Annotated in this window: 96 protein-coding genes and 1 tRNA gene (2 of these 97 cut by a window edge); 36 read left to right on the top strand and 61 right to left on the bottom strand. The window is 58.0% G+C overall.

The genetic code is table 11. The features are described from left to right. The 4 genes from Q675_RS34620 to Q675_RS34605 all read right to left on the bottom strand — a co-directional run. Positions 1-206, bottom strand: the beginning of a protein-coding gene (locus Q675_RS34620; RefSeq protein WP_014420063.1) for a TRAP transporter substrate-binding protein. Its footprint begins 880 nt before the window's first position; the window shows 206 of its 1,086 coding nt (coding positions 1-206); it begins with the start codon at positions 204-206; its stop codon lies beyond the left edge, outside the window. A 322-nt stretch (positions 207-528) separates the two neighbouring features. Next, entirely contained in the window at positions 529-1,974 is a 1,446-nt protein-coding gene (locus tag Q675_RS34615; protein WP_413771520.1) for a sigma-54 interaction domain-containing protein, read from the bottom strand. 102 nt (positions 1,975-2,076) lie between these two features. Continuing rightward, positions 2,077-4,179, bottom strand: coding sequence for a 3-hydroxybutyrate oligomer hydrolase family protein (locus Q675_RS34610; RefSeq protein ID WP_023011955.1), 2,103 nt, complete (start codon positions 4,177-4,179; stop codon positions 2,077-2,079). Between the two features lie 253 nt (positions 4,180-4,432). Continuing rightward, positions 4,433-4,795, bottom strand: a complete 363-nt coding sequence (locus Q675_RS34605) for a DUF6164 family protein (RefSeq protein WP_023011954.1) — start codon at positions 4,793-4,795, stop codon at positions 4,433-4,435. A gap of 87 nt (positions 4,796-4,882) precedes the next feature. Between Q675_RS34605 and Q675_RS34600 the strand changes: the two genes are divergently transcribed. The 4 genes from Q675_RS34600 to Q675_RS34585 are packed head-to-tail and all read left to right on the top strand — an operon-like array spanning position 4,883 to position 9,382. Then, positions 4,883-6,295 (top strand): DUF2868 domain-containing protein, encoded by a 1,413-nt coding sequence (locus tag Q675_RS34600; protein WP_023011953.1) that lies wholly within the window; start codon positions 4,883-4,885, stop codon positions 6,293-6,295. After that, positions 6,292-7,722, top strand: coding sequence for a GTPase/DUF3482 domain-containing protein (locus tag Q675_RS34595; RefSeq protein WP_023011952.1), 1,431 nt, complete (start codon positions 6,292-6,294; stop codon positions 7,720-7,722). The genes Q675_RS34600 and Q675_RS34595 overlap by 4 nt, the downstream gene beginning before the upstream one ends. 50 nt (positions 7,723-7,772) lie before the next feature. Next, positions 7,773-8,168, top strand: a complete 396-nt coding sequence (locus tag Q675_RS34590) for an ectoine synthase (protein ID WP_022991806.1) — start codon at positions 7,773-7,775, stop codon at positions 8,166-8,168. Between the two features lie 11 nt (positions 8,169-8,179). After that, positions 8,180-9,382, top strand: a complete 1,203-nt coding sequence (locus Q675_RS34585; protein ID WP_023011951.1) for a CynX/NimT family MFS transporter — start codon at positions 8,180-8,182, stop codon at positions 9,380-9,382. A 30-nt stretch (positions 9,383-9,412) separates the two neighbouring features. Here the strand turns inward: Q675_RS34585 and Q675_RS34580 are convergent, their stop codons facing one another. Together Q675_RS34580 and Q675_RS34575 are read right to left on the bottom strand one after the other, a co-directional pair. After that, positions 9,413-10,588: a type III PLP-dependent enzyme gene (locus Q675_RS34580; RefSeq protein WP_023008100.1), complete on the bottom strand. Its 1,176-nt coding sequence runs from the start codon at positions 10,586-10,588 to the stop codon at positions 9,413-9,415. A gap of 169 nt (positions 10,589-10,757) precedes the next feature. Beyond that, complete coding sequence (locus tag Q675_RS34575; RefSeq protein WP_023011950.1) at positions 10,758-11,576, bottom strand: ATP-grasp domain-containing protein; 819 nt, start codon at positions 11,574-11,576, stop codon at positions 10,758-10,760. Positions 11,577-11,729: 153 nt separating this feature from the next. Here Q675_RS34575 and Q675_RS34570 point away from each other — a divergent pair, with 153 nt between their 5' ends. After that, the gene (locus tag Q675_RS34570; protein ID WP_022991803.1) at positions 11,730-12,095 is read left to right on the top strand and encodes a DUF6746 family protein; all 366 of its coding nucleotides are present in this window, start codon (positions 11,730-11,732) and stop codon (positions 12,093-12,095) included. A gap of 54 nt (positions 12,096-12,149) precedes the next feature. Continuing rightward, positions 12,150-13,028, top strand: a complete 879-nt coding sequence (locus tag Q675_RS34565) for a translation initiation factor eIF-2B (protein WP_023011949.1) — start codon at positions 12,150-12,152, stop codon at positions 13,026-13,028. Here the strand turns inward: Q675_RS34565 and hrpB are convergent. The 7 genes from hrpB to Q675_RS34530 all read right to left on the bottom strand — a co-directional run bounded on the left by hrpB (position 12,982) and on the right by Q675_RS34530 (position 20,884). Further along, entirely contained in the window at positions 12,982-15,456 is a 2,475-nt protein-coding gene (gene hrpB / locus Q675_RS34560) for an ATP-dependent helicase HrpB (protein ID WP_023011948.1), read from the bottom strand. The two genes, Q675_RS34565 and hrpB, sit on opposite strands and share 47 nt — an antisense overlap. A 43-nt stretch (positions 15,457-15,499) precedes the next feature. Continuing rightward, positions 15,500-16,702, bottom strand: a complete 1,203-nt coding sequence (locus tag Q675_RS34555) for a YbfB/YjiJ family MFS transporter (protein WP_023008105.1) — start codon at positions 16,700-16,702, stop codon at positions 15,500-15,502. An 82-nt stretch (positions 16,703-16,784) separates the two neighbouring features. Beyond that, positions 16,785-17,441 carry an SCO family protein gene (locus Q675_RS34550; protein ID WP_023011947.1) on the bottom strand — a complete coding sequence of 219 codons (657 nt, stop codon included), beginning with the start codon at positions 17,439-17,441 and terminating at the stop codon, positions 16,785-16,787. Positions 17,442-17,473: 32 nt separating this feature from the next. Continuing rightward, on the bottom strand, positions 17,474-18,394 hold the full coding sequence (gene cyoE, locus Q675_RS34545) for a heme o synthase (protein ID WP_023011946.1): 921 nt from the start codon (positions 18,392-18,394) through the stop codon (positions 17,474-17,476). Further along, a complete protein-coding gene (locus Q675_RS34540; protein ID WP_023011945.1) occupies positions 18,391-19,497 on the bottom strand; it encodes a COX15/CtaA family protein in 1,107 nt (368 codons plus the stop codon). Before Q675_RS34540 ends, cyoE begins: the two co-directional genes overlap by 4 nt. A gap of 15 nt (positions 19,498-19,512) precedes the next feature. Further along, the gene (locus tag Q675_RS34535; RefSeq protein WP_031211729.1) at positions 19,513-20,154 is read right to left on the bottom strand and encodes a hypothetical protein; all 642 of its coding nucleotides are present in this window, start codon (positions 20,152-20,154) and stop codon (positions 19,513-19,515) included. Beyond that, positions 20,135-20,884 carry an SURF1 family protein gene (locus Q675_RS34530; protein ID WP_023011943.1) on the bottom strand — a complete coding sequence of 250 codons (750 nt, stop codon included), beginning with the start codon at positions 20,882-20,884 and terminating at the stop codon, positions 20,135-20,137. The genes Q675_RS34535 and Q675_RS34530 overlap by 20 nt, the downstream gene beginning before the upstream one ends. Before the next feature lie 97 nt (positions 20,885-20,981). On the opposite strand from Q675_RS34530, the gene Q675_RS34525 reads away from it, so the two are divergent. Next, positions 20,982-21,185, top strand: a complete 204-nt coding sequence (locus Q675_RS34525) for a twin transmembrane helix small protein (protein ID WP_011783646.1) — start codon at positions 20,982-20,984, stop codon at positions 21,183-21,185. Positions 21,186-21,196: 11 nt separating this feature from the next. Here Q675_RS34525 and Q675_RS34520 read toward each other — a convergent pair whose 3' ends face one another. The 4 genes from Q675_RS34520 to coxB are packed head-to-tail and all read right to left on the bottom strand — an operon-like array spanning position 21,197 to position 25,470. After that, the gene (locus tag Q675_RS34520) at positions 21,197-22,084 is read right to left on the bottom strand and encodes a cytochrome c oxidase subunit 3 (protein WP_023011942.1); all 888 of its coding nucleotides are present in this window, start codon (positions 22,082-22,084) and stop codon (positions 21,197-21,199) included. A gap of 16 nt (positions 22,085-22,100) precedes the next feature. After that, on the bottom strand, positions 22,101-22,691 hold the full coding sequence (locus Q675_RS34515) for a cytochrome c oxidase assembly protein (RefSeq protein WP_022992666.1): 591 nt from the start codon (positions 22,689-22,691) through the stop codon (positions 22,101-22,103). 13 nt (positions 22,692-22,704) lie between these two features. After that, on the bottom strand, positions 22,705-24,288 hold the full coding sequence (gene ctaD / locus Q675_RS34510; RefSeq protein ID WP_011783643.1) for a cytochrome c oxidase subunit I: 1,584 nt from the start codon (positions 24,286-24,288) through the stop codon (positions 22,705-22,707). Between the two features lie 57 nt (positions 24,289-24,345). Continuing rightward, complete coding sequence (gene coxB / locus Q675_RS34505; RefSeq protein WP_011783642.1) at positions 24,346-25,470, bottom strand: cytochrome c oxidase subunit II; 1,125 nt, start codon at positions 25,468-25,470, stop codon at positions 24,346-24,348. A 188-nt stretch (positions 25,471-25,658) separates the two neighbouring features. Here coxB and Q675_RS34500 point away from each other — a divergent pair, with 188 nt between their 5' ends. The 3 genes from Q675_RS34500 to Q675_RS34490 all read left to right on the top strand — a co-directional run bounded on the left by Q675_RS34500 (position 25,659) and on the right by Q675_RS34490 (position 28,311). Then, positions 25,659-27,005 carry an MATE family efflux transporter gene (locus Q675_RS34500; protein WP_023011941.1) on the top strand — a complete coding sequence of 449 codons (1,347 nt, stop codon included), beginning with the start codon at positions 25,659-25,661 and terminating at the stop codon, positions 27,003-27,005. 191 nt (positions 27,006-27,196) lie between these two features. Further along, positions 27,197-27,844 carry a hypothetical protein gene (locus tag Q675_RS34495; protein WP_031211724.1) on the top strand — a complete coding sequence of 216 codons (648 nt, stop codon included), beginning with the start codon at positions 27,197-27,199 and terminating at the stop codon, positions 27,842-27,844. A gap of 80 nt (positions 27,845-27,924) precedes the next feature. Next, on the top strand, positions 27,925-28,311 hold the full coding sequence (locus Q675_RS34490; protein WP_022992663.1) for a DoxX family protein: 387 nt from the start codon (positions 27,925-27,927) through the stop codon (positions 28,309-28,311). 2 nt (positions 28,312-28,313) lie between these two features. Here Q675_RS34490 and Q675_RS34485 read toward each other — a convergent pair whose 3' ends face one another. Then, positions 28,314-30,110: a diguanylate cyclase gene (locus Q675_RS34485; RefSeq protein ID WP_022992662.1), complete on the bottom strand. Its 1,797-nt coding sequence runs from the start codon at positions 30,108-30,110 to the stop codon at positions 28,314-28,316. A 160-nt stretch (positions 30,111-30,270) separates the two neighbouring features. On the opposite strand from Q675_RS34485, the gene Q675_RS34480 reads away from it, so the two are divergent. Both Q675_RS34480 and Q675_RS34475 read left to right on the top strand, forming a co-directional pair. After that, positions 30,271-30,501, top strand: a complete 231-nt coding sequence (locus Q675_RS34480; RefSeq protein WP_011783637.1) for a DUF1653 domain-containing protein — start codon at positions 30,271-30,273, stop codon at positions 30,499-30,501. A gap of 114 nt (positions 30,502-30,615) precedes the next feature. Further along, positions 30,616-31,938, top strand: a complete 1,323-nt coding sequence (locus Q675_RS34475; RefSeq protein WP_022992661.1) for a Na+/H+ antiporter family protein — start codon at positions 30,616-30,618, stop codon at positions 31,936-31,938. Between the two features lie 58 nt (positions 31,939-31,996). Here the strand turns inward: Q675_RS34475 and Q675_RS34470 are convergent, their stop codons facing one another. Beyond that, the gene (locus tag Q675_RS34470) at positions 31,997-32,248 is read right to left on the bottom strand and encodes a YheV family putative zinc ribbon protein (protein ID WP_011783635.1); all 252 of its coding nucleotides are present in this window, start codon (positions 32,246-32,248) and stop codon (positions 31,997-31,999) included. A gap of 56 nt (positions 32,249-32,304) precedes the next feature. Next, the gene (gene prlC / locus Q675_RS34465; protein WP_022992660.1) at positions 32,305-34,350 is read right to left on the bottom strand and encodes an oligopeptidase A; all 2,046 of its coding nucleotides are present in this window, start codon (positions 34,348-34,350) and stop codon (positions 32,305-32,307) included. Between the two features lie 282 nt (positions 34,351-34,632). Between prlC and Q675_RS34460 the strand changes: the two genes are divergently transcribed. Together Q675_RS34460 and Q675_RS34455 are read left to right on the top strand one after the other, a co-directional pair. Beyond that, positions 34,633-35,172: a gamma carbonic anhydrase family protein gene (locus tag Q675_RS34460; protein ID WP_011783633.1), complete on the top strand. Its 540-nt coding sequence runs from the start codon at positions 34,633-34,635 to the stop codon at positions 35,170-35,172. Positions 35,173-35,362: 190 nt separating this feature from the next. Further along, a complete protein-coding gene (locus Q675_RS34455; RefSeq protein WP_022992658.1) occupies positions 35,363-35,818 on the top strand; it encodes an Hsp20/alpha crystallin family protein in 456 nt (151 codons plus the stop codon). Positions 35,819-35,857: 39 nt separating this feature from the next. Here the strand turns inward: Q675_RS34455 and Q675_RS34450 are convergent, their stop codons facing one another. The 8 genes from Q675_RS34450 to Q675_RS34415 form a co-directional block, all read right to left on the bottom strand. Next, positions 35,858-36,175: a PA4642 family protein gene (locus tag Q675_RS34450; RefSeq protein ID WP_022992657.1), complete on the bottom strand. Its 318-nt coding sequence runs from the start codon at positions 36,173-36,175 to the stop codon at positions 35,858-35,860. Positions 36,176-36,300: 125 nt separating this feature from the next. Then, positions 36,301-37,134 carry a flagellar motor protein MotB gene (locus Q675_RS34445; protein ID WP_023011940.1) on the bottom strand — a complete coding sequence of 278 codons (834 nt, stop codon included), beginning with the start codon at positions 37,132-37,134 and terminating at the stop codon, positions 36,301-36,303. Between the two features lie 3 nt (positions 37,135-37,137). Next, positions 37,138-37,911, bottom strand: a complete 774-nt coding sequence (locus tag Q675_RS34440; RefSeq protein WP_023011939.1) for a motility protein A — start codon at positions 37,909-37,911, stop codon at positions 37,138-37,140. 38 nt (positions 37,912-37,949) lie between these two features. Continuing rightward, positions 37,950-38,777, bottom strand: coding sequence for a shikimate dehydrogenase (gene aroE / locus Q675_RS34435; RefSeq protein WP_023011938.1), 828 nt, complete (start codon positions 38,775-38,777; stop codon positions 37,950-37,952). After that, positions 38,770-39,696: an oxygen-dependent coproporphyrinogen oxidase gene (gene hemF / locus Q675_RS34430; protein ID WP_023011937.1), complete on the bottom strand. Its 927-nt coding sequence runs from the start codon at positions 39,694-39,696 to the stop codon at positions 38,770-38,772. The genes aroE and hemF overlap by 8 nt, the downstream gene beginning before the upstream one ends. 8 nt (positions 39,697-39,704) lie before the next feature. After that, positions 39,705-40,277 (bottom strand): L-threonylcarbamoyladenylate synthase, encoded by a 573-nt coding sequence (locus Q675_RS34425; protein ID WP_023011936.1) that lies wholly within the window; start codon positions 40,275-40,277, stop codon positions 39,705-39,707. Between the two features lie 15 nt (positions 40,278-40,292). Then, on the bottom strand, positions 40,293-41,510 hold the full coding sequence (gene dprA / locus Q675_RS34420; RefSeq protein ID WP_023011935.1) for a DNA-processing protein DprA: 1,218 nt from the start codon (positions 41,508-41,510) through the stop codon (positions 40,293-40,295). A 33-nt stretch (positions 41,511-41,543) separates the two neighbouring features. Beyond that, complete coding sequence (locus Q675_RS34415; protein ID WP_011783624.1) at positions 41,544-42,560, bottom strand: LysM peptidoglycan-binding domain-containing protein; 1,017 nt, start codon at positions 42,558-42,560, stop codon at positions 41,544-41,546. Between the two features lie 464 nt (positions 42,561-43,024). Between Q675_RS34415 and def the strand changes: the two genes are divergently transcribed. The 6 genes from def to glyS all read left to right on the top strand — a co-directional run bounded on the left by def (position 43,025) and on the right by glyS (position 50,492). Further along, positions 43,025-43,531 carry a peptide deformylase gene (gene def, locus Q675_RS34410; protein ID WP_200861850.1) on the top strand — a complete coding sequence of 169 codons (507 nt, stop codon included), beginning with the start codon at positions 43,025-43,027 and terminating at the stop codon, positions 43,529-43,531. An 80-nt stretch (positions 43,532-43,611) separates the two neighbouring features. Beyond that, a complete protein-coding gene (gene fmt / locus Q675_RS34405; RefSeq protein ID WP_023011932.1) occupies positions 43,612-44,547 on the top strand; it encodes a methionyl-tRNA formyltransferase in 936 nt (311 codons plus the stop codon). Between the two features lie 2 nt (positions 44,548-44,549). Next, positions 44,550-45,851: a 16S rRNA (cytosine(967)-C(5))-methyltransferase RsmB gene (gene rsmB, locus Q675_RS34400; protein WP_023011931.1), complete on the top strand. Its 1,302-nt coding sequence runs from the start codon at positions 44,550-44,552 to the stop codon at positions 45,849-45,851. After that, complete coding sequence (gene trkA / locus Q675_RS34395) at positions 45,848-47,251, top strand: Trk system potassium transporter TrkA (RefSeq protein ID WP_022992650.1); 1,404 nt, start codon at positions 45,848-45,850, stop codon at positions 47,249-47,251. Before rsmB ends, trkA begins: the two co-directional genes overlap by 4 nt. Before the next feature lie 134 nt (positions 47,252-47,385). Beyond that, complete coding sequence (gene glyQ / locus Q675_RS34390) at positions 47,386-48,408, top strand: glycine--tRNA ligase subunit alpha (RefSeq protein ID WP_036149746.1); 1,023 nt, start codon at positions 47,386-47,388, stop codon at positions 48,406-48,408. 2 nt (positions 48,409-48,410) lie between these two features. Next, complete coding sequence (gene glyS, locus Q675_RS34385; RefSeq protein WP_023011930.1) at positions 48,411-50,492, top strand: glycine--tRNA ligase subunit beta; 2,082 nt, start codon at positions 48,411-48,413, stop codon at positions 50,490-50,492. A 57-nt stretch (positions 50,493-50,549) separates the two neighbouring features. Here the strand turns inward: glyS and Q675_RS34380 are convergent, their stop codons facing one another. Then, positions 50,550-51,995, bottom strand: coding sequence for a TrkH family potassium uptake protein (locus Q675_RS34380; RefSeq protein WP_011783617.1), 1,446 nt, complete (start codon positions 51,993-51,995; stop codon positions 50,550-50,552). A 223-nt stretch (positions 51,996-52,218) separates the two neighbouring features. On the opposite strand from Q675_RS34380, the gene Q675_RS34375 reads away from it, so the two are divergent. Continuing rightward, positions 52,219-52,295: transfer RNA gene (locus Q675_RS34375), tRNA-Pro, on the top strand. Positions 52,296-52,310: 15 nt separating this feature from the next. Here Q675_RS34375 and Q675_RS34370 read toward each other — a convergent pair. After that, the gene (locus tag Q675_RS34370) at positions 52,311-52,832 is read right to left on the bottom strand and encodes a lipocalin family protein (RefSeq protein WP_031211716.1); all 522 of its coding nucleotides are present in this window, start codon (positions 52,830-52,832) and stop codon (positions 52,311-52,313) included. A gap of 129 nt (positions 52,833-52,961) precedes the next feature. Here Q675_RS34370 and Q675_RS34365 point away from each other — a divergent pair, with 129 nt between their 5' ends. Continuing rightward, positions 52,962-53,333 (top strand): VOC family protein, encoded by a 372-nt coding sequence (locus Q675_RS34365; RefSeq protein ID WP_022992639.1) that lies wholly within the window; start codon positions 52,962-52,964, stop codon positions 53,331-53,333. A gap of 43 nt (positions 53,334-53,376) precedes the next feature. Here Q675_RS34365 and Q675_RS34360 read toward each other — a convergent pair whose 3' ends face one another. The 6 genes from Q675_RS34360 to Q675_RS34335 all read right to left on the bottom strand — a co-directional run bounded on the left by Q675_RS34360 (position 53,377) and on the right by Q675_RS34335 (position 62,813). After that, on the bottom strand, positions 53,377-54,498 hold the full coding sequence (locus tag Q675_RS34360; protein WP_022992638.1) for an ABC transporter permease: 1,122 nt from the start codon (positions 54,496-54,498) through the stop codon (positions 53,377-53,379). 1 nt (position 54,499) lies between these two features. Beyond that, positions 54,500-57,229 (bottom strand): ribosome-associated ATPase/putative transporter RbbA, encoded by a 2,730-nt coding sequence (rbbA, locus tag Q675_RS34355; RefSeq protein ID WP_023011928.1) that lies wholly within the window; start codon positions 57,227-57,229, stop codon positions 54,500-54,502. Further along, positions 57,222-58,220: an HlyD family secretion protein gene (locus Q675_RS34350; protein WP_023011927.1), complete on the bottom strand. Its 999-nt coding sequence runs from the start codon at positions 58,218-58,220 to the stop codon at positions 57,222-57,224. Before Q675_RS34350 ends, rbbA begins: the two co-directional genes overlap by 8 nt. Positions 58,221-58,341: 121 nt before the next feature. Continuing rightward, on the bottom strand, positions 58,342-58,734 hold the full coding sequence (locus Q675_RS34345) for a globin domain-containing protein (protein ID WP_011783597.1): 393 nt from the start codon (positions 58,732-58,734) through the stop codon (positions 58,342-58,344). 129 nt (positions 58,735-58,863) lie between these two features. Further along, positions 58,864-61,116 carry an ATP-dependent DNA helicase gene (locus Q675_RS34340; RefSeq protein ID WP_023011926.1) on the bottom strand — a complete coding sequence of 751 codons (2,253 nt, stop codon included), beginning with the start codon at positions 61,114-61,116 and terminating at the stop codon, positions 58,864-58,866. Continuing rightward, positions 61,113-62,813: a VRR-NUC domain-containing protein gene (locus tag Q675_RS34335; protein ID WP_023011925.1), complete on the bottom strand. Its 1,701-nt coding sequence runs from the start codon at positions 62,811-62,813 to the stop codon at positions 61,113-61,115. Before Q675_RS34335 ends, Q675_RS34340 begins: the two co-directional genes overlap by 4 nt. A gap of 156 nt (positions 62,814-62,969) precedes the next feature. Between Q675_RS34335 and Q675_RS34330 the strand changes: the two genes are divergently transcribed. The 5 genes from Q675_RS34330 (at position 62,970) to recD (ending at position 73,410) form a co-directional block, all read left to right on the top strand. Then, positions 62,970-63,437, top strand: a complete 468-nt coding sequence (locus Q675_RS34330) for a hypothetical protein (RefSeq protein ID WP_023011924.1) — start codon at positions 62,970-62,972, stop codon at positions 63,435-63,437. A gap of 24 nt (positions 63,438-63,461) precedes the next feature. After that, positions 63,462-63,683 carry a hypothetical protein gene (locus Q675_RS34325; protein ID WP_152525378.1) on the top strand — a complete coding sequence of 74 codons (222 nt, stop codon included), beginning with the start codon at positions 63,462-63,464 and terminating at the stop codon, positions 63,681-63,683. A 162-nt stretch (positions 63,684-63,845) separates the two neighbouring features. Beyond that, the gene (gene recC, locus Q675_RS34320) at positions 63,846-67,439 is read left to right on the top strand and encodes an exodeoxyribonuclease V subunit gamma (RefSeq protein ID WP_023011922.1); all 3,594 of its coding nucleotides are present in this window, start codon (positions 63,846-63,848) and stop codon (positions 67,437-67,439) included. After that, on the top strand, positions 67,436-71,161 hold the full coding sequence (gene recB, locus Q675_RS34315; protein WP_023011921.1) for an exodeoxyribonuclease V subunit beta: 3,726 nt from the start codon (positions 67,436-67,438) through the stop codon (positions 71,159-71,161). The genes recC and recB overlap by 4 nt, the downstream gene beginning before the upstream one ends. Then, entirely contained in the window at positions 71,158-73,410 is a 2,253-nt protein-coding gene (gene recD / locus Q675_RS34310; protein WP_023011920.1) for an exodeoxyribonuclease V subunit alpha, read from the top strand. Before recB ends, recD begins: the two co-directional genes overlap by 4 nt. A 12-nt stretch (positions 73,411-73,422) precedes the next feature. Here recD and Q675_RS34305 read toward each other — a convergent pair whose 3' ends face one another. Continuing rightward, positions 73,423-75,216 (bottom strand): ABCB family ABC transporter ATP-binding protein/permease, encoded by a 1,794-nt coding sequence (locus Q675_RS34305; RefSeq protein ID WP_023011919.1) that lies wholly within the window; start codon positions 75,214-75,216, stop codon positions 73,423-73,425. A 226-nt stretch (positions 75,217-75,442) separates the two neighbouring features. Between Q675_RS34305 and Q675_RS34300 the strand changes: the two genes are divergently transcribed. The 3 genes from Q675_RS34300 to Q675_RS34290 all read left to right on the top strand — a co-directional run bounded on the left by Q675_RS34300 (position 75,443) and on the right by Q675_RS34290 (position 79,456). After that, positions 75,443-77,215 carry an ABC transporter transmembrane domain-containing protein gene (locus tag Q675_RS34300; protein WP_023011918.1) on the top strand — a complete coding sequence of 591 codons (1,773 nt, stop codon included), beginning with the start codon at positions 75,443-75,445 and terminating at the stop codon, positions 77,213-77,215. Between the two features lie 88 nt (positions 77,216-77,303). Next, positions 77,304-78,581: an aspartate aminotransferase family protein gene (locus tag Q675_RS34295; protein ID WP_023011917.1), complete on the top strand. Its 1,278-nt coding sequence runs from the start codon at positions 77,304-77,306 to the stop codon at positions 78,579-78,581. 107 nt (positions 78,582-78,688) lie between these two features. Then, a complete protein-coding gene (locus Q675_RS34290; protein WP_011783587.1) occupies positions 78,689-79,456 on the top strand; it encodes a VC0807 family protein in 768 nt (255 codons plus the stop codon). Positions 79,457-79,555: 99 nt separating this feature from the next. On the opposite strand, the gene gyrB is transcribed toward Q675_RS34290, so the two are convergent. The 5 genes from gyrB to dnaA form a co-directional block, all read right to left on the bottom strand. Next, a complete protein-coding gene (gyrB, locus tag Q675_RS34285; protein WP_023011916.1) occupies positions 79,556-81,970 on the bottom strand; it encodes a DNA topoisomerase (ATP-hydrolyzing) subunit B in 2,415 nt (804 codons plus the stop codon). A gap of 71 nt (positions 81,971-82,041) precedes the next feature. Continuing rightward, positions 82,042-83,163 (bottom strand): DNA replication/repair protein RecF, encoded by a 1,122-nt coding sequence (gene recF / locus Q675_RS34280; RefSeq protein WP_014419999.1) that lies wholly within the window; start codon positions 83,161-83,163, stop codon positions 82,042-82,044. Positions 83,164-83,266: 103 nt separating this feature from the next. Further along, complete coding sequence (locus Q675_RS34275) at positions 83,267-84,538, bottom strand: ABC1 kinase family protein (protein WP_023011915.1); 1,272 nt, start codon at positions 84,536-84,538, stop codon at positions 83,267-83,269. 18 nt (positions 84,539-84,556) lie between these two features. Further along, on the bottom strand, positions 84,557-85,660 hold the full coding sequence (gene dnaN / locus Q675_RS34270; protein WP_023011914.1) for a DNA polymerase III subunit beta: 1,104 nt from the start codon (positions 85,658-85,660) through the stop codon (positions 84,557-84,559). Positions 85,661-85,720: 60 nt separating this feature from the next. Further along, positions 85,721-87,184 carry a chromosomal replication initiator protein DnaA gene (dnaA, locus tag Q675_RS34265; protein WP_031211714.1) on the bottom strand — a complete coding sequence of 488 codons (1,464 nt, stop codon included), beginning with the start codon at positions 87,182-87,184 and terminating at the stop codon, positions 85,721-85,723. 642 nt (positions 87,185-87,826) lie between these two features. Between dnaA and rpmH the strand changes: the two genes are divergently transcribed. From rpmH to Q675_RS34245, 6 genes are all read left to right on the top strand, one after another. Then, on the top strand, positions 87,827-87,961 hold the full coding sequence (gene rpmH, locus Q675_RS38005) for a 50S ribosomal protein L34 (RefSeq protein WP_008940054.1): 135 nt from the start codon (positions 87,827-87,829) through the stop codon (positions 87,959-87,961). Positions 87,962-87,976: 15 nt separating this feature from the next. After that, entirely contained in the window at positions 87,977-88,375 is a 399-nt protein-coding gene (rnpA, locus tag Q675_RS34260) for a ribonuclease P protein component (RefSeq protein ID WP_023011912.1), read from the top strand. Further along, the gene (yidD, locus tag Q675_RS38000) at positions 88,375-88,668 is read left to right on the top strand and encodes a membrane protein insertion efficiency factor YidD (RefSeq protein ID WP_011787297.1); all 294 of its coding nucleotides are present in this window, start codon (positions 88,375-88,377) and stop codon (positions 88,666-88,668) included. Before rnpA ends, yidD begins: the two co-directional genes overlap by 1 nt. 4 nt (positions 88,669-88,672) lie before the next feature. Continuing rightward, a complete protein-coding gene (gene yidC / locus Q675_RS34255) occupies positions 88,673-90,376 on the top strand; it encodes a membrane protein insertase YidC (protein WP_023011911.1) in 1,704 nt (567 codons plus the stop codon). A gap of 72 nt (positions 90,377-90,448) precedes the next feature. Then, entirely contained in the window at positions 90,449-91,819 is a 1,371-nt protein-coding gene (gene mnmE / locus Q675_RS34250; protein ID WP_023011910.1) for a tRNA uridine-5-carboxymethylaminomethyl(34) synthesis GTPase MnmE, read from the top strand. Positions 91,820-91,989: 170 nt separating this feature from the next. Beyond that, positions 91,990-93,180, top strand: coding sequence for a site-specific integrase (locus Q675_RS34245; protein ID WP_023011909.1), 1,191 nt, complete (start codon positions 91,990-91,992; stop codon positions 93,178-93,180). Between the two features lie 45 nt (positions 93,181-93,225). Here Q675_RS34245 and Q675_RS34240 read toward each other — a convergent pair whose 3' ends face one another. The 19 genes from Q675_RS34240 to Q675_RS34155 all read right to left on the bottom strand — a co-directional run. After that, a complete protein-coding gene (locus Q675_RS34240) occupies positions 93,226-93,570 on the bottom strand; it encodes a helix-turn-helix transcriptional regulator (protein ID WP_031211711.1) in 345 nt (114 codons plus the stop codon). A 60-nt stretch (positions 93,571-93,630) separates the two neighbouring features. After that, entirely contained in the window at positions 93,631-95,307 is a 1,677-nt protein-coding gene (locus Q675_RS34235) for a DUF927 domain-containing protein (RefSeq protein ID WP_023011907.1), read from the bottom strand. A gap of 13 nt (positions 95,308-95,320) precedes the next feature. Beyond that, positions 95,321-95,518, bottom strand: a complete 198-nt coding sequence (locus Q675_RS34230; protein WP_023011906.1) for a helix-turn-helix transcriptional regulator — start codon at positions 95,516-95,518, stop codon at positions 95,321-95,323. A gap of 804 nt (positions 95,519-96,322) precedes the next feature. Beyond that, positions 96,323-98,422: a DUF262 domain-containing protein gene (locus Q675_RS34225; protein WP_023011905.1), complete on the bottom strand. Its 2,100-nt coding sequence runs from the start codon at positions 98,420-98,422 to the stop codon at positions 96,323-96,325. 57 nt (positions 98,423-98,479) lie between these two features. After that, positions 98,480-98,815 carry a hypothetical protein gene (locus tag Q675_RS34220; protein ID WP_023011904.1) on the bottom strand — a complete coding sequence of 112 codons (336 nt, stop codon included), beginning with the start codon at positions 98,813-98,815 and terminating at the stop codon, positions 98,480-98,482. Beyond that, a complete protein-coding gene (locus Q675_RS34215; protein WP_023011903.1) occupies positions 98,812-100,158 on the bottom strand; it encodes a PD-(D/E)XK nuclease family protein in 1,347 nt (448 codons plus the stop codon). The genes Q675_RS34220 and Q675_RS34215 overlap by 4 nt, the downstream gene beginning before the upstream one ends. A 10-nt stretch (positions 100,159-100,168) precedes the next feature. Further along, on the bottom strand, positions 100,169-103,207 hold the full coding sequence (locus Q675_RS34210; RefSeq protein WP_023011902.1) for a type I restriction endonuclease subunit R: 3,039 nt from the start codon (positions 103,205-103,207) through the stop codon (positions 100,169-100,171). 75 nt (positions 103,208-103,282) lie between these two features. Continuing rightward, positions 103,283-104,158, bottom strand: a complete 876-nt coding sequence (dinD, locus tag Q675_RS34205) for a DNA damage-inducible protein D (RefSeq protein WP_023011901.1) — start codon at positions 104,156-104,158, stop codon at positions 103,283-103,285. Further along, complete coding sequence (locus Q675_RS34200; protein WP_023011900.1) at positions 104,151-105,515, bottom strand: restriction endonuclease subunit S; 1,365 nt, start codon at positions 105,513-105,515, stop codon at positions 104,151-104,153. Before Q675_RS34200 ends, dinD begins: the two co-directional genes overlap by 8 nt. Further along, positions 105,515-107,788 (bottom strand): type I restriction-modification system subunit M, encoded by a 2,274-nt coding sequence (locus Q675_RS34195; protein WP_031211709.1) that lies wholly within the window; start codon positions 107,786-107,788, stop codon positions 105,515-105,517. The genes Q675_RS34200 and Q675_RS34195 overlap by 1 nt, the downstream gene beginning before the upstream one ends. Positions 107,789-107,815: 27 nt before the next feature. After that, complete coding sequence (locus Q675_RS34190) at positions 107,816-108,757, bottom strand: helix-turn-helix transcriptional regulator (protein WP_023011898.1); 942 nt, start codon at positions 108,755-108,757, stop codon at positions 107,816-107,818. Between the two features lie 176 nt (positions 108,758-108,933). Continuing rightward, positions 108,934-109,506 carry a conjugative transfer protein MobI(A/C) gene (gene mobI / locus Q675_RS34185; RefSeq protein ID WP_023011897.1) on the bottom strand — a complete coding sequence of 191 codons (573 nt, stop codon included), beginning with the start codon at positions 109,504-109,506 and terminating at the stop codon, positions 108,934-108,936. A 109-nt stretch (positions 109,507-109,615) separates the two neighbouring features. Then, positions 109,616-109,771, bottom strand: a complete 156-nt coding sequence (locus Q675_RS38345) for a hypothetical protein (protein WP_023011896.1) — start codon at positions 109,769-109,771, stop codon at positions 109,616-109,618. Positions 109,772-109,812: 41 nt separating this feature from the next. Next, positions 109,813-110,442 carry a recombinase family protein gene (locus tag Q675_RS34180; RefSeq protein WP_023011895.1) on the bottom strand — a complete coding sequence of 210 codons (630 nt, stop codon included), beginning with the start codon at positions 110,440-110,442 and terminating at the stop codon, positions 109,813-109,815. Positions 110,443-110,562: 120 nt separating this feature from the next. Next, the gene (locus Q675_RS34175; RefSeq protein ID WP_023011894.1) at positions 110,563-110,952 is read right to left on the bottom strand and encodes a hypothetical protein; all 390 of its coding nucleotides are present in this window, start codon (positions 110,950-110,952) and stop codon (positions 110,563-110,565) included. Positions 110,953-111,026: 74 nt separating this feature from the next. Continuing rightward, on the bottom strand, positions 111,027-111,440 hold the full coding sequence (locus tag Q675_RS34170; protein WP_023011893.1) for a hypothetical protein: 414 nt from the start codon (positions 111,438-111,440) through the stop codon (positions 111,027-111,029). Further along, positions 111,433-112,281: a hypothetical protein gene (locus Q675_RS34165; RefSeq protein WP_023011892.1), complete on the bottom strand. Its 849-nt coding sequence runs from the start codon at positions 112,279-112,281 to the stop codon at positions 111,433-111,435. The genes Q675_RS34170 and Q675_RS34165 overlap by 8 nt, the downstream gene beginning before the upstream one ends. A gap of 131 nt (positions 112,282-112,412) precedes the next feature. After that, positions 112,413-114,770, bottom strand: coding sequence for an AAA family ATPase (locus Q675_RS34160; protein ID WP_023011891.1), 2,358 nt, complete (start codon positions 114,768-114,770; stop codon positions 112,413-112,415). Further along, a protein-coding gene (locus Q675_RS34155; RefSeq protein ID WP_023011890.1) for an ABC-three component system middle component 1 crosses the window boundary here: on the bottom strand, positions 114,754-115,343 show its 3' portion. The gene runs 118 nt beyond the window's last position; 590 of the gene's 708 nt are visible here — the last part of the coding sequence; the start codon falls outside the window, past its right edge; the stop codon is at positions 114,754-114,756. The genes Q675_RS34160 and Q675_RS34155 overlap by 17 nt, the downstream gene beginning before the upstream one ends.

The following is a 115,343-nucleotide window of genomic DNA, read 5'->3' as shown; positions in this document are numbered from 1 at the left end:
ATATCGCCACCGGAGATATTCTTGAGATTCTCGGTAAGGTGCTTGACCGGTGTGGTCAGACCCACCAGATGGGATGGAAACGCCAGAGGAACCTGCCAGCGAACCTTCTCTGCGGCCACGGCGTCCGCACTGGCCAGACCACCGGTGATAACCGCGGCGGCGGTAATGCCATAGGTCAGTTTTGAAAGCTTATGCTTGATCGACATGAAATGGATCCTTTTTGTTGTTGTCGTACAGCCACCGGTTCTTGCCGGCGGGCTACGTCTGAAATTGATCAGACAACGCAGGAAACCATAGCTGACTTTGGGTCGGGTCCAACGAGTTTGCGCCAGCTTTGTTTTCTTACGTTGTTCTGACGTCCTGCAAACAGGCTATAGCAGACACCGTGCCACAGCCGATAATGCCTTTTATTTCATGCGGATAGATATTTTCGACAGTTCTGGAGCCAAGGCAGCTGTCCGGCAATCCGGACACTCATCGACAATGGTCGTAGGTGATTGTACGGATAACGGGACAGCCGTCCGGAAATCAGGACAATCTGGCCAACTTCTCGTAGAGCACGGAACGGGAAATCCCCAGCAGCCGGGCAGCCTTGGTCCGGTTGCCACGGCAGGTCACCAGGGCCTCTTCAATGGCCTGGGCTTCAGCCTCAGCCACAATGCGGGCCAGCGGGCGCACAGAGCGAGCGGGCACCGGCGAGACCAGACGCTGGCCAGCACGGGGCAGCACTTTAAAGATGGCGTCCGCATCCAGTAAATCGCCATCCTCACTCATGGTCAGGGCCCGCTCCAGCACGTTGCGCAATTCCCGGATGTTGCCCGGCCAGTCGTAACTGCCCAGCGCCGCGACGCCGGCATCGGTAATCTCGCCACGCATGTCCTGGCCCTCGCAGATTTCACCCAGCAGGGCTTCGCACAGCACACCCAGATCGGCCAATCGGTCCCGCAGGGGTGGGATATTGATCTCCAGCACATTCAGCCGGTAATAGAGATCTGAACGAAAGCTGCCTTCGGCAATCATGGACTCCAGGTTGCGACTGGTGGCCGCGATCACCCGCACATCCACCGTCGTCACCTTGTTCGAACCCAGGGCCTCGATCTCGCCCTCCTGCAATGCCCGCAACAGCTTGGCCTGCAGGGGCAGCGGCATATCCCCCACCTCATCCAGAAACAGCGTGCCGCCGTTGGCAAGCTGGAACTTGCCCTCCCGGGTACGCCGGTCGGCACCGGTGTAGGCACCCGGGGCGACACCGAAGAACTCCGCCTCCAGCAGGTTTTCCGGCACCGCCGCCACGTTCACACCAACAAACGGCTTGTCCGCCCTGGGAGACACCGCATGGATAGCCTGGGCCAGCACCTCTTTGCCGGTGCCGGTTTCCCCCAGCAGCAGTACCGGCATGTCCCGGCCTGCCGCCAGTCGCGCCCGGCGCTTCACCTCAAGGGCCGCCGGACTGCCACCGACAAAATCGCCCAGACTGTAGCGGGTGCCCCGACTTTTCTTCGCCAGTGCCTTGCGGGCCGCCGCCAGATCCCGGTGCAGGCGCCGGTATTTGGACACCAGCGGCGTCAGCGGTTGCAGATCGTCGTAAAGCACGAAAGCCACGGCACCGACAATGCCGCCCTGGTCGTCGTAATACGGCAGCCGCGTGACCACCAGTTGCTGCTTGTTGTGTTCCATGATGTCCAGCAGCAGGGGCTTCCCGGTTTCCACCACCTCGGGCATGCGGGTCTGCGGAATCACCTTTCGTACCGGTTTGCCAATGGCGTGGGAGGGGTCCACCAGACCCAGCAGCTGAGAATAGCTGCTGTTGATCCAGGTGATATTGGCATCCCGGTCAACCGCAATGGCACCGGCGCTGGCTTCCTCAAACATCGGGAACAGGGCTTCGATCAGGTCACGGGTCAGGCCGCTCTTGTTCTTGTTGGTAAACAACTCGCTCATAGTCCGCGTGCTCACGGGTGGGGATGGTTTCATGGGCAATCCTTGGGCGTCCGGATTTCCGGACGCCGTCACGGGAGTATAGGAAGCCCCCGGTGCGGGGGCAAACCTCCAAAGGTGGCATTCAACCGTCGGTAATCAGTCCGGGATCTGCAACTGGTTACCGGTGAAGACAATCCGGTCCGCTTCCGCCGGTTCGGATTGAATGGGCGGCAGGTTCGCCAGGGTCAGGGGGGTGGTCAGGCTGCCCCGGGGCACCGTGCGCACCACTTGACTGGGCGGCAGCGGCTGCTTGTCGGTGAGATGGGCCCACACCAGATCCAGCGCCTGGAAGTAGTAGTGATGCAACGGCACATAGCGGTCACCGATGCCCGGAAAGCCGTTGAGCACGTCCAAGTGATGGGCGTTGAGAATTTCGTAATAGCGCAGGTTGCTGTGGCGGCCTTCCACTGCCTGGTTCAGGCCGACATAGGGTCGGGAGGTGTGGTTGATGGGCAGGATGGCATCGGCCCGTCCGGTGACAAACACCGTCGGCTTGCGCTGCAGGTCTCCGCTGGCCCGCACCGCTGAAATGCCACGGCTAATGGCTTCGTGCAGCTCAGCCTGAACGCCCTCGAGGGGCTCGCCGGTCACCACATCCCTGCCTTCGGCAAGACTTCTGAGGCACAACAGGGCGTCCAGACCGTAATCCACCTGGCTGGAACTGGGCGAGGCGCTAACGGCGAGGTTCGTGGGCTGGCCCTCGGCGTTGTCGTAGACCAGATTGACACCGGCGGAGGGCGGAATGCCGTTACTCGCCGCAAACAGCGACGCCTCGGCAGCAGGCGCCAGTGGCACCACCGCGCCGGCACTGCCGGTCGCCGCCAGGCTCAGGCCACACACCCGGTCTTCAACACCCGCGCGGCCATAGGCATTGGCGTAGGTCATGGCAATGCTCTGGGCGACCGCCAGGCCAAAATGCACCGGCGCCAGCAGGTTCTGCTCCGGCTGCACCCCGAAGTCCTCGTTCAGGATCCGTTGCGCATCGAGGGCCCAGTCATCCTGAGTAGCGCCCGACACCAGCCCCTTATTGAACAGGGAGTGGCAGATGTTCTGGCCAGTCACCGGCAGATTGAACACGCCGTTCAGGGGGGCGAGATCGCGGATGCCGGGGGCCTGGTTGGCACAACCCTGGTACACCGCCAGCGCGGTGGTGTAATCCAGCAGGCTGCGGCTGTGTTCCGTCAGTGCAGGGCCATTGCCCTGACGAATGCTGAAACTCCGGTCCACAGCCGGATTCACATTGGGCTCAGACACCGCCACACCATCAATCAGACCTTTCTCATCCTGTTCCGCCGCCCGCACCGAGGCTCCGCCGCCGTTGGAAACACTGGAGGCAATCACCAGCGTGTTCCTCGGGTTGATAGTTCGGAGAGTTTCACCATTACCCAGTTCCCGGCCATGGAGTGTGTTCAGCACATAGAAGCCGAACTCAATGGATTGCAACACATGCCGGCCCCAGTCTGCCTCCGGGTTCTGTTTGGAATGGGCGTGTTTCCAGGCGAAGCGATCCGGCCACTGGCTATTGAAATCATCCCGGCTCTGAGCGTCCAGATCCGCCCGGAACAAGGCTTCTTCAGGTTCCGTGGTAAGTGTTCCGTTCACGGACTGGGCGGTGTTTGTGGCGAGGTTATGGGCACCGGTACCGGTGCCTTTATCGGTATAAACCACTGCGCAGCCCTTTTTCAGGCCCCACTCCCCTGCGGTGCCAATGGCGCCGTAGATCCCGCGGGAACCGGAGGAGGGCGCGGTTACCATGCACGGAAAATCCGGATCAAAGCTGTCGGGCACCTGGGCCATTACCGTCACCGGCACAGTGGCGCCCGGCACCTGCATCAGCGCGATGAATTCCTGGCCTGGAATCCGGCCACTGGCATTACCTACGGCCGGGCCAAACAGGCTGCCATAGCCTCCGCCGGGTGCAGTATCCACCAGTGCCCGGTAATTGTTGTAGATGGCCAGCCGGCGCAACTCCGCCGGTGTCGGATTCAGGGCATCGACAAACGCCGGTGGTGTGGCACTGGCCAGACCCTCCGGCCCCAGGCCAGCGGTAAGAAGATCATCGGTATTGCCATCGTAAGCAAACTGCTGGACATCGCTCACCAGGAAATCAGGCAAGGAGTTGAACACCTCGTCCTTCTTGCAGGCAGTGAGCGTTACCGTGGCAGCACCTATCAGGGTGCAGAGCATCATTCGTTTCATGGTCGGTCCTTGTTTGTTGTTGTTGAATCGGCCCCATGGGCGCCACGGCCCATGCGGATCCTGTGCCAACCGGACAAGACCATGAATATATTTAGAAAAATCAAAAATTACTGGCACTTGAGAGGGGGCTATTCCGGAATTCCGGACAGCGGTTGCGCGTGCAATGGCATGGCACGCGTGCAGGACCGCCGCTGGCCGCAGACTGTCCGGCAGACCGAACACTGTCTGAAAAACCAGACAACGGGCAGTGAAACTAGCCTATTCGAACAAAGGGCAGCAAGCTGATTGCCGCAATTGCAGCGATGGCCAGGCAGGCCGCCAGAGTCCGCAGCGGATAGCGTCGAAACATGGAGCCGATACCACCGATTTCGCCGCGGGCCAGGCCTTGCTCATAGGCCTGGCGCTGCCTCTCGAAACGCTGACGCTGATACTCATCCAGCAACGCCTTGGCTCGCTCCGCTTCGTCCGCATCGTGAACCCAGAAGCCGCCCATGCTGATGCCCCAGCGGCTGGGCGGGGTCTCGTAGTAGCGCACCTCATGCTCCTCGAACAGAGCCCGGATCTCGTCGGCCTCGTCGTCGGGTACATGGCGCAGATTCATCAGGTGATGGGGCATGGCGCGTCCATTGGCTGGTATCAGGATCGTAATTGCCTATATGCTAACAGCAAAGCACCCACGACCGAACTTGTATCAGGACACTGCATGAGCCCGAACCCCCTTCGTCTGCTGCTGGATTTTGACGACCGCGTCCAGCGGGACAGGGATCAGCCCCCCGCCTTTCTCCACCGCCGGGACCGGCGCTTTGCTCTGGACTGCGAGCAGCAGGGAATAAAGCCCAGCCCTTCGCGCTGGCTGGCACACATGGATCGACTGTCCGGCCCCGGCGGCACCGTGACGGCTGGCCGTCGGGAACTGAAACTCTGGCGCCGGGCAACCAGCGGCTTCACAGGTGCCGGTTGCCTGATGGGCATCGTGACCATGCTGGGCCTGCTGTTCTATGACGGCGGCCAGCGCATCAACATCACCGTGATTCTGACCTTTGTGCTGTTCCAGTTGCTGCTGGCACTGGCCACCACGGTACAGGCCATAGTCGGCTGGCAACCCTGGCGCTGGTTGCTGAAACGTCTGCACCTGGACCACGCCAGCCCGACCCGGGCCCGGCTCCAGCCACTACTGATGGCGCGAGCGGCCCACGCCGGCGGCGTTGCTTTTGGTCTTGCCGGCCTGGCCACGCTGCTGATCATGGTGGTGGTCCAGGACCTGGCCTTTGGCTGGAGCACCACTCTGGATACCGCCGCTTCCGGCTACCACCATTTGGTCAGCGCCCTGGCGGCGCCCTGGTCCTGGTTGTGGCCTTCCGCCGTGCCATCCCTGGAGCTGGTGGAAGTAACCCGGTTCTTTCGCGCCGCTCCTGTCACAATCGGAGTCGAGCCTTCACGCTGGGGCCAGTGGTGGCCCTTCGTGGTTATGTTATGGCTGACCTGGACGGTGATACCGCGTGTGCTGCTGCTGGTTCTCAGCCAAAGCCTGCTACGCCGTCGTGCCACTCGGCTGCTGGCTGGCCATCCCGGCATGAAGGCTCTGTTATACCGGATGGAAACCGCCACCCTGGATACCGGTAGCAGCCACAACGATGCCGCCGACCTGCCAGACACCCGCACCCGGGCCCAGCCAGACCAACTGCCGGACACCCCGCTGATGATCTGCTGGGCCGGTGCCGGCGAACCGGAGTTGCCCCAACGCCTGCAGGCACCGGATTGCCGAATTTTCCGGGCCGGAGGCCGGGCCAGTCTGGCCCAGGATGAAGACGTACTGGCACAAGTAGGCATCCACCTGGCCGGCCAGGAACATCCGGCAGTCATTGTCGTCACCCGCAGTTGGGAGCCGCCCACCGGCGAGCTGCACGATTTTCTGGAGACCGCCCGGGAGCGCTGGCCCTCGAATAGCCGGGTAACCCTGCTTCCGCTGGCAAGCGATCCGAACCAGCCACCGCAGGCCCACCTGGTTCAGCCCTGGCTTCGGTTTACAGAACGCCTGGCTCCGGGCTTTGCCTCGGTGGCCTTGCCACCTGTCGACGAGCCCAACCCCTATCTGGCCGGGAGCGCGCAGCCATGACCAATGCTCCGGTATTCGCCGTGGTCGGCCACCCGAACAAGGGCAAATCCAGTGTCGTCGCCACCCTTTCCCAGAACGACGCTATCGCCATTGCCCTGGAACCCGGTACCACCCGGGCCAGGCAGGACTATCCACTGACCGTTGACGGCCAGAAACTCTACACCCTGGTGGACACCCCGGGTTTCCAGCGCCCACGGCGGGTGTTGCAGTGGCTGGAAGCCCACAGCATTTCCGCCTCGGATCACCCGGAAACCGTGCGGGCTTTTGTGCTCCAGCACCGGGGCGACGACCGGTTTGTCGATGAATGTGAATTGCTGGCACCGATCGTGGAAGGCGCCGGGATCATCTACGTAGTGGACGGCTCGGTGCCCTACAGTGCCGAGCACGAGGCTGAAATGACCATCCTGCGCTGGACAGGGCGTCCGAACCTGGCGCTGATCAACAGTATCGGTGAGGATGATTACAGCGACACTTGGCAGGCCGCACTGGGCCAGTTCTTTCAGGTTGTCCGCAAGTTCGATGCTGTTCGCGCCCCTTTTGAGCAACATCTTAGCCTGTTACGGGCTTTCGGCCAGCTGGAACCGGACTGGGAGGCGCCGCTGGAACGGGCCACCCGGTTCCTGTCCGAACAGCGCCGCCAGCGCCGACGCCAGGCGGCGGGCCTGGTTGCCCGAGCCTTGGAAGACCTGATGTCCTATCAGGAACGGCGCACACTGACGCTCAACCAGATCGCCGAAACCAGCGATGCCAGCCTCGCCGAGACCCTACGGGATCGCTGGTACCGGCACCAACGCCAGCGGGAACAGGCCCTCAGGATCGACATCGAGCACCTGTACCAGCATCAGCGCATCCGCCGCCAGGAAGCCGAACTCCAATGGCACAGCCAGCACGATCTGTTTTCCGAGGACACCCGCAAGCACTGGGCGGTAAGCAAGCGCTACCTGGCCACCGCGGGCTTTGGCGCCGGAGCGGTGAGCGGTGCCGGCATTGATGCCGTGACGTTTGGCTCGTCGCTGGGCACCGGTGCCCTGCTCGGAGGGTTGATTGGCGCTGCCGGCAGTTACTTCTACGGGGATCGCCTGGTTTTGCCGGCACTGAGCATCGGGCCCATGAAGGACGGCCTGAAAACCGCCAGCTTCGGGCCTGTACAGGACAGCCAGTTTGGCTATGTTGTGTTAGGGCGGGCGGTGGATCACTGGTGGCATATCAGCCAGCGAAACCACGCCGGGCGGGATTTGCTGGAACTGGAACCGGCCGACCATCACTGGCTGGAACAGCTCGACAAAGCCAGCCGGCGGGAAATCCAGAAAGCCTTCGAACGGTGCCGGAAACAGCGAGCTCTGGCCCATCAGCAGAGGGAACAATTTGCCGCCGCCATCGAGCACGCCTTGGCGGCATACGACGACTGGCGGTTGAATCGAGCCTGAGCCGCATGTTTATACTGTATGGCTATTCCATCACAAAATGAGGAATGCGAATGAAAATCGTACGAGTGCAAGACATTATCGGTACCGAGCGTGAAGTCAGCGACAAGCAGTGGACCAGCCGCCGCCTGTTGCTGAAGAAGGATGGCATGGGCTTCTCCTTCCACGAAACCATTATCAAGGCCGGCTCCGAGCACACCTTCTGGTACAAGCACCACCTGGAAGCGGTTTACTGCGTGGCGGGTAACGGCCGCATCAAGGATCTCGCCACCGGCGAAGTGCACGAAATCACCGATGGCACTCTGTACGCCCTCGACAAGCACGACCGTCACACCCTGTACGGCGGCACTGAAGACATGCGCCTGATCTGCGCCTTCAACCCGCCAGTGACCGGTCGGGAAGTGCACGACGAAGACGGTGCTTACCTGCCGGATACCAGCGAAGACTGATTCGCTCCGCCGTGGCATTTCAAACCGCCGCGACCACACCGCCACCGCCAGCCCGATTGCTGCCGGTGGCGGTGTTGCTTTGGCTCGCCGGTGTTTACCTGCGCATACCCGTGCTGGTGGCGCCGCCGCTGGCGCCCTTCATTGGCGATGAGCTGGCCCTGACCCAGGCACTGACCGGCGCCCTGACCACACTGCCCATCCTGATGCTGGCCATTGGCGCCATGCCCGGTTCGCTGGCCATCTCCCGCATCGGCCCGCGAAACACCCTGGCACTGGCCATGGTGATCATGGTCATCGGCTCCGCCGGCCGTGGCCTGGTGCCCGATACCTTCACCCTGATGATAGCCAGCACCGTCATGGGCCTGGGTGTGGCGATGATGCAGCCAGCGCTGCCAGCCCTGCTGCCGCGTTGGCTCGAACCCCATCACATTGCTCTGGGCTCGGCCATCTACATGAACGGCATGCTCATGGGTGAGTTCATCGGTGCCGGTATTACCCTGCCGGTTCTTATGCCGTTGCTGGACAACAGCTGGCGCGCCACCATGCTGGCCTGGTCGCTGCCGGCCCTGCTGGTAGTCGCCGCCCTGTTTCTGCCCAAACGGGACCTGGCCCGGCCCGCACGCAAAGCCGCCTGGCTGCCCGACTGGAAAAACCCGCTCACCTTGCGCCTGGGCCTGCTGCTGGGGCTTTCCGGCTCCATGTTCTTCGGCCTCAACGCCTACATGGGTAACCTCCTGGAACAACAGGGGCGTATCGGCATGCTGTCCGAGGCCCTGTTCTGGTACAACATCGCCCAGGTCTTTGCCTCCCTGGTGATGCTGAAAATGGCACGGGCCTGGGTCGGCCGCCGTACCTTCATTGTGGTGATGGCTGTTCTCAGCATTACCGGCACCGCCGGCACTCTGGTGCTGGAAGGCTGGTGGTTCATCGCCAGTGCCACGCTGATGAGCTTCGTGGCCGGCATTCTGCTGATCCTGCTGGTGGCACTACCGCCATTGCTGGTGAACTCCGCCGAAACCGGACGGCTGTCTGCCGGCACCTTCCTGGTGGGCTATACCATGGCCTTCACGGTACCCATGCTCGGCGGCCTGATCGCCGACTGGACCGGCGACACCCGTCATGCCGTGATGACCATGGTGGCCTACAGCCTGCTGGTGTTACCTCTGGCGTTTACCCTGGACCTGAAACGAAAAAAGGATCAGCCCGAAAGCTGATCCTTCCTGAAATACTGCACTAACCCACGGTCAGATGTAATAGTCCTTCAACGGAGGAAACCCGTTGAACTCAATGGCACTGTAGGTGGTGGTATAGGCCCCGGTCGACAGCCAGTACATCCGGTCTCCGATCGCCAGATTCAGCGGCAGCGGGTACTTGTGATGCTCGTACATGATATCGGCACTGTCACAGGTCGGCCCGGCGATCACACAATCCTCACCTTCACCGCTCTTCTCGGTCCAGATCGGAAACTTGATGGACTCGTCCAGGGTCTCGATCAGCCCGGAAAACTTGCCGACATCGGTAAACACCCAGCGGTGCAGGGCGGTACGGGATTTTCGTGAAATCAGCACGACCTCGCTGACCAACACACCGGCATTGGAAATCAGCGATCGCCCCGGCTCGATGATGATCTCGGGCAGGTCGTCACCAAAGTCCTCGTGCAGGAAACGGGCAATCTCCTCCGCATACACCCCCAGTTCATTGGTCCGTGTAATGTAGTTGGCCGGGAAACCACCGCCCATGTTGATCATCTTCAGCTCAATGCCGTCTTCTTCCTTAAGGCGCTCGAAAATCACCTTTACCTTGTTCAGGGCGGCGTCCCAGGCACCGATTTCGCGCTGCTGGGAACCGACGTGGAACGACACACCATAGGGCACCAGGCCCAGATCACGAGCCAGGATCAGCAGATCCATGGCCATATCGGTCTGGCAGCCAAACTTGCGGGACAAAGGCCAGTCGGCGGTCAGGGTGCCTTCAGTCAGAATACGCACATACACTTTTGAGCCCGGGGCAGCCTTGGCAATGTTGCGCAGGTCTGCCTCGGAATCCGTGGCATACAGGCGCACACCCTTTTCGTAAAAGGTGCGAATGTCTTTCGCCTTCTTGATGGTGTTGCCGTAACTGATGCGGTCGCCGGTCACACCGAGGGCCATCACCTTGTCCAGTTCATACACCGAAGCGATATCAAAATTCGCACCTTTGTCCCGCAGCATGGTCAGAATCTGCGGGGCCGGGTTGGCTTTCACCGCATAATAGACCTTGGCGTAAGGAAACCCTTCCACCAGCTCTTCGTACTGACGGTCAATGGTCTGGGTGTCGATCACCACAAACGGGGTTTCCTTGCCGTCGGCAAAGTCCTTGATCCGCTTGAAAGTCTCGGCACTGTAGTAGTCGGCGATATCGGCGTTAGGCGTCTGGATCATGGGTGGTGTGTCCCTCCACAGGGTAAACGGGCATAAAAAAGGGTAGCACAGACTGGCTGTGTTACCCGTGAATGGCGCGATCATCGGGCCTTTTTCCGATCACCGCAAATGCGCAGTTATACCCATAAATCCGGCGACCGAAACCGGACCTATGGCACAGCATTTTGTGTCACACCGCTACTGGCCACAACGGCGTTGGCTCAGTGGGGCCATCCGGGTCCTGGGGCCGGCTCTGGCGCTGCAGATAATCCAGTATGGCGTCTTTCAGGTCACTGCCCTGACCCAGGCCCTGATTGCCGAACAGACGGTTGAATTCCAGCACATAGGGATAGCCTTCCACCAGGGCGATATCAAAACCGGCATGGTCTACTTCCAGTTCCCGGGCCAGACGCAGGGCCAGATCGGTAGCGGCCGCCGGCACATCACCAGCCACAATCTGGCCACCCTTGGCCACGTTGTTGTAGAACCCCTGCTCCGACTGGGTACGCCAGTAGGCGGTCACCACTTGATCACCCACCACGACTACCCGCACATCCCGATCGATCGGCAGGTACTCCTGCACGTAGAGAACGTCTGTGCGATCACAGTACTTCAGCCAGTCGGCCCGGGACTCGATCAACCACACACCTTCGCCCATGCTGGCCTTGGGTAGTTTGGCCACGAAAGGCAGGGCCATGGTGTCCCACAGCATGTCACGTTCCTGTGGACCATTGGCTTCAATCAAGGTCCAGGGTGTGTGTTCCGGCGCCACGGTCTGAAAGGCGCGGGTCATTTCCACCTTGTCGTGACCAATGCGATAACTGGCGATACTGGGGAACACCCGGCACTTCAAGCCATGCACCAGGGCGTTGATCTGCCAGTATTCCGGGAACAGCACCCAGTCCGCCTCCTGCAGCAGCGGCTTGTGGCGAAGGAAATGCTCGGGCTTCAGTACAGTGGTGTCGGGAAAGCCAAGGGTACGGAACACGTTGAATGAGACAAGGTGCATGGTGACAGCCGCACAGAGTGAAAATTGGCTGCATTTTATCCAGCTTTGGAACCCTGGCAAGGGTTATTTTATGCGTAAATTGACCGATCTCATGGTCACAGTTAATGATACTGACAATAATTCGCATTAGTTATCACTAATGAGGAACTGACCATGACAAAACACCTGATGCTGGCCGCTGCCAGCCTGCTGTTCACCCTTCCGGCCTTCGCCGATGATGAGTACGATCACTACAAAGGCGAACCCTCGAAAACCCTGGAACAGGCGGTGGCCAATTTCTCCGAGTACAACAACCGGCTTGAGCAGGTGTTGGCCGGTGATCTGACACCAGAGGCGATGAACGAAGTCCATCAGCTCACCTACACTCTGGAAAATGCCCTGGGCAAACTGGACCATGAGCTGGAAGACATTGCCGAGCGGCTGGAGAAAGTACACAAGGCTTCCGAGCACGCAGCCCCGGATACCGTGAAAGAGCAAGGCGCGGTGTATCTGGAAAAGAGCCGGTCCATCATCCGGTAACGGCCACGGGCTGCTAAGCTCCGGTAATCACTCGCTGACTTACCGGAGCCTGCCATGGGCACCCCTGAACCCGATTCCCGGGCCTGCAATATTATCGAAACCGTACGCGCTGACACCCAATCCGGTGCCGCCCAGCTGGCAACCAGAGCGCTGACGCTGGTGCGCCAATGGCTGGCCGCGGGTGGAGTATCCCCGGATACTCTCAAAAAACTGCTTAACGATCTTGCCGGAGCCCGTCCCAGCATGGTGCCGCTGGCCAATGCCATTGAACGGGTGCGTCAGAGCCTAATAGGCAGCCAGGACGGTGCTTCTGCGGCTGAACAGGCGCTGCCAGTGGTGGACTCGGTTCTCGAGCAGATTGCCTCCGCCAACCAACGTGTGGCGGAAATCGCCACGACACGGATTCCGGAGCGGGCCAGAATTTTCACTCACAGCCGTAGCTCCCAGGTACTGGCAGTGTTCCGTTTACTGGTACAGCAGGGCCGCAACTTCTCGGTAATCTGTACCCAGGGTAGTCCCGGTAACGAGGGCTTTACCCTGGCCCGTGAACTGGATGAACTGGGCGTGCCGGTGACGGTGATCACCGATGCCCAGATGGGGCTGTTCGTTCCGAAGGCGGACTTAGTGCTGTGCGGCTGTGACACCTGGCTGGCCGATGGCCACTTTCTCAACAAGGCGGGCAGTTATCCGCTGGCCTTGCTGGCCAGGGCCGAGGCAAAACCGCTCTGGGTGCTGGCAGACAGCTTCAAGGACAGCACGGCGCCACACGATGAAGTCACACTGGAAGAAATGGCGGCGAACCAACTCGGTGCACCGGCCGGCCAGCACATTACCGTTCGCAACCTCTATTTTGAGCCTGTTCCGGTGCAGCTGATCAGTGGACGAATCAGCGAGCAGGGCGTTTTTTCGTTCCCTGCTGAGCCTGGGCCGTAAGCGGATCTTCCGGCCAGGGGTGTTTCGGGTAGCGGCCCCGGAGTTCTTTTCGTACCTGTGGATAGGCGTTCTGCCAGAAGCTGGCGAGATCTGCCGTGACGGCCAGCGGGCGCTGGGCCGGGGACAGGAGGTGGGTTACCACGGGCACCCGGCCGCCCGCCACCGTCGGTGTTTCAGTCCAGCCAAACAGGGCCTGCAGCTTGGCAGCTAGCACCGGGCCGTTGTCGGCCGTGTAATCCAGCGTCACCTTCTGGCCGGTGGGGATGGCCAGAGCTTTCGGAGCCAGTTCATCCAGTTCTTGTTGCTGTGGATAATCGAGCAGGCTGTTCAGGGCGGATGTCAGATCAAGCCGGGCCAGATCCGACCACCGCTGCATGCCGGCCATAAACGGCGCCAACCAGCTTTCCACACCGGCCAGCAGGGCAGAATCCGTCACATCCGGCCAGTGACCGGGGAACTGTGTGGCCAGTAACTGCACCCGGGCCTGCCACTGGCGGGCGGCCTCGTTCCAGGGCAGCCGATCCAGTCCTTTGCGACGGACGGCATCCAGCAAACCCTGCTGGATCAGTTCGGGGGCCACCTGTTGCAACGGCTTTTCCGCCAGTATCAGGGCGCCAAGCTTGCGTACGTGACGCGCCACCACTGTGCCCCGCTTGTCGTCCCAGAGGGCTTCTTCCCGTTCTTGTATGTGCGCAGCCAGGTCCTGCTCCAGATCCCCCAGATCCACTGGCGCCGCCAGATAAATCGTCGCCTCCCGGGCCTTACCGTCCAGGTCCGCGGCCACCAGCCAATTCTCCCGGGCCAGCGGATCATGTTCCCGCAGGCTCGCCCCCTTGCCATTGCTGAGCTGGTAGCGCGGTGCCTCGCCCGAACGGCGACGGGCAATGCGGTCCGGATAGGCCTGGGCTAAAACCCGGCCCACCTCGGTAGCAACGGGTTCGCTCCGTGACCCCGGCTCCCGGCACAACCGTTTCGCCGCCTGCCGTACCGCCTGTAACCGGGCCGTATCCAGACCACGGGGTGGCCGTTGTCCCCGTACCACCCGGATCCGTTCGTGCAAATCCGCACCGGAGCCTGGCCCCAGCAAATCACGCTCTTCCAGCAATGCCGCCAGTTCCGCCGCCAGCTGGCCAAATCCCAGGGCCCTGCCCCGGAGAACCATATGGGCCAGGCGGGGATGCATCCCCAGATCCCGGGCGGCCTTGCCGTGATCGGTAATAGCACCGTCAGCATCCAGCAAATCCAGCCACTGCAATAAATCCACCGCCTGCTGCCAGTGGGCTTGTGGCGGCGCATCAATCCAGGCCACCTGATCCGGTGAACGAGCCCCCCACTGGGCCAGCTCCAGTACCAGCGGCGCCAGGTCCGCCTCCTGAATCTCCGCTGGCGTGAACTCAGCCAGCCCAAACTGCTCCGACTCGCTCCATAACCGGTAGCACACCCCCGGTTCGACCCGTCCTGCCCGGCCTTTACGCTGCTCGGCAGAGGCTTTGGACACCCGGCCGGTGATCAGGCGGGTCATGCCACTGTTGGGATCAAACACGGCCCGACGCTGCTGGCCGGCATCAACCACTACCCGCACGCCTTCAATGGTCAGGCTGGTCTCGGCAATGGCAGTGGCCAGGACCACCTTGCGAGCACCGTCCGGGGCCGGTGCGATGGCCCGGTCCTGTTCTTCAGCCTTGAGGTTGCCGTACAAGGTTGCCAGCACCACGTTTGCCGGCAGTTGTCCGGCCAGCTGTTGCGCCACCCGGCGAATTTCACCGGCCCCGGGCAGGAACACCAGCACCGAGCCAGCCTGGTCTCCCAGGACCTCCAGCACCACCGCCGTTACGTGATCCACCATCCGGGCATTGCGGGACAAGGGCCGATAAAGGACATCCACCGGAAACGCCCGGCCTTCACTGGAAATCACCGGCACGTCCCCCAGCACCTTGGCAATGGGCGCGGTATCCAGTGTCGCGGACATCACCAGAAGGCGCAGGTCTTCTCGCAGGGCCTGCTGACTCTCTCGCACCAGTGCCAGCCCCAGATCGGCCTGCAGGGAACGCTCATGGAATTCGTCAAACAGAACAGCGGCATAGTCTTCCAGCATGGGGTCGGTCTGGATCAGGCGGGTGAGTATACCCTCGGTCACTACTTCGATCCGGGTGGTGCCTGAGACCCTGGTATCCAGTCGGGTGCGATAGCCCACCGTCTGCCCGGGCGCCTCTCCCAGTTGCCGGGCCATATACCGCGCTGCCGACCGGGCCGCCAGTCGGCGGGGTTCGAGCATCAGGATTTTGCGGCCATCGCGCCAGGGCGCATCCAGCAGGGCCAACGGTACCCGGGTGGTTTTACCCGCGCCGGGCGGCGCCTGGAGCAAAGCGGTGGTGGTCTTTGCCAGTGTGCGGGTCAGTTCTGGGAGGATGCCATCAATCGGGAGCATGGTACGGGGTGCTTGCCGGAATGTGGCCGCAGTTTACCATGCCTCAGGAGCGGGCATGCCAGGCTTCAGGCCGGGGCACGAAGAACGCGAATACCAGGCCAAACGCCAACGCTGCCACCCCGATGCCGAAAGCCGACACCAGGGTGCCTCCCGCATCCAGCCACTGTTTGGTCAGCCAGGGGCCGACCATCTGGGTAAAGCCATACAGTGCCACCATCGCTGCCGACAGGCGCGGGCCCTGATGCGGATGCAGCGCGCGCCCGATGCGCTGGGTCAGCAATACCGTGCCCAGAAAGGTGCTGCCGACCAGGGCGGCACACAACACCAAGCCCAAGGCGCCAGGCCAGACCACGGTGGCCAGTACACCGGCCAGCTGAATCAGAAAATTCAGGCGAAGGGCGGGCAAGTCTCCCATCAGGGCCCCCAGTTTGTTCCACAGCCAGGGCGCCGGGATGGTGAACAGAGCGACGATCACCCAGGTCCCGTCCAGCAAGGCGTGGCCCTCAGGCAGTTCCAGTTTTGCCAACAGGGGCAGGAAGGTCATGGGCAGGATGTAGCCCAGGCCCGCCCCGGCATAGGACAGAAACAGCGGGATGCTGGCGCGATCCAGCAACGGGGTATTGACCACTGCCTTACCGGCGTCATCATGCTGGCGCACCGGCACCTCCAGTTGCCGTAACTGCATGGCACCCCACCAGGCCAGGGGAATCGACAACAGGGCAGCCGGCCACCAGCGCTCCGCGCCCTCCAGCAGGCCGGCGGTTCCGGTAACCAGGCCGCTGGACACCAGCAGCCCTACACCAACACCGATATAGACCAGACCGCTGAGAGAGGCCCGGTTGCGCATTACCAGCCACTCCAGAATCAGAGCTGGCGCCTGGACGAATACCACGCCGTTCGCCACACCGTTCAGCCAGCGGGTGACAGAAATCACCGTCAACTGGTCGGTCTGGGTCACGATCAGCGTGGTGACCACATGAACCGCCAGGAAAAGAGGCAACATCAGCCGGATCTGGTCGATTCTGTGCCAACGGATGGCCAGCATTGCCCCCATCAGATAGCCGAGGTAGTTCCAGGTGGCCACCGCAGCTCCATCCGGCGCGTTGAACTGGTTATCGGCCACCAGGTAGGGCAACAACGGGGTGTAGATGAATCGGCCAAGGCCGTGGACAACCAGCAACACCAGGCTACCGGCGAGCAGAACCGTAAACAGTTGCCTGGGGGTGGGGGTATTTGCAGAAGTCATGGCATAGGCCCGGTCGTCAGGTTATCAACGGAAACCGGGTAGTGTAGGTGACTAACCAATGCTTGTCAGTGAGACCTTCGCCTCAGCCTGGCTGGCGATTGGCGTTGGCCCACTGGTAGATACGCTCAAAGGCTTCGGCCAGCTGTTCCGGCTTGTGGGGTGGCTGGATCAGCGCCTGAACGTCGCCGTCCGGATTGAGCAAGGCAAAATGCCCGCTGTGGTCCACCAGCAACTCGCCATTCACCTGCCGGTGCACAAACACCGCGCTCACGCTCTTGGCGACCTGGCGCAGGGTGTCCAGATCGCCGGTCAGGCCGTGGAAATGCTCACCAAAGAAATCGGTATAGGCCTTCAGCTTCGCCGGGGTATCGTGCTCCGGGTCTGCCGAGACCAGCAGATAGTCCGGTTGGGGTAATTCCGGGGACAGCAACTGGTCGGTACGGCGCAGATTGGCCATGGCAGCGGGGCAGATGTCCGGGCAATTGGTATAGCCCACAAACACGAAGGTCCACCGGCCCCGGAGATCTTCCCGGGTGACCGTCTCTCCTTCCTCGTTGGTCAGAGAGAACTCCACCAGGGGCCTTGGCTGGTCGTAGACATAGGCGTTGTACTGGCTGAGATCCGGCGCCGGTACCGGTTCGCCCCCCACCAGAAAGACCTGCCGACCCACTGTCAGGCCGAACACCAGCACCACCAGCAACAACAGAGCAAACAACGTGATCCGAATCGACCGCCCCATAGGGTCTCCCAACCAGGCTTGACCCCGGCCAGTCAGGCCGGGACAAAGACAAAATGATCTACCAGCAACACCACAAACAACGCCATCAGATAGGTGATGGAATATTTGAAGGTGTTCAGCGCTACCCGCCGGTCGTCGCCGCGCAGCAGGCGAACAGCATATTGCAGGAACCTCAAGCCTAGCGCCAGGGCGCCCACCAGGTAAATACCGCCGGACATGCCTGTGACAAACGGTAGCAGGCTGACGGCCAGCAGCATCAGGGTATAGAGCAGAATATGCAGTTCGGTGTAACGATTGCCGTGGGTCACCGGCAGCATGGGAATACCAGCCTTGGCGTATTCCTCCTTGCGGTGGATGGCCAGAGCCCAGAAATGCGGTGGCGTCCAGGCGAAGATGATCAGAACCAGCAACAGCGCGTGGCCTTCCACCTGGCCAGTGACCGCGGTCCAGCCCAGCAGTGGCGGCATGGCACCGGCCAGCCCACCGATGACAATGTTCTGTGGCGTCGCCCGTTTCAGGAACAGGGTGTAAACACCGGCGTAACCCACCAGGGAGGCCAGCGTCAGCCAGGCGGTTAGCTCGTTCACCTGCCACACCAGCACGACCATACCCAGAGCCGCCAGCACGGTAGCAAACAGCAGGGCGTCCAGCGGCGCAATCCGGCCAGTCGCCACCGGCCGTTTGCGAGTGCGGGCCATCACGGTATCAATCTTCTGATCCACCACGTGGTTCACCACCGCAGCCGCACCGGCCAGCAGGGCGATTCCCAGGTTGCCGAATAGCAGCACGCTCCATCCGGGAATGCCTGGTGCTGCCAGCAGCATGCCGATCACCGAGGTAAGAATCATCAATGCCACTACCCGGGGCTTGGTCAGTTCCAGGTAATCGCGCCAGGAAATAGTGCTCGCATGCGTTGGATTCTGGATCGGCAGCGCCTTCACTTGTTCGCTCATGCCGTAACCTCCCGGTTTATGGTTGTTGTATGAGGTGCGGGGGATAGTGCTGGCAGGGCCAGCTGATGATGCCGCCAGATCAGGTGCACCATCGACAGTAACAGGCCAGCGCCCATGGCGTTATGGGCAACGGCAACGATCAGGGGAATGTGCAGCCAGACGTTGGTCAGCCCCAGACAGAACTGGAGCACCAGGGCACCGCCCACCAGAGCGATGGCCCTGTCGAGACCGCTCTGGGCTCGCTGGCGCCACAGCAGCCCCAGCAATATGGCCAGATAACCCAACACAAGGACCGCGCCCAGGCGATGGCTGACGTGAATAGCAACCCGGCCATCGCTGGTCAGCTGGCCGCCCAGATAGTTGGGACCAACATGTTGGGTGATATCAAATCCATGCTGAAAATCCATGCCCTCGGGCCACCACTGACCCTGACAGGTAGGCAGATCGGTACAGGCAACGGCAGCGTAGTTGGCTGCCGTCCAGGCCCCCAGGGCAATCTGGGTAATGACCAGCAGCAAACCGCCATACAGCCAGGGTCGGAGTCTTGCCAGGGATGCCGCCATCGCCGGCCGCGGCGCCTCACTTTCCCGCGCCCGCCGCCGGAGCCGCAGGGTCAGCAACAACAACAGGCTCAGGGTGGTAAATCCGCCCAGCAGATGCAGGGCTACCACCTGAGGCCAGAGCTTGAGGGTAACCGTCCACATGCCGAACGCGGCCTGCAACACGATAAAGCCGGCAATGAACAGCGGCAGTTTGACCGGAAGCCCCGCTCTGCGATTGCGCACCGAGGCAATGGCCAGCCCGAATACCAGTAGTCCCAGGGTACCGGCGGCGTAGCGATGGATCATTTCCGGCCAGCCCTTGGAGACATCCACCGGGGTCTCCGGGAAACGGGCATTGGCGATGGCGATGCGGGTTTCATCCTGGGGTACGGTCAGAAAGCCATAACAGCCAGGCCAGTCCGGGCATCCCAGGCCGGCGTGAACCAGCCGTGTCCAGGCACCGAGCATGATCACCACCACCGCCAGCAAACAGGCCAGGGTGGCCCAGAACGCCAGTTTCTTTGCTATTGCCCGGGATTGCTCCGGAGACATCGCCGTCATACCGCAGGCCTCCCGTTAGCCAATCTGTGACAGTTTCAGCAGGTGCTTCAGATCTTTCAGCAGCTGTTTGCCGGTATGTTCGCTGCCATAGTGCATCATCACATTGCCAAACGGGTCGATCAGCAGGATTCTCGGTTGCTGCTCCGGGTTGATCCCGGCGGGCCATGCCGGTGTCTTGCCAGCGGCCGGTTGCAGGCGCTCCATCAACTGGTACTCCTCAGACCAGCGCCGCTCCAGATCCGCCGGTACCGTGCCCAGATAGGCGGCACGGCCAACACGCGGCGCGTTCTTGCCAAGCGCAACGTTAACCTGGCGAGCCAGATACAGCAGCTGCTCGCAATCTTCCGCACAACGCTCCGAGGCCACCAGCATCAGCCATTTCGGGTCGGCGACATCAACACCAAAACGCGCCTGCAGGGGATCCCCCGCAGCGGTTTGCAGATTCAGCTCTGCCACCGGCACCGGCGGTTGCACCAACTGCCCCTGATTGCTCTGGCCGGCCGGGTTAAGCCAACCGGTGTAAAACATGACCGTCGCCACCAGCATGGGGCCGAACCCCACCGCAAAGAGCAGCATGGCGGTGCGCCGGCCCCGCCTGACCTGAGCCGGGCTCGGGCCATCAGAATGAGAGAGAGAGTCAGCCGTTGTCGTTGTCATTGTCGGCTCCTGCCTTGGGTCTTTCGCTGTCTTTTTTATAACTCGCCACCAGAGTCAATATAGTCAGTGCTACCGCCAGTGCAAACCACTGGGCGGCGTATCCATAATGCGTCTGCGGGCCCATCACATCCGGCGCCCGGTCCGCCCGATATGCACCCGGTTGCTGGCTGTCGGCAAGGTGAACAATCATCGGGGCCGGCGTGTTGCCCAACGCCCGAACCCGGCTCTCCGGCAACGCCTGGACCCGTCTCGGCCAGCCAGGTGTATCGGGTTCCTGCGCCCCCAGCACCGGCGGTTCCGGATAGGCCGCCAGCCGGCCCTGAAGGGTGAACAGAGGCTCAGGCGTCAGCACTTCCGGTAGTTGCTCACGACTGGCCGGTGCCGGCACCCAGCCCCGGTTGACCACCACCAAAGGGCCTGAGAGCGGCTCAAAAAGCGTCAGGACTTCGTAACCGGCGCGGCCGTCCCGGGTCCGATTGTCCAGCAACCAGGTCTGCTCCCGGTACCAACCGGTCAGGGTGACCGGTTGGCCCTCCTGCCATCCATCTGCAGCCGCCACATCCTGCCAGTCCCACCCGGCGCTTTCTGAATTCCAGGTCCGCAGCAGACTGGTTTTTTCCGCGGCGCGGTTCAGCTGCCAGACTCCCAGACTGATCAGCAGAGGCAGAAAGACACCGCTGAAGACCAGCAGGCGCCAGTCGAACTGCCAGCGGCGGGAGCTGGAACCCACTTAGCGCCGCTCTGCTATAGTGAGGTAACGAACCGGGGCGTTGTTCCCGGCACCAGAATGCTCAACAGGCTGCGGACCTGATACAACCGGATTCCTCATGTTAAAACTTGCCATTGTCGTACTGCTGTTCGCCGTCATTATCAGCCTGTTCAGCGGGCTGTTTTTCCTGATTCGGGACGGCGGTAAAACCAACCGTGTGGTGAACTCACTGGCGGTGCGGGTCTCGCTCAGCGTGCTATTACTGGCCGTGGTGCTGATCGCGCTCTGGACCGGCGATCTCACCCTGAACCCGACGCCCTGACTTCACCTGCCTCAGAGCACATACACGAACACAAACAGACCCAGCCAGACCACGTCCACAAAATGCCAGTACCAGGCTGCCGCTTCAAAGCCGAAATGATTGTCGGCGGTGAAATGGCCTTTGATGATCCGGACCAGCATGATGGCGAGCATCAACGTACCCAGCATCACGTGGGCCCCGTGGAAACCCGTTAACATAAAGAACGTACTGCCATAGATGCCGGACTGCAGGGTCAGGTCCAGGTCCTGATAGGCGTGCATGTACTCGTACCCCTGTACGAACATGAACACCACCGCCAGCGCAATGGTGGCTCCCAGCCACAGCTTCACCTTGGCCCGGTGACCCGCTTTCAGGGCATGGTGGGCAATGGTCACGGTGAACGACGAGGTTACCAGCAGGATGGTGTTGATCAGCGGCAGGCCCCAGGGCCCGATCACTTCCTTCGGGCCCGGGTAGGCCTCCGGGTTAGGGTTGCTGACCAGAGGCCAACTGGCCTGAAAGCCTTCCCACAGCATGTTGCTACTGCCTTTATCACCCTCGCCCCCCAGCCAGGGCACTACGAACATCCGAACGTAGAAGAGCGCACCGAAGAACGCCGCAAAAAACATGACTTCCGAGAAAATGAACCAGCTCATCCCCCAGCGGAAAGAGCGGTCCATCTGGTCGCTGTAAAGTCCGGCCCGGCTCTCGCGGATGACGCTGCCGAACCAGCCGAACAGCATGTACGCCATGATCAGCGCGCCAATCCAGAACATGATCCAGGAACCGGTGGTGCTTTCACCCTGGTTGCCGTTCACCATGATGGCTGCCGCGCCATACAGGGTGACCCCCAGGCCAACGGTGGCGACAATGGGCCACTTGCTCTGTTCGGGAACGTAGTAGGTCTGGTGATCCGCCATAGCTGTCTCCGATGGCTTAGCCGTTATTGTTGGTTGTTTTTGCTGCCCCGGCGGCACCCGATACCTCGGCCTTCTGGCTCTGGTCGTAAAGGGTGTAGGACAGTGTCAGCTTGGTGATGTGTTCCGGCAGTTCCGGATCCACGATAAACACCAGAGGCATTTCTGTGCTTTCGCCGGCTTCCAGGGGCTGCTGGTTGAAACAGAAACACTCGGTCTTGTGGAAGTACAGGGTGCCCTCAGCCGGGGACAGGCTGGGAACTGCCTGTCCCACCATGGCCTGGTCGCTGCCATTTTCGGCGTAGAAATTGACGGTCACCGGCTCACCGGGATGCACCTTGATGCTGCGGGTCACCGGCCGGAATTCCCAGGACATGCCCGGGCCATTACTGGCCAGGAACTGGACCGTCACGGTGCGGTTGGCATCCACCTGGTTGGTGACCTGCGCTTCGTACCGGCCGCCGGTCTTGCCATTGATACCGGTGATTTCGCAGAACACGTCGTACAGGGGCACCAGGGCGAAGCCGAAGGCGAACATACCGACCACGCCGGCCATGCACCAGGCAATCACCCGACCGTTGCTGCGTTTGCCGTGTTGTGGCTCTGCCATGGCGACCTCCCGGTTATTTCACTTCCGGCGGTGTCGAGAAAGTGTGATAGGGCGCCGGTGAGGGCACCGTCCATTCCAGCCCTTCCGCACCATCCCAGGGTTTGGCGGCGGCCTTCTCGCCCCCTCGCACACACTTCACCACGATGAACAGGAACAGCAACTGACTGACGCCGAACATAAAAGCCCCGATGCTCGATACCATGTTGAAGTCAGCAAACTGCAGCGCGTAATCCGGAATCCGTCGGGGCATGCCCGCCAGCCCCAGGAAATGCATGGGGAAGAAAGCCAGGTTCATGCCGATGAACGACAGCCAGAAGTGGGTCTTGGCCAGGGTTTCGTCGTACATGTGGCCGGTCCACTTGGGCAGCCAGAAGTAGGCGGAAGCGAAGATGCCGAAGATGGCACCGGGCACCAGCACATAATGGAAATGCGCGACCACAAAGTAGGTATCGTGGTATTGGAAGTCCGCAGGCGCGATGGCCAGCATCAGCCCGGAGAAACCACCGATAGTGAACAGAATGATAAAGGCCACGGCAAACAGCATGGGCGCCTCGAAACTCAGGGAGCCCCGGAACATGGTGGTGACCCAGTTGAACACCTTCACCCCGGTGGGCACGGCAATCAGCATGGTGGCGTACATGAAGAACAACTGCCCGGCCAGTGGAATACCCACGGTAAACATATGGTGCGCCCAGACCACGAACGACAACAGGGCAATGGCACCCACCGCATACACCATGGAGGCATAGCCAAACAGCGGCTTGCGGGAGAAGGCCGCAACAATGTGGGAGATGGCCCCGAACGCCGGCAGGATCATGATGTACACCTCCGGATGCCCAAAGAACCAGAACACATGCTGGAACAGCACCGGATCGCCACCACCGGAGGCATCAAAGAAGCTGGTACCGAAGTTGATGTCCATCAGCATCATGGTCACCACACCGGCCAGTACCGGCATGACCGCAATCAGCAGGAACGCGGTGATCAGCCAGGTCCAGACGAACAGGGGCATTTTCATCAGGGTCATGCCCGGTGCCCGCATGTTCAGAATGGTGGCAATGACGTTGATGGCGCCCATGATCGAGGACACCCCCATGATATGCACCGCAAAGATAAAGAACGTGGTACTGGGCGGCCCGTAGGTGGTGGACAGCGGCGCATAGAAGGTCCAGCCGAAGTTGGGGGCGCCGCCCTGCATGAACAGGGTGGAGACCAGAATCAGGAAGGCGCAGGGTAGCAGCCAGAAACTCCAGTTATTCATGCGCGGCAGTGCCATGTCCGGCGCGCCGATCATCAAGGGCAGCATCCAGTTGGCTAACCCGACAAAAGCCGGCATGACCGCCCCGAACACCATGATCAGACCGTGCATGGTGGTCATCTGGTTAAAGAACTCCGGCTGCACAATCTGCAGGCCGGGCTGGAACAGTTCGGCCCGGATGACCATGGCCATGCTGCCGCCGAGCAGGAACATGGCAAAACTGAACATCAGGTACATGGACCCGATGTCTTTATGGTTTGTGGTCAGCAGCCAGCGGCTGATGCCTTTGGCCGGGCCGTGGTGATGTTCCTGGCTGTGGGTATCTGCAACCGCACTCATGAAAACCCCCGTTACCGCCTTCTGATGTGGCTGGTGATTGTTGTTATCTGGCGTTGATTACTGCTGGTTCTTGTAATCAAAAATTTCCTTGGGCGTGACCATATCGCCGGTGTTGTTACCCCAGGCATTACGCTCATAGGTAATCACCGCGGCCAGGTCCACTTCGCTCAGCTGGTTGCCGAACGCCTGCATCGCCGTCCCGGACTTGCCGTTCACCACAATGTCGATGTGAGCCGTCATATCTCCGGTCGCAATCGGGCTACCCTTGAGCGCGGGGAACGCCGGGGGGGCCCCGCTGCCATCCGCCTGGTGGCAGGCCGCACAGGCTGTGGCATAAGCCTTCTCACCACGCGCCATCAATTCTTCCAGAGTCCAGTCTTTCTGGGTCAGCTGGCGTTCTTTCTCGGCTGCCTCGCGCTGCTCCGCCACCCAGGCGTTGTATTCCTCTTCCGGCACCGCCTCGACCACCACCGGCATGAAGCCGTGGTCCTTGCCACACAGCTCGGTGCACTGGCCACGGTAAATGCCCGGCTCATCCACCCGGGTCCAGGTTTCATTGATAAAACCGGGGATGGCATCTTTCTTCACGCCAAACTCCGGCACCCACCAGGAGTGGATTACGTCATTGGCGGTCAACAGAAAACGCACTTTCTTGCCGACTGGAATCACCAGCGGGTTGTCCACTTCCAGGAGGTAGTTTTCACCCTTGGCCTGGCGGTTCTCGATCTGGTCCCGGGGTGTGGACAGGCTGGAGAAGTAACCAAAATCTTCATTGATATACTCATACTGCCAGCGCCACTGATAGCCGGTGACCTTGATATCCACTTCGGATTCGGTGGTGTCGTACATCTCCACCAGCGTTGCCGTGGCGGGAATGGCCATGGCCACGAGAATGGCGAACGGAATGATGGTCCAGAGAATTTCGACCACCGTGTTCTCGTGGAAATTGGCCGGTTTCGCGCCCTGGGATTTGCGATGTGCGAAAATGGACCAGAACATGACCCCGAACACCACCACACCGATGGCGACGCAGATCCAGAGAATGGTCATGTGAAGGCTGAAAATCTGATTACTGGTGCCGGTTACACCGGGCGTCATGTTCATGGTCCAGTCGGCCACGACCACAGCCGGTGACAACAGACCAGCGGCTAGGGCTACTGCCCGCTTGGCATGCACGCGCATACTGTGTCTCCACAGAGTGTTATTCTTGTCGGATTTTGCGTCATCCCTCCGAAATTTACCGATGGCACTCGCAACCGTCGGAAATCCCCGAGTGAAAGCCTGCTTATGGATACATCAAAATTGAGTATAGACACAGATCAAAAAAAGACTAAAAAATCCTTAAATCCAAATAAGATAAGTGCAGAGTTTTGAGAAGCATAAAGAATAAGCAGCGTGCGCCCGGCATCATTGACCGACGCCTGTGGGCACTGGCCTGGCCACTGATGCTGACCAATCTCACCGTGCCCCTGCTGGGCCTGGTGGACACCGCCGTGCTCGGCCATCTGCACAGTCCGGAATACCTGGGCGCGGTCGCCGTGGGCGCCAACCTGTTCAGCATTCTGTACTGGACCTTCGGCTTCATGCGCATGGGCACCACCGGTCTGGCGGCGCAGGCCTGGGGCAAACGGGATGCCTTTGCTCAGGTCGCGCTGCTATTACGCTCAATCCTGCTGGCCATCGGCATCGGGCTGTTATTGGTTCTGTTCCACCAACCGCTGATCCGGATCGGTCTGGAGCTGATGAATCCCAGCCCCGAGGTGGCCGCTCTGGCGGCAGAATACGCGGCCATCCGTATCTGGAGTGCGCCCGCGGTGCTGTGCCAGTACACCCTGGTGGGCTGGCTGATCGGCACCCAGTTCCCCCGCGGCCCCATGGTGATGCTGATCATCGCCAACGGCATCAACATTGTGCTGGACGTGTTCTTCGTTACGGTACTGGGCTGGAACAGCCGGGGCGTGGCCATGGCCACCGTGATGGCGGAATACGGTGCTGCCCTGATCGGGTTTGCCATCGTGCTTCGGAGGATGCCCGAAGGCCAGCGATTGACCCGCGCGCTGTTCGGACAGTTGGCAGACTACCTGACCATTCTGCAGGTGAACCGTTACATCATGGTTCGCACCATTGCCCTGCTGCTGGTACTGGCGTTTTTCACCGCTCAGGGTGCCCGGCAGGGCGATGTCATCCTGGCCGCCAACGCCGTGCTGATCACCTTTTTGCTGGTGATTTCCAATGCCCTGGACGGTTTCGCCAATGCTGCCGAAGCTTTGGTGGGTGAGGCCATTGGCCAGAACAGCAGGCGCCGGTTCCGCATGGTCTTCCTGAGCGCCCTGCGCTGGTCGATCTGGGGCGCGTTGCTACTGACCGTTGCGTTCGTGCTCGGCGGCCGCTGGCTGATCAGCCTGCTGACCGGTCTGGAGGAGGTGCGAACTACCGCCTGGCAATACCTGCCCTGGCTCTGGCTGCTGCCATTTGCCTCGGTCTGGGGTTTTCTGCTTGATGGTGTGTTCATCGGCGCCACCCGCACCCGGGAAATGCAGAACACCATGCTGTTTTCAGCGCTGGCTGTGTTTCTGCCGGTCTGGTGGCTGACCACCGGGTGGGGCAACCACGGACTCTGGTTTTCGCTCATTACGCTGATGCTGGCGCGAGCCGGAAGCATGGGCTGGTTGTGCCGGCGCTATACCCGCGAGGGCCGGTGGTTTGATGCACGCTGACGCCAGCTATACACACCGTAACCGTTAAATTTGCCAGTACAGGCAGCAAGGCAACAAATCTTGGCTACACTAGTCAGAAACGGCAGGCATGTTGCGGTAGCCAGCCCCTGCTTTCCTGCCTCCGGTTACTCCTTGATAGAACGGGAGGCGCCTTGCGACCTCACATTGTTCAGACTTCGGCATCTCCTGAAATGACACCACAGGCCGTCCTTGAAATCATCGATCAGGCAAGGCGCCAGGAAGCACGATCCGGCGCCTTCTTACGCCAGATGAAAGAGAAAGCCGCCCGGCTGCCGGGTTCGGTGGTGGTGGATGGCTATCAACCGGCAACGTCCCTGTTCCAGTTCGCGGTGGAATACATCGAGATGGCGCCCAGGCTGGTGGAATGTGTTGACGCCTGTGCCCGGGAAGCCGGCATAACCGAACTGTTCCAACCCTTCATTGATGCCGCTACCCGCTACTTCACCCAGCCCTCAGTACTGCTGGTCCGCTACGATGGCCTGGACGGGCTGCTCATACGCGCTTACCTGTGCCACCGGTTGATGGAAGAAATGCACGATAACAACCGCTCTACCCGCGCCAGCGAACTGATTGACCTGGAAGCCACCCGGGCCAACCTGTTGGTGCACGAGCTCATTGGTGAACCCTTCGCCAATGAGCTGGACGATGCCATTACCGTTACCGTACTCCAGATTGCCGGCACCCCGGATTACTACGACCTGGACCTGGAACCCTTCATCGACCAGGTCAATAACCAGGCCTGGGACTGGATGCGACAGTACTGGGAAAACCTGCTGGAGCGGAACCACATCCGCTTCGCCCTCGGGCCGTCGTGCTGAGTTTAATAACAACACGTCACTGAATTGCCTCCGGAAAACCAGTATTCTTGCCCTCCCGAACAACACTGAGGAGGCCAAACGTGCTGGATAATGCCGATCTTGGAAAACTGATTGTACGGCTGACACTGGGCGGGTTACTGCTGTTCCACGGCATCGCCAAACTGCTCAATGGCATTGGCTTTATCGAAGGCCACCTGGCCAGCCATGGCCTGCCCACGATCCTGGCCTACGGCGTCTATATCGGGGAAGTCATTGCACCGCTGATGGTGATTCTCGGATACCAGACCCGGATTGGCGCCCTGATCATTGTCTTCAACATGATCGTTGCCATCGCCCTGGTGCATGGCCATCAGCTGTTGACCCTGAGCAGCAATGGCGGCTGGGCGCTGGAACTTCAGGGCTTCTTCCTGTTCACCGCACTGGCGCTGATTTTCCTGGGGCCGGGCCGGTACAAGCTCAAGAACTGAGGTCAGCCGGTGGTGGGCGCAACCGCTTTCGGGTGCCAGACCACCACCCGGTTGCGCCCATCAGACTTGGCGGCGTAGAGCGCCTCATCGGCGCGGCGAATCAGTTCCTGACAATCGGATTGCCGGTTGGGGGTCAGTGTCGCCACACCCAAACTGATGGTCAGGCTGACCGGCGACATATGCTCGCCGCTGTTGACCGGCGTTCGGGCGACCGACAGCCGCATCCGTTCCGCCACTTGCTGCGCGCCGGCCACATCCGTGGTGGGCAGCAGAATGGCGAACTCCTCACCGCCGTAACGAGCCACCAGGTCCCCAGAGCGCTGGACTTCATCGGACAGAATCGAGGCCAGCGCCACCAGGCAATCGTCCCCCACCAGATGACCGAAGCGGTCGTTCACCTGCTTGAAGTGGTCAATATCCAGCAGAATCAGGCTCAGTTCATGCTCGTGACGCAACGCCCGGTTCCACTCGGTTTCCAGTTTCTCATCAAACCGGCGCCGGTTGGCGACGTGAGTCAGGCCATCGGTCAGACTGATGGCCCGCAACTGCTCGTTTGCCTGCTCCAGCTCCTCGGTGCGTTCCCGAACCCGGGATTCCAGGGTCAGGTTGGCCTGGCGCTGTATGTCCAGGGCATGCTCCTGGGCTTGTTGCCGGCGCCGGCGTTCCATGTTGATCCGGTAGGCCAGGGCAAACGACAGCAAGATCACCTCAACCGCCACCCCGGCCTGGGGCGCCAGTTCGGTAAACGGGCTGCGCGGAATCCAGCCCAGCTTGCTGACTGCCAGCACCAGGTGCCCCAATAGCAAGGGCGTCCAGGCAAGTACATAAAAGCCGCCCAGGATCTGGCCCCTGCGCCAGACATTGATACCAATCAGCCAGGCCACCGGGGTCGCGAACGCAGCCAGACTGCTTATCCAGATAATGCCCACCTGGTAAGAACCGAGGAAACCATAGATCAGACCCAACAGGTTGACCGCCAGCAGTGCCTGAAGAATCCGATAACCCCAGCGCGAGTAACTCTTGACCAACAGGAATTTCATGGTGAAAACAATGGCCGCAATCAGCGCGGCACTGACCACCGGCACAGTGAAGTAACGGTTGATCCACGGCACGTCAGGCCAGAACCACTGGAACAGCAGGCCATTGAAGTTGAGCTGCACGGCACCGGAACAGACAACTGTCAGCACATACCAGAGATAGGTCTGGTGGCGGACAATCAGGAACAGAAACAGGTTATACAGGGCCAGGGCGACCACGATTCCCAGGAACATGGTCTGCCAGCCATAGGAAATCTGCTCGTTGGCAAGAAATTCGGCGGACGGGGTTACCGCGACGGGAACCTGAACCGAGCCCTGGGTCTGCACACGAATCCAGGCGGTGACCGGCTCGGTATTGGACGGCACCAGAAAGACGAAATTGCGGTGCACAATTGGCCGGCTGTCGAACGGCCGGGTATCCCCGGTGTGATGGGATTCGATAATCCGGCCATCCAGTTCCCAATACACCGACACTTCATCGAGCAGGGGATAACCCACTTCCAGAACCCGGTTGGCGGGTTGCGCCGGTACCCGTACCTGCAACCAGAATTCGTCGTCACTGAATCCCCGGTTCAGGGTCTGGCCTGCGGGAACCGTCTGCCACTGGTCAGGGCCGAAGGCGCGGACCGCCTCGACATCCCTGGCCCCCTGAGGTACCGACAACCATTGGAAGGCTACCGGCTCGGCATGGGCAGCATTGACGGCCAAGCACAGCAGCAAGGTAAGGAATATGCCTGTTCTGCGGGAAATGCGCCCGTTCATTCTTGTCTGTAATTTCCGGCCCGAAGTGCTTGAACTACACTGTTGTGTTCTGATGGGAAATACCATAACCAACCGTGCTTCACAAACAGTGTAGACGGATATCCGGCTCAAGTCCGACGAAATTAAGGGGTAAAGCCCCGCTACCACCAGAGAGGAAGACATGCCCGAACGCAGACACACGGTTCAGCCCGGCCGCTACCGGCACTACAAAGGCAAGGACTACGACGTGATCGGCGTGGCCCGCCACAGCGAAACCGAAGAGCCGCTGGTGGTCTATCGCTGCCTGTACGGCGACCATAGTCTATGGGTTCGCCCGCTCCCCATGTTTCTGGAAACCGTCGATGTGGCCGGCGAACAGGTTCCCCGTTTCATGCGGGTTGAGGACGAGTAACGGTTACACAACCGTTTTGACTGCGGCGGCCATTTCCTGCACATTAGCGCACTTTTCGTGCTGCCGGCGCCCAAAAGGTGCCGGTATACCCTCGATTCCTATCCGGAGTTTGCCATGAATGCCGTAGTTGCCGCGGTACTGATCATGCTCGTACTGAGCCTGTGCCGCATTCACGTTGTTGTTGCCCTGATCATCGGCGCCATATCCGGTGGCCTGGTGGCGGGTATGTCCCTTGAAGATACCATCAATGCCTTCAATACCGGCCTGGGCGGTGGTGCCACCGTGGCCTTGTCCTATGCCACCCTGGGTGCATTTGCCGTCGCCATCGGAAAATCGGGGCTGGCCCACGCCCTGGCCGACAAGGCCCTGGCCATGGTGGGCCGGCAGGATGAAGGGGGCGCTGCCACCGGCATCCGGTTCATGATCATCGGCCTGCTGCTGGCCATTGCCGTGTCGTCCCAGAATATCCTGCCGATTCACATCGCCTTCATTCCGCTGGTGGTGCCGCCACTGCTGTACGTGATGGCGAAACTGAACATGGATCGCCGGCTGGTGGCCTGCGTGCTGACCTTCGGGCTGATCACGCCTTATATGTTCCTGCCGGTAGGCTTTGGCGGTATCTATCTGAACGAAATCCTGCTGGCCAACGTGGCCGACAACGGCGTTGATGCCAGCAACCTGAACGTCATGTCTGCCATGGCGCTGCCGGCCCTGGGCATGCTCCTTGGCCTGCTGGTTGCGGTCTTCTTCAGCTACCGGGGCGGTCGAGGCTATGACCTCAAGCGTATCGAACAGACCGAGCGTGTGGATGTGAAATACAGCCCCAGAACGCTGGTGATGGCGCTGGTCGCCATTGCCGTAGCGTTCGTGGTGCAACTCTGGCTGGGCTCCATGATCCTGGGCGCCCTGGCCGGCTTCGTGCTTTTCAATGTCTCTGGCGTGGTGAAGTGGAAAGAAGCCGACGACCTGTTCACAGAAGGCATGAAAATGCTGGCCATGATCGGCTTCATCATGATCGCCGCCAACGGCTTTGCGGAAGTCATGCGGGAAACCGGCGAAATCGCCACTCTGGTGGAAGGTTCGGTCGCCGCCATAGGCGAGAACAAGGCGCTGGCAGCATTGCTGATGCTGGTGGTGGGCCTGTTGATTACCATGGGCATCGGGTCATCATTCTCCACCATCCCCATTATCGCCGCCCTGTATGTGCCACTGGCCCTGCAACTGGGCTTCAGCCCCTTGGCCATCGTAGCCCTGGTGGGCACGGCGGGTGCTCTGGGCGATGCCGGCTCTCCGGCATCAGACTCCACCCTTGGCCCCACCGCCGGCCTGAATGTGGATGGCCAGCACAACCACATCTGGGACACCGTGGTGCCCACGTTCCTGCACTACAACCTGCCACTGCTGGCCTTCGGCTGGCTGGCCGCCATGGTGCTCTGAGGCACCGGCGACGCCCTCGGTTTGCCGCCGGCCGAAGACGGCCAGGCAAGCCGGGGGATCAGTCTTCTGAACCGGACTTGAAGAACACCACCTGTTTTACCGTGTGATCGTCCTTGTTGTCGCGCTTGTTCACCCGGGTCTCGATCTCCGGTGCCGCCGGCTGCTCCTGATCGGACATGGCATCGGTAAACCCGCATGCCACGCATTCGCGCACCTGCTCACCGTGGTCATCGGTAAACATCATGATCTTGTCCATCTCCGCACAACGGGGACAGACAGCGCCGGCGATAAAGCGTTTCGGACTCGCCATAATTCAACTCCAGATAAGTCACCCGATGGCCAGTACGACCACCGGGCGTGTTTGTATCAGGCCGCTTCGTCCGTAATGCCGGTCTGCTTCAGCAAGGCATCCACCTCGGGCTCCCTGCCCCGGAACGCCTTGAACAGCTCCATGGGCTCCTGCGAGCCGCCTTTCTCCAGAATGTTGTGCAGGAAGGCCTTGCCGGTTTCCGGATCAAAAATACCATTCTCCTCAAACAGCGAGAACGCATCGGCCGCCAGCACTTCCGCCCACTTGTAGCTGTAATAGCCCGCCGCGTAGCCCCCGGCGAAAATGTGGGAGAAAGCATTCGGAAAACGATTGAACTCCGGCGCCTGAACCACGGCAATCTCTTCCCGCACTGTCCGGTGCATGTCGAGCGGATTGGTCGGCGCCTGCTCGCTGAATTCCGCGTGCAACCGGAAATCGAACAGCGAGAACTCCAGCTGCCGCACCATGGCCATCCCGGACTGGAAGTTCTTGGCCGCCAACAGTTTCTGCAGCAGATCTTCCGGCAGCGGTTCTCCGGTTTCATGGTGACTGGCAATCAGCGCCAGCGACTCCGGATTCCAGCACCAGTTCTCCAGGAACTGGCTGGGCAACTCCACCGCATCCCAGGCCACACCGTTAATACCCGACACATCCATCACCTCGACCTGGGTCAGCATGTGATGCAGACCATGACCGAATTCGTGGAACAGGGTGGTGACTTCGTCGTGAGTCAGCAATGCCGGCTTGCCGTCCACCGGTGGCGTGAAGTTGCAGGTCAGGAACGCCACTGGCAACTGCAACCGGCCGCGCAAATCGCGCCAGCGCACCCGGCAGTCCGCCATCCAGGCACCACCGCGTTTGCCTTGGCGGGCATAGAGATCCAGGTAGAACCAGGCAATCGGCTCGCCGTGGCGACTGATGCAGTAAGCCTGGGCATCTGCGTGCCAGATTTCCACCTCCGGATGGGCTTCGATCTGAACATCAAACAGCTTCTCTGCCACCCGGAACAGGCCCGGCACTACCTTGTCCACCGGGAACCAGGGGCGCAGGGTTTCCGGAGAAATGTCATAACGCTTCTGGCGCAGCTTCTCGCTGTAATAACCCACATCCCAGGCCTGAAGATCCTCGACGCCGTATTCGTCTTTCACAAAAGCCTTCAGCTCGGCGAACTCCTTCTCCGCCTGGGGCTTGGATTTCGCCGCCAACTGATTCAGGAACTCCATCACCTCATCGACACTGCGGGCCATCTTGGTGGCCAACGAACGCTCGGCGTAGTTGTCGAATCCGAGCAACTGGGCGAGGGCATGGCGACGCTTGAGAATCTCAGCCATCACCGGGGTATTATCCCACTTCGCGGCATCCGGGCCCTGATCTGACGCCCGGGTCACAAACGCCTCGTACACTTCCCGGCGCAGGCTGCGGTTGTCACCGTAGGTCATCACCGGATAGAAACTGGGGAAATCCAGGGTAATCACATAACCGTCCAGCTCCTTCTGCCGGGCCGCCTGCCTGGCGCCTTCAATGGCCGTTTCGGGCAGACCGGACAGCTCGTCCACATCGGTGATGTGTTTGTACCAGTGCTGGGTGGCGTCCAGCACGTTATCGCTGAACTTGTTGGACAGTTCCGCCAGCTCCCGGGACAGTTCCGCGTAACGCTTTTTCTTGTCCTCGGGCAGATCCACACCACCGAGCCGGAAATCCCGCAGGATGTTGTCGATGGACTTGCGCTGGGATTCGCTCAGATTGTGGAAATCATCGCGGGCGGCCAGTTTTTTATAGGCCTCACACAAGACACTGTTCTGGCTGACTTCGGTACTGTATTCAGTCAGTTTTTCCAGGCAGTTCTTGTACACTTTGCGCAGGTCATCGTTGTTCATGACACCGTTCAGGTGGGAGATCACCGACCAGGCATTGCTTAGCTTGTTTTCCAGCTCCTGCATGGGCTGAGCCAGAGTTTCCCAACTGGGATCCTCCTGCTGGGCCAGCGTCTGGATCTTCATCCGGTTCTCGCTGAGAATCTGGTCTATGGCTGTTTCCATGTGCTCGGTACGGATATGGCCGAACTTCGGCAACAGATCGTCTGTCAGTAGCGGGTTATTCATAGGTCCCCTTCTCAGCCGTTCGTTAATGAGATAGCTTGCACCAACTTACGGGGTGCCGGTGGGGGATGGCTTTCAGAAACTGTGTGGAGCCAGGGATGGCGGAACTCAAGCGTCACAGGGGCTCCGCCGAGCGTTTATGAAGCGAAGCTTCATGCGACCGCTGAGCGACCGCAATCTGTGATTGCGGGCCGGACTCCGCAGGAGTGCCGAAGGAGCGTGTTTCTGAAAGCCATCCCCCACCGGCACCTTGCACCGCACTTGGACAGCATTGAGGTATATGTAATGGCGAATGTACGAACTCACAAGGGTATCACACCACAATTTGGCGAACGCACCTGGGTAGACGACAGCGCCGTGGTCATCGGAGATGTACAAATGGGGGAGGATTGCTCGGTCTGGCCCATGACCGTAATCCGAGGCGACATGCACAAGATCCGCATCGGCGACCGTTGCAGCATCCAGGACGGCTCGGTGCTGCACATCACCCACGCCAGCGACTACAACCCCGGCGGCTGGCCGCTGATCCTGGGCGACGACGTGACCGTTGGCCACAAAGCCCTGCTGCATGGCTGCACCATTGGCAGCCGGGTTCTGGTCGGCATGGGCTGTACCGTGATGGACGGCGCCGTGGTGGAAGATGAAGTCATTATCGGCGCCGGCACCCTGGTACCGCCAGGCAAACGCCTGGAATCCGGTTACCTGTATGTGGGCTCCCCGTGCAAGCAGGCCCGGGCCCTGAGCGATAAGGAAAAAACGTTCTTCAAATACACCGCCGCCAACTACGTCAAACTGAAAGACGAATACCTGAATCCTGCCGAATAAGCCCTGACCAACCGCCCCTGATTCAGATCAAATTCTGATCAGGGGCACCTTGAAAATTTCCCGCCTGCACCTACTTTCGAGAATAGCAGAAGTTCACGGAGTCCATCCGGGGGCGCCACCGGGTTGGAGCTGTTCCGCGAGCGAAGCTGATGACCATCTCAGATTCGACATCGTTAAAGGAGGAGTTCCCATGAGCAACATTACACGCTGGAATCCGATCAGTGAGTTCGAAGACATGATGAACCGCTACAACCGGATGTTCGGCCTGGCCCGCACCAACGGTGAACAGGAAGGCAAGGATCTGTTCAGCCGCAGTGACTGGGCACCTGCAGTGGATATCAAGGAGACCCCGGAGGCCTTCATGGTGGAAGCCGAGCTGCCGGGTATGAGCAAAGACGATGTGAAGGTGACCGTACACGACGGCGTGCTCACCATTCAGGGTGAACGCAAGAGCGAAGAGGAAACCAAGGACAAGAAGCTGCACCGCATTGAACGATTCTACGGCAGCTTTATGCGCCGGTTCACCTTGCCGGACAACGTGGATGAGAACAGTGTGAAGGCCAACTTCAAGGACGGCCTGCTGACACTGAGCATCCAGAAGGCCGAGCCCAAAGAACCGAAGGCGATCGAAGTCGAGGTAAAGTAAGCCCTCGCCTTCGAGCCTGCAAGGCAGCCTTGCCGGGAATCAGTTCCCGGCCGCTGCCTTTTTTTGTGCGCCGGCGTTTTCCAGGGCACGGGCATAATCCGCACTACGCCGGTGACGAGCAACCCGATCCAGAATGGTTGCCCCGTGCTCGTCTTCAGCATTCAGGTCACGACGGGCTTCAACAAAGAAGCTGATAAAGCGTTCGAAATCCTCGGCCCGCATAGATTCATAAGCCCGACTCAGCACAAAATAGTCGGCATTGATGCTTCGGTCCCAGGGTGTCAGATCGAGATAGCTCTTTACCCGATCGTCGCTCCATTCCTCGCCAATGACTTTGGGTTTGTCCGGTCCGCTCATGCTGGCATCTCCTGCTGTCTGCAATTCAGGGCGCACAGTATAAGGCTTTGAATGGGCAGAGGTTATATGAATCCACTATGAGTATCTTCGCTGCGAGCATAAGGCGGGCAGGGCATAGCGGCGGCTCAGGGCAGGATTTCCACCGGCAGGTCTGCGGTGGGCACTTCATCACTGCATTCGGGGTTACGGATGGCGATTTCCACCCGGCGATTGATAGCGCGGTTTTCCGGGCTGGTGTTGGGGGCCAGTGGCCGGGTCTCGGCACGGCCCGCGGCAACGACCCGCTCGGCGGGGATATCCCGGTTGAGTACCAGTTCATGCACCACCGAGACCGCCCGGGCAGCGGACAGGTCCCAGTTTGAGCGGTACTGGCTGCTGGAAATCGGGCGATCGTCGGAATGCCCGGAAACCACTACATCCCCTGTGCAGGCAGACAGTACACTCACCACGCGTTCGATGATCGGGATCATTTCCGGCTTGATGGTGGCGTCACCCGAGCGGAAGGTCGCTTCCTCCGAGAACCGGATAACCACCTGATCCTCATCGTAGTTCACATGCAGGGTTTCGGACGCCACTTCCGCTTCCAGCTCCCGAACCAGGCGCCCGGCCAGGTCCAGCACACCGCCGGGTATCTGCCGGGTTTCCGAGCGCTCGGTACGCTCATCAATAAACTCCGGTTGTTGTTGCAGCGATTCCGACGGCTCCGGCAGCGACACGGTATCCGATTCCACCAGGGTAATGGGAGAACCACCCACGTCCTCCGCCACCACGTTGCTGGAACCAAAGGCCAGCGCCATGGAGTTGGCCATGGCTCGGTACTTTTCCACATCCATTTCGGCGAAGGACAGCAGCAGAATGAAAAACGTCAGCAGCAGGGTGGCCAGATCGGCAAACGTCACGATCCAGTCCGGCGTGCCTTTCTTGCGCCGGTTCTTTTTCAGTGGCCGTGCCGGTTGCAAACCTCAGGCCTCCCGCTCGGGTTCGAGGTTGGTGCGATGTTCCGGAGACACATAGGAAGACAGCAGTTCGGTCATTACCCTGGGGTTTTCGCCGCGCATGATGCTCTTGATGGAGGTAATGATCAGCATCTGGTTGCGGGCATCATCTTCGGCCTTGAGCTGCAGCTTATCGGCCAGAGGCAAGGCCATCAGCTGGGCAATGAACGCGCCGTACAGGGTGGTCAGCAGAGCGATGGCCATGGCCGGACCAATGGAGGAGGGGTCATCAAGGGTATTGAGCATCTGCACCAGCCCCACCAGGGTACCGAGCATGCCGATGGCCGGTGCCGATTCGCCAATGCCTCGAAACACCCTTTCCGCCACTTCGTAGCGTTCTGCGGTCTGCTGGCTGTCCTGCAACAAGGCCTCTTCCACCAGTTCCGGCGGGTGGCCGTCGACACAGAGATTGATGGCTTTCTGCAGGAATTCGTCCTGGGTGTCGTGGTTCTCCAGGCCCAGAATACCCTCCTTGCGAACCACCCGGGCCAATACGCCCACTTCCCGAATCAGTTCCGCCGGGCGGGCCAGCCGGTCCGTAAAGGCCGCGCGGAACGCCAGCCGGAAAGCGCTCACTACCGAGGGCATGCGGAATTTAATCAGGGTAACCGCAAAGGTGCCGCCCAGCACAATGGCCAGGCCTGGCAGGTTCAGAAAGGTAAGCACCGTCGCATTCGCCAACATGGCGAGCAACACAATCAGGGTTCCGGCTAGCAACCCGACAAGCGTAAGAATATCCATAACTGACCCTTATCGACGGCTCGGCTGCATCGCCTGCCTCAGTCTGTTCTCAGTTCCTCGATGACGGCCGAGGTTTCCGGGCGAACGCCCCGCCATACGTAGAAGGATTCGGCGGCCTGTTCCACCAGCATGCCCAGACCGTCGAATACGCGCACGGCACCGTGATCCAGGGCCCACCGGTTGAACGTGGTGGTCTGCAGAGAATACATCATGTCGTAGACCACAGTGTCTGCGCCGATCACATCTGCCGTAATGGCTGGCAGGTCGCCCTTCAGGCTGGCGCTGGTGCCGTTGATCACCAGATCAAACTGTCCTGCGACCTGCTCAAAACCGCAGGCCGAGAGTTCTATGCCACTGTGTTCCCGGCCGAACAGCCGGGCCAGCGCTTCGGCCCTGGCGACAGTGCGATTGGCCACAACCACACTGGCGGGCTGCTCGTCCAGCAGAGGCCCGAGCACACCTCGTACCGCACCACCAGCGCCCAGCACCAGCACACGCGCGCCCTTCAGAGGCACGCCATGGTTGTCCCGGAGGTCGCGAACAATACCCACACCATCTGTGTTATCGGCCACCAGCTGGTCTTCTTGATCCAGATAGAGAGTATTGGCGGCACCTGCCAGCTCGGCCCGGTGAGTCCGGTGCTCGGCCAGGGTCCAGGCCTGTTCCTTGAACGGCACCGTAATGTTCAGACCCTTGCCGCCGTGGTCAAAGAAGTGATGAACGGTGCCGGCGAAATCCTCCAGCGGCGCCTGAATCGCGGTGTATTCCACGGCCTCACCGGTCTGTTGGGCAAACAGGCTGTGGATACGGGGTGATTTGCTGTGGCTGATGGGGTTGCCCACCACGGCATACAGATCGTTAGTCATTACATTCCTCCAACCAGTCACGGCCGGTCAGAAAATACTCGGTCAGCCGCGCTTCCTCACTGCCCGGTTCCGGCCGGCGGTCGTAATCCCAGCGCACCAACGGGGGCAGGGACATCAGGATAGACTCGGTCCGGCCGCCCGACTGCAGTCCAAACAGCGTGCCCCGGTCGTACACCAAGTTAAACTCGACATAGCGGCCCCGGCGGTAGAGCTGGAATTCCCGCTCCCGTTCCCCCCAAGGCTGATCCATACGCCGGCGCACAATCGGCTCGTAGGCCTCAATGTAACTGTCGCCCACGGCCTGCATAAAGGCAAAGTCACGGTCGAAATCGCCAGTGTTGTAGTCATCAAAGAACAGCCCGCCAACGCCCCGTGGCTCCTGCCGGTGTTTGAGGTAGAAATAGTCGTCGCACCAGCGCTTGTAGTCCGCGTAGACGGAGTCACCGAATGGCTGGCAGGCTGCCTTTGCGGTGCGGTGCCAGTGCACGCAGTCTTCCTCAAATCCGTAATAGGGCGTGAGGTCATAGCCACCACCGAACCAGTACACCGGAGCGCTGTCCTCCGGCGTAGCGATGAAAAAGCGCACGTTGGCATGAGACGTGGGCACGTATGGATTGTTCGGATGAATCACCAGCGATACCCCCATGGCCTGCCAGGGTGCGCCCGCCAGGTGAGGGCGGTGAGCCGTGGCAGACGCTGGCATGGTCTCGCCCATCACGTGGGAAAAGTTAACGCCGCCCTTCTCGATAACACCACCGTCGGCCAGTACGCGGCTGATACCGCCACCGCCTTCCGGCCGCTGCCAACTGTCACGGATAAACGATGCCTGGCCATCGACCGCTTCCAGCCGCTGACAAATGCGCTCCTGAAGACCGATGAGGTAGTCCTTGACGGCCTGGATATCCGGCTGCTGTGACATGAATTCTCCTAGCGAAACTGTTGACCGGTAACAATATCAATAATGCGACTGGGCTTGCGATTGCCGCCCAGCGCACCGGGGACAATACGATCTATGCGGTCGCCGAAATAGCGCCGCACCTGCCAGATGGCACGGGCCGGCTGACGCCCCGCCGGATTGCATGAGGTACTGACCAGCGGCATACCCGTCGCCTCACACAAGGCCCGCACCACCGGATGATCACTGACCCGAACGGCGATGGAACTGTGTTTGCCGCGGACCCACTCCGGCACCTGCTGGTTTACGTCCGGCAACAGACAGGTGACCGGCCCTGGCCAGTGACGCAGAGCCTCGCTCTGAACGGCGTCGGGCAACGGATCCAGCAGGAAACGCACCTGTTCAACCGAGGCTGCCACCAGTATCACGCCCTTCTCCATGGGTCGCCGCTTGAGCTCAAGGATGTATTCGACCGCCTCCCGGTTCCAGGGATCGCACCCCAGTCCCCACACCGCTTCCGTGGGATAGGCGATTACCCCGCCTGCCAGTACCGTCTGGCGGGCAAGAGCCAGTTGAAGAAAACTCGGAGAAGATGTATCCGCCATCAGATATCGGCGCCCTCATGCAGAACAATGAACAAGGTCCCGACCGGTGCGCTGATAACCACCCGGGCAGGCATGGGCGAGGCCCTCAAGCTCCAGGATCAGTAGTGACTGCAGCAACTGATCCGCGGGCAAACCCGTGGCAAGGCCCAGTGCATCGGTAGACTGCGGATCATACCCCAAAGCCTCGAATACCGCGATTTCCCGGCTGTCCAGAAACGACAGGTCTGACGAATTCTCCGTTGCTTCCGGTTCTGCGGGCTGCGCCTGCATGGACCACCAGGTACCCAGTTCTTCCATCACGTCGTCGGCGGTCTCCACCAGCCGGGCGCCCTGGCGAATCAGTTGGTGACAGCCCCGGGCCACCGGGCTGTGCACCGAACCGGGAATGGCAAACACCTCCCGCCCCTGCTCGAGGGCGGTTCGAGCCGTAATCAGTGAACCGCTCCGGAGGCTGGCCTCCACCACCAGAACACCCCGGGCGAGGCCACTGATAATGCGGTTACGCTGGGGGAAATAGGCGGCTCTGGCCTGGGTGCCCGGCGGGTACTCAGAAACAATCAAGCCGTTCTCAATGATGCGGTGGGCCAGGTTACGATGTTGGGCCGGATACAACCGGTCGAGACCACAACCCACCACCGCCAGTGTCGGATAGCCAGCATCCAGGGCACCGGCGTGGGCGGCGCCATCTATTCCGAGGGCCAGACCACTGGTGATCAGAAGCCCCCGCCGGCTGAGTTCGGCAGAAAACTGGCGGGCATGGTCCAGCCCCGCCCGGGTGGCGTTGCGACTGCCGACCACGCCCAGTTGGTCCCGTTGCAATAACTCAACGTTACCCAGGGTATAGAGCACCAGAGGGGCATTGTGGATATGGCGCAGGCATTCCGGGTAGGGCGACTGGCCCTGTCCGAGCACGCCAATACCCCTTTCCCGACATTGGCGATAGATATCCAGTGCCCGGGCAATGACGCCCTGGCTGAGATCCCCCGCCTGCCAGGCGACAATGGCCTCCACGGCATCGCCGCCAAGCCCCATGGCGCGAAGCGTGGCAGCATTCAGGGGCAGGATGTCGGTGAGCGTATCAACAGAACCCAGAATCCGCTCCCTGAGGGGGATTCCGAACCGGGGCAGCAGTGACAGCAGCAGCCACTGGCCTGCCGGTGTTTGCAGAAATTCCTGATCTGACATTTTCTCTTCCTTGAAAACAACAATGGCCGGGCATTCCGGCCCGGCCATGTCTTATTCCATCAACTCATCAAACGCGCGGCCTCAGGGATTGGTGACCTTGTCACCTACCGAGAGGGGCCGCGTTGCCTGCAGCACCAGACCGTAGCTCATTTTCTCATAGGCCTGGAACACCATCAGCAGGCCAGCCCGCTCAGACGGCAATTCAATGGTTTCGCCGGTGACCGGATCACGAACCATGTTGCCCGCCTTCAGCACCGCCAGCACATTACCGGGCGCCAGGCCTTCGCGCTCACCACGGTTAATGGCGACCACATCGTACTGACCGATCTGGCTGACACCGCCATCGACAGAAATCATCTTGCCTTCGATCTCACTATCCGGCGAGCTGGGCACGAAGCTGGTGGTCAGCCGGCGATCTTCATTCACCAGCAACCGGTCGCCAATACGCACTTCTTCACTGGACTTGGTAATGCCTACGGTCAGCACATCACCGTTTTCGGCATTAACGTTGCCGCGGGCAATGCTCCGGGCTTCCAGGCCAAGGAACTCGCCGGTGTCCGGATCCACAAATTCCTTACTGCGACGGAAAATACCCACGCGATCGGCCGGCTTCTCGCCGCGAGCGTAAATACGGTCACCGGCACCGGTGATGATGCGTCCGTCCTCACCTTCAAGCACATAGGGCGCACCGTTGATTTCTTCCGGGCTGACAATACGGGTTTCGGTCAGGAAACTGGCGATGGCATCCAGGGGGATGGCCGGTATTGGTGTGTCGATGGCCTCGGAACGAACCTGGGGCGAGAGCTTCACCACATCGCTGGTCGCGACCTTGGTAATCCGGGGTTTGCCATCGATGTACACCAGTGCCAGGCGGTCACCGGGATAGATCAGGTGTGGGTTGGCAACCTGCGGGTTCACGTGCCAGATTTCCGGCCAGTACCACGGGTTGTTCAGGAATCGCGCTGAAATGTCCCAGAGGGTGTCCCCTTTGACGACAGTGTAACGCTCAGGATGATCAGACCTCAGCTCCGGCTGTGCCTGGGCCCAGGAGGTAAACAGCAGCGCAGAGGCTGCCAGAGCGTACAACAGTTTCCTCATTGTTTATGTCCTTGATCGCGTGCCTTGAATCTTTGCGTTCGGTAATGTCGCCGCAGAATCCCCGCAGCATATTACGTTGTTATTCCCGATACTATAGAAGAAGTCCCGGAATTTGTGATGTTATCTTTTGTTCTTCGAGTGATTTCTGCAGCCATCGGAGCGCATTCGTGAAAGATTTTAACTATTAACTGATCAGTTTGTACTCAATCGGCGAATTATTGGATAATAGGCACCATCAGGCGGAAGTTACTACCTTGAACCCGGGAACTCTGCCAGCATTACAGGTTCAAACTGTCGGAATCCCTGGATTCATCATAGGCAGACCAAGAAAATTTGCGCAGTACGCTGTCGCATTTCGGCAATCGGTTTCACAGCGTTACAAATGGTAAAATTCTGCGCTGGGCAGCCCGTCATACAGGCTGATATTGAAGATTGCCCGATACACACAGGCCAGAAGCAAGAGCATTATGATTCGAGAAATTCTTGAGTATCCGGACCCACGACTTCGCACCATCGCCAAGCCGGTGGAGGAAGTGACCGATGACATCCGTACGTTGATCGACGACATGTTCGAGACCATGTACGATGCCCGCGGCATTGGCCTGGCCGCGACCCAGGTGGATGTGCACAAGCAGATCATCGTGATGGATCTGTCCGAGGACAAAACTGAGCCGCGGGTGTTCATCAACCCGAAAGTGGAAGTGCTGGATGGCGAGCTCGAAGCCATGCAGGAAGGCTGCCTGTCGGTGCCGGGCTTCTATGAAGATGTGAAGCGCATTGAGCACTGCCGGATTACTGCCAAAGATCGCAACGGCGAAGAATTTGTCCTGGAGGCTGAAGGCCTCCTGGCGGTATGCATTCAGCATGAGATGGATCACCTGAATGGCAAGCTGTTTGTCGATTACCTGAGCCAGCTCAAACGTAATCGCATTCGCAAGAAGCTGGAAAAGCTGCATAAGCAGAGCGCCTGAGGCGCTGCCAGCCTAGACCGAATTCAGGACCGGGTTACGACCCGGTTTTTTCGTATCAACGACACAGAGAAGCAACCAACGTGCGCATTGTGTTTGCCGGCACGCCGGATTTCGCCGCCACCGCCCTGAAAACCCTGCTGAATGCCGGTTACGACATCGTCGGCGTTTACACCCAGCCTGATCGCCCCGCCGGCCGCGGCCGAAAACTGATGCCCAGCCCGGTCAAACAGGTGGCACTGGATACTGGTATTCCCGTGTATCAACCGGTCAGTCTGAAGCCAGAAGAGGCCCAACAGGAACTGGCGTCGCTGCAACCGGATGTGATGATCGTGGCTGCCTATGGCCTGATTCTGCCCAAGGCAGTGCTGAACATACCAACCCATGGCTGCCTGAACATTCACGCCTCCCTGCTGCCGCGATGGCGTGGCGCCGCCCCTATCCAGCGGGCGATTGCCGCCGGCGATGCCGAAACCGGAATCACCATCATGCAGATGGACGAGGGCCTGGATACCGGCGACATGTTGCTGAAACTGGGCACCCCCATCAATGCTGACGATACCGGCGGCAGCCTGCATGACCGGCTGGCCGAGATGGGCGGCAAGGCTATTGTGGAAGCCCTGGTGCAACTGGCAAACGGCGAACTGACCCCTGAGCCACAGAACGACGCCGAGGCCAACTACGCCCATAAGTTGTCGAAGGAAGAAGGCCACATCGACTGGAGCCGAAGCGCGCAGGAGATCGAACGACGGATTCGCGCGTTCAACCCCTGGCCCGGTACCTTTACCGATCTCGGCGAGCAACGTATCCGTATTCATCAGGCCAGCGCCCTGAAGCAGGGCAGCGACAAGGGTCCCGGCACCGTGATTGCCCGGGGGCGGGACGGTGTAGACGTTGCCTGCGGCACCGGCACCCTCAGAATCACTTCCGTGCAGTTACCAGGCAGCAAGGCCCAGAGCATCAATGACCTGATCAATGGTGGCAAGCAGGTGCTGCTGCCCGGCCAGGAGCTGAACTGACCATGGCTTACCAGCCCCTGCCATTCCGCGCCATTGCCGCCAACGTATTGCTGGCGGTGGAACAGGGCCAGTCGTTATCCCAATGCCTGCCACCCGCCCTGAACCAGTTACCCCCGGAACAACGGCCACAACTGCAAGCTATCTGTTACGGTACCTGCCGCTGGTTTCACCGGCTTGAGAGCGAGCTGAACCAACGCCTGAAAAAGCCCCTGCGCAAGCCGGACCGGATCATTCACCATCTGATGCTGGTGGCCCTGTTCCAGTTACGTTACAGCGAACAGGCCACCTACGCGGTACTGAACGAAACCGTGGAGGCTTGCCGGGCACTGGACAAGCCCCACCTGACCGGTCTGGTCAACGGAGTACTGCGGGCCGCCGAACGGGAAGGGGCGCCAGCGCCGAAAGACGATAGTGGCCGCTTCAGTCATCCGGTGTGGATGGTGGAGAAGCTTCGCCACAACTGGCCGGACGATTGGCAGGCCATCCTTGAAGCCAACAACCAGCAGGCGCCCATGACCCTGCGGGTCAATGCCCTGCGCTTCAAACGCGACGAGTACCTGAACCTGCTGTCGGAAGCCGGCATCGAGGCCCACGCCACGCGCTTTGCCCCCAGCGGCATCCAGCTCCAACGGCCGGTGCCGGTGGACCGACTGCCCTGGTTCGAGGACGGCGCGGTCAGTGTTCAGGATGAAGCCGCCCAATTGTGTACGACTCTAATGGATCTGCAGCCCGGCCAGCGGGTACTGGATGCCTGCGCCGCGCCCGGAGGCAAGACCTGCGCCATTCTCGAAGCCTGTGGCGCACTGGACGAAGTGGTGGCCATCGACGAATCCGCCGAGCGCCTGCCCCGGGTTCAGGAAAACCTGGACCGGCTCGACCTGCACGCCACCCTGACCCAGGCCGATGCCGCCGATATCGACAGCTGGTGGGACGGCACGCCCTTCGACCGCATCCTGCTGGACGTGCCCTGCAGTGCTACCGGCGTGATTCGCCGGCACCCGGACATCAAACTGCTGCGCCGGGAATCCGATATTGTGCCACTGGCCAGTATTCAGCTTGGCCTGCTGGAGGCCATGTGGTCTATCCTGAAGCCCGGTGGGCGACTGGTGTATGCCACCTGTTCGGTGTTTCCACAGGAGAACCACCGTATAATCCAGCGGTTCCTGAAGCAGCAGAATCAGGCAACGCTGAAATGTATCGAATCAGACTGGGGCCGAGACATGAACACCGGGCGTCAGCTGTTCCCAGAACCGGACAGCCATGACGGCTTTTTCTACGCCGTGCTGGAGAAACCTGAACCATGAAAATCCTGATTCTCGGCGCCGGCCAGGTCGGCGGCACCCTGGCGGAAAACCTGGCAAACGAAGCCAACGACATCACCGTGGTGGACAACGACAGTGTTCGACTCCGGGAACTGCAGGACCGACTGGACATCCGCACCATGCATGGCCGGGCCTCCTACCCTACGGTACTGAGGCAGGCCGGGGCCGAAGATGCCGACATGATCATCGCGGTAACCAACAGCGATGAAACCAACATGGTGGCGTGCCAGGTCTCCAAGCTGCTGTACAAGACCCCCACTACCATCTGCCGGGTGCGTGCCGGCGCCTATCTGGCCAAGCCAGAACTGTTCTACAACCGGGATACGGTCAAGGACCTGGACAGCCTGAGGGGCTTCCCCCTGGACGTTCTGATCAGTCCGGAACATCTGGTGACCCAGCACATTACCCGGCTGATTGAATACCCCGGTGCCCTGCAGGTACTGGAGTTCTCCAAGGGCCTGACCCGACTGGTCGCCATTCGCGCCACCGAGGGCGGCCCGCTGGTGGGGCACGAACTGTCCTACCTGCGCACCCACATGCCCAAGATTGATACCCGGGTGGCGGCGATTTTCCGCAAGGACCGGGCCATCATGCCCCAGGGCGATACCGTGATCGAAGACGGCGACGAGGTGTTCTTTATCGCCGCCGCCGACCATATCCGCTCGGTGATGAGCGAACTGCAGCCGCTGGAAAAACCCTACAAACGCATCTTCATTTGCGGCGGTGGCAACATCGGCTATCGGCTGGCCAACACCCTGGAAGACCGCTACCAGGTGAAACTGCTGGAACGGGACCATGAACGCTGCGTGATGCTGTCCGAGCGCCTGCGCAAGACCGTGGTACTGGAAGGTAACGCAGCCAACAAGGACATCCTGCTGGAAGAGAACATCGAGAATACCGATGTGTTCTGCGCCGTCACCAACGACGACGAAGCCAACATCATGGCCTCGTTGCTGGCCAAGCGACTGGGTGCCCGCAAGGTCCTGACCCTGATCAACAACCCCGATTACGTGGACCTGATCCAGGGCGGCGATATCGACGTGGCCATCTCACCCCAGCAGACCACCATCGGCAGCCTGCTTACCCACGTGCGCCGGGGTGATGTGGTGAACGTGCACGCCCTGCGCCGGGGCGCGGCCGAAGCCATTGAGGCCATCGCCCACGGCGACCACCGTTCCTCCAAGGTGGTTGGCAAACGCCTGGACGAAATCAATCTGCCAAGCGGCACCACCATCGGTGCCATTGTCCGGCACAACGAAGTGCTCATCGCCCACGACCACCTTCGGGTGCAACCAGACGACCACGTGATCCTGTTCCTGGTGGACAAGTCGCGCATACGGGACGTCGAGAAACTGTTCCAGGTGGGCCTCACGTTCTTCTGATTGATCTCAGGCAAAACAACACCCTGGCTGGCACTTAGAAATGCAGCGCCGGCCAGCGTATAATGCGCGTTTTCAAATTTTCGGAGTGCCCCGGAACCGGGGCCCACACACAGACTGACCAGCAGGCAAACGTCGTGACAGACAAGGCAACCAACAACTCCGCGCCGGATATCAAGACCTTCCAGGGTCTGATCCTGGCATTGCAGAATTTCTGGGCGCAGCACGGCTGCGTGGTTCTCCAGCCCCTGGACATGGAAGTGGGCGCCGGTACTTTCCACCCGGCCACGTTCCTGCGATCCATCGGCCCGGAAACCTGGAACTCCGCCTACGTTCAGCCCAGCCGCCGCCCCACCGACGGCCGCTACGGCGAAAACCCCAACCGCCTGCAGCATTACTACCAGTTCCAGGTAGTGCTTAAACCGTCACCGGACAACATCCAGGAGCTGTACCTGGATTCCCTGCGTGCCCTGGGCCTGGACCCGTTGGTGCACGACATCCGCTTTGTCGAAGACAACTGGGAATCGCCGACCCTGGGCGCCTGGGGCCTGGGCTGGGAAATCTGGCTGAACGGTATGGAAGTGACCCAGTTCACTTACTTCCAGCAGGTAGGCGGCCTGGAATGCTATCCGGTCACCGGCGAGCTGACCTACGGCCTTGAGCGTATCGCCATGTACCTGCAGGGTGTGGACAGCGTGTATGACCTGGTCTGGACCAATGGCCCGGATGGCGTGGTTACCTACGGCGACGTGTTCCATCAGCAAGAGGTGGAAATGTCCACCTACAACTTCGAACATGCTGACACCGAGTTCCTGTTCCACAGCTTCGATGTCTATGAGCGGGAAAGCGCCCGCCTGATCGACGCCGGTCTGCCACTGCCGGCCTATGAGCAGGTGCTCAAGGCCTCCCACACATTCAACCTGCTGGACGCCCGTCACGCCATCTCCGTGACCGAGCGCCAGCGTTTCATCCTGCGTGTACGTACCCTGGCTCGCTCCGTGGCCCAGGCCTACTTCGAGAGCCGTCGCAAGCTGGGCTTCCCGCTGGCCCCGGAACACCTCCGCAAGGAAGTGCTGGCCGCCGCTGAAGCCGCCGACGCCAAGGCCAGTAAAAAGGGCAAGAAAGCCAACAAGGCACCGCAGGAACAGGGGAACGCATAATCATGGCAACTCAGGATTTTCTGGTCGAACTGGGCACCGAGGAGCTGCCTCCGAAAGCTCTCAAGCCACTGTCTGACGCCTTCACCCAGGGCATTGTCAAAGGCCTGGAAGAAGCCGGCGTGGCCTTTGGCGCGGTGGAAAGCTTCGCAGCACCCCGCCGTCTGGCGGTACGGATCCGGGACCTGGCCGATGCCCAGCCGGACAAATCGGTCGAAAAGCGCGGCCCGGCCGTGAAAGCAGCGTTTGATGATTCCGGTAACCCCACCCGGGCGTTGACCGGCTTCGCCACCTCCCTCGGGATTACCCCGGATCAGCTCGACACCATGGAGACCGACAAGGGTGCCTGGCTGGTGTACCGTACCGTTGAGAAGGGCAAGCCCACCGTAGAACTGATGCCGGATCTGGTGGACAAATCCCTGGCCGCCCTGCCCATTCCCAAACGCATGCGCTGGGGTGCCTGGAAGACCGAATTCGTGCGCCCGGTACACTGGCTGATTCTGTTGTACGGCAACAAGGTGATTGAAGCACCGGTGATGAACCTCAAGCCCGGCAACAAGACCCGTGGCCACCGGTTCCACTGCCCGAAAGAGCTGATTGTGCCCACCCCGGCCGACTACGAAGTGGTGCTCAAGCAGGAAGGCTACGTACTGGCAGACTTCGCCGAGCGTCGTGAGCAGATCCGCGCCGGCGTGGCCGCGCTGGCGGAGAAAGAAGCCGGCGGCAAGGCCGTAATCGACGAAGACCTGCTGGACGAAGTGACTGCCCTGAACGAATGGCCGGTACCCTTGATGGGGCGCTTCGAGGAGCGCTTCCTGGATGTACCCGCCGAAGCCCTGATCTCCTCCATGAAGGAACATCAGAAGTACTTCCACGTAGTGGATGCCGGTGGGAAGATGCTGCCGCTGTTTATCACCGTGGCCAACCTGGAGAGTAAAGACCCGGCCCAGGTGATTTCCGGTAACGAGAAAGTGATTCGCCCGCGCCTGTCCGATGCCGCCTTCTTCTACGACACCGACCGCAAGACCAGGCTGGAAGACCGCATCGAGGCACTCAAGCCCATCGTGTTCCAGGACAAGCTGGGCAGCATCTACGACAAATCTGTACGGGTAGCAGCCCTGGCCAACAAGATTGCCGAAGCCATCAACAGCGACCCGGCCCTGGCCGAGCGTACTGCCATGCTGGCCAAGACCGATCTGGTCACCGAAATGGTGCTGGAGTTCACCGACCTGCAGGGCATTATGGGTCAGTACTACGCCGCCAACGACGGCGAACATGCCGATGTCGCCAAGGCCCTGAACGAGCAGTACATGCCGCGCTTTGCCGGCGACGAACTGCCCGCCACCCTGACCGGTTGTGCGGTGGCCATTGCTGACCGCATCGATTCCCTGGTCGGCCTGTTCGGCATCAACCAGCCGCCGTCCGGTACCCGGGATCCGTTCGCCCTGCGCCGTGCTTCTCTCGGTGTGCTGCGCATCATCATCGAACGTGAACTGCCGCTGGACCTGCAGACGGTCTGCGAGTGGGCGGAAGAAAACTTCTCCGTGCTGACCGAGAAGAACACCGCCAGCACCGTGGTGGACTACATGCTGGAGCGTTTCCGTGCCCACTATGATGAGCAGGGCATCGGCGCCGAAGTGTACCTTGCGGTGCACGCCCGCCGCCCAACCCGCCCGCTGGACTTCGACCGCCGGGTAAAAGCCGTGGAAGCCTTCCGCCAGCTACCAGAGGCCCAGGCCCTGGCCGGCGCCAACAAGCGGGTATCCAACATCCTCACCAAACAGGGTGGTGACAGCATCGGCGAGACTGTAGACACCGCGCTGTTGCAGGATGCTGCCGAGAAAACCCTGGCGGCGAAGGTGGAAGAGCAGGCACAGCAAGTTCTGCCGATGTTCGAGCAGGGTGACTACGCCAGTGCGCTGACATCGCTGGCCAGCCTGCGTGAGCCGGTAGACACCTTCTTTGACGAAGTGATGGTGATGGCCGACGACGACGCCGTGCGCAACAATCGTCTGGCACTGTTGAACCGCCTGCGCAACCTGTTCCTGCGGGTTGCCGACATCTCCCTGCTGCCCACAGCAGGCTGAGGCACACAGGCCGCTGGTTCACGATAAACCAGCGGCCTGGCTGTCCTGCTTTGCCACTCAGCTGCGCCAGAAGTCCGGCGACAGCATCACAAACACACTCAACAGCTCCAACCGGCCCAGAATCATGGCGCCCATCAGGACCCATTTGGCCGCATCCGGCAACGTCTGGAAATTGCCTGCCGGGCCGATGGTATCGCCCAGTCCTGGCCCGACATTCGTCAAAGCCGTAGCGGCTCCGGAAAGACTGGTCACCAGATCCAGCCCCAACGCCCCCAGAATCGCCGTCACCAGCGCCAGCGTCGCCAGAAAGATGAAAGAGAAGGCGACACTGGAGGCCACGATATCGTCACCAATCACCCGCCCGTTGTAGTTGCGGGCAAACACCGCGCGAGGGTGCAGCAAACGGCGCACCTGCTCCCTGAGCAACAGCATGGACAGCTGGAACCGAAAGATTTTCATGCCACCCGACGTAGACCCGGAACATCCGCCGACAAAGGTGATGAACAGAAACACCACCACCGCAAACGGGCCCCACAAGGAATAGTCGGTAGAAGCATAGCCCGTGGTGGTCACCACCGACGTAACATTGAACAGCGCTGAAACAAAGGTCTCAAACGGATCTACCGGTTCCCTCAGAACCCGGTAAATGGTCAGCAACGCAGCGACAATCACCAGGAACCGGAGGAAGAAACGCACCTGCTGATCCCGAATCAGGGGCTGGCGCTGCCCGTGAATAAACCGGACAAACAGAAAGAACGGCATGGCGCCCATCGCCATAAATACCGTCGACGCCAGGAGAATGGACGGCGAATCAAACTGCCCCATGGAGCTGTCTGAAGTGGAATAGCCGCCGGTCGATACTGTAGTCAACGCGTGATTCAGCGCCTGAAAGAAACTCATCCCCAGCAGCCAGTAGGTGAGCACGCAACCGAGCGTCAAGCCCAGATAGATCAGTACCAGGCTGCGGGCCAGGTGGCTGGTGCGGGGCACCGCTTTCTCGTTCCATTCGGACGATTCGGTGGCAAATAGCCGCATACCGCCAATCCGGAGAAACGGCAGGATGGCAACGGCCATACCGATGATCCCGATACCGCCCATCCATTGCATAATCGAACGCCAGAGCAAAATGTCGTCCGGCAGATGATCCAGGCCGGTAAGAACGGTGGAACCCGTAGTGGTCACGCCGGAAATGCTTTCAAAGAAGGCATCGGTCATGCTCAGCTTCATGTCACTCAGCAACAGCGGCAAACTGGAGAACAGAGGAATCACAACCCACGCCGACACGGTCAACATGAACATCTGCTGCTGGCGTAGCGCGTGTTTCTGCCGCCCCGCCAAAGCCAGAGCCGCGGCACCAATGCTGAAACAGACCACCGAGGATTTCACGAACGCCAGCCAATCCGGCGTATCACCGAATACCAGCAGGTTAACCGGAAGGGTCATTAGGAAACTGAGCAGGATGAGCAGAAAACCGAGGATCTGAACAATGGGGATAATGTTCACAGGGCAGGGGGCTCCGATGTCCGGACACAGGCCAGTCACAACGCCTTACAAGGCAAGGCGACATCCACGCCGCTGTTATACGCCCATTCAACCGGGTTTACCACTGCCAGGGCGAGGCTTCTGCTAGCCACCGATCCGGACAATCCACAACAGAATTTTTGAATTCCAGCCCAGGGAAGGGGTAGCAAAACCGCCGCCAATGCGTATAATACCGGCCGTTGATCGGCGTGTGGCGCAGCTTGGTAGCGCACTTCGTTCGGGACGAAGGGGTCGCAGGTTCGAATCCTGCCACGCCGACCACTTTCCCGCTTTTGTCTAGTCTTCCCCGTGTTCGACAAGTATTAATTCTTCCAGCTCAAAACCCTTAGCTTCAGCCCGTGCTCTGAACGCCTCCAGCACCTCATCGCTCACCTCCGGCGTGCGCGACATCAGCCACAGGTAATCCCGGTCATACCCGGTGATATACGCGGTGGTGTATTGGTCATCCAGCTCGAACACCACGTAGGACGCATAGAAAGGTCCAAAGAAAGATACTTTCAGGTGGCCGACATTACTGTCGCCCACAAACACCGCGCGGCCTTCGGCTTCTTTCCATTCACCGGCTTCGGCGTTGTAGCCCCGGTTGACCACTTTGATACTGCCGTCATTGTTTAGACTGTATTCGGCGGTAACCTGGCTCAGGCCCTCTTCGAACGAGTGATCCAACCGGGCGATCTCGTACCAGGTGCCCAGGTAGCGCTGCTGGTCAAAACCGGTCACTGGTTCAATGCCCTTGGGCACACCGGTGCAGCCCGTCATCAGAAACAGTAACGCGATTACAGCCAATCCAGTCTTCATGACAAACCCCCAAAGAACCGTCGGGAACCCACCATAGCAAAGCCACAGGCAAAGATGGTCAAACAGGTGTTAAGCTCTAAAACACCCTGGCGCTCGTATACCCAGCGCTAACCAACCAAGGAGTCGAATATGATCGGATATGTCACACTCGGAGTCAGCGATATGGGCCGGGCCAAGCAGTTCTACACGGATCTGCTGGCAGATCTGGGCGCCAAGGTGCTGATGGACATGGAGCGAATTGCGTTTATTGGCAAAAGCATGGGAGCCCCCATGCTGGCCGTCTGCACCCCGTTCAACGGTGAACCCAACCATCCCGGCAACGGCAACATGGTGGCCATTCCGGCGGGCTCCAAAGAAGCCGTGGATAAGTTTTACCACAAGGCCATTGAACTGGGCGCCACCTGCGATGGCGAACCGGGGCAGCGCATTCCGGACATGTTCTACGGCGCCTATGTGCGCGATCCGGACGGTAACAAGCTGGCGTTCTTCGAATTCGGCTAAGCGTCAACCGCCACCACCCCGGTCGGGTGGTGGCCTTACTGACTTACACCGAGAGATGGCGACGGAAGAGCAACAACGCCGCCGTGAAGAACACCCCGCCAATGGCCATCAGAGCCAGCATCTGTGGCCACACCACCTCCAGCCCCGCACCCCGGTACAGAATCGCCTGGGCCATGCTGACAAAGTGGGTGGTGGGCGCCGCCAGCATCAGATCCTGCACCAGCTGGGGCATGCTTTCCCGGGGCGTGATACCGCCCGACAGCAGCTGCAAAGGCAGGATGGTGAGAATCAGCAGCAGGCCAAACTGGGGCATGGTTCGGGCCACGGTGCCGATCAGAATACCGATCGCGGTGGTGGAAAACAGGTGAATCAGGGCGCCGAGCAGAAACAGCAACACCGACCCTGCCACCGGCACCTGTAGCCAGCCCTGGATCACCAGCGTTACCGACAGCGCCGCGGCCAGTAACACCACCAGACCATTGGCCCACACCTTGGACGCCATGATTTCGAAAGGCCGCAACGGCATCACCATCAGATGCTCCACGGTGCCGTGCTCCCGCTCCCGGATCAGTGCTGCCCCGGTAAGAATGATGCTGATCAGGGTCACCTGGGTAATCAGCTCCATGACACCGCCAAACCAGGTTCCGTCCAGGTTGGGGTTGTAACTCACCCGGGTGACCAGCTCGATCGGTAGCCCGGTGCTGGCAGAGCTACCCGGCTGCAGAAACTCCGCCACTTCCGCCATCGCAAAGCGCTGAATGTAGTTGGTGCCAATAAAGGCCTGGCTCATGCGGGTAGCGTCGATGTTCAGCTGCAACGCCACCGGGTTGCCCTGCCGGACATCCCGCTCAAAGCCTTCGGGGATCACCAGGGCAAAGGTATGACTGCCCTTGTCCAGCAGGTCGTCGATGGCACTGTAAGCCACCAGATCGGGTTTCAGGAACCACGGCTGCTGGAGCGAATTGATGATGCGGCCAGACAACACTGTCTGGTCTTCGTCCACCACGGCGATCGGTGCGTTGTGAAGCTCCATGGAGCCGGCGGAACCTGCGGTATAGATCATCACCGTAAACGCCACCAGCACAAACACCATCAATGCCTTGTCCTGCCACAGACTGCGCAGTTCCTTGATGCCGAGGTGCCAGATGTTGCGTAAGGAATTCATGTCAGCGCCCCTGTTTTCTGAGCAACGCCACCGCCATTACGGTCAGCACCGGAACGAACGCCGCCAGGGCCAGGAACGCGCCCTGCATATCCGCCAGCGACAGGCCTTTGGTAAACACGCCACGGCTGATCTGCAGGAACCAGGTCGCCGGCCAGAGCGGACCGATCAACGCGCCGGCGCCGCTCAGGGAGGACACCGGTTCGGTCAGGCCGGAAAACTGTACGGTCGGCAGTATGGTGAGAATCGCAGTGGCCGCCAGGGCGGCAATCTGGGTCGAGGCAAAGGTCGACATCACCTGACCCAGGGCCGTGGTGGCCGTCACAAAGAGCAGGGCACCGAAGGTGAGCGTCAGCAGGCTGCCTTTGATCTCGACATCAAACACGTACACCGCCAGCAAGACCAGGCTCACGTAGCTGATCATGCTGAACGCGATGTAGGGCAGCTGTTTGCCCAGCAAGAACTCCACACGGGTAACCGGAGTGACGTACAGGTTGGTGATGGAGCCCAGTTCCTTTTCCCGAACGATGCCCAGGGCCATCAGAATGGCCGGAATAAAGATCAGCAGAATGGGGATAACCGCTGGCACCATCGCATCCAGGCTCCGGAAGTCCTGGTTGTAGCGATACCGGTCCTCCAGTGTGACCAGTGTCAGCGTGGGTACCACGCCCAGAGTGCGCTGGGCCAGCTCCGTCAGGTAGCTGACGTGCATGCCTTCAACGTAACCCAGGATGGTCTCGCCCCGGAAAGGCATGGCACCATCCACCCAAACCGCCATTTCGGTCGGTCGCCCTCGTTTCAGGTCTTTGCCGAAGCCCGGCGGAATCTCAATAGCCAGACTCAGCTCGCCGGAGCGCATGCGTTGTTCCAGCTCCTGGATATTCTGCAACTCCGGTTGTTGCAGGAAATACCGGGAGCCGGACACCGCCGCAATGTAATCCCGGCTCTGGGGTGTCTGGTCCCGATCCAGCACGGCGAACGACAGGTCTTCGACATCCAGGGTAATGCCGTAACCCAGGATCAGCATCAACAACGCAGAACCGATAAAGGCGAAGGCCATTCGAATGGGGTCCCGCAACAGTTCCCTCGCTTCCCGGGTGGCGTACGCCAGCAAGCGCCGGGGACTGAACACGGTCGGCCGGTCACCATGACTGGCGGGCTCCAGAGCCAGTTGGTCGGCGCCGGTCTCCGGCTCTTTATCCACCGCTTCCAGCGTTTTCATGAACGCGCCTTCCAGGCTGTCGGTGCCGGAGGCTTCAACCAGTCGATCGGGCGTATCGCAAGCCAATACTTCGCCCGCGTGCATGAGCGAAATCCGGTCGCAGCGCTCACCCTCGTTCATGAAATGGGTGGAGATAAAAATGGTCACGCCATCTTCCCGCGACAGGCGCATCAACAATTGCCAGAACCGGTTGCGGGCCCCCGGGTCGACGCCTGAGGTAGGTTCATCCAGGATCAGCAATTCGGGCTCGTGCACCACGGCCACGGCCAGGGACAGCCGCTGGCGAACCCCAAGTGGCAGCGCGCCTGCTCGCTGGTCCAGTACATCTTCAAGACCGAACTCCCGAACCAGAACCGAAATACGCTCCGGGATTCTGGTGTCCGGCAGGTGAAACAGCCGGGCATGCAGATCCAGATTCTGGCGCACGGTGAGTTCGCCATAGAGCGAAAAGGCCTGGGACATGTAGCCCACCTTCTGCCGGGTAGCCAGGTCTTTGGCATCCAGTGGTTCACCGAACAGCCGGACTTCGCCTTCCGTTGGGGTCAGCAATCCGGTGAGCATTTTCATGGTGGTGGTCTTGCCACAACCGTTGGATCCCAGAAAACCGAAGATCTCGCCTTTCGGGATGGAAAAGCTGACGTTACGAACCGCCGTAAAGCTGCCAAACCGCAGGGTCAGATGCTCAGCCTCAATGGCCGGCGTTTGATTTTCCCCGGTTGGCCCTCGCTGCGCAGCATTAGCCGTATCGCCGCTTTCCTGCACCTGCCGGTTTTCGGGTAACAGCGCGATGAAGGCATCGTCCAGCGTCTCGGTATTGGTCTGCTCACGGAGTTCTGCCGGTGAGCCTGTGGCCAGTACCTTGCCCTCGTCCATGGCCACCAGCCAGTCGTAACGTTCGGCTTCTTCCATGTAGGCCGTGGCCACCAACACGCTCATACCGCTGCGTTGCCGGCGAATGGTATCGATCAGATCCCAGAAACGCTTGCGGGAGAGGGGGTCCACGCCGGTGGTGGGTTCATCCAGAATCAGAAGATCGGGGCTGTGGATAAGGGCACAGCACAGCCCCAGCTTCTGTTTCATACCGCCGGACAGCTTGCCGGCGGGACGGTCCCGGAAAGACAACAACCCAGTAGCTTCAAGCAACCGGTCAATCTGATCCTTCCTGGAGGGGCCTCGCAAACCAAACAGATCGGCGAAGAAGGCGATGTTCTCGTCCACCGTCAGCGTATGGTAGAGATTACCGCCCAGTCCCTGGGGCATATAGGCAATGCGGGGGGCGACCCGGTTACGAAACCTCTGGCTGCGCATATCGCCGCCAAGCACCTGCAACTCGCCGGTCTGCAACTCACGGGCACCGGCAAGCAGGCCCAACAGTGTGGATTTGCCCACCCCGTCCGGGCCGATCAGCCCAACCATGCAGCCAGACGGAAACGTCAGGGATAGTTCAGACAGCGCATCGGTTTCCCCGTAGCGATGGCTGACTCCTTCCAGCCGGGCCACGGTCTCAGTCATTGGGCAAAGCCACTTTCAGGCTCTCGGGCCAGGGCTGGCCCTCATCCAGTCTTACGTAGGCTTCGCCCGGTACGCCGGTTTTCACCCGGTCCCGATAGGCTTTGAGCAACTCCGGATCAATCCGGATACGAACCCGGAACATCAGCTTCTCCCGCTCGCTGCGGGTTTCCACAGACTTCGGCGTGAACTGGGCTTCGGCGGCGACGAAGCTGACTTCCGCTGGCACCACATAGTCCGGCAGGGCATCAAGAACGATCCGGGCTTCAGAGCCAACCCGGACTTTGCCCGCCTGGGCTGTGGGCAGGAAGATGGTCATGTACACATCGGTGACATCCAGTACCGTGGCTACTTTGCCACCGGCGGCCAGCACCTCGCCCGGCTCCGCCAGCCGATACAGAACCCGGCCACCCACCGGCGTGGTCAACTGACTGTCATCAATATTGGTCTGGATACGGCGGGCACTGGCTTTGGCAGCTTCGATACTGGCATCGGCAGACGCCACTTGTACTCTGGCGGCCTGCAATGCCGCCTCGGCGGTTTCCGCCGCGGTACGGGCGCGGTCCAACTGCTCCTGAGAGGCATGGCCCCGATCGGCCAGCGATTCAATACGGGCCAGTTCGGCTTGGGCATACCGACGCTCGCTTTCCCGTTGGGCCACCACGGCCTCGGCCAGTCGCCGGCTCTGCTCGGCCTGGTGCAAACTGGCTTGCGCCGCTGCCAGGCTGGCCTCAAGTTCGTCGGTATCCATCACAGCCAGCAACATGCCGGCTTCAACCATGTCGCCCTCGCGGACTTCGAAAGATTCCAGGCGTCCGGATATTCGGGTGGCAATATCGACTTCGGTGGCTTCAATACGACCGTTACCAGAGCCAATATGCTCCGGCACCTGATCGCCTTTCGGCATCAGGTACCAGGCTGCAACGGCAATCAGGGCCACGATCAGCACAACGAGAAAAAGTTTGGGAGCGGTGTTGGTGCTTTTCTGGGCCATGTGTCGTCCTTGAGGGGAAGAATAGGTATGACAGGGTAAGTATAGAGCAGAAGTGTGACGTTCAGGCTGACGGGAATCAAGATAGCTTCCAATCTATCCCGCCCGTCAGCTTGCCACGAACTCAGTAAGCGCCGCGGATCAGGTCGATACCGGGCTTGAGCACGCTACGCCACGCCTCTCGGAGTTCGGGCGTGTATTCCGGATCGTGAGCGCGGACCGTTTTCAGCAATGCCTCCTGCCAGAGGTCGTACCACTCAGGCTGAATATTGTAATTGTGGCGATTATGGCTTTCTCCCAGATCCCGCAATTTGCGGTCGGACATACCCCGGGCAACCAGGATGATCTGCATCACACCGTTACGCAGCAGATGGCGCTGAGCAGACATATCCGTGTTCAGAAACCGGTTGCGGATGGCATCGGAGCTGGACATGAAGAAGTCGTAGAAATCCACAAAGAATTCATCCTTGCGGCAGCAGCGACCATAGCTCTGGAAAACAAGATCGGTCGGGTTCATTTGCAATCAGTGTCCTTGATCATCGGGGGGATTGTCATTAAGGGCTACGGATTCTAAGCAAGCGAACAGTTTTTTCCATAGTGATATGTAACAACTGACGTCGATCGCGACAATTTGACGCTCTCTGAATCAGGTGTTGGTGAACCACCAGGTCGGCAACAGGCCCCGCACCGGTCGTTTCAGAAAACGGTCATCAATCAGCCAGATTACCCCCCGGTCTTCCGGAGTGCGGATCACCCGGCCAGCGGCCTGGGCCACTTTCTGCAGGCCGGGGATCAGGTAGGTGTAGTTATAGCCTTCGCCAAATCGTTGTTGCAGACGGTCTTTGAGGATTTCATGCCAGGCATCAAACGGTGGCAGGCCAAGGGTGGCCACAAAGGCGCCAATCAGCTGGTCACCAGGCAGGTCGATGCCTTCGCTGAACACGCCGCCGAGCACCGCAAAAGCGATGCTGCCTTCAGGCTTCCGAAAGTCCGCCAGGAACTGCCGACGCTGCTCCGCGCTCATCCCCGGTTGTTGTGAACGCTGGGGAATATCAGGTGCCTGGTTTGCCAACGCATCGCTCACCTCTTTGGCGTATTTAAAGCTGCTGAAGAACGCCAGGTAGTGGCCCGGCCGTTCCCGGTACTGTTTGGCGATCAGTTCGGCGATGGGCTGCAGGCTGGCTTCACGATGCACCTGCCGGGTGCTGATGCCGGGCGTGAACTCAACCTTCAGTTGTCCGGCGCTGAACGGGCTGGGCAGGGACGTGAAGCGGGCGTCTTCCGGCAAACCAAGCAAGTCCCGGTAATACACGCCGGGGCTGAGGGTTGCGGAGAACAGCAGCACCGAGTGAGCGGCTTTGAAGCGCTCAATGAGGAAATCCGCCGGGATCAGGTTCTGGATGGTCAGGCGGGCCCGGCCACGGCCGCTGCGCTGGAATTCGCACAGGGAATGATCGCCAAAGCTGTCCGCCAGTTTCATGAAGGCCACACTTTCGAACATCACTTCCTGCAGGGCCAGGTCCGGGGGGTTGTCAGCCAGGTAGTCGGTGATCACCGAGACCATGGCCTGCAGGGCACCCAGCAATTGCGACGGCAGAATCGGGAGGAACACCGGCTGGGCCTGTTCGCCGTGATCCCGGATCAGCGCCTGCCAGGCCCGAGCGGTGCGATTCAGGGCGGCTTTCACCGGTTTCGGGGCGGTCTTTTTCAGCTTCAGCAAGCGCTGCTGTTCCAGTTGCACCGAGTACATGCCCCGGGCCCGGTCTACCAGGTTGTGGGCTTCGTCCACCAGCACGCTGGCCTGCCAGTGGTTTTGGCGAATCAGGCCGTTCAGCAGGGCCGACTGATCGAACAGCCGGTTCACATCACCAATCACCAGGTCGCTCCAGCGGGCCATTTCCTGGGCCAGGAAGTAGGGGCAAATATCATGACCGGCGGCGATGTTCGCCAATGTCTCTTGAGTTAACGGCTCCTTGCTCTGTACCGCCTCGGCCCGGGCATCGGGCAGGCGGTCAAAAAAGCCCTTGGCCAGCGGGCAGGAATCGCCGTGGCAGGCTTTGTCCGGGTGTTCACAGGCGTCGTCCTTCGATACCAGTTCCAGAACTCGCAAAGGCCAGGGCTGCAACTCATCCCGGGCATGCTGCAACTTATCCACAGCATCCAGCGCCAGCTGCCGGGCGGTATTGCGGCAGGTGAGGTAGAACAGCCGGTCCTGCCTGGCGGCAGGCATTGCCATCAGGGCCGGAAACAGGGTACCCAGGGTCTTGCCCAGGCCGGTAGGTGCTTCCAGCAGCAGGGTGCCGGCTCTGACCGAGTTCTTGTACACGGTTTCCGCCAGCTGCCGTTGCCGGGGGCGAAAGTCCGGGAAGGGAAAGCGCAGGTTGGCCAGCAGGGCGTCTCGTTGTTCCCGATGGTGTTCTTCCTGCTCCGCCCAGGCTTTGTAAAGACCACACAGGGTTTCCAGTTCCTGCCAGAGCTCGTCGGCTTTGGCGGTTTCGGTGAGCAACGTTTCCTTGTCCCGGCCGATGTCGTAGTAGACCAGCGCCAGTTCCACGCTCTTGCGGTTTTCCTGCCGGCACAGCAAAGCGCCATAGGCCCGTAACTGGGCCCGGTGCAAAGCCCGCTGGTGAGGGCGGATGCGGGACACATCGCCCCGGTGAGTCTTGATTTCTTCCAGCCGGTTCTTGTGCGGATGGTAACCATCAACCCGGCCGGACAGCTCCATTCCAAGAACGAGACCGGTCACTGAAAACTCGCTTTTGTAGCCGTAGCCACGCTTTGACTGGATGACCTGATGGCCGGCTATGCCCTCCTCTGCAGTGGGTGCAGGGGTGTAGCGGAAATCCAGGTCGCCGTGGCGGGCCGCGAACTCACACAAAGTGCGGACAGCAACTTTCACACAATGGCCTCATCATCCTGCCAGCGCACATAGCACACGCTGGCCGGGATGCCTTGCCGGGCGAAGAACTGCAACCAGCGCACCTGATGGTCCTGCAGGCGGTCGCCAGGGCCTTTCACCTCAATCATTTCATAGCGTTGTTCCGGGTGGTCTGCTTCTGGCACCAGACGGATCAGGTCCGGGAAGCCGCTGCGGTGTTCCTTGATGTTGTTGAGCAGGCGTCGGAACAGGGCCTCCAGGTGGCCCGAGGGAATGCAGTGCAGGGCCAGCTCCAAAAGAGCTTTATCCAAAACCGGCCAGAACACGAAAGGATTGGCGATGCCCTGCTTGTTCTTGAAGGTGTCGAGCATTTCCCGGCGATAGGCGCCGGTGCCCAGCAAACGGAACCTTTGCTCGAACGCCTGCTGGCGACGGGCAACGAAGTCTTCCCGGGTCAGGTCTGCCGGACCAATATGGAACGGATGGAAGAAGGCGCCGGGCAGGGGCTGGAAGATCACCGGCCAGCACAGCAGACCGAACAGGGCGTTGATCAGGGTGTTTTCCACATAGAACACCGGGGCGTCATCCGTGGCCAGATGCTGCAGCGCTGCCAGCTCCACCGTACCCGTGTCCGGCTTCGGCAATGTGAGGGTGAATTCCTGCAGTGGGGGGTTATCCACAGGCTCGGGCTGGTCGGCCCCTACCTTCGGCGCCAGCCGCTTCAGCAACCGGGCCAGGCCCTGGGCTTCGGCGTCGCTCAGTGCACTGGTTCGCCACTGACAGGCTATGGCCCAGGCTTCCTGAAAACGCTTCATCCGTTCCAGTAAGCGAAGCTGTTTCAGCCGCGCTTCCCGGTGACCGCTGTTTTCCAGGACCTCAAGTGCCAGTTCCGGTTCGCCCTGGCGCTCCGCCTGCCGGCCCAGTTCCAGCAATAAACGGTCCCGTCGGCTGGCAAGCCAGGGATTATCCACAGGGCCCGGGACATCGGGCCAGACGTCCACCGCCGGTTCGCCATTGTCGAGCCGTTCCCGGCATTGGTGCATCTGCAGGTAGCAATCCACCTCGGCCCGCTGCTGGAAGGCCCGGGATGCCGGAGTAAATGGCACAGACTCGAACTGCTGAACGCCCAGTTCCACCAGCACAAAGTCGGTCCAGCTCTGGCGCAGATTGCCGAAGAACATCAGGCGGATGCGATCGAACAAGGCCATGTCCTGCAACCGGACCACAGTCGAAGCCTCACCGCCACCAGGCAGCCAAGCCCCCAGGGCTCTTGGTGCATTGAACGGTTCCGCCAGCAGCTCCCGCATCTGGGCCTTGCCCAGGGTTTTCGGGTGACCCTGCTGTTGCAGCCAATCGGCGAACACCGGCCGTAATTCGGCCAGGGTAAACAGCCGGAACAGGTCGTCCAGGCTTAGCTCCGGCGCAGGATCCAGCCAGCCCGCGTGCACCAGTATCCTGAGTGCTTCCGATTCCGGCACCGGCAGTTCGGGATAACGCAGCTTGTCGGCCCGGAAAAGCTCTCCGGTGCGCATTACCATGCGGGTCAGCAGCGCCCGGGGCCCGGTGGCGAGGTCCGTATAGGCCGCCAACCGGCTTCGCTCCTGTTCCGTTAACAGGTCCGCGTGGTGGTTCGCTACCCAGGCCACCAGAATATCCATGTTCTCCAGATAATAAAGTGGATCATCCAGGCTGGCGGGAACTGGTCGGTGCTTGCTCATAGGAATGCAGACGTTGGATTGGCAAAGAGGCACAAACTTTACGCCGGAAGGCGGGCAGGCTCAAACCCGTTCCATGCACAAAAATTAATCATCACGAGCCTTGCCAATCCACTTAATGATAACTATTATCATTTGCATCACGACAAGGAGGACGCCATGAAATTTCTCTGCCCACGCCACCGCCGGATGTTTGCCAGTCTTTCCCTGAACGAGAAAAATGATCTATGGCTGCTCTGGATGGAATATGCCTTTACCTTCAGTGAAAACCAGGATTCCGACAAGCTGGTGGCCGCCACCGGCAGTGCTTTCGATCTGGCGTGCCTGGCCCGTAAACATCACCCGGACTGCATGCAGGTAGAGCTGACCCTGGCGGCGATACTGGTATGCCGGGCGCTCCGCGACCGTGGCGACATCAGCGCCGCCGAGCATGTGCTTTTCCGGGCTCTGGACAGCCTGCAATCCAGCGAGCCCTGCCCGGGTATAACCGGTCGATGCAGCACCGATGAGTGTCTGGAGGTATTGCTGGATCATCGTCGTCATTCGGCATTCTTTGCCGAGTACCTGAACTGGCCCTCGTTCCCGTTCACAACGCCGACAACACGTCCGGCGATGGCCATGCACTGACAGGTTTACGGAGGAGCTATGGGTATGCCCTTCACACGCCCGAACCCGGTTCAGGCGCACAAGATTGAAGATCTGAGCTGGCTGGAGAGCCGGCATCATGATCGGGTTTGCATCAGCATTGATACCAAAAGTCTGGCCAGGCTGATGCAAAACAGGCAGTTGCACGCCGAGGATTTCTCTTGTCTGGATGCGTCCTCCCAGAGCCAGGTTCGTCATCTGCTTCTGGCTTGTCTGCGGCATTCCTGACCCGGCCGTCATCCGGATTCGCAACCTCTGTCTTTTGAACAATCACGACTGCCCGCATCGCTCCGTCAGGTTACGATGGAGTGTGCCTGACGGTCCGTATTCTCGGCCAACTGCGGTAAGCTGTGGCCCAAGGATTGAATTGTTCATCAGACAAGGAAAACCATGGCCGACTCTACCGCCATTGAACCCGGCTTTCACGCCATCCATGCCAACCATCTGGAAGACCTGCGCCGCGCCGTGGTCTATATCTGCCGGCAGAACCCCATGCCGCCGCTACAGAGCGAGACCTTTCTGGTGCAGAGTAACGGCATTGCCCAGTGGCTGAAGCTGGCGCTGGCAGAGAAGCGCACCGAGGATGGCGTGGAAGGCGGCCTGGGCATTGCCGCCGGCATGGATTTCCTGTTTCCTGCCCGGTTCATCTGGCAGGCCTATCGGGCGGTGTTGCCCGACGGCGAAGTACCGGAGCAGTCCCCCTTCGACAAGCGCCGCCTGGTCTGGCGGCTGTACCGATTGTTGCCGGAGCTGGTGGGGCAGGATGAGGCCTTCACACCACTGGCGCGATTCCTGGACGGCCGCGATACCGATCTGCGCAATTTCCAGCTGGCGGAGAAAGTGGCGGATCTGTTCGACCAGTACCAGGTGTTCCGGGCCGACTGGCTCGCGGCCTGGGAACAGAGCAAGGATGTGGTGATCACGGCCCGGGGCGAGGAGAAAGCTCTGGATACGGAAGCCTGCTGGCAGCCCCTGCTCTGGCGCAAGCTGGTCGAGGACGTGGGCAGCGAGGCCCACACCAGCCGTTCGCAAATCCACACCCGCTTTATGGCCCAGGGCCAGCGCATCAGCGAACCGGCCAATGCCAGTCGCTTGCCCAAGCGCATCGTGGTGTTCGGAGTATCGTCGCTGCCCCGGCAGGCGCTGGAAGCCCTGTATGTACTGAGCCGGTTCAGCCAGGTGGTGCTGTGCGTCCACAACCCCTGCCAGTTCTACTGGGCCGACATCATCAGCGACCGGGAACTGTTAAAAGCCGAACGCAAGCGGGGCGCGCCACACCCGGTGTTGTCGCAAATTGACGACCCGGACCAGTTGCACCAGCACGCCAACCCGTTGCTGGCGGCCTGGGGCAAACAGGGCCGGGACTACATTCGCCTGCTGGATGAGTTCGACAACCCGGACGACTACCACGCCAGTTTCCAGACGCCCGGCCAGAAGATCGACATCTTCACCGACCATGGCGATGTGGATAACCCCTGCCTGCTGCACCAGTTGCAGAACGATATCCACAACCTGACGCCACTGCAGGAAATCCGCCAGCAGCAGCGCACGGTGGATCTGACCCGCGACCATTCCGTAGTGTTCCACGACGCCCACGGCCCCCAGCGGGAAGTGGAGATTCTGCACGACCAGCTGCTGGCTGCGTTCAATGCCGATCCGACACTGCGGCCCCGGGATGTAATTGTGATGGTGCCTGACATCAACGTGTACGCGCCTCATATTCAGGCGGTGTTCGGTCGCTACTCGCCGGGCCGCAAGCGCCACATTCCGTTCACCATTTCCGACCAGGGACAGCGCCACCACGAACCCGTGCTGATTGCCCTGGAAACCCTGATGTCATTGCCCCGAAGCCGCTTCGGTGTGAGCGAAATCATCAGCTTGCTGGAAGTAGCCGGCATCCGCGACCGCTTTGACATCAGCGAAGACGACATCCCTCTGGCCCGGCGCTGGGTGGAAGGCGCCAATATTCGCTGGGGCCTGCATGGCAAGCACCGGGAAAGCCTGGACCTGCCGGCAGAGCTGGAACGCAACACCTGGCAAGCCGGGCTGCGCGCCATGTTGCTGGGTTATGGCATGGGCGATGACCAGCCCTGGGGCGGGGTAGAGCCCTATGGTGAAATCGGCGGCCTGCAAGCCAGCCTGGCCGGTCGCCTGGGCGAGTTCGTGCACCAGCTGGAAACCCTGTGGCAGGCACTGCAGGCCACCCGCACGCCCGGTGAATGGGAAGCCCTGTTCTCCGCCATGCTGGAGCAGTTTTTCCACAAGGTGGAAGGCCAGGACCTGCTGTTGCTCAACCGCTTCCGCCGTCAGTTGGAGCAGTGGCTGGACGATGCCCTGGCCGCCGGACTGGAACAGCAACCGCTGCCCCTGAATATCGTCAAGGATGTGCTGCTGCAGGGCCTGGATGAGGGCGGCCTGAACCAGCGTTTCCTGGCCGGCAAGGTCAACTTCGCCACCCTGATGCCGATGCGGGCCATTCCGTTCCGCAAGGTCTGCCTGCTGGGCATGAACGACGGCGATTACCCTCGCTCCCGGCCGCCGGTGGATTTCGACCTCATGGCCCAGGATTATCGGCCGGGGGACCGCTCCCGCCGGGAAGACGACCGCTACCTGTTTCTGGAAGCCTTGTTGTCCGCCCGGGAACAGCTGTACATCAGCTGGGTGGGGCGCAGTATCAGGGACGACTCCGAACGGCCACCCTCGGTGCTCATCGGCCAGTTACAGGACCACCTGAACAGTCTGTGGACCGTGGCGGGGCAACCGGATGGTTCTGTTACCAGGGCTCTGACCACCCAGCATCCGCTGCAGCCTTTCAGCCGGGACTATTTCCCCAGAACCAACGGCGTGGGCGAGGGTGAAGAGACCCAACCCAAACCCCTGGCCGACGTGCTGCAGGCCCGGGGACTGTTCACCTATGAACGGGAATGGCGTAGCGCTCATGCAGTGGATAACCCGGAGCAGAGCCGGGAAGCGCTGCCGTACCAGACGCCCGAAGAGCCCATCAGCCTGAACGAGCTGGCGAATTTCCTGAAAAAGCCCATCGACACCTTCTACCAGCGCCGGCTGCAGGTGCGCTTTGAAGCGGTGGAAGAAGACGACACCGATAACGAAAACTTCGACCTGAACGGCCTGGACCGCTGGCGCCTGGACAACGAGCTGATCCATGAGGGTGTCGTCAAAGCGGCCAGTGAAGAGGAGTTGCACGAACGCCTGGAAGCCACTCTGGACCGTATGGCCCGGCGGGGCGATTTGGGTATGGGGGTGACCGAACATCGCCTGCGCACCGAGCTGGCCGGCCGCCTGCCAGACCTGTTTCAACGCTACCGCGGCGCGCTGGCCGAGTGGCCGGAAGCAGTGGCCGAGCCCTTACCGTTCGAGTTTCGGTACTCGGATAGCACAGGCGCAGTGGAGGTGGTCGATTTAATCGACAATCTGCGCTGCAACCCTTCAGGACAACTGTGCCGACTGGTGATCGCCAACTCCGGTCTGCTGACCGGCTCCGGTTACTCGAAAAAAGTCCGCTACGCCAATCTGCTGCGGGACTGGTTGGTTCACCTGGCCGGGCAACTCAGTGGCCAGCCCTATGAAACCGTGATCCTGGGCAAGGAAGAAGGCCGTAAATTCCACTTCCCGGTCATGGCTCCGGAGCAGGCACAAAAGCACTTCGAAGCCATTCTGGGCCGCTGGATGGAAGCCACCACCCGGACCCTGCCCATTCACTGCGAAGCCGGCTTTGCCTGGATCACCAGTTTCTATGGCGGCAAGAAATCTGTCGGCGACCACGAACGGGCCATTAGCGAAGCAGAACAGGCCTATTCCACCGCCCTGGACCGGGACACCGGCTACCTGCTGGGTGCCTTCGAAAGTCCCGAGGCACTGATGGCGAGCGGCGAGTTTGAAGCCCTGCTGCACCAGCTTTATGTGCCTCTGTGGGAGGCCGAACAGGGCAAGTCGGCGGCGGAGCAAATCGGGAGTATGGAATGACGGAACAGAGAACCAACCGAAACCCGAACCTGGACCCGCTGGCCCTGCCCCTGAATGGCAGCGCGCTGATCGAGGCCAGCGCCGGCACCGGCAAAACCTTCACCATCGCCATCCTGTATGTGCGCCTGGTGCTGGGCCATGGCCAGGCAGAAGACAGCCCGCTGCAGAACCTGTTGCCACCAAACCTGCTGGTGGTCACCTTTACCGACGCCGCCACCAAGGAGCTGCGGGACCGCATCCGCACCCGGCTGACCCAGGCCGCCGAGGTGTTTTCCGACGCCGCTGACCACCTCGAACCCACCCCGGAAACCGCACTTATCCACAAGCTGCGGGATGACAGTTATCCGGACCCGGCCAGGTGGCCTGACTGCCGCAAGAAACTGCTGCTGGCCGCCGAATGGATGGACGAAGCGGCGGTATCCACCATTCACGGTTTCTGCAACCGCATGCTCAGCGAACACGCCTTCGACAGCGGCAGCCTGTTCAAGCTCACCCTGGAAACCGACCAGAGCGAACTGCTGGACGAGGTGGCAAGGGATTACTGGCGTACCTTCGTTTACCCGTTACCACCGGCCCTTATGGACGAAGCCCTGAGCCACTGGAAAACCCCCACCGATCTGCGCAAGGCGGTACGTAATCTGATCGACGACCCGGATGCTCTGGGTACACCGCCCCAGAGCGTGCACGAAGCCATTGACCAGGTGGTCAGCGAACGGCTCGCGCGGGCCGGTGAACTGAAAGCCCACCCCTGGGCCCAGTGGCAACAGGAAGTCACTGACCTGCTGAACGATCTGAACAAAGGCAAGCGTCTGCACGGGGGTAGCAAGAACGCCATGCTCAAGGTGTGGGAGTTTCTGGTCGCCTGGGCCGAATCCGACGAGCTATTGCCGGAGAAGCTGGACAGCGCTGCCGGTTACAAGAACCAGACCCCCGAGGGTCTGGACAACATCCTGAAAGGCGACGACCCGGCACCCCAGCACCCGGCGTTTGACGCCATCGACGCCTTGCTGGCCTTCGGCCAGAACCCGCCCAGTGCCAAGTCCGACATCCTGCGCCACGCCAGCCACTGGATTGCCGGGCGACTGGAAGCGGAAAAGCAGCAGCGCTCGGAAATGGGTTTTGATGACCTGCTCACCCGCCTGGATGACGCGCTGCACGGCCCCCGCGGGGACCAACTGGCCGCCACCATCCGCCGCCAGTTTCCGGTAGCGCTGATTGACGAGTTTCAGGATACCGACCCGGTGCAGTACCGCATCTTCAACCGGATCTATAACGTCGAAGCCAACCAACCGGACACCTGCCTGCTGATGATCGGCGATCCGAAACAGGCCATCTACGGTTTCCGGGGCGCCGATATCCACACTTACCTGCAGGCCCGCCTGGGCGTGCAGGCACGCACTTACACCCTGGGCAAGAACTTCCGCTCCGCCGAAACCATGGTGAGCGCCGTCAACCGGGTGTTTGAGCACAGCGACCAGTTCAGCGCCAGGGGCGCCTTCCTGTTCGGCAAGGGCGACAGCACGCCGCTGCCGTTCCAGGGCGTCGATGCCAACGGCACCAGGCGGCTGTGGTCGGTGCAGGGTGAAGTCCAGCCCAGCCTGGTGTTCTGGACCCACGAATCCGGTGAAACCGACAAAGAGGGTAACCCCAAGGGCCTCGCCAAGGGCACCGCCACGGCTGAAATGGCCGAAACCTGCGCCAGTGAAATCGCCCGATTGTTGACCCTGGGGCAGGGAAGGCAGGCCGGCTTTGCCTTGCCAGACAGCCCGGACGACCTCGAACCCGTTGAAGCCAGAGACATTGCCGTACTGGTGAATAACCGCAACGAGGCCGCTGCGGTGCGGGACGCCCTCGGCCGGCGGCGCATCAAGAGTGTGTACCTGTCGGACCGGGATTCAGTATTGACCTCCCGGGAGGCGAACGAGGTACTGTGCTGGCTGCGCGCCTTTGCCGAACCCCGGCAGTTGGCGTTCATCCGCGCCGCGCTGGCCACACCGACCCTGGGCCAGAGCTGGCACGCACTGGATCGGCTGCTCACCGATGAGCTGATACTGGAACGGGAAATCGAGCGCTTCCAGCGCTACCAGCAACAGTGGCAGAGCCAGGGCGTATTGCCCATGCTGCGTAGTTTTCTGATGGACTTCGAGGTTCCCGGCCGCCTGCTGCAACGCCCTGACGGTGAGCGAAGACTGACTGACATCCTGCACATTGCCGAACTGCTGCAGCAGGACAGCCTGCAACTGGACGGCGAACATGCCCTGGTGCACCACTTCACCCAGATCCTGCGGGCGGCAGACGAAGAAGACGAACACCGCACCCTGCGCCTGGAAAGCGACGCCGGTCTGGTAAAGGTAATCACCGTGCACAAATCCAAGGGCCTGGAATACCCACTGGTATTCCTGCCCTTCGGCACCGCCTTCCGGGCAGAGAACCCGAAGCAGGCGTATGTTCGCTACCATGACGACACCGGCAAGCTGGTGACCGTGTTCGATCCGACTCCGGAAGACATTGAAAGGGCCGACCAGGAACGCCTGGGCGAGGACATCCGTAAACTCTATGTGGCCCTGACCCGGGCCCGGTTTGCCACCTGGGTGGGCGCGGCGGCTGTGGATAACTGGTATCAGAGCGGCCTGGGCTATGCGATTGCCGGAACACCGGAGCGGTCCATTAGCCAGGCTCTGGCCTCACTGGCCCAGGACCGCCCGGAAATCCGGATTTCCCCGCTGCCGGAAGCCGGAAACACAATATTCACCGAAACCGCCCCGGAAGCCCTGGGCCCGGCGCTGATCTCCAACCGCGAAGCGAAGGAAGACTGGTGGATAGCCAGTTACTCCACCATCGAATACACCGGCATGGCCGGCACCGGCATTACCTTCACCGGCGAGGTGGAAGACGCCCAGACCCAGAACCTGCTGGAAGAGAGTGCCCAGGACGACACTGATGAAGCGCCCCCCGTGCCCGCGGTGCGCAACCATCACCATTTCCCCAAGGGCGCCGGCCCCGGCACCTTCCTGCACGAATTACTGGAATGGTGCACGGCGCAGGGCTTCCAGCGGGTTGTGGATAACCCCGAGCTGCTGCACGAACAGCTGAGCCGCCGCTGCGGCACCCGGGGCTGGAGCGACTGGGTGGACCCCCTGCAACACTGGCTGCTGGAACTGATCCGCAAACCACTGCGACTGGATCGCAATGGCCAGGATACCGCCAGCCTGGCGCAGTTGGGCAGTCTGCGCCCGGAGCTGGAGTTCTGGTTTGAAAGCCGTAACGTCAGCATCCATACACTGGACAAACTGGTCACCCGTTACACCCTGAACGGCGCGGACCGGCCCCGGGCCGAGGCCAACCGCTTCAATGGCATGCTCAAGGGCTTTATCGACCTGGTGTTTGAACACAAGGGGCAGTATTACGTGCTGGACTACAAATCCAATACCCTGGGCGAGGACGACGACGCCTACACCGACCAGGCCATGGGCCAGGCGATTCTGGACAAACGCTACGACCTGCAATACATCCTCTACCTGCTGGCCCTGCACCGGCTGCTGAAGGCCCGTTTACCGGGATACGACTACGACCAGCACATTGGCGGCGCGGTGTACCTGTTCCTGCGAGGGGTGAACTCCGCCAGCGGCGGCGCCTTTACCGACAAGCCCCCCAGGGTGCTGATCGAACAACTGGACGCCCTGTTCGATGGCGAGCCGGTGTCCGGGGAGGTGGCTGCATGAGCCGTACCCGCCATACCGAAAACCAGTTTGCCCTGGACCTGGGTGACGACACGCCAGTGAACCGGGCGGCCACAGAATCACCGGAGACTGTGGATAACTCCCAGCTGCTGGCCCATCCTGACGACACCGAGGCGCTGTTAGGGCAATGGCAACAGGCCGGCTGGATTCGCCCGCTGGATACCGGCTTTGCCCGGCTGATCAGGGAACTCAGCGAAGAGCAGGGCGAAGGCCCGCAACCACTGGTGCTGCTGTTGGCGGCACTGACCTCGCACCAGGTGGGCCGGGGGCACGTATGCATCGATCTGGCCACGCTACTCGACGATGCCGGCCAGACCCTGGCGCTGCCGCCGGAAGAACCGGCCAATACCGGCCTGTCTGAGAGCGAGGTGGCCAACCTGCAAGGGCGTTATCCACAGGAACTGCTGTCACGGGTACAGCTAACCGATTGCCTCGCAGCCCTGCAGGGTTCTCTGGCCGTGAGCGATGGCTCCGTGCCGGCACCGCTGGTACTGAACGGCACCCGACTGTACCTGCGCCGGTTCTGGCGTTACGAACAACGCATTGCCGAGGGCATTCAGCAACGACTGGCCTTGCCATCGCCGCTGGCCGACCCGCAATCGGCGGCCTCCCAAACCTTATCCACAGCGCTCAGCAAACTGTTCCAGTCCACAGAGCCGGTGGATTACCAGAAACTGGCCTGCGCTCTGGCCGCCCGTAACCGCTTCGCCGTGATCACCGGTGGTCCGGGTACCGGCAAGACCACCACCGTGGTGAATCTTCTGGCAGCCCTGCAGGCCGTGGCCGGGGAAAGCCCGGAGCGGGCAGGGCGCAAGTACCGTATCCGCCTGGCCGCACCCACCGGCAAGGCCGCCGCCCGGCTGAACGAATCCATTGGCGGTGCGGTCAGCAAGCTGCCACTGGCCGACCTGCCCGGCTCCGTGAAACTGGAGGACATTCCCACCAAGGTCACCACCCTGCACCGGCTACTCGGTAGCCGGCCAGACACGCGCCAGTTCCGACATCACCGAGACAATCCGTTGCTGGTGGATATCCTGGTCATCGATGAGGCATCCATGGTGGATGTCGACCTGATGGCCTCGGTATTCGATGCCCTGCCCGCCAGCGCTCAGCTGATCCTGCTGGGCGACAAGGACCAGCTGGCCTCAGTGGACGCCGGTGCGGTGCTGGGGGAACTGTGCCAACGGGCCCTGGACGCCCACTACACGCCGGATACTGCCCGTTGGCTGGCTGCCATCACCGGCGCGCAGGTGCCGGATAGCCTTGTGGATAACTCCGGCCAGCCACTCGACCAGGCGGTGGCGATGTTGCGCAAGAGCTACCGCTTCGGACAGGACAGTGGTATCCGTCAACTGGCAGAAGCCGTAAACACCAGCGAGCTCACCAGCCAGGTACTGGGTCATATCCGGGACGCCGGGTTTGATGATGTAATCTGGCTGAACGGCCAAACACCAAAACCCGATCCGGATCAGACACTTGAGCTGATCTGCCACCACGCCATCACCGGCTCACCGGAGGCTTTCCGAAACGCCGGCCAGGGCCGGGTGGTGAATGGCCAGGCGCTGCCAACACCGGTAGGCTATAGCCATTATCTGGAAGTTATCCACAGCTGTGATTTGACCGCCGACAGTCCCCGGGAAGCCTGGGATGCCCACGCCGCTGAGGTGTTGGAAGCCTTCAACGATTTCCAGGTGCTGTGTGCGTTACGCAAAGGCCCCTGGGGCGTGGAGGGCTTGAACCAGCGTATCGCCCAGAAGCTGCTGGCTGAAAAACTGATCGACAAAACCGACGGCTGGTACGCCGGCCGGCCGGTGCTGGTCACCGGCAACGACTACAACCTCGGCCTGATGAACGGGGATATCGGCCTCACCTTCAGTGTACCCTGGGATAAGACCGAAACCGGCGAGCCAAAAGCGACCCTTCGGGTAGCCTTCCCGAGCAGTGACAGCACCGGCGGCATTCGCTGGATTTCCCCCAGCCGTTTGCAGCAGCTGGAAACGGTATACGCCATGACGGTGCATAAGTCCCAGGGTTCCGAATTCAACCACACCTGTCTGGTGCTGCCGGATCGCCTCAGCCCGGTACTGACCAAGGAACTGGTGTACACGGGCATCACCCGGGCCAGGAACTGGTTCAGCCTGATTACCGGCGATGCGCAGGTGTTCAAAGACAGCGTAAGCCAACAGGTGGTGCGGGCTTCAGGACTGGCGCTTCGGCTCGGAGAGCAATAATGGCCACGGGCATCAGTTATCCTCAGTCCGATGTTGCTGTTCCCAAAGACGGGCGTAATGACCATCGCGGGCCAGCAACTCGTGATGGCTGCCACTTTCGACAATCCGGCCCCCGTCCATCACCAGAATGCTATTGGCATCGCGAACTGTGGATAACCTGTGGGCAATCACCAGGGTAGTACGCTGGTGGCTGACCTCTTTCAGGGCACCGAGGATGGCCTGTTCGGACAAGGAGTCCAGGGAGGAGGTTGCCTCGTCCAGGATCAGTATTGGCGGGTTCTTCAGGATAACCCGGGCAATGGCCACCCGCTGTTTTTCGCCGCCAGACAACTTGAGGCCGCGCTCGCCGACTTTCGTTTCGTAGCCTTCTGGAAGGCTGTGGATAAAATCTTCCAGGTGGGCCATGCGCGCGGCCCGGTAGACTTCTTCCTCGGTCGCTTCGGGGCGGCCATACGCCAGGTTACGGTAAAGGGTATCGTTGAACAGTACGGTGTCCTGCGGTACCACCCCGATGGCAGAACGCAGACTGTCTTGGGTGACCGATCGAATATCCTGGCCATCAATCCGGATAGCGCCGTTATCGACCTCGTAGAAGCGGAACAGCAGCCGGGCGAGGGTAGACTTGCCGGCACCGCTGGCGCCCACCACCGCCACGGTATGGCCGGCAGGGATAGTGAAGCTAACGTCTTGCAGGATCAACCGGTCCGGGCGGTAGGCAAAGTGGATATGTTCGAAGCGTACCTCTCCGTTATCCACAACCAGGGGCCTGGCATCCGGCGCGTCCTGGATTGCCGGTTGGTCACCCAGTAGTTTGAACAGACGCTCCACATTCACCAGGGCCTGGCGGATTTCCCGGTAGACAAAGCCCAGGGCATTCAGGGGAATGAACAGCTGGATCAGGTAGGCGTTGATCATGGTGAAATCACCCAGGGTGATTTCGCCGCTGGCCACTTCGCCCACCGCCATGGCCATAATGACGATCAGCGCTATGCCGATGATCAATGCCTGGCCAGCGTTCAGGGTGGCCAGCGACAGGCGGTTCTTCAACCGAGCCTTTTCCCACTCATCCAGGTCCTGATCGTACAGTTCGGCCTCGTAGCGTTCGTTGTTGAAGTATTTCACCGTCTCATAGTTCAGCAGGCTGTCGATGGCCCGGGAGTTGGACTGGTTGTCCCGGGCATTGGCTTCCCGCACGAACCTGGTTCGCCACTCGGTGATCCTGATAGAGAACACCACATACACAACCACCGCCACCAGAATGGCGACGACATACCCGACGTTGAACACCACCAGCAGGATGCCCGCCACCAGCAGGATTTCCAGGATGGTAGGCACGATGTTGAACAGGGTGAAGCGCAGCAAAAAGCTGATGCCGTTGGTGCCGCGTTCAATATCCCGGGCCAGGCCACCGGTTTTACGGTCCAGGTGAAAGCCCAGCTCGCGCTGATGCAGGTGTTCAAACACCCGCAATGACACCCGCCGCATGGCCCGTTCCGCCACCCGGGCAAACACGGCATCCCGCAGTTCGCTGAACAGGGTGGCGCCAAAGCGCAGGCTACCGTAGGCCACCACCAGCACGACCGGAATCCACAGCAGCATGTCGGCACCGCGGTTCTGGTCCAGGTAGTCGACAATGTATTTCAGTGCCACCGGGGTGGCGACGGTGGCCAGCTTTGCCAAGACCAGCATCGCCATAGCCAACGCGACCCGCCCCCTGAATTCCAGAAGATACGGCCACAGCCCGGAAATAATCGACCAGTCTGGCTTATGATCGGCGGGGTAGTCGTTGTCGGCGTAGGCTCTCAATGCAATATCCTTGAACTTTTGGAGATGTCGAGCGCCCGAGATGGGGAGCCTTTCCGGGACACGCTGTAAATACATCCCTGTACGCTCGACAAAAGCCATCCCTGGCTTTTGACGGTCCCGGAAAGGCTCCCCATCCCGTGCACTCTTGCTAACAGCTATGATACGTCTTCATCTGAGGACAAATCGTAAAAGAAACGGCTTAATTAAACTTTGATCGATCAGGAGAGTGACCATCAGCCCCAACCATCGTAAAGCTCTAAGACTTGTCATCGAGTTTATCAGTCCCTATCGACGCGCGGTTGTAGGGGCACTGGTGGCACTGGTTATTACTGCCGGCATCACTCTTGGTCTGGGCCAGGGCCTGCGCATTCTGGTCGATCAGGGCCTGGCCACGCAGTCTCCGGAAAACCTCGCCAAAGCCATCGGCCTGTTTTTCGTGCTGGTACTCGGCCTGGCCTTTGGTTCGTTTGCCCGATTCTACCTGGTGTCCTGGATTGGCGAACGGGTGGTGGCAGATATTCGAAAACGGGTATTCAATCACCTGATCGATCTCACGCCCAGCTTCTTTGAACAGAACCGGGCCCTGGAGATTCAGTCCCGGTTTACGGCTGACACCACCGTACTGCAATCGGTGATTGGCTCCACCGTCTCCATCGCCCTGCGCAACACGCTGATGCTTATCGGCGGGCTCATTCTTCTGTTTGTCACCAACGCCAAGCTGGCCAGCATCATCCTGCTGGGATTTCCGCTGGTGATTGCGCCGATCCTGTTTTACGGCCGCCGGGTGCGGGCGCTGTCCCGACTGAGTCAGGACCGGGTGGCGGATATTGGCAGTTATGTCGGGGAGAATCTCAGCCAGATCAAAACCGTACAGGCCTTCAATCATCAGCCTCACGACCGCCGCTATTTCGCCGAGGTTTCTGAAAAAGCCTTCGATATTGCCCGGCAACGGATTCGGCAGCGCGCCTGGCTGACCACATTGGCGATTTCCCTGGTGATGGGCGCCGTCGGTATTGTCATCTGGATTGGCGGGCTGGATGTGATTCATGGCCGAATCTCACCGGGTGAGCTGGCAGCCTTTGTGTTCTACAGCCTGCTGGTGGGGGTCGCGGCTGGAGCCATCAGTGAGGTGATTGGCGAATTGCAGCGCGCCGCCGGTTCCGCAGCTCGCCTGTTTGAGCTGCTGCAGACCGAGCCGGAGCGGCGTCCCGAGACAGGAACGGACCGGCTTCCGGGCACAGTGACCGGTGCAATTACTCTGGATAACCTGAGCTTCAGCTACAGCGGGCGCACGGAACGGCCAGCGCTTGCCAGGGTCTCTCTGGAAATCCAGCCGGGTGAAACCCTTGCCCTGGTCGGACCGTCCGGTGCCGGTAAATCCACGTTGTTTGATCTGCTACTGGGTTTCTATCCGCTACAGGACGGTTCTATCCGGTTGGAGGGCATAGACACCGCCAAGGTTCCACTGGCTGACCTGCGACGGTGTTTCGCTCTGGTGCCGCAGAATCCCGCCCTGTTTCATGGCACTGTCGCCGATAATCTGCGCTACGCCCGGCCCGAGGCCAATCAGGCTGAGATCGAGCAGGCCGCCCGTATTGCCCACGCCCACGAATTTATTCAGGCCCTGCCACAGGGTTACGACACGCCCCTGGGTGATGCCGGCCAGGGCCTTTCCGGTGGCCAGAAACAACGACTGGCGATTGCCCGTGCGCTGTTGGCCGACGCTCCGATTCTGCTGCTTGATGAAGCCACCAGCGCCCTGGATGCGGAAAGCGAGCACCTGATTCAGCGGGCCATGCCGGCGCTCACGGAGGGCCGGACTACCCTGGTGATTGCTCACCGGCTGGCAACGGTGCGGGATGCCGACAGGATCGCGGTATTTGACGAAGGCCGACTGCTGGCAGTGGGCAGTCACGACCAGTTGATCCGCGATAACCCGCTGTACCGGCGCCTGGCCAGCCTGCAATTCCGGGACACCGGGAGCCAGACAGAACACTGAGTGCCCCGTTGGTCGGTTTGTGTGTTGGGTGCGTACTCCCTACACTGGTACTAGAAATTCCTAATCCTGACACAGGGAGACACGCAAAGTGAGCAACAAAGAATTGCAGGCACTCAAAGAGCGATACGTCGCCGCGGGCGCAGCAAGCCCCAATGATCAATTTGCAGATCACGCCCTGAACGCAGAGGTCTGGGACGCAGATGGCAAACGCATGATCGATTTCGCCGGCGGTATCGGCGTATTGAACATCGGCCATCGACATCCCAAGGTGGTTGAGGCCGTCAAGGCGCAGCTCGACAAACTGATGCACACCTGCCAGACGGTGATGCCCTACGAGGGCTACGTGAAGCTGGCCCAGAAACTGAGCGAAGTGGTGCCGGTAAAAGGCCACGGCAAGGTCATGCTGGCCAACTCCGGCGCCGAGGCATTGGAAAACGCGGTCAAGATTGCCCGCGCAGCCACCGGCAAAAACAACGTTATCTGTTTTGACGGCGGCTACCACGGCCGCACCTTCTTCACCATGGCCATGAACGGCAAGGCCGCCCCTTACCAGACCTCCTTCGGCCCCATGCCCGGCCTGGTGTACCGCGCGCCTTACCCGGTGCCTTACCATGGCATTTCCGAAGAAGAGGCTCTGCGGGGCCTGGCGATGACCATGAAAGCCGATTCCCCGGCCCACGAAACCGCCGCCATCGTACTGGAGCCGGTTCTGGGTGAGGGCGGTTTCTACCCGGCACCGACAAGTTTCCTGAAAGCCATCCGCAAGATCTGCGATGACAACGACATCATGATGATCGTGGATGAAGTGCAAAGTGGCTTTGGCCGCACCGGCAAGCTGTTCGCCATCGAGCACAGTGGTGTTGAGCCGGACATCATGACCATGGCCAAGTCCATGGCCGATGGCATGCCTATCTCTGCCATTGTCGGCACCGACAAGGTGATGGACTCCTCCGGCCCGAACTCCCTGGGCGGCACCTACACCGGCAGCCCCACTGCCTGTGCCGCAGCTCTGGCGGTGTTTGATGTGATCAAAGAAGAAGACATCCTTGGCAAGAGCCAGCGCCTGGGCGAGAAACTCAGAGCCCGGTTCGACCAATGGCAGGAGCAGTTCACCCATGTGGACAACGCTCGCAATCTGGGCCCCATGGCGGCCTTTGAGCTGGTGGAAAGCAAGGATAGTCACAAGCCCATGCCAGAACTGGCCGGGGCCATTACCAAGAAGGCAAAGGAGAAAGGACTGATCCTGCTGAGTTGCGGTATGCACGGCAACACACTGCGGTTCCTGATGCCGGTGACCATCGAAGACGAAGTGCTGGAAGAAGGGCTGAATATTGTTGAGGAATGCCTGAAGGAAGTGGGCGCCTGAACCAGGCGGTTACGTCTGACTTCCTATTCGTCGTATACTGCCGGAAGCTCTTTCCGGCAGTTTCCCCCCTCGGGTTCTGCCGTTGATTCACCGATCAGGCGGTAACCATGACGTCCCAGAGTAATTCTCCCACTCCCGACCACCAACCCAGACCCTGGATCGATCTGCTGGTCAGTATCATCATTCCCTCGGTGATTCTGATGAAGTTCAGTGGTGACGAACACCTGGGCAGCGTCAATGCACTGATCATCGGCCTGGCGTTTCCCCTCGGCTGGGGCCTGTTCGAGCTGGTGCGCTACCACAAGAAAAACTTCATCGCCTTGCTGGGCCTGATCAGTGTCGGCCTCACCGGCGGCATTGGTTTGCTGGAACTGGATGCCGGCTGGCTCGCCATCAAGGAAGCGGCCGTGCCCGCCGTCATTGGTCTGGCGGTACTGGTGTCTACGCGCACCAGGTACCCCCTGGTCCGTACTCTGCTTTATAACCCGAATGTGCTGGACGTGGACAAGATTCAGGCCTCACTGGAAGAAAAGAACTGCGTGGAGGAGTTTGAAGGGCGGCTACTTAAGGCCAGCTATTTCTTTGCCGGCACCTTCCTGTTCTCGTCCATCATGAATTATGTGCTGGCGAAATGGATTGTGGTGAGCCCTTCGGGCACCCAGGCCTTCAATGAGGAACTGGGCCGCATGACCCTGGTGAGCTATCCGATGATTGCCATCCCCTCCATGGTGATGATGATGCTGATCTTCTATTACCTCTGGCGCACCATCCGACGCCTGACGGGGTATACCCTGGAAGAGGTGATGGCGCCACATCTGATTGAAAAGGAAAAAGAAAAGGAACGGAAGAGGGCAGAGTCAGGGTCCTCGAAATAGGTTATTACAACACCGGTTTCCGGGTTCCCCGGACACCCATAAAAAACGGTGGCATCCTCAAGGAGCCACCGTTTTTTATTGCCAACAAGGTTGGTCTGATCAGATATCCAGGTTGGTCACTTCCAGCGCGTTGCTCTGGATGAAGTCCCGCCGTGGCTCCACATCATCCCCCATCAGTGTGGTGAAGATCTGGTCCGCGGCAATCGCATCCTCAATGGTGACCTTCATCATCCGGCGGGTTTCCGGATCCATGGTGGTTTCCCACAACTGATCCGGGTTCATTTCACCCAGCCCCTTGTATCGCTGGATGTTCAGGCCACGCTGGGCTTCCTTCATCAGCCACTCCAGGGCGCCCTCGAAGGACAGCACAGACTGCTTGCGCTCGCCACGCTGGATGTAGGCGCCATCCTCAATCAGCCCCTCCAGGGTCTCGCCCAGACGGGCAATGGCCCCGTAGGACGAAGACTCGAAGAAGTCATGACTGAACACATGCTCATGGGGAATGCCATGCACAAAGATGGTGACTTTGGGCAGGTACAGGCCCCGTTCCTCATCGCGGGTAACGGAGAAGGTGTACTTGGTGCCCGTGCGGGTATCCAGATCCAGACCTTCACCCAGGCGCGCCACCCAACGGGCCACTTCAACCTCTTCCTTCAGGTGTTCCGGCTTGAGCGTACTGTTGTAGACCATCTGCTGCAGTACCTTGGCCGGATAGGCCCGGGACAGGCGATCGATCATCGCCATCACTGCCTGATAATCCTTCACCATGGTTTCCAGGGCGGAATCCTTGATGGCCGGTGCTTCCGGGTTCACATACAGCTGGGCGCCTTCCAGGGCCGTCTGGGTCAGATAGGCTTCCTTCGCCTTCTCGTCCTTCAGGTATTGCTCCTGTTTGCCACGCTTGACCTTGTACAGCGGCGGCATGGCAATGAACACATGGCCGCGCTCGATGATTTCCCGCATCTGGCGGAACAGGAAGGTCAGCAGCAGGGTACGGATGTGTGAACCGTCCACATCGGCATCGGTCATGATGATGATGGAGTGATAACGGAGTTTGTCCGGGTTGAACTCTTCGCGGCCGATGCCACAACCCAGTGCCGTGATCAGAGTGCCAACTTCCGCGGAAGACAGCATCTTGTCAAAACGGGCTTTCTCGACGTTCAGGATCTTACCTTTCAGGGGCAGGATGGCCTGGGTCTTACGATCACGGCCCTGCTTGGCACTGCCACCCGCAGAATCACCCTCCACAATGAACAGTTCGGAGAGGGCAGGGTCTTTTTCCTGGCAGTCCGCCAGCTTGCCGGGCAGGCCGGCAATGTCCAGGGCGCCCTTACGGCGGGTCATATCCCGGGCCTTACGGGCTGCTTCCCGGGCACGGGCCGCTTCGATCATCTTGTTAACGATCTGCTTGGCTTCGTTGGGTTGCTCCTGCAGGTACTCCGCAAAGCTCTGATACAGTTCCTGCTCCACCGCCGTCTTCACTTCCGAGGACACCAGCTTGTCCTTGGTCTGGGAGGAGAACTTGGGATCGGGCACTTTCACACTGATGATAGCGGTCAGGCCTTCCCGGGCATCATCACCGGAGGTCGCTACCTTGGCTTTCTTGCCCAGGCCTTCATGATCAATGTAGTTGTTCAGAGAGCGGGTCAGTGCTGCCCGGAAACCGGCCAGGTGAGTACCACCATCCCGCTGGGGAATATTGTTGGTGAAGCAGTAGATGTTTTCCTGGAAGGCATCGTTCCACTGCATGGCCACTTCTACCGCAATGCCATCTTCCCGCTCACGGTTGAAATGGAAGACACGGTTGATGGCCGTCTTGTTGGTATTCAGGTGCTCAACAAAGGCCCGCAGACCACCTTCATATTCAAAAATCTCCTCCTTGCCTGAACGCTCATCCGTCAGGCGGATACGCACACCACTGTTCAGGAAAGCGAGTTCCCGCAGGCGCTTGGCCAGGATGTCGTAATGGAACTGGATATGAGTGAAGGTTTCCGGAGAGGGAATAAAGTGAACCTTGGTACCGGAGGCATCGGTTTCACCGACTTCGCCCAAGGGCGCATTAGGTACACCGTGGGTGTAGCTCTGCTCATAGACCTTGCCATCCCGGCGGATGGTGAGGGTCAGCGAGGAAGACAGGGCGTTGACCACAGACACACCCACACCGTGCAGACCGCCGGAGACCTTGTAGGAGTTGTCGTCGAACTTACCGCCGGCATGCAACACAGTCATGATGACTTCGGCGGCCGAAACACCTTCCTCTTCATGTAGATCGACCGGGATACCGCGACCATTGTCTTTTACGGTAATGGATTCGTCCGGGTGGATGATGATGCCGATTTCAGAACAGTAACCAGCCAGAGCCTCATCGATGGAGTTATCCACCAACTCAAAGACCATGTGATGCAGGCCGGTGCCATCGTCGGTATCACCGATGTACATACCGGGCCGTTTACGCACCGCGTCGAGTCCTTTGAGGACTTTGATACTGGAGGAATTGTAGTTCGATTCACTCATTAAAAGAGACTCCTGGAGGTGAGCCCAGCCCTGGCGACAGACACGATCATTCGCGAACCCGCCCGGCTCAGCTATTCTTCCGTCAATTGTCCATGTTCCACGTGGAACATTCTGTATTCAGGTGTATCCCCATCGTGCCACAACGTGTCCGGTTCCGGATGCTCAATGGAGGTGATAAACACCTGACAACGCAGTTCCTGTAAGTTGCGAGCCAGCATAACGCGATGACGAACATCCAACTCGGCGTTGATATCGTCCAACAGAAACGTCACCTGTTTGCCAAGATCACTCAACACCTTGCCCTGAGCAATCTTCATCAGGATCACCAGTGTCTTTTGCTGCCCCCGCGAGAACGTTTCCGCCACCGGACGACCACCAAACTTCAGACGGATATCCGCCCGGTTCGGGCCGTACAAGGTGTGGCCCATCCGACGTTCTTGTTCACGATGGTTGACCAATACTTCGGTCAACGCTGTGCTTCGATCCCAGCCCGGATAAAAGTCCATCTTCAGACCTTCCACCCAGGGCGCATCCAGCTCCGCCAACACCGATTCAAAAGCGATCTTGAAGCGTTGGAAAACAGTTTGCCGGATGTCACTCAACGACTCCGCCAAGGCGCCGTACTGGGAATCCCAGACCCGCATCAACGATTCGTCCAGTCTACCATTTCTCAGCATTTGATTCCGCTGTGACGTGACTCTCTGAACCTGTTGCCACAGGGAAGAAAAGGAAGGTTCCACGTGGAACACTAACCAATCCAGAAACTGCCGACGCTTACCCGGGCCACCAGCAACAATGTCGAATACCCCGGGATCAATGACCGAGACCGGCAGATGCATCGCCAGAAACGAAAGACTGCGAACCGCCTCACCATCTACCCGCAACTGGGTTTCCTTGAGGCTGACATCCCGGGAAATACCAATTCTGTGCTCAACCTTCTCTGAAGACTCTTGCGCCAACAGACCTGAATCCAGTGCCCCGAAGACAGTCAGTTTCGATTGCCCATGAGCCACGACTGCCTGATGCCGGCTGACCCGAAACGACCGACCAAGACCCAGATAGCCAATCGCTTCCAGAACACTGGTTTTACCGCTGCCATTGGCGCCATAAAGAAGATTGAAGGACGGTGAAAATTCTACAGGCGCAGATAACAGGTTTCGGAAGTGCTGTGTCTGGAGTTTGACTAGCGCCATAGGTTAACGGAGTGCTCAGGCTGAAAATTCGGACGACCAAAACGAGAAAGGGCGATACCGTTTCCGATATCGCCCTAGTGTACTAGAAACCCCGGTAGACCGGTTAATGAAGCATGGTTAGCCGCTCGTCCATGAACACATCCATCTCTGGCGCCAGGATGTGAACATAGCGGTCGAAATACAAGAACTGCTTGAGCAGCAAGGCGAATTCACGGGGGAAATGCAAACCATGACTTTCGCCAACCTTTACCATGTCCATCAGGATATTATTCACGTCGTCCTCGGCCTGTTCCGCTTGATAGGGCACATCATCCGGAACCATACGATCCATCTGACGATACAGACGCTGAAGATCCGCAGACAGATCGTCCACCCGCACGGTGTGCCGGGTGACGCCAATCCGGATCATGGCGTCGGCCATACCATCAAAATTGCCCACCATAATCGCGGAAATGAAATCACTCACGGCCTGCCAGGTATCCGGTCTGATACGCCCGACAATGCCGAAATCGATAAAACCAACCCGACCATCCTCAAGCACCATCAGGTTACCGGCATGAACGTCTGCGTGAAAAAACTCGCATTGGGTCAGGCTGGCAAACCAGGTGTTCATGGCGGTTATCAATGTCCGCTCCGGATCACGGGAAAAGCCTCGAATACTCTCAAGATCCGTTAATGGGACCCCGCGGAAACGTTCCATGGTCAGAATCCGGCGAGTACTGCAATGCTCGTACACCCGCGGCACGGTCGCATCTTCATTGTGAGTATTCTGCAAAAACTCCCGGAAGACTTTCAGGTTGTTGGCCTCTTTGATGAAATCGCATTCTTCCATCATGGTTTTCTGGATTTCATCAACAATGCCGGACATGGAGGTCCAGGACAGTTTCGGGGCCAGCGTCTCGAGCATTCGGGCAGACAGGTAAAGGAAGTTGAGGTCCGTCAGCAGAATGTTTTCCACACCCGGCTTCTGAACCTTGATCACCACTTCTTCACCCGTTACCAGGCGAGCAGCATGAACCTGGGCAATGGATGCCGAAGCCAGTGCAACCGGATCAATTTCCGAATACACCTGATCAATAGGGCGACCAAGCTCGTCCCGGATGATCTTCTTGATTACGCTGAAGGGAAGGCTCGGGGTCTTGTCGAGGCAGAACTGGAACTCCTCCACATATTCCTTCGGGAAAAAGGTCGGCGAGCTGGCAATAAATTGTCCCAACTTGATGTAGGTTGCGCCCAGGCTTTCGAAGGTCTGCCTTAAAAGTCTCGGGGCAGGGGGCCGATCGCCCCGAACCCAGTTTACCCCGGTGCGGCCAAGCACAGACAGGGTCTGACCGATCCTGAACGCGCCTTTGATTCCATTCGTTACAGCACCCATAGAGCCCTCCAAACCTGATTACAGTCGCATCGGCATGACAACATACAGGCAGCGGTTGTCGTTCTGAGCCTCAATCAGCGCACTGCTGTTGGGATTCGACAACGTAATCTTCACCTGGTCATCATCCAGTGCATTCATGACATCTACCAGATAGCCTACATTAAACCCGATCTGCAGTGATTCGCCCTGATACTCCACCGGCAACGCATCTTCAGCCTGTTCCTGATCAGGGTTATTGGCGAACACCTGCAACTGGTTGGGAGAAAGGTTCAGGCGCACACCACGGATGTTCTCGTGCGACAGAATGCCCGCCCGCTGCAGGGTACTTTTCAGCGTTGAACGATCCGCCAGTACGGTTTTGTCACCGCCTCGCGGGATCACCCGGTTGTAATCCGGGAACTTGCCTTCAATCAACTTGGAGGTAAAGGTATAGCTGCCCACCGTCGCCCGCAGATGATTGTCACCGATGACCAGCGTAACCGGCGATTCTTCATCATCCAGAAGCCGGGCCAGTTCCAGTACACCTTTACGAGGCACAATAACCTGCCGCAACTCCGGACACCCGGTATCCAGATCGAACTGGGCCATGGCCAGACGATGACCATCGGTAGCCACAACCCGGGCATGATTAACATCCACTTCCAGCAACAACCCGTTCAGGTAATAACGCACATCCTGCTGGGCCATAGCGAACGCAGTGGCATCCAGCATGCGACCGAGCTCTTTCTGGGGTAATGCCAGGCGGAAGCTTTCCGGCTCATCTTCGACATTGGGAAAGTGCTCCGCTGGCAGCGTCGACAGGGTGAAGTGGGAATTGCCAGAACGCAGATGCAGACGATCGCCTTCCAGTGCCAGATCGATAGGCGCCTCATCCCCCAGAGCCCGGCAGATATCAGCCAACTTCCGCGCCGGAACCGTGATACGACCAGGCTGATCCACATGGACTGGTGCTACCCGAGCCACCAGCTCCACTTCCATATTGGTACCGGTCAGTGTCAGCGTATTGTCTTCCGCTTCCAGCAGGACGTTGGACAACACCGGCATGGTCTGTTTCTTTTCCACAACGCCCGCGATGCTTTGCAGCGGGGTGATCAGTGATTCACGGCTGATGGTCAGTTTCATGGCACTCGGCTTCAGTTATCGGAAGTGAATGTATGTGTTGTTCGTACGGGCCACCTTCAATCAGGTGGTCAGCAATCTCATAAAATTCTGATAATCCTCACGGATACCGGGATCGGTTTCCTGCAATTCAACAATCTTTTTACAGGCATGCAGAACGGTGGTGTGGTCACGCCCACCGAACGCGTCGCCAATCTCCGGCAGGCTATGGTTGGTCAGTTCCTTGGCCAGGGACATAGCCACCTGGCGCGGCCGGGTGACTGTGCGAGTGCGGCGTTTGGACAGCAGATCCGCGACCTTGATCTTGTAGTACTCAGCCACCGTGCGCTGGATATTATCGATGCTCACCTGCTTTTCATGCAGGGCCAGAAGATCCTTGAGGCTCTCACGGATAAACGGCGGGGTAATCTCCGAGCCAGTGAAGTGAGCATTCGCTATCACCAGACGCAGCGCCCCTTCAAGCTCACGAACGTTTGACCGGATTTTCTGTGCAATAAAGAACGCGGCCTCGCTGCTGAGTTTCACATTGGCCTGTTCCGCCTTCTTCATCAGGATCGCCACCCGTGTTTCCAGTTCCGGAGGCTCGACCATCACCGTCAGGCCCCAGCCAAAGCGGGATTTCAGCCGCTCCTCCATATCAGAGATTTCTTTCGGGAAACGGTCACAGGTCACGATCACCTGCTGGCCACCTTCAAGCAACGCATTAAAGGTGTGGAAAAACTCCTCCTGAGAGCGTTCCTTGCGGGCAAAAAACTGGATATCGTCGATCAGCAACGCGTCCACCGACCGGTAATACCGCTTGAATTCATTGATCGCGTTCAGCTGCAGTGCCTTGACCATATCGGCCACAAACCGTTCAGAACGCAGATAGGCCACCTTCGCGCGCGGGTTGCGGCGCACAATCTCGTTGCCAATGGCGTGCATCAGGTGGGTTTTACCCAGGCCCACGCCGCCATAGAGGAACAGCGGGTTATAGGCGCCACCGGGGTTTTCCGCCACCTGCATGGACGCAGCCCGGGCCAGCTGGTTCGATTTACCCTCGACAAAGGTATCGAAGGTGAAGGTTTCGTTGAGAAAACTCTGGTGTTTGATATCACCTTCTACCTGCACCGGACGGCGCTCGGTCTGGGCCTTGGGTGCCGGAGCGGCCATCGCTCTTGGCGCCGAATCGGAAACGGTAGCGGCAACACTTCTTTCTTCTTCAGTAACGGTCTGCTCAGTTTCTTCCGAGACCCGGACCGGCGGTGCCACTTCAGAGCGAACCACCGGGTCCGCAGGCTTGGGCGCAGAGCCCACTTTCATCATGACTCGTGGCGCCTGACCACCATTCAGATCCTTCAAGACTTCTTCTATACGGTGGAGGTATTTCTCGTTGACCCAGTCCATCACAAACCGGTTTGGAGCGAACAGCATGAGCTGCCCCTCCCGATGATCAGACTGAAGGGGCCTCAACCAGGTATTGAACTGCTGTGCGGGAAACTCATCCCGGAGTACTTCAAGACATTGATGCCACATACTGTTCGGCACGACCGCCTGCTCCCGAAAACCTGACTGATGAGACACCGTTAAACCAACGCCACCGGTGCCTGAAGTGACCGGAGATTCTAACCCGCACGGGCCTTCAGTAAAAGGCCGGAAACCTTTGTCATAAACACCCTGTGGAAACTTTTCCCTATATTTTTCAAATTGTTTCAGACATATCTACAAGCTTGTGTACAGAAAATGCCTGAAAAAAAGTTATTCACAGGACCCTGTGTAAACCCCGGGTTCAACTCTGTGAGAAAGATCTTGACCGATACTTGCATAACTCGGTTCAACATCCTCAATCGCACTTGTGCACAATCCGTGCTGACGAAATCCACAGAGCTCACCGGCATCTGTCACAAGCTTTGTCATTGCTTCAGATTATTGATTTATTTTATGAATTTTTCCTTATCCACAGAAATCAACGTGCTTAACAGCAGTAATAAATATCTTTGAAAGAATTTTAAAAAGACCTAACAGATTCTATTACTCGCCATGTCGGTTAGTACCCATGCCAGAATCTTGCCTGACCAAACCATAACCATTGAACTTGCACCGGTATTTGACTAGAATGCCGCTCCTGTTTTGGCTGTCTATTTTCCAGCCAGTGATCAATGTCCATCGACGATTTGTGAGAACATCACCATGAAAAGAACATTCCAACCGAGCGTCCTGAAGCGCAAGCGCGTTCACGGTTTCCGTGCCCGTATGGCGACAGCCAATGGTCGCAAGGTACTGTCTCGTCGCCGTGCCAAGGGCCGTGCACGCCTGTCTGCGTAATCTGAAGCCTGCCTCATGAAGGCCTTGACGTTTCCGAAGTCTCACAGACTGTTGAAACCTTCGGATTACAGCAGGGTCTTCAATGACGTAACGCTGAAAGTTCCGCACAGGAATTTTCTGATCCTGGCCTCTGCCAATTCATTGGGACACGCCAGGGTCGGATTGATCTTCTCCAAGAAGAATCTTCGGCTCGCCGTTCAGAGAAACCGGATCAAGCGTCAGGTAAGGGAAACCTTCCGGCTCCAATCAGATCTGCCAGGCCTTGATATCATTGTGCTCGGCCGCCAGGGGCTGGATCGGCTGGATAACGATACGGTCCGTTCCTCACTGAATGATCTTTGGCATCGGGTTAAGAAAAAATACCGGCAGTCCACGCCTGATCAATCCGTCGGCAATCCCAGAGGTACGGAGTAATGCGTCAACTCCTGCTCTTGCCCATCCGGTTCTACCAGTATGCCATCAGTCCGATGATGGCCAGCCATTGCCGTCATTACCCTACCTGTTCACAATACGCCGTCGAGGCCATCCAACATCACGGACCTCTTAAAGGCGGTTACCTGGCAACAGCCCGGCTACTCAGGTGTCATCCCTGGGCAGAAGGCGGTTATGATCCGGTACCGGGAACGGAACTGAATACGGCGCCTCGCTCCGGCCAGGCCTGCAATCCGACAGAAAGCACTCATTCCACTACTCAGACCAGACACTAAGTTTATGGATATTCAACGCATCGTTTTGTTTGCCGGCCTCGCCATTGTCAGTTACCTGATGGTACTTGCCTGGAACGAGGATTATCACCAGCCTCAAACAGAACAGGTTGCCGAGGCGCAATCTTCCTCAGACAGCAGTGCTACCAACAGCACCGATGACATGATCCTGCCTGAGGATAACAACGCAGGCGGCGAAGAGTTTGCAACACCGGAGACCGGCTCACTGGCGTCAACCTCCGCCAACAGCGATCAAGATCTGGCAGATCGTTTTATTACCGTGACCACGGATGTTTACGAACTGAAGATCGACCGCGTAGGCGGTAATGTGGTTGACAGTTCCCTGTTGCAATACGACGAGTCTCTGGACAGCGAACAACCACTGAAACTGCTGACCAATACCCGCACCCGCACCTATCTGCTGGAAAGCGGCCTGATCGGTCGCGATGGCCCGGATGGCAGCCAGGCCGGTGAAGCTCCGGTATTTCAGGCAGAAACCGGCAGTTACCAGCTCGCGGAAGGGGAAGATGAACTGACCATCAACCTGGTGTACACCACTGACAGCGGTGTAGCCATCACCAAACGCTATCATCTGGCCCGCAACAGCTATCAGATTGATGTCAGCTACCTGATCGACAACCGTTCAGAAAGCCCATGGCAAGGTAACTTCACCGGCAAGATCGTGCGTGATCAGGCGCCGGATCCGACCTCCCAGGCCAGCATGGGAATCCGGGCTTATCTGGGCATGGTGATCAGTACCCCGGAAGATCCGTATGAGAAGTACGATTTCGAGGATCTGTCAGAGAAGCGCGTCAATCAGTCGGTCACTAATGGCTGGCTGGCCTTCCTGCAGCATTACTTCCTGACCGCATGGGTACCCGAGCGGGACCAGAAAGCCCAGTTCCAGACCACCCGACGGGGCGATCTCCATGTTATGGGCTTTGTTTATCCTGCCACGACGGTAGCACCGGGTGAGACCGCAGAAGTGGGCGCCACTGCTTATGTCGGTCCCAAGATCATTGATCGGCTGGAAGCTCTGGCTCCGAACCTGGATCGCACCGTTGATTTCGGCTGGCTGTTCTTCATTTCCCTGCCGCTGTTCTACATTCTTGAATGGTTCTATGGTCTGGTCGGTAACTGGGGTGTCGCTATCATCCTGCTGACGGTGTTGGTAAAAGCGGTGTTCTTCCACCTCTCCGCCACCAGCTATCGCTCCATGGCAAAAATGCGCGCGGTCGCTCCGCAACTGACCCGGCTGAAAGAGCTCTATGGCGACGATCGCCAGCGCATGTCCCAGGAAATGATGGCGCTGTACAAGCGCGAGAAAATCAATCCGCTCGGGGGCTGTCTGCCAATACTGGTGCAGATGCCGGTGTTCATCTCGCTTTACTGGGTACTGTTTGAAAGTGTCCAGTTGCGTCATGCGCCGTTCATGCTGTGGATTCAGGATCTGTCCCAGATGGACCCGTACTTCATCCTGCCGATCCTGATGGGCGCCAGCATGTTCATCCAGATGAGCCTGAACCCGACGCCCCCGGACCCCATGCAGGCCAAGATCATGAAGCTGATGCCGCTGATCTTCACCGTGTTCTTCCTGTGGTTCCCGGCTGGTCTGGTTCTGTACTGGCTGGTGAACAACATTCTTTCGATCTCCCAGCAGTGGTACATTACCCGCAAGATCGAAGCGGAAACGGCAGGCAAGAAGTACTGATTCAACAGTGCTTCTGACCTGACAAAGGCTCCCTTGTGGAGCCTTTGTCATTTCTATTTCAGGAAAACCAAGATGCAGCCAGCGACTGACACCATTGCCGCCATCGCCACTGCCCCGGGCCAGGCCGGGGTGGGGATTGTCCGGGTGTCCGGACCCAGGGCCATGGCCATTGCCCGCACCATGCTGGGCTTTGAGCCAAAACCCCGATACGCCCACTACGGCCCGTTCCGGGATCGTCAGGGAGAGCTGATTGATGAGGGCATCGGTCTGTACTTTCCCAACCCGCACTCCTTTACCGGCGAGGATGTGTTCGAGCTTCAGGGCCATGGCGGCACGGTGATTCTGGATATCCTGTTACGGGAAGTCTGCAGCCTGGGGGCCCGGCTGGCCCGGCCCGGTGAATTTTCCGAACGAGCGTTTCTCAATGACAAACTGGACCTGGCCCAGGCTGAGGCCATTGCTGATCTGATTGAAAGCAGTTCGGAACAGGCGGCCCGCTGTGCCGTGCGTTCCATGCAGGGGGTGTTCTCCAAACGTGTGGATAACCTGGTGGAGGCCATCACCCATCTGCGCATCTACGTGGAAGCGGCCATCGATTTTCCGGAGGAAGAGATCGATTTCCTGGCCGATGGCAAAGTTGCTTCTGACTTGCAGGGCCTGCTGGAGCAGGTGCAGCAGATTCTCGGTGAAGCCCAGCAAGGCACCATTCTGCGGGACGGCATGAAAGTGGTTATTGCCGGCCGGCCCAATGCCGGCAAATCCAGCCTGCTGAACGCCCTCGCGGGGCGGGAGGCTGCGATTGTCACCGCCATCGAGGGCACGACCCGGGATGTGTTGCGGGAACATATCCACATCGATGGTATGCCGCTGCACATTATTGATACCGCCGGCCTGCGGGACAGCCCGGACGAAGTGGAACAGATTGGTATTGCCCGGGCCTGGGAAGAAATCCGACAGGCTGATCGTATTTTGCTGATGGTGGATGCCACCACCACCGACAAAACCGAGCCCCATGAAATCTGGCCGGATTTTATTGATCAACTGCCCAGGAGTGCACCGGTGACAGTGATCCGGAACAAGGTGGATCTGTCTGGTGAACCGGTGGGTATCAGCGCCGAGTCGCATCAGACCGCTCCGGTGATTCGTCTGGCAGCAAAAGCTGCGGAGGGCCTGGAGGTTCTGCGTGAGCATCTGAAAGAATGCATCGGCTTTGCCAGCACCACCGAAGGTGGCTTCCTGGCCCGGCGCCGGCACCTGGATGCACTGGAACGTGCCCGGGATTCCCTGCTACAGGGCCAGACCCAGCTGGAAGGTTACGGGGCAGGCGAATTGCTGGCCGAAGATCTGCGGGCCGCTCAGGATGCCCTGGGGGAAATCACCGGGCATCTGACGCCGGATGAGCTTCTGGGTAAGATATTCAGCAGTTTCTGTATCGGGAAGTGAAACGGCCAAAAAGATCGAAAAGCATCCAATAAAATACAAATAAATCACTGTTTTATAAAGAAATTCATTCTATTCCTTTGCAGGCAGTTTGATCCGTTTTGCCCCCTCTTGCTCCGTGTGTGCTCCGAGTATAAGTTTTCGGAGCACTCGGAGCACAAAAGGAGCAAAACATGAAAATCACTATCCAGAAACGCGAACCAGATAAGAACGGCCACCGTGCCTTGCGACTGGTCTACTATCACGGTTCTAAGACGGGTCAGGACGGTTCTCGGGCGCAGAAGCGCTCATATGAACCCCTGAACCTGTTCCTCTACGACAAACCCCGCCTTCCGGCGGAGCGTGAGCACAACAAGACCGTGAATCAGAAGGCTGAGGCCATCCGGGCAAAGCGGCTGTTGGAAATCGAGTCGTCACGACATGGATTGGATGATCGGACCAAGCTTTCTGCCAGCTTCTTCGATTACTTCGATCAGCTGACTGACGAGAAAGCTTCCGGAAGCAAATCCAATCATTCGATCTGGATCTCCACCCGTCACCACCTGCACCGTTACCATGGTTTGTCTGAACTTACCTTTGAGCAAGTCGATAAACGATTTCTGGAGGGGTTCCGGCATTACCTTCAGCATGAAGCCACTACCAAATCGGGTACCAAACTGGCCAAGAACACGACCAGCAGTTACTTCAACAAGGTTCGCGCTGCGCTCAACCAGGCCTATCGGGACGGCATTGTCCGCGACAACCCAGTTCAACAGGTCAAGTCCATCAAACCGGAGAACACCAAACGAACGTATTTGACCCTGGAAGAGGTCAGGGCTCTGACCAAAGCCGAATGCCGGTATGACGTGCTGAGGCGGGCTTTCCTGTTTTCCTGCACCACTGGCCTGCGTTGGTCAGATATCCACAAGCTGGTATGGGGTGAGATAGAAGAATTCGCCGATGGGCATTACCGCATCATTTTCCGGCAGAAGAAGCTGGTGAATGCCGGAAACTCACTTCAATACCTGGATCTTCCAGACTCAGCGGTGAGATTGTTGAACCTGGACAATCGCGGAAAGCCAGGTGATCGCGTATTCAAGGGTCTGAAGTATGACTCCTATACCAACGTTGCGTTGGCACAATGGGTCATGCGCGCGGGTATCACCAAGAGTGTAACTTTCCATGCCGGACGGCATACCTTTGCGGTCAATCAACTGGCCAGGGGTGTGGATATCTACTCGCTGTCGCGACTTCTAGGCCATAGCGAGCTCAGAACAACGGAAATCTATGCGGACATACTCGAAACTCGCCGCACAGAGGCCATGAGGAGTTTTCCTGACATATTTGAGGATACACTGGACGAGGTTGGGGAATGTGCAGCCTAAGCAATGAGAGGGGCTTTCACAGCCCCTCTTTACACCTGCCCCACATCATATACCCCGCCGTCCTGGTCTTCGGTGACTCACCAGATGCTGAGCAGCCGCCTTTTCGATCTCGTCCGCTGTCGCGATCCGATTGGACTGGAGCCACTTCAGGATATCTGCACGGCGAAAGAAAATCCGATGACCATTTGGCTTGAAGTGAGGGATCTTCTTTTGGGAGGTTAACTGGTACAGGGTGCTTTTCTTCAGCCCCGTGTATTCCGCACAGTCTTCAAGACTCATGATCTCCTTGTCGGCCTCCGGGGCCTTGCTGCCATTAATGTGGTCCAAAATGATTTTCTTGAGAACCATCATGTCCTGCAACACTCGTTGCAGCATTTCTTTTTCTGTCATCACTCTACCCCTACACCGCCAAAACCAAAGTGGGAAAACTGGGAAATTGGGAACACCGTGTCAGTCCTCATGCTCAATCCTCTCCAGTTCTTCAAGTTGCCGCCTAACTTTGTCAGGCCTGAGCGCGAAAAACCGCTGCAAATCTCCATTGACCCTGGTTTTGTAGGTCCCCCGGGAGCGCTCGTTACTCACTAGGCAGTCGCGCTGTAACAGTACCTCCACTTCCCTCATGTAATGGGTCGGCAGCCCGAGCCGCTTTAGGAAGTGCGATTTATAGATCAACCACAACTCGCGTCCCTCGTGTAAGCGTCGAAAACCAGATCCCCCCTGGCCACTCGCTTGTTCGATATCACTGAGACTGCGCTCCCAGACTTTCATGGCCCGCTCCAGCGCTTTGAGAAGCCGGAATTCCTCAGAGTTTCTGGAGTGGCCTCTATTATCCAGCCAAGCCTTCAAGGTTCGGTGGACGGCTGCCAAGGACTCTTCCTCGCTCCAAGGGAGAATGAAATTCCTACTACCGAGACAAAGTGCCGCCCCTATGAGCGCAAACCGCCTGATGACCCGTTGCACCTGCGATGCCATCTGGTCTCGTGTCCAAATACCGCTTAGGCGACCAATTTCGTGACTCAGGTAGCTGTTCAGCTCGTCATGACGCTCGGTCAGTAAAGAGATCCACTCGCGAATTATGGTGCCGTGGTAGCGCTGACAAGCTGATTTCATCTCGTCCACAAACTGCTGAGGGTGCTTATGACCGTGTAGTTCATCGAACGCCCCATGGGCTCCAAATACAGGAATTTCCACCAGCCGAATCTGCTGACCTGCGCGCAAAGGTTTACCGATCTGCTGAAGTAGCTCAGCAATCCAGACCTCGCCGCTACTCAACACCAGCGTTCGCCAATGCGAGGTTGCGGCCAGCTCGCCGGAGACGTTAGCCCGTAACTTCCCCGAGCCGTTCATGATCTGATAGATCGCCGTATCGATGTCTTCCGGGCGAGCCATTCCGATCTCATCGAGCGGCAGCAACATGTCGTTGTGCTCTGATGAGACTGCCGCTAACCCGTTACTGGTTGAGATCCAACTGCGAACATAGCGGTTTCCCCCATACACGCTAGCCGCCAACTGCAACAAGGTGGTCTTTCCGGTCGACGATGCTCCAACCAAGTGGATGGCGCCATTTTCCATCCCAGCAGACGCAATCAATGGCGCAGCCAGCGCCGTACCAATACTGAATATTGCTAACGGGTTGCCTCGGCATAGCTGACCGACATAAGTCTGCCAGTCGCTGAGACTTCCAGACTCCTCTAACGTCGCAGAGCCTGATAATTGGCCTACAAAATGGTGCGGCTCGTCAGCGGAGCCGATAGTCCAGTTACTGGTTGCAAACACAGAGCCGTGCCAGCCAGTTCGATTAACCACCGTCGCCGGTTCGGCCAGAGCCATCTGCTCCAACAGATAGTGCTGAAGCCGGTTCCAGCTTGCCTGCCCTGGTGTTAATGGATAACCGGTATCAACCAGCATATCCCGCACCTGTCGGGCATTATCGCTGTTGAGATCTCGGGCATAGACGACCTCGCGCAGCTTCACACCATCGAAATTCTGCCATTCCAGCAACGCTCCGTGTCCGTGCCGTTTGTCGGTTAGCCTGGTGCGAGCCATTACCTGAATCCAGCCGCCGACTCGGTGCCAATGGTCCCCTGATAAGGCATAGAGTCCATCTTCTTGAAGTTTGTATTGCATCAGCTCCGCCCCCTCACAGCTTGTCGAGCCAAGCTTTTACATCTTGATAGCGAAATCGAACGGCCCTGCCATGGGGGTTCGGCTTCACAGGTGCCGGGAACCGACCTTGTTTTACATAGCGGCGTAGCGTTGCCTGCGACGTCTTCAGAACGGTGCAAACTTCTTCGTACGTCAGCAGACGCTCAGTCGTGGTGTTTGATTGTTTCTTCATAACTACTCCAGTTGGGTTGTGAATCGATCGGAGCAATCATCGGAAATATTCGTCTTAGGGGAGAACCGCGGAATTGCCCCAAAAGGGCACAAAGGAGAGGCCGACTAGTAAGTCATTGATTATTAATAGATAAAAATCACAAGAAACCAGAAAAAGAACGTCATAATCGCAAAATTATGGCTTACACGAGTGGAATTTGTGCATTTAATGATCAAGTTAGCTGCATGACTTTCACATGTGAAAGTCATTTTCCGGTCTCAGAAGCATTTTTTGATTCACTGATGACTGTACGAATTCGAATCACACATTTTTCTTTGAGAAAGGCCTTTGTGAGGCCGTTTCGAGCTGGGCTGAATGGCACCAGGTGCTCGCTAACCCAAATAGCCTCATGAAGGCCCTTTCATAGCCCCATTCACGCCATATCAGTAAACGTCGAGTCTGGATAACATCAACAAGTGCCCAGCGAGCCTTTTTCGAGGCGCTTTAGGGTGCACCAGTCGCAGAAGCGCTGGCAGGGAGGTTACTGGACTGAAAGCCCATCGGTTCCATCTGATTTGGAAAACTCACGCACTGGGATTCCGACGACAACTTATCCAGATTAATAGCGTATGTGCAGGTCATATCTCCAAGAGGCGCCCTATTAGAGCGCATGGAATGAGCTCAAAGTTATCCAAATCAGATAGGTATGTGTAGCGATTGGAAAGTCCTCCAGGAGAGTCCCTGACCGCTGTTGGAGAACTCTCGCTCATGTGATCATCCAGCCACTACTTTCCGCCCCAGTTGCCGGGGCGCTGTTCCCACTGCTCAATCAGCATCGTTCCCCATCTGCTTTTCGAACGCCTGTCGAATGAGCCCCATTACATAGGCCAGCTCAGATTCCTCACTTAACCCTACTTCCACATCGCCGTTTCCCCAACGTCCGAGGTTGGTCACGTCACGAGCCATCCCTTTCGGATCGCTCAACTCGTGAAACGGCATATTCAGAGACAGTCGCAAACGGGTCTTTTGCGGGACCACATCGACAAAATTCGTTTCGGCTTTGAACGCTATATAGAGCTTGAGGACCTCTTCAGTGACGCTCGGGTCGAGCGCCAGGACTTCCTTTCGAAGCTGCTCAAATAGAGCGCGCATTGGGCTCCCGTTTGCCAGTTGAGGGTGATCCTCAAGGTTGTAGGCTTCTGGTTTGACGGCCACGTTGCGGTAGGTATCGAGGATCTCGTCCGGCAATACCGGAGCCGCCCAAACCCGCACCGCTTGCTGGGCCAGCTTGGCGGCCCGACTCTTAATTGAGTCCTCATTCCATGCTTCTACAGCTCCCAGGCCCTCGTTGAGCCGTAGAGGGCTTTGTTTGAATCCGCCCTGCATATCACGCTTCTCGATGAACGCTCGGTCGCTGTACTCTGAGTTGTAGCCCGTAAGAGTCAGGTTACCCAGTGTATGCAGCCAGGTTTCATGCACACGCTTCCATTCCGAGCCTAGTTCATCTCTCCAACCAGAGGGCAGGTTTTCATTCTGCGGCATGATGTGTTCGATCGTGTATTCGTCGACCGGAACCCGTTCCTTGCGCTCAAAGTTTTCCATGCGGCGTAACCAGTAGCTACGGCTGCGGAAATTGTATAAATCGCGTACTGCCAGTTCCCTTTTGAACTCTTCGTCATTCGGAAAACGCCGGTATGACTTCAAGCTAAGTAGGTGAGCCTTGATGCTCTCCAGGTAACGGTTCTTCTGCAATGATTTGTGAAAAGTGGCAAAGGTCTTGTTCAGCGAGTTTGTGGGGATGGCACAAACGGCACGACGGAACACATAAGCCTCAATCAGCCGAATAGCGCTATGAAAGTCATCTCGGGACAGATTGTCCTGTTGGTAATCATGGTAAAGCTCCAGCAGGAACGGATAGGCCACATCAACTTTGAGTTCCCGCAGATCCTTAAATGCCATTCCTAACTGTTTATCTGTTTCTTTCCCCAATGCCATCGCACAAAAATACCGAGCGAAAGCATGTATTTCAGCAACCAATAAATCGACACCAGCACTCGCCACTTCGGCGCGACGTGAATGCTGTTTGAAAGCCTCGTATACCTCATCTAACCGTGGAATTTCGCCGGTTTTAACCGTGAGGTAGTGGCGCATGAAGCTGTCAAAGTAAACGCCATAGCCTTCTTGCCCGAATTCCACCTCCATCGGACGCCAATGATCGCGATAGAGCCGAGTTTGATGCTCCGGCTCCAGTCCCATCAGCACATAGTTCCGGATCAGGTCAGCCTGGCTCAGAGCTTTTCCTGTGGAATTCATGCTCTCAAAAATGAGTTGCGGGTTATCCTGGTCTCGGCTCAGCGCAATATCAACGATGATGAGCTTTGAAAGGCCCCGGCAGAGGGTTTCCAGTTCCCCGTTAAGCCGCTCAATTTGGCTATTGAAGAACTCGAAGTTTTCCTGGATTCGAAGAGAACCGTCATCAGGTAACGGCTTCTGCGTGACCAACGCCAGAAGGCTCTCTTTGTCCGTCTGAGTCAATAGCAGTTTGTACGCTCGCTCACCCTCTTCCAACGGGTTAAGCAGGTAGTAATTGCGCAGCTTCTTAGCCGAAAACCCCTCCAAAGGTTCTGTGTCCCCAAGGTGTCGAGATAGCGCCTCAAGAATCAGCATGGTGGTAGTCAGTCGCTGTTGCCCATCAATGACCAACAGTGGTGATTGACTGGATACCTGATAAAGCCCCTTCTCGATGTAGACCACCGAGCCGATGAAATGTGCTGATATGCCATCGTTGGTACCGGCTCGCATGATGTCGTCCCACAGTTGACGACATTGCTGTTCAGACCAAGAGTACGTTCTCTGGTAGATCGGAATGACAAATTGTGGCGACTTCTTCAGGAAGTCGAGCAACTTGGCTTCTGTCGCTTTCATAACGGGCACTATCCTTTTTTGTTCTGTTACTACTATTCAACGTTTGTTTTAGCCTGATTACACGGCCCGCAGCTCTTCAAACTCGCTTTTGGGTAACCACTCGATTGTTATGTCGTTACCGCGTATTTTCACAACGCCCTGGCTAGCGTTCGGTTTATCGTGTTTGGCGCGATACACCAGCAAGGTGTCCAGCAGCTCCATCAAATGCATTTTGAAGCCGGAATCCTTCAATGAATCGTGATCAGCCTCCTCGAATCGCCAACGAGCATGATCGAGACGGTTATCATCGGAGTCACTCAGAAAAAACACTTCCCCTTCTGCTCGATTATCTGCCAAGTACTGTTCCGCCAGTTGGTCTAGTCGGGTTTGATCGAAGTTAGCGTCGTAGCTCATATCTCGTTTCCTCCTGATAAAGTCGTGCTGTCAGCACAACTCAAGCCTGTTAAAAGTTCGCCCAGAACGCCCCGTTGTGGGCTGTTAGAAAAATCGGCAAGGTGGATGATGCCTTGGTACTCAAGGGCTTCGGCGTATGTCATAACCCGAGGAAATATCTTGCTTTTCAGTGCAGCAGGCTCTGAAAGCTTCAGAGTCGGCATCAGGCCCTCTATAGAGCGATCAGCATGCTCTGTCAGCAGGCAGCCCACATGGAGCATCTTGGAGCCGTAAAACAGCATAAGAACCGCCTCTTTGGCCCATGGCCCGGTCTCCAGCCGATAGAAAGCGCCACGGTTACGCGTCCCATTACCCGCTCGGAAAAAATTAAATCTAGGCGCGTACAGGAGGCCGGAAGCATCTTTTTGAAAAGCGGTATGGACGAAGGGGCTCAGCAACTCTACGTTTTCCGGCCCAATCCTGGTCATGTCACCTTTACTGACAAACGGCTCGAATAGCTCTTCGAGATTGCTTGTTAATGCTTGTTCAAGCCAACTTGCGTGTATGGCAGGTAATTCTCTGGTCAACTGGATTGCCTGCTCGTGGTGTCGCTTTCCCTCGGCAATGCCCTCTTCGAGAATGTCTTTTAGCGTTTTCACCTTGCTCACATACTCCTTCGTTGCCCGTTCTACCACTGCTTGATAATCCCGCAACGCCCAAGCGATGTGAGATTGCCGGTCAACAGCGTTAACGCATGACTCTAGCCAGGTATGAATGCTGTCTTGTTGAGTATTTTTCCGGTAACTGAGATTTTGATAGTGAGCGACCGGTTGACTGCTGGTGTTGAGCAAACGGGATGTCCGATGACAAACCGTTAACCCACCCAAACCAAAGGCAGAGGGGGCTTGTCGATTTTTAGTCAGGTAAATAAACAGCGTTTCGTCTGCCTGTGCCGGATCCGTGGCATTAATCACCTCAAGGTAACGCGCAACCTGCCGGGGCTGGTCCTGCGCATTGAGTTTGTTTTCGACAACGATCTGACGTTTACCATCGGTTATCCACAGGTCAATCTGATCTCCCTGGCCATCCGGACAATGTTCTTTCAGCACGGTTACGGATGTCGGATCCAGCCAATCCTGTCGTCCGATAGCCTCCAGGAAGAGTTCCAGAAACCGCGTTCCCTGATAATGCTTCCCCTTCGGATTCAGCAGAGCATAGATAAACCGGGTATGAAGCCGGACTTCATCATTGACGGACAGAACCGAGCTGAGCAGATTGAAGTCATTCAATCCCTTTCGTTTTTGTTCTGCTTGTTCCTCGTCAAACGCTTCCAGCGCAGCGAAGAGTTCTTCCCATGATTCCATTTCGCCTGCCTTATCCCGTCTCAACGCTGGTTTTGACCTGGTTATACACAGCCCGCATCAGGTACTGAGAAGCGATGTTGCGGAAAGACGCATCGTTCATCAGGCGTATGAAAATGTCTTCGTTGCCGTCCATGCGCTCTACAAACAAGTTCTCAAGCTGCTTGTTAAATACCGGTTCGAAGTTCTCCAGGCTGTTGGCCATGACGGCCTGGCGAAGCTGCTCGTTGGCAACGGCGGTTTCCTTCACTTGGTCGAAGAACAGCTGATCTGCCGGGGTAAACTCAGTACCAAATCGCTCATTGAGCTTGTCGACCAGCGTCGATAACTGCACCTCTTCCTCTGCCTGGCCGGTACCGACCTCGGTCGGGCCATAGAGGGCTTCCGGCTCGCCTACTTTCAGGTCGATGGCGCCTTCACTGATTTTCTGAAGCCGGTAGTACTTCAGCTCTACCTCGTCATCAACCTGCACCGTGCGCGTATCGGTGGTGTAAGGCAGCTTGGTGAGCAGGAAGCGGGAATAGGTGTACAGCTTCTCGTGGTCCGAGTCCTGATAAGGAATAATCTGGGCAACGAAGCCGTACAGGTTACGGAAGCTGACCAACTGCCCCTTGAACAGGGCTTGGTCTTCCTCGCTCAATGTCTTGAAACGCTCGACAGCCAGGTCAATCAAACTATTCAGCTTCTTATGCTCGCCGCCTGTCGGGTTCAGTCGGTTGCGGAACCAGATCTCGCACCACGCGCTCACCTCACCTTCCGTGAAAATCTGCCAGGTGGACAGGGTGTGGGCCAGGTTATTGAGCTGCTGAGGGTCGGTATCCTCTTCCTTGGTGGTCACCTCGTAATAGGGTTTGAACGCTTTGTAGATTTCATCCGGCTCATTCACGAAGTCCAGGACAAAGGTATCTGTCTTGCCCCTGGCCGTTCGGTTAAGCCGTGACAGCGTTTGCACCGCCTGAATGCCTGACAGCTTCTTATCCACATACATGCTGTGAAGCAGTGGCTGGTCAAAGCCGGTTTGGTATTTTTCAGCGACCAGTAACACCTGATATTCCTCGGTGTTGAATTTATCCGGTAGCTCAGACTCCTTGATGCCCTCGTTCATACCGACTTCGGTAAATGTCTTGTCAGCATATTCCTTGAGAGCGATTTCTCCCGAGAAGGCTACAAGGGACTTCACATCGGTATAACCTTTAGATTTGATGTACTTGTCGAAGCCCAGCTTGTAGCGCACCGCATGTTCACGAGAGCTGGTCACTACCATGGCCTTTGCCCGACCACCGATTTTGTGGCGGGTATGGGTGCGGAAGTGCTCAACGATCACCTCGACCTTCTGCGCTATCTCATAGTCGTGGAAGGAAACAAAACGAGCCAGCGCCCTTGCAGCCTTGCGGCGCGGCACTTCAGGGTCATCCTCCACCTTCTGGATCAGCTTGTAATAACGCTTGTAGCAGGTGTAGTGGGCCAAAACGTCATGGATAAAGCCCTCTTCAATGGCCTGCCGCATACTGTAGTGATGGAACGGAGCTTCGCCGTTAGGGCCAGGTTCGTTAAACACCGCCATGGTCTTAAACTTGGGGGTCGCCGTGAACGCGAAAAAGCTCAGGTTAGGCTGTTTGGCACGTTTGAGCTGCTCACGAATGAGCTCCTTTTTAGCTTCTTCGCTAAGGCTCTCGTCCTCCATGTCCAGTAATTGCTCAGCAATGGCTGACTCGATGCCATCCTTGTTCAGGATCTTCCGCAGCTCCATAGCCGTTTCGCCACTCTGCGAGCTGTGGGCCTCATCTACAATCACCGCGAAGCGTTTGCCTTCCGTCGAAATTGAGATGCCTTTGCCTTTCTGCTCCAGGGTACGGATGGCCTGACTGATGAAGGGGAACTTCTGGATAGTCGAGATGATGATCGGCACACCGTCAGCCAGCGCCTTGGCCAGTTGCTGAGTATTCTCGTCGATCTTTTGAACAACGCCCAACTTGTGCTCGAACTGGAAGATGGTGTTCTGCAATTGCTGGTCGAGTACCCGGCGGTCAGTAATCACCACCACGGAATGGAATACCTTCTCGTTGTTGGCATCGTGCAGACTGGACAAACGATGAGCCAACCAGGCAATAGAGTTGGATTTACCGGAACCCGCAGAGTGCTGTACCAGATAGTTATGGCCGGAGCCCTTGGCTTTTGCATGCTGGGTCAGAGACCTTACGGCATCCAGTTGGTGATACCGGGGGAAAATCAGCGTTTCCTTGCGGTGGCGCTTGATTCCCTTTTCGGTCACGACTGTTTTCTCTTCTACCTGAAGGTGCAGAAAACGGGCGAGGATATCCATCAGGCTGTCCCGCTCCAGTACCTCTTCCCAGAGGTAGGCGGTACGAACATCACCTTCCATCGGCGGGTTGCCAGCGCCGTGATTGAAACCCCGGTTGAACGGCAGGAAAAAGGTATCCTTACCCTCCAGGTGGGTCGTCATAAACGCTTGCTCGGTATCTACTGCAAAATGCACCAGGCAGCGATTTTTGAAGGCGAACAGAGGGTCTTTGGGGTTTCGTTCGAAGCGGTACTGGGACTTGGCATTTTCAACGGTCCACCCGGTCGCCGACATGGCATTTTTCAGCTCCAGTGTGGCAACTGGGAGGCCGTTCACAGCCAGCACCATGTCCGGAATTGCGCCCGTCTTGGTATGTACCTGACGAACCACGGTAAGCCTGTTCGCGGCGTAGCGTTCAGCCGCGCCCGTATCAATACTGGTATTGGGAGCAAAATAAGCCAGCTTCACCGACTTACCGACGCATTTGAAACCCTCGCGCAGCACCGTCAGCGCCCCTTTTGCGGCCAGTTCCTTGGTTAGGGCATCCAGGAGCATGCTCTCGGCCTTGCTCGCATCCAGGTTGTTCAACCGCTCCCAGATCTTGGGTTGTGTCTTCTGCACAAAGCTCACGACATCCGCCGGGAACAAGGCGGTTTCAGCATCGAAACCGGTGGGATCTCCTTTCTGATAGCCACCCTGGGTGATCAGCGCCTGCTCGATGGCGTTCTCAAAGTCGATTTCTTTGTGCATGTTGTTGTCCTGTTTCTTTCACTTACCCTTGAGCTAAGTTAAAGATGCCGTGTCTTCTTTAACTTAGAGAAATATTCACCGGGGCTTTTTGCTCTCTGGTGATTCATCGTCCTGTTTTTCCAGCTTCTTTTGAGCGTTTTCTACTTGTTTGACGCTTTTATCCGGCGTGGGCAGGTTTTCTGGCATGGTTCCGCCCAGTTCGCCAATGGTTTGCCGAACTTTCTGGCCTACCTCGAAATGGGTTTTGTTGGCGTTCTGCTTACCCTGAATGTTGTCCCGGCGAAGCTTCTCTTCTGCCTGTGTAGCGCGGAACAGGTTGGCAGCCAGCTCTGTGCTCCCCATGTAGTCCAGAATCTTGTGGCTTTTCTTCAGGCCCTTTTTGGCATGGATATCCTTGGCACCCAGCCCCCCGTATAGCCCTTTGTAGCCATGATCCTGAAAAATGGCGTAATCTAAGGGGGTCTCTACACCAGCATCCTGGGCAGCCGCAGCCAGGTACTTGTTGTGGGCGATAAGTTCTTTACGAATGGCCAGGCGCTTTTCATCCTCAGAAAGTGCGGTGAACTGCTCGCTGTCCTCCAGCTCCTGTCGGCGTGTCTGGATAGCAAAGTAGGTCTGGCCGTTGGCGATGACTGGCTTCGTAGGATCGCCATTCTGGACGATCAGGTAGCAGGCATAGCGTGATAGGTGGACATCCGGTACCTCACGTTGCGCTCCGGAGCCGATACCAACCATTTTGCGCACGTCCGCAAAATGGTCTGCAACGACGTTCCCCGACCTTTCACAGGCATGTTTGGCCTTATCAATAACCGGGACAAAATTCCGCCACTGCGGATACTCCAGCAGGGGGGCCAGCTCTCTGGCTGACCAGAACTCGTTACCGTGGTCATCCTCTCTGCGGATGCCTTCAAAACTCTCGTGGTGAGTATTGGCGGACGGCGTATCAGCCATGGGCAACCTCCCTTTGCTCAGTGGTAGTGGGTATGGAGAAGTCCCGCACGTCGATTTTGCCGGTGACAGCATTGGTGATCAGGGCAGAGCGGTATTCTTTGAGTCGCTCGATGACTTGGATAACTCTTTCGCGTTGTTTTGTTAGTTTATCCAACGAAGTCTTTACGTGATCAATGATTTCTCTTCGCTCGGTTTCCGGAGGCAGCAATACCGGTAATTTCTTGATATTACTAGAGGAAATCGAAGCCAGATTTGTGCTTTGTTTTGCGGTGGTAAAAAAATAAAATTTGGCGTAACCCGACTGCGTAAGCAAAGCCAGCCAATCAGAAAACTCTGGGATCCTAGGACGCACAGCGAAAACATGATTCTGATGAATACATGGGTCGATTTCACCCTCCCAAACGGCTCCACGACCAAGTTTGTCGTTGTCACCCCCTTCATTCATCAGCACATCCCCTTTCTGCAGGGAGTACCGCTCCAGTTCTGTCGCTAATATTTCAATGTTAGTGACATGGCTGAGATCAATGAAGCCATCCTGAACATTGGCAACCCTCAAATACGGAACTTCTACCGTTGCTTCGTTTGGCAGTTTTCGACCTTTCGTTACTCCACCTCTCACCTCTGCGACATAGCCTAAAATAGGCACAGTCCAATGCGCCGGTATTTCCCCAACCCAGTCAACACCTGAATTTCTCATGGGTACCGATGGATCGAGCCCTTTGGTTACAGCCTGGCTGATTAGAGCTGTACGTTGCTCGGCAAGCTTGTCTAAAAGAGTTTGCTTTTTGGCTATCAGCTCATCAATTTGCTTGGTTTTATAGTCAAGGAAACGGACAATGGCTCTCTGCTCACCAATTCTAGGTACTGGAATCCATAGCTTTTTCAGATCATCTTGACTGAGATTAGGCTGCCCGCCACCAGTAGAAAGTGATATTAGGACGGGTCTTCGCATCCAGAGCCAGTAGTAAACGAAGCGCGTATCGAATACTGTCGGTTCAGAAAAAACGCAACAAGCCTGATTGACCGTGGCATCCATACCAAGTATCCCTAGGCGCCCAATCGTGGCTCCATACATAGCTATCGCAAGACTACCTTGAGGGTATACTTTCAACGCAGAATGGAGGGCAACCGCCTCTTTAGTAACTCTTTGCGAGGTATCAAGAATTGTATCTTCACGCAGCTCAGAGGTTGTTATCCATGGAATCGTTCCATCATAAAACAGTGGATTATCGCTTTTAGGTGTCGTGCCACTACCGATCCGGTTGAAGCCGTGAGTAACCTTCCAGACCTCCCAGTGACTAGGTATGTCCCCAAGCCACGGTAAATTCGAAGGTTTATACTCTGGATATTCCCTCATCAAACCACCTCCGCCAACATACCTATAATTTCCTTTTCCAACTGGCTAATCTCACCAGCGATCTCTTCCAACGGGCGTGGTGGCTCATAGACATAGAAATGGCGATTCAGCGGAATCTCGTAACCAACTTTGGTTTTGCTATGGTCAATCCAGGCGTCGGGCACATGCGGCAACACCTCAGCGGCCAAATAGGCCTCGCAATGGTCCTTTACCAACGCAAGCAGTTTGTCATGCCCGGTTTCGTTGTCGTATTTCAGCGGCAAGGGCAGGCTGATATCAGCGGGCAACACCACGTTCTCGGTATCGCGCAACTCCGGATCTGGCTCTGGATTGCCCTTCTTGTCACGGCAAATGTCGGCTTGTGGGTCTCGTTCTGACAGCGCGGCCAGTATTGCCTTTTTGACTGGAGCTCCCACCTTGAGATCGGCTTTTTTCAAAGCTTTATTTAACAAGGCTTCGAATTCATCCCGGTTCCGGTACAAGGTGTCGCCATCCAGCTCTTCCAGCAGCTCTTTGATGGCAATCTGAGTCTGTTTGCCAGCCTCAATTTCCGCCTGATAGGCCGCTTGGTCCTTACGCTTTTTACTGGTGGCCAGGTTAGCAAAGGCCCGTTGCTCGTCGAGTCGAGCAATTCTCTGTGGGCTGACCTGGAAATTCAGCCGTAGAGGGCGTTCCACTGTGATTTTCAGATAGCCAAACTCGTGGTTATCAAAGATCTTGCTGACGGTACGGGTTTCGGTTCCTGTCGGTCTTGATGATCCTTTGGTATGTACCGGCGCTACGGACGTCGCCTCATGCTGATGTTCGGCGTAGAGGCGCACCAGTTCGCGGATATGCTCCTCGGCCAGCTCGTTTCGCTTGTTCCCCAGGCTTTTGTCCATCTTTTTGTAATGGCGGGTGCCGTCGATTAGCTGTACTTTGCCTCGGCGGTGTTTCGGCTTGCGGTTACTGACAATCCAGACGTAGGTGTAGATGCCGGTGTTGTAGAACATCTGGTCCGGCAGCGCCACGATGGCATCCAGCAGGTCGTTTTCGATAATCCAGCGTCGAATATTGCTCTCACCACTACCGGCATCACCGGTGAATAACGGGGAGCCGTTGAAAACCACGGCAATCTTCGAGCCGTCACCACCTTCGCTGTTTTTATCTAGAGGAAGGCCATCCACCAGTTTCGGCGGGGTGTGCATCTTGGAAATCATGTGTTGCAGGAAAAGCAGCGAGCCATCATTGATACGGGGCAAACCGGCACCAAAGCGCCCGGAAAAGCCCTGGTCGTTGTACTCCTCACGAACGAAATCTTCTTCCGGCTTCCATTCAACCCCAAAAGGCGGGTTGGAAAGCATGTAGTGGAATTTCTTCTCCTGGTGGCCATCGTGAGGTACGAAGCCGTTGTTTTTGTTCTTGGCGTCTTTCACGCCCAGCGTGTCCCCATAGATGAGGTTGTCGATGGGTTCGTCTTTGATCAGGAGGTCTGAGCAACAAATGGCGTAGGATTCCGGATTGTACTCCTGGCCGAACAGCTCGATGTGGGCATCGGGGTTCAATCCTTCATGGGTACCGTCACCGCAAATGTACTTTTCAGCTTCCGAGAGCATGCCACCGGTACCTGCTGTGGGGTCGTAGATACTCCGGTAAATGCCTGGGGCGAAGATGCCTTCTTCATCGGTAAACAACAACTGCACCATCAGCCGGATGACTTCACGGGGAGTAAAGTGGTCCCCGGCCTCTTCGTTGGCCTGTTCATTGAACTTTCTGACCAGCTCTTCGAACAGATAGCCCATCTGTAGGTTGCTGAGGGTCTTGGGTGAGAGGTCAATTTCGTTGCTACAGAACTCTTTGAGAATCAGGAAAAGGCGGTTGGCCTCATCCAGCTTGGCGATTTCCGCCTCGAAATCGAACTTATCAAAGATGTCCCGAGCGCGGGGTGAGAAACCCTGGATGTAGGCAATCATGTTGCCCGCAATGTTCGGCGGATCAGCCAGCAGCTTATCGAAAGTGAAGCCGCTGGTATTGAACAGTTCCTGTTTGCGGCCACTGGTGGCAATGCGTGAAAGCGCCTTTTCCAGTGCAGGGCCGGTTATGCCGCGGGCTTCCAGGCGTTCCTTCTCAGCCAGTACCTTTTTCTGGTTTTCCGCCAATACCAGGTCAAACCGACGCAGGACGATCATTGGTAGCATTACCCGCCGGTACTGGGGTGGCCGATACGGGCCTCGCAGCTTGTTAGCGATGTTCCAGATGAAGCCGACAAGGTTTTGATGATGGTTTTGTTGCATGCTGTTCTCGCTATTTAATATCTGTTGTTAACTACTTGGCGCTGCCTCGTCACCGGTGCCGGCATAGCCAGGTGCCAGGAAAGCGTTAGCGCAGTGTTTAAGAATGTTGTGGTTACGCAGCCACAGGTGATATTCCTGCTCTGGCAACCGATGATCGGGGCTACAGTCCACGTTCCAATGGCGTAGCAGGTAGCCAGCGCGAGCGGCACGGATGCTGAGCTGTCGGACAGGCTGGTTGTTCTGCCGGGACATATTAAAATCCAGAGCAATAGCCTCCGGATGGCTGTGGCGCGGGTGCGGGATGAGCTCTAAGGTCAGTTGCTCATTCCATTCGGCATCCGACGTTTGATGCTCATGCTCTGCGATATCCACTTTGTCGATGGACTTTTCATAGATATGGGCGCTGGTGATGCGATTGCAGACAAAATCTCGGAACGCACCGCGTTTTCGGCAGTAGCCGCGCATGTGCCAACGCTGGCCGTTGTTGACGATACTGTGTGGCACAACCACACGCTCGCTAGCGCCTGAACTGAGGGACTGGTAGGTCATCCGCACAGCCTGTTGTTGGCTGATGGCCCGGCTCACTGTCGCCAGCACATCCTGTGGTGGCGCGATCAAATCTGGTGCATCCTCACAGAAACCAGGCTGGCCAGGCATCACTGATAGCCCATCGCCAAAGCCGTGAGCCAGGGTTTTCAAGGCGGCATGGGGCTCATGGTGGAACAGAGGCTGATAGTTGTCGGTACGGTAGTAGCGCTTGTTTTCGTGACGGAGGATCAGGTTCTCGTGGGCTAGCTCACGGTAGAGAGTGAAGTCCCGGGTGCTGGAGGCGACTGCGGTGCCGAAGTGCGCCATTAGCTCACTGCGGCCCACTGAGCCATGGTATTGCAGGCAAAAATCAATGAACGCCAAGCGCTCGCGCTGGGCGTGTGAGTGATTTTCGAGCTTTAAGGCGGCGTTTCCCGGCACGTTCGCACCTTTTTTGACTAAATATGGTTAGCCACCTTATTACACAAACCTATATCATGCAATCATTTTGATTTGTCCTATAGAACTTTCACATGTGAAAGTTTTGGCTCCTTTCCAGATGGAAAAATGGGGGCGTAAGGCCCGTCGTAAGGGGACGGGCCTGAATGGCTTTTTATTTAGGATTCCGGGGGCTGAAGGCCATCGAAGTGGGCTTCCAAACTGTCCAACTGCTTCAGGTTTGCCCTGACGAGACGGCGCATGTGAGTGAGGTTTGCATTCATGATACGCACTATCTCAAACCCGGCTTCGGTCTCGTCAATGATGGGCCTCTCCCAGTCGTGAGCGCGGTTAAATGCGGGTTTTGAGTACCGGTGTTTCAGGGCTCGACGGATGTGTTCACTGAAAACCGCATGCCCCTTACCGTTTTTCACTCTCACGAAGGTGTTGTAATACCAGTGCATTTCCAAGCTGCCGTGTAGCATTCTCACCCGGCAGCCGTGATGGCCAGGGTAGCCTCTCGTTTCCTTGGTTCGATGAGCCTCATTATGTGCCCAAAAATGGTCTGACAGCCGCTGAGCGAGATAGCGTAGGCGTGCTCGCTCCATATCCAGGCTTTTGGATAGCGATTGTAGATACTGTCTGCATTGATCAAGCGCCATTCGGCGTCCCTGGTGATGGTCAAACTCCCCGGCGCGCGCCACCTCATGCCACTTATCGGTGATTTCCTGAATGGTTTTGGGTTTGCTCATTAGCGTTCTCCTGTTGGTTGATGTTCAAGAGAAATGCTACTGGCCGCAGAGACAAACCCACGGGTCTGTAATTTGCCAATTTGGGCAAAAGTAGCCGTTTACCCCCAGATTATCTGGAATTTTTATCGGCCTGGCGGCGTGCTTTAAACTTCCGGTTGAGAAATGCTTCCAACCGGTCAGCGCTCAGGTATGTGATGCCGCAGATCGCCAAGATAACGGCGACAAAGCCTAGGAAAGCAATGAGTGTGACGGACATATCGATCATGTGAGTTCTCCTGTTTTCGTTCTTTGATTGCAAATTGCAGCCTATGCTGCATCTGACTGCCTTTGTTCCTTTGCAACAGAGGCAATCAGATGGCGCGAACAACCCAGGATGTCCTGGATTTCGCTATAGCTATGGCCGGTGCGCAGTAAACTAGCGATGTGTTGCCGCCTCTTCAGATCAGGTTGACGCCCCTGATACTTACCCTCGCTGCGGGCCTTGTTGATCCCCTGGTTTTGGCGTCGACGCCTATCCTCGTAATCTTTGCGGGCTACCGCTGCCAACATGTCGAGCATCATGCTGTTGACAGCGTGTAAGATAGAGTCGGTAAAGCCGGTGTCATCTTTCTTGTCCAGTGCCAGCCAACTCGTCGGTAACTCGGGGGAGACAATCGCCAACCGCTTGGCTGCCAGCTTCCGTTTGAGCGTATCCCAGTCCTGCTGTTTAAGGCGGGCAAGCCGGTCTATCTGCTCCACCAGTACAATGTCACCTTCACCAGATTCGGCAATCAGTCGCATCAGTTCGGGGCGATGCAATGTGGCACCGGAGACGTTCTCGGTATAAAAGGCAGCAATGCGCTGACCGTGTTGCTCGGCAAACTGGATTAGCGATGCTTTGGCCCGCTCGGCATTTTGTTCCTGGGTCGATGCTCTCAAATAGGCGCGTATAAACATTAATGCCTCCTCAGTCTGTTATAAGTGGTTCCGTTTGGCCGGTCTGTTTTAAATGGTTCCTTGTCATGTTGAGCGGCCTGAATAGTTGGTTCCCCTGATGTGTACCCATCAGGAACCACCTCAAGAGTCGAGAAACTCCCCGAACGGATCGTCCTCTCGGAGGATCGGATTGACTCTGAAGTCATCGAACAGATCGCCTGCGTCTTCTTGACTCCCGGTGCCGGAGGTTGTCGTGCTGCTTGGACCGTTTTCTTCCCTACCACCACCTCGACTAAACGACGCCATCTTTTTCTCGAATTCAGGAAACGTCATTTGCCCATCGGGTCCCTTGGTAAAAACCGTCTTGTAAGCATCGACTGCGGCCATTGCGAAGCGAATGAGCAGTAGGACCACCCAGAGCACGAATAATAGATACCATGCGTAAAGCGCTGCATCGGTACCTCTTAAGGCGAGCTCCACAACGCCGATCCCGGCGAGCCCCACTGCTACTATTTTTGTTACCCTCACCATGGTTTCAGTCCCCGATAGCTCTTTACTTCGAAGCTATCAGAACCTGAGAAAATGCAAGTTTTGACCGGCGTGCGTCAGGCCGCTCTGGATCGCCCGGCCAGCCATGGCAGTTTCACTTTGTCGTAGACATCGTTCGTCATCGCCTTCAAATCTCCCGCGTCCAGGCGTGGAACCAGCCACGCACTGCCTTGGTATCGAACTCTGGGGTAGCTGGATGGCTGGAATACACCGTGAGGGAGGTCGTCCTCATCGCCTAGCCAATGCCTGAGCCGCAGATCAATACACCAGCCCTGTTCGAGCTCAATCCAGCAATGGGGAGTAGTGACCATTCGGCTCAGTCGGTCCTCTGCATAACCGATACGGCATTGATGGAAGATGCCTTGCTCGCTCAGAGCATTGCTGATCACAAAGGTCATGCAGTCGCTATCGATTTTGGCGTCTTCAAGCGGCCACAGCGTGAACTCAAGTTCATCATGCCAGTCACTCATGATCTGGCTCCTTGAACATCAGTCGCTGTCCCTGCTCGTACAGCACAGGGTACGGCAGCAGTTCGCCATCATGGATGACGGTGCCGGGAGGAAAATACATCACCATCCAGGATGGTAAGGCACCACTGACCCTGCGGTAGAAATCGTCCACAGGGAAGCTGAGTTGCTCGCCTGACTGCCGGAAAACAAGGCGGGAATAATTCTCTGGATGATTGGCCGCGATGTTATAGCTTTCAGGCTCAGTACCTTCCACATAGGGCGGTGACTTCCAGCGATTTGGAGCTTGGATGTTGTAGGCAACCACACATTGACCCACACCACATCCATGCTCAGCGCTTTCAATCGACCAAAGCACCAGTGGATGGCCGTCAATTTCGGGCGTCTCCACGTTACTAAGTTTGGTAGCACTCAACGCCATATCATTGGCAGCTAGCCGGATGGCCTGGTCCACCAGATCCACATACTGCTCATAGGCCTGAGCCTCCGAAGTGGCCATAGACGCTGGCATCCATCCCATCAGGCTTGGTCTCGCCGACGGATTGTCTGGAGTCATCATGATGTCAGTAGCGTTGAACAAAAACGTCTGGCTACCCGAGAGATGTCGAAGCGGTGCATCGAATGAAGTCGCCAGGCTGGCGAGATCCAGTAATGGCACCAACATGCCTTTACTGTAGGAGCGAGAGCCATCCCCAGAATCACGCAAGTCCATATCGTAGATGCCACCGGCTCTCGCCAGGTTTAAAGCCCGAGACTCTTCCTGATTGTAAGCTCGTGGGGTGGCCGCGCAGCCAGCCAGGGCAGCGGCCAATATTGCCGTAGTTAAGGGTGCTAATCTTTTCATTATCTCCTCCTGCTTTTATTAAATATTCTCATGAGATTGAGAATATGCAAGAGGAAATTTGAAAATAATCTTTATAAATCAATAGTTTGTACTTTCAGAACAAACCAGTCTGGATTTGGATAGTATTATGTTTATTTGCTTGCTTCGTTGGCTGCACGAGACTCATCCATAAAATTAATTCGCCCGACCGGTATTCCAAACTTCTTGTATTTATAACGAAAATAAGCTGACATACGGTCTTCATGTGTTGCAATAAAAATTTGCCGGTTTGAAAAATCAGCGCGTAGAAGTTCAATAAGGCCTACGACGTTTATTTCGTCCAATGTTTGTACGGGATCATCCACCATAAGCAGACCATGCTTCGCGTAACGCCGATTTAAAGCTAAAGTAAAGGATAAAATTAAGGCCGAAAGCTGGCCGGAACTCATTGAGAAAACGACGTCATAATCATTACCTGGAGTTTCATGAAAAGCTATTGAAGTTCCATCATTCTCAATGAAAATACCCAAACCCTGCTGGTAACTTTGCATCAAGCGACCAGAATATATGTGAAAGAGTATTTCAATTTCTTTTACGATAGATTCCAGATAACCTTTTTTCTGGCTTTCATAGATTTCTTTGAGCTTCTTCAGTCGCTTTCTGACATCTACAGCATTATTAAGCGCATTTTCAGCATTTCTAAACTTAAGCTCACAGTCCTTAGCATGCCTTGAAGATGCTATTGATCGCTGCTGCTGTATATAGGCGATTTTATTTTCTATATCTTTCGTGCTTATCTGTTTAACTGCAGAAATTTCACGATTAAAAACATCTCGAAAAATGCGATCAAAGTCGGGAAATATACGACTTTCGTTCACCGGTTTGAGTTTTGAAGTTACCCGCTCTTTAAGCTTAGATAGCGGCAAATCAAGCTTCAAATCATAATTCTCAATAAGTAAATCTTCAAATTGAATACCGGCATCTATTAGATTACTGGCATACCTCTGTATTCTCGAGACCTGCTCAGAATTCAGCGAGACTAACATGCGTTTGTAGTCAACTTTATCGCGCTGTTTATCTATGAATTCAACAAGAGCTTCCTTGATAGCCTTTTGATACTTTTCATTAAAATCCGTCAGCTTTTGAGTTAACTGACTACTTTGACGACTAGCCAGCAATCTGAGCGTTTCCTCTTGTCGTTCAATACCTATGAGTAATGCTTCTGACGACTCCCAGTCGTATCCACATGTTGGACAATTGTTTGTAGGACCATTGTATAACTGAAACTGTATGAAGCTCTCCAATAGCCGTTCACGCATTGAAAAAAGGCTAGAGAGACTTTCTTCTAGTTTGTCGGAAGAGTTAATCTCCTGCTTCAGATGCTCAACATGGTCTTTAAATTCATCTAACTTAATATCACTTGGTATGAGCGGGATCAGAACTTCGGGAATGAAAAGCTTATCCTGAGCAATTGACCTTAAAGTATCGTTAAATAATTCGATTAAGTTTTCTGCAGACTCTAACTGGCGCAGCTCTAATTCCCACTGTTTTCGATACGATAACCGGTGGAAGAATCTGAGCATGCTTTTCTGAAGCTCTAGTTCTGGTAACAGCTTTTCAGATAGAGTGCGATTGGATAGTTTGCTTTCATAATGGTTAAAGTTTTCAACGAAACGCTTAAGTCGAAATACATCACCGTCATCCGATAGCCATTGTTCAAATTGCTCAGGGGCATAGTCTAAAGTCTCAGAGTCCCAAGGTTGGATAGTGACGTTTACTAGCCGTTGGTAATCCAAAAATTCATTACCTTCCAATACTTTTTGTTTTGCATCTTCCCATTTAGACTTTAAGTTTCGGACATCCTCTTTTTTAACTGCTGTGCATAGCTTTCCAATCTTGCTATAGGAGTTATTTATAGTGTTGAGTCTTTCTTGAATCTCCCCAATTTCAAAAAGATAAGCGATCTGTTGCTGACGGTCTTTTTCTTTTTGTTTTAGCAACCGATTATTTTCTTCTTGCTCTACGTAGTGAAAAAGTCCGAAGTCGCGCTTATATGATTCCCCAAGTAAATTAGAAAAAAACTTCTCCTCATCCTTAATGTGATTACCTCGGTCTCCTTGGAGTGTATCAAGCTCGTAAAGCGGGATATTCAAACCCCTCAGCCCTTTCTGCTTATCTAGTTCATCTTTGCAAGCGGCACGTTCTAAAACTTTAATTTCGTCGTTGATTGATAGTTCTACGCGGATTGATAACCATGATTCTGACTTAGCGCGGTTGTATAGCCAAGGACAGCCTGACTTTTGTTTACGTCCATCGACAGTTAGATCTTCTAACTCAATATAGCGTCTAATAGTTCCGGTAAAAAGAAGTTCTAAAGCATCAAAAAAGGACGACTTCCCAAAGCCGTTCGGACCATCAAGTACCGTTAAATACTCACTTTCTACCTTAAGTTCTAACCGTTCAAAAATTTTAAAATTCTCGATCACCAGATGTTTAACCCTTAGAGTCATCGCTAACCTCCTCTAACCGATTAACTACCAGTTCTAGCAGCTCATCTGGCTCTAGTTCTTCCAGCGGGCCTTTCTCTTTGGCTAACGTCATTATAGTGGATTCTATTGCTTTTAAATCGCTAGCGTCCGATGACCTGCCAATTTGATCTTGAATGCTGTGTTCAAGACTATCCAGGTTAGCGGTAGTAGTGTCTTGTATCCTTAGCGCAGATAACTTAATCGCGATCCTATAGAGCAGGTTTTGCCAACCTCCTTCATGAAATTGTCTTTTATAACTAGTAAAAGTTTGGGTATCCATTATGAAACTTGAAAAAACTGATTCCAGACCAATTTTTTCAACCTGCAATTTCAGCTCATTCAGCTCTGCCACGGTGTACGGCAAAACGTGCTTTTTAAAAAAATAACTATCTTCTTCAATCTGTTGAACAAGCATGCTGGTTTGATGATCAAGAGCCTCGACTTTCCAGGTAAGCAAAAGGTTGGTATTTTTTTCTAAGGCAGGATCTTTTACTGCTTTTTTGCAGCTAGCTAGCCAATGTGCCTGAAGCTCTGGTGTTAGCTCTGGCACGTCAT

Origin of the sequence: Marinobacter sp. EN3, assembly GCF_000475315.1 — a bacterium.
GTDB lineage: Bacteria > Pseudomonadota > Gammaproteobacteria > Pseudomonadales > Oleiphilaceae > Marinobacter > Marinobacter nauticus.
This window is presented reverse-complemented; position numbering and strand designations above follow the sequence as displayed.

Excerpts from the sequence above, each read along its gene's own strand:
- Q675_RS34360 (WP_022992638.1), bottom strand. The coding sequence starts at position 54,498 with ATGAATTCCTTACGCAACATCTGGCACCTCGGCATCAAGGAACTGCGC.
- gyrB (WP_023011916.1), bottom strand. The coding sequence starts at position 81,970 with ATGAGTGAATCGAACTACAATTCCTCCAGTATCAAAGTCCTCAAAGGA.
- Q675_RS34195 (WP_031211709.1), bottom strand. The coding sequence starts at position 107,788 with ATGCAACAAAACCATCATCAAAACCTTGTCGGCTTCATCTGGAACATC.
- Q675_RS34350 (WP_023011927.1), bottom strand. The coding sequence starts at position 58,220 with ATGGCCCAGAAAAGCACCAACACCGCTCCCAAACTTTTTCTCGTTGTG.
- Q675_RS34165 (WP_023011892.1), bottom strand. The coding sequence starts at position 112,281 with ATGAAAAGATTAGCACCCTTAACTACGGCAATATTGGCCGCTGCCCTG.
- Q675_RS34365 (WP_022992639.1), top strand. The coding sequence starts at position 52,962 with ATGATCGGATATGTCACACTCGGAGTCAGCGATATGGGCCGGGCCAAG.
- Q675_RS34590 (WP_022991806.1), top strand. The coding sequence starts at position 7,773 with ATGAAAATCGTACGAGTGCAAGACATTATCGGTACCGAGCGTGAAGTC.
- hrpB (WP_023011948.1), bottom strand. The coding sequence starts at position 15,456 with ATGCTCCCGATTGATGGCATCCTCCCAGAACTGACCCGCACACTGGCA.
- Q675_RS34480 (WP_011783637.1), top strand. The coding sequence starts at position 30,271 with ATGCCCGAACGCAGACACACGGTTCAGCCCGGCCGCTACCGGCACTAC.
- Q675_RS34595 (WP_023011952.1), top strand. The coding sequence starts at position 6,292 with ATGACCAATGCTCCGGTATTCGCCGTGGTCGGCCACCCGAACAAGGGC.
- Q675_RS34180 (WP_023011895.1), bottom strand. The coding sequence starts at position 110,442 with ATGTTTATACGCGCCTATTTGAGAGCATCGACCCAGGAACAAAATGCC.
- Q675_RS34175 (WP_023011894.1), bottom strand. The coding sequence starts at position 110,952 with ATGGTGAGGGTAACAAAAATAGTAGCAGTGGGGCTCGCCGGGATCGGC.
- recB (WP_023011921.1), top strand. The coding sequence starts at position 67,436 with ATGACGGAACAGAGAACCAACCGAAACCCGAACCTGGACCCGCTGGCC.
- Q675_RS34370 (WP_031211716.1), bottom strand. The coding sequence starts at position 52,832 with ATGAAGACTGGATTGGCTGTAATCGCGTTACTGTTTCTGATGACGGGC.
- Q675_RS34335 (WP_023011925.1), bottom strand. The coding sequence starts at position 62,813 with ATGAGCAAGCACCGACCAGTTCCCGCCAGCCTGGATGATCCACTTTAT.
- trkA (WP_022992650.1), top strand. The coding sequence starts at position 45,848 with ATGAAAATCCTGATTCTCGGCGCCGGCCAGGTCGGCGGCACCCTGGCG.
- Q675_RS34160 (WP_023011891.1), bottom strand. The coding sequence starts at position 114,770 with ATGACTCTAAGGGTTAAACATCTGGTGATCGAGAATTTTAAAATTTTT.
- Q675_RS34600 (WP_023011953.1), top strand. The coding sequence starts at position 4,883 with ATGAGCCCGAACCCCCTTCGTCTGCTGCTGGATTTTGACGACCGCGTC.
- Q675_RS34330 (WP_023011924.1), top strand. The coding sequence starts at position 62,970 with ATGAAATTTCTCTGCCCACGCCACCGCCGGATGTTTGCCAGTCTTTCC.
- Q675_RS34415 (WP_011783624.1), bottom strand. The coding sequence starts at position 42,560 with ATGAGGAAACTGTTGTACGCTCTGGCAGCCTCTGCGCTGCTGTTTACC.
- ctaD (WP_011783643.1), bottom strand. The coding sequence starts at position 24,288 with ATGAGTGCGGTTGCAGATACCCACAGCCAGGAACATCACCACGGCCCG.
- glyS (WP_023011930.1), top strand. The coding sequence starts at position 48,411 with ATGGCAACTCAGGATTTTCTGGTCGAACTGGGCACCGAGGAGCTGCCT.
- recF (WP_014419999.1), bottom strand. The coding sequence starts at position 83,163 with ATGGCGCTAGTCAAACTCCAGACACAGCACTTCCGAAACCTGTTATCT.
- mnmE (WP_023011910.1), top strand. The coding sequence starts at position 90,449 with ATGCAGCCAGCGACTGACACCATTGCCGCCATCGCCACTGCCCCGGGC.
- Q675_RS34220 (WP_023011904.1), bottom strand. The coding sequence starts at position 98,815 with ATGAGCTACGACGCTAACTTCGATCAAACCCGACTAGACCAACTGGCG.
- Q675_RS34540 (WP_023011945.1), bottom strand. The coding sequence starts at position 19,497 with ATGACGGCGATGTCTCCGGAGCAATCCCGGGCAATAGCAAAGAAACTG.
- Q675_RS34215 (WP_023011903.1), bottom strand. The coding sequence starts at position 100,158 with ATGGAATCATGGGAAGAACTCTTCGCTGCGCTGGAAGCGTTTGACGAG.
- Q675_RS34495 (WP_031211724.1), top strand. The coding sequence starts at position 27,197 with ATGACACCACAGGCCGTCCTTGAAATCATCGATCAGGCAAGGCGCCAG.
- dprA (WP_023011935.1), bottom strand. The coding sequence starts at position 41,510 with ATGGCCGGGCCGGAATGCCCGGCCATTGTTGTTTTCAAGGAAGAGAAA.
- Q675_RS34230 (WP_023011906.1), bottom strand. The coding sequence starts at position 95,518 with ATGAAGAAACAATCAAACACCACGACTGAGCGTCTGCTGACGTACGAA.
- Q675_RS34525 (WP_011783646.1), top strand. The coding sequence starts at position 20,982 with ATGTTAAAACTTGCCATTGTCGTACTGCTGTTCGCCGTCATTATCAGC.
- yidD (WP_011787297.1), top strand. The coding sequence starts at position 88,375 with ATGCGTCAACTCCTGCTCTTGCCCATCCGGTTCTACCAGTATGCCATC.
- Q675_RS34565 (WP_023011949.1), top strand. The coding sequence starts at position 12,150 with ATGGGCACCCCTGAACCCGATTCCCGGGCCTGCAATATTATCGAAACC.
- Q675_RS34580 (WP_023008100.1), bottom strand. The coding sequence starts at position 10,588 with ATGATCCAGACGCCTAACGCCGATATCGCCGACTACTACAGTGCCGAG.
- yidC (WP_023011911.1), top strand. The coding sequence starts at position 88,673 with ATGGATATTCAACGCATCGTTTTGTTTGCCGGCCTCGCCATTGTCAGT.
- Q675_RS34440 (WP_023011939.1), bottom strand. The coding sequence starts at position 37,911 with ATGGATATTCTTACGCTTGTCGGGTTGCTAGCCGGAACCCTGATTGTG.
- Q675_RS34610 (WP_023011955.1), bottom strand. The coding sequence starts at position 4,179 with ATGAAACGAATGATGCTCTGCACCCTGATAGGTGCTGCCACGGTAACG.
- Q675_RS34240 (WP_031211711.1), bottom strand. The coding sequence starts at position 93,570 with ATGACAGAAAAAGAAATGCTGCAACGAGTGTTGCAGGACATGATGGTT.
- recC (WP_023011922.1), top strand. The coding sequence starts at position 63,846 with ATGGCCGACTCTACCGCCATTGAACCCGGCTTTCACGCCATCCATGCC.
- cyoE (WP_023011946.1), bottom strand. The coding sequence starts at position 18,394 with ATGAGCGAACAAGTGAAGGCGCTGCCGATCCAGAATCCAACGCATGCG.
- mobI (WP_023011897.1), bottom strand. The coding sequence starts at position 109,506 with ATGAGCAAACCCAAAACCATTCAGGAAATCACCGATAAGTGGCATGAG.
- Q675_RS34535 (WP_031211729.1), bottom strand. The coding sequence starts at position 20,154 with ATGACAACGACAACGGCTGACTCTCTCTCTCATTCTGATGGCCCGAGC.
- Q675_RS34170 (WP_023011893.1), bottom strand. The coding sequence starts at position 111,440 with ATGAGTGACTGGCATGATGAACTTGAGTTCACGCTGTGGCCGCTTGAA.
- rpmH (WP_008940054.1), top strand. The coding sequence starts at position 87,827 with ATGAAAAGAACATTCCAACCGAGCGTCCTGAAGCGCAAGCGCGTTCAC.
- Q675_RS34210 (WP_023011902.1), bottom strand. The coding sequence starts at position 103,207 with ATGCACAAAGAAATCGACTTTGAGAACGCCATCGAGCAGGCGCTGATC.
- Q675_RS34325 (WP_152525378.1), top strand. The coding sequence starts at position 63,462 with ATGCCCTTCACACGCCCGAACCCGGTTCAGGCGCACAAGATTGAAGAT.
- Q675_RS34290 (WP_011783587.1), top strand. The coding sequence starts at position 78,689 with ATGACGTCCCAGAGTAATTCTCCCACTCCCGACCACCAACCCAGACCC.
- Q675_RS34570 (WP_022991803.1), top strand. The coding sequence starts at position 11,730 with ATGACAAAACACCTGATGCTGGCCGCTGCCAGCCTGCTGTTCACCCTT.
- Q675_RS34460 (WP_011783633.1), top strand. The coding sequence starts at position 34,633 with ATGGCGAATGTACGAACTCACAAGGGTATCACACCACAATTTGGCGAA.
- rsmB (WP_023011931.1), top strand. The coding sequence starts at position 44,550 with ATGGCTTACCAGCCCCTGCCATTCCGCGCCATTGCCGCCAACGTATTG.
- Q675_RS34235 (WP_023011907.1), bottom strand. The coding sequence starts at position 95,307 with ATGCAATACAAACTTCAAGAAGATGGACTCTATGCCTTATCAGGGGAC.
- hemF (WP_023011937.1), bottom strand. The coding sequence starts at position 39,696 with ATGTCACAGCAGCCGGATATCCAGGCCGTCAAGGACTACCTCATCGGT.
- coxB (WP_011783642.1), bottom strand. The coding sequence starts at position 25,470 with ATGCGCGTGCATGCCAAGCGGGCAGTAGCCCTAGCCGCTGGTCTGTTG.
- Q675_RS34470 (WP_011783635.1), bottom strand. The coding sequence starts at position 32,248 with ATGGCGAGTCCGAAACGCTTTATCGCCGGCGCTGTCTGTCCCCGTTGT.
- Q675_RS34225 (WP_023011905.1), bottom strand. The coding sequence starts at position 98,422 with ATGAAAGCGACAGAAGCCAAGTTGCTCGACTTCCTGAAGAAGTCGCCA.
- Q675_RS34455 (WP_022992658.1), top strand. The coding sequence starts at position 35,363 with ATGAGCAACATTACACGCTGGAATCCGATCAGTGAGTTCGAAGACATG.
- Q675_RS34615 (WP_413771520.1), bottom strand. The coding sequence starts at position 1,974 with ATGAAACCATCCCCACCCGTGAGCACGCGGACTATGAGCGAGTTGTTT.
- prlC (WP_022992660.1), bottom strand. The coding sequence starts at position 34,350 with ATGAATAACCCGCTACTGACAGACGATCTGTTGCCGAAGTTCGGCCAT.
- recD (WP_023011920.1), top strand. The coding sequence starts at position 71,158 with ATGAGCCGTACCCGCCATACCGAAAACCAGTTTGCCCTGGACCTGGGT.
- Q675_RS34475 (WP_022992661.1), top strand. The coding sequence starts at position 30,616 with ATGAATGCCGTAGTTGCCGCGGTACTGATCATGCTCGTACTGAGCCTG.
- Q675_RS34425 (WP_023011936.1), bottom strand. The coding sequence starts at position 40,277 with ATGGCGGATACATCTTCTCCGAGTTTTCTTCAACTGGCTCTTGCCCGC.
- Q675_RS34575 (WP_023011950.1), bottom strand. The coding sequence starts at position 11,576 with ATGCACCTTGTCTCATTCAACGTGTTCCGTACCCTTGGCTTTCCCGAC.
- Q675_RS34515 (WP_022992666.1), bottom strand. The coding sequence starts at position 22,691 with ATGGCAGAGCCACAACACGGCAAACGCAGCAACGGTCGGGTGATTGCC.
- Q675_RS34200 (WP_023011900.1), bottom strand. The coding sequence starts at position 105,515 with ATGAGGGAATATCCAGAGTATAAACCTTCGAATTTACCGTGGCTTGGG.
- rnpA (WP_023011912.1), top strand. The coding sequence starts at position 87,977 with ATGAAGGCCTTGACGTTTCCGAAGTCTCACAGACTGTTGAAACCTTCG.
- Q675_RS38345 (WP_023011896.1), bottom strand. The coding sequence starts at position 109,771 with ATGATCGATATGTCCGTCACACTCATTGCTTTCCTAGGCTTTGTCGCC.
- aroE (WP_023011938.1), bottom strand. The coding sequence starts at position 38,777 with ATGACTAACGATCTGTATGCCGTGGTGGGCAACCCCATCAGCCACAGC.
- Q675_RS34520 (WP_023011942.1), bottom strand. The coding sequence starts at position 22,084 with ATGGCGGATCACCAGACCTACTACGTTCCCGAACAGAGCAAGTGGCCC.
- Q675_RS34485 (WP_022992662.1), bottom strand. The coding sequence starts at position 30,110 with ATGAACGGGCGCATTTCCCGCAGAACAGGCATATTCCTTACCTTGCTG.
- Q675_RS34345 (WP_011783597.1), bottom strand. The coding sequence starts at position 58,734 with ATGAACCCGACCGATCTTGTTTTCCAGAGCTATGGTCGCTGCTGCCGC.
- Q675_RS34275 (WP_023011915.1), bottom strand. The coding sequence starts at position 84,538 with ATGGGTGCTGTAACGAATGGAATCAAAGGCGCGTTCAGGATCGGTCAG.
- Q675_RS34555 (WP_023008105.1), bottom strand. The coding sequence starts at position 16,702 with ATGACTTCTGCAAATACCCCCACCCCCAGGCAACTGTTTACGGTTCTG.
- Q675_RS34450 (WP_022992657.1), bottom strand. The coding sequence starts at position 36,175 with ATGAGCGGACCGGACAAACCCAAAGTCATTGGCGAGGAATGGAGCGAC.
- dnaN (WP_023011914.1), bottom strand. The coding sequence starts at position 85,660 with ATGAAACTGACCATCAGCCGTGAATCACTGATCACCCCGCTGCAAAGC.
- Q675_RS34605 (WP_023011954.1), bottom strand. The coding sequence starts at position 4,795 with ATGCCCCATCACCTGATGAATCTGCGCCATGTACCCGACGACGAGGCC.
- Q675_RS34550 (WP_023011947.1), bottom strand. The coding sequence starts at position 17,441 with ATGGGGCGGTCGATTCGGATCACGTTGTTTGCTCTGTTGTTGCTGGTG.
- Q675_RS34245 (WP_023011909.1), top strand. The coding sequence starts at position 91,990 with ATGAAAATCACTATCCAGAAACGCGAACCAGATAAGAACGGCCACCGT.
- rbbA (WP_023011928.1), bottom strand. The coding sequence starts at position 57,229 with ATGACTGAGACCGTGGCCCGGCTGGAAGGAGTCAGCCATCGCTACGGG.
- dinD (WP_023011901.1), bottom strand. The coding sequence starts at position 104,158 with ATGGCTGATACGCCGTCCGCCAATACTCACCACGAGAGTTTTGAAGGC.